Source organism: Nitratireductor sp. CH_MIT9313-5, from assembly GCF_037029545.1.
Classification (GTDB): Bacteria; Pseudomonadota; Alphaproteobacteria; order Rhizobiales; family Rhizobiaceae; genus Chelativorans.
In genome coordinates this window covers 172,273-287,615 of record NZ_JAYMER010000011.1, presented here as the reverse complement: position 1 = coordinate 287,615, position 115,343 = coordinate 172,273, and the positions used below count along the sequence as shown (strand labels likewise).

At 60.1% G+C, this 115,343-nt stretch carries 102 protein-coding genes, 2 tRNA genes and 1 riboswitch (2 of these 105 only partly in view); of the genes, 68 read left to right on the top strand and 36 right to left on the bottom strand.

Annotated elements, in window-relative coordinates; translation table 11 throughout:
• On the top strand, window positions 1–187 hold the 3' portion of the coding sequence (gene queF, locus WA367_RS05410) for a preQ(1) synthase (protein WP_336055764.1). The gene continues 281 nt to the left of window position 1, outside the view; 187 of the gene's 468 nt are visible here — the last part of the coding sequence; its start codon lies beyond the left edge, outside the window; its stop codon occupies window positions 185–187.
• Window positions 188–192: 5 nt separating this feature from the next.
• Entirely contained in the window at window positions 193–756 is a 564-nt protein-coding gene (locus tag WA367_RS05405; protein ID WP_336055763.1) for a VUT family protein, read from the top strand.
• 299 nt (window positions 757–1,055) lie between these two features.
• On the opposite strand, the gene WA367_RS05400 is transcribed toward WA367_RS05405, so the two are convergent.
• Window positions 1,056–1,448, bottom strand: a complete 393-nt coding sequence (locus WA367_RS05400) for a MerR family transcriptional regulator (protein WP_336055762.1) — start codon at window positions 1,446–1,448, stop codon at window positions 1,056–1,058.
• A gap of 99 nt (window positions 1,449–1,547) precedes the next feature.
• Between WA367_RS05400 and WA367_RS05395 the strand changes: the two genes are divergently transcribed.
• From WA367_RS05395 to WA367_RS05385, 3 genes are all read left to right on the top strand, one after another.
• Window positions 1,548–1,946: a mercuric transporter MerT family protein gene (locus WA367_RS05395; protein WP_336055761.1), complete on the top strand. Its 399-nt coding sequence runs from the start codon at window positions 1,548–1,550 to the stop codon at window positions 1,944–1,946.
• An 11-nt stretch (window positions 1,947–1,957) separates the two neighbouring features.
• Entirely contained in the window at window positions 1,958–2,245 is a 288-nt protein-coding gene (locus WA367_RS05390; protein ID WP_336055760.1) for a cation transporter, read from the top strand.
• An 80-nt stretch (window positions 2,246–2,325) separates the two neighbouring features.
• Entirely contained in the window at window positions 2,326–3,675 is a 1,350-nt protein-coding gene (locus tag WA367_RS05385) for a dihydrolipoyl dehydrogenase family protein (protein ID WP_336055759.1), read from the top strand.
• A gap of 19 nt (window positions 3,676–3,694) precedes the next feature.
• Here WA367_RS05385 and WA367_RS05380 read toward each other — a convergent pair whose 3' ends face one another.
• The 7 genes from WA367_RS05380 to WA367_RS05350 all read right to left on the bottom strand — a co-directional run bounded on the left by WA367_RS05380 (window position 3,695) and on the right by WA367_RS05350 (window position 12,596).
• On the bottom strand, window positions 3,695–4,492 hold the full coding sequence (locus WA367_RS05380; RefSeq protein ID WP_442935546.1) for a MipA/OmpV family protein: 798 nt from the start codon (window positions 4,490–4,492) through the stop codon (window positions 3,695–3,697).
• Window positions 4,493–4,637: 145 nt separating this feature from the next.
• Window positions 4,638–5,189 (bottom strand): thioesterase family protein, encoded by a 552-nt coding sequence (locus WA367_RS05375; protein WP_336055758.1) that lies wholly within the window; start codon window positions 5,187–5,189, stop codon window positions 4,638–4,640.
• A gap of 231 nt (window positions 5,190–5,420) precedes the next feature.
• A complete protein-coding gene (locus tag WA367_RS05370) occupies window positions 5,421–7,643 on the bottom strand; it encodes a 3-hydroxyacyl-CoA dehydrogenase NAD-binding domain-containing protein (RefSeq protein ID WP_336055757.1) in 2,223 nt (740 codons plus the stop codon).
• 21 nt (window positions 7,644–7,664) lie between these two features.
• Complete coding sequence (locus WA367_RS05365; protein ID WP_336055756.1) at window positions 7,665–8,873, bottom strand: acetyl-CoA C-acetyltransferase; 1,209 nt, start codon at window positions 8,871–8,873, stop codon at window positions 7,665–7,667.
• Window positions 8,874–8,921: 48 nt separating this feature from the next.
• Window positions 8,922–10,094: an acyl-CoA dehydrogenase family protein gene (locus WA367_RS05360; protein ID WP_336055755.1), complete on the bottom strand. Its 1,173-nt coding sequence runs from the start codon at window positions 10,092–10,094 to the stop codon at window positions 8,922–8,924.
• Between the two features lie 64 nt (window positions 10,095–10,158).
• A complete protein-coding gene (locus WA367_RS05355; protein ID WP_336055754.1) occupies window positions 10,159–11,952 on the bottom strand; it encodes an acyl-CoA dehydrogenase C-terminal domain-containing protein in 1,794 nt (597 codons plus the stop codon).
• 170 nt (window positions 11,953–12,122) lie between these two features.
• A complete protein-coding gene (locus WA367_RS05350) occupies window positions 12,123–12,596 on the bottom strand; it encodes a MerR family transcriptional regulator (protein WP_336055753.1) in 474 nt (157 codons plus the stop codon).
• A 419-nt stretch (window positions 12,597–13,015) separates the two neighbouring features.
• Here WA367_RS05350 and WA367_RS05345 point away from each other — a divergent pair, with 419 nt between their 5' ends.
• The 3 genes from WA367_RS05345 to WA367_RS05335 all read left to right on the top strand — a co-directional run bounded on the left by WA367_RS05345 (window position 13,016) and on the right by WA367_RS05335 (window position 18,647).
• Window positions 13,016–16,786 carry a peptidoglycan-binding protein gene (locus WA367_RS05345; protein ID WP_336055752.1) on the top strand — a complete coding sequence of 1,257 codons (3,771 nt, stop codon included), beginning with the start codon at window positions 13,016–13,018 and terminating at the stop codon, window positions 16,784–16,786.
• 157 nt (window positions 16,787–16,943) lie between these two features.
• Window positions 16,944–17,864, top strand: a complete 921-nt coding sequence (locus WA367_RS05340; RefSeq protein ID WP_036482906.1) for a sulfite exporter TauE/SafE family protein — start codon at window positions 16,944–16,946, stop codon at window positions 17,862–17,864.
• Window positions 17,865–18,647 (top strand): TIGR02186 family protein, encoded by a 783-nt coding sequence (locus tag WA367_RS05335; protein ID WP_336055751.1) that lies wholly within the window; start codon window positions 17,865–17,867, stop codon window positions 18,645–18,647. It begins immediately after the preceding gene.
• Here WA367_RS05335 and pdeM read toward each other — a convergent pair whose 3' ends face one another.
• The 3 genes from pdeM to WA367_RS05320 are packed head-to-tail and all read right to left on the bottom strand — an operon-like array spanning window position 18,648 to window position 22,904.
• The gene (gene pdeM, locus WA367_RS05330) at window positions 18,648–19,352 is read right to left on the bottom strand and encodes a ligase-associated DNA damage response endonuclease PdeM (protein WP_442935545.1); all 705 of its coding nucleotides are present in this window, start codon (window positions 19,350–19,352) and stop codon (window positions 18,648–18,650) included.
• The gene (locus tag WA367_RS05325) at window positions 19,349–21,868 is read right to left on the bottom strand and encodes a ligase-associated DNA damage response DEXH box helicase (RefSeq protein ID WP_442935544.1); all 2,520 of its coding nucleotides are present in this window, start codon (window positions 21,866–21,868) and stop codon (window positions 19,349–19,351) included. The genes pdeM and WA367_RS05325 overlap by 4 nt, the downstream gene beginning before the upstream one ends.
• Before the next feature lie 55 nt (window positions 21,869–21,923).
• A complete protein-coding gene (locus WA367_RS05320; RefSeq protein ID WP_336055750.1) occupies window positions 21,924–22,904 on the bottom strand; it encodes a methyltransferase in 981 nt (326 codons plus the stop codon).
• Between the two features lie 102 nt (window positions 22,905–23,006).
• Between WA367_RS05320 and WA367_RS05315 the strand changes: the two genes are divergently transcribed.
• On the top strand, window positions 23,007–24,014 hold the full coding sequence (locus WA367_RS05315; RefSeq protein WP_336056043.1) for a ligase-associated DNA damage response exonuclease: 1,008 nt from the start codon (window positions 23,007–23,009) through the stop codon (window positions 24,012–24,014).
• Complete coding sequence (locus tag WA367_RS05310) at window positions 24,014–25,603, top strand: cisplatin damage response ATP-dependent DNA ligase (protein ID WP_336055749.1); 1,590 nt, start codon at window positions 24,014–24,016, stop codon at window positions 25,601–25,603. Before WA367_RS05315 ends, WA367_RS05310 begins: the two co-directional genes overlap by 1 nt.
• A gap of 3 nt (window positions 25,604–25,606) precedes the next feature.
• Here WA367_RS05310 and WA367_RS05305 read toward each other — a convergent pair whose 3' ends face one another.
• Window positions 25,607–26,803, bottom strand: coding sequence for a hypothetical protein (locus WA367_RS05305; RefSeq protein WP_336055748.1), 1,197 nt, complete (start codon window positions 26,801–26,803; stop codon window positions 25,607–25,609).
• Between the two features lie 225 nt (window positions 26,804–27,028).
• On the opposite strand from WA367_RS05305, the gene dgcN reads away from it, so the two are divergent.
• Both dgcN and WA367_RS05295 read left to right on the top strand, forming a co-directional pair.
• Window positions 27,029–28,024, top strand: coding sequence for an N-acetyltransferase DgcN (dgcN, locus tag WA367_RS05300; protein WP_336055747.1), 996 nt, complete (start codon window positions 27,029–27,031; stop codon window positions 28,022–28,024).
• Between the two features lie 109 nt (window positions 28,025–28,133).
• A complete protein-coding gene (locus WA367_RS05295) occupies window positions 28,134–28,337 on the top strand; it encodes a hypothetical protein (protein ID WP_336055746.1) in 204 nt (67 codons plus the stop codon).
• Window positions 28,338–28,457: 120 nt separating this feature from the next.
• Here WA367_RS05295 and WA367_RS05290 read toward each other — a convergent pair whose 3' ends face one another.
• The 3 genes from WA367_RS05290 to WA367_RS05280 all read right to left on the bottom strand — a co-directional run bounded on the left by WA367_RS05290 (window position 28,458) and on the right by WA367_RS05280 (window position 32,314).
• Window positions 28,458–29,255, bottom strand: a complete 798-nt coding sequence (locus tag WA367_RS05290) for an FAD binding domain-containing protein (RefSeq protein ID WP_336055745.1) — start codon at window positions 29,253–29,255, stop codon at window positions 28,458–28,460.
• 93 nt (window positions 29,256–29,348) lie between these two features.
• Window positions 29,349–31,697 (bottom strand): xanthine dehydrogenase family protein molybdopterin-binding subunit, encoded by a 2,349-nt coding sequence (locus tag WA367_RS05285; RefSeq protein WP_336056042.1) that lies wholly within the window; start codon window positions 31,695–31,697, stop codon window positions 29,349–29,351.
• A gap of 131 nt (window positions 31,698–31,828) precedes the next feature.
• Entirely contained in the window at window positions 31,829–32,314 is a 486-nt protein-coding gene (locus WA367_RS05280; protein ID WP_336055744.1) for a (2Fe-2S)-binding protein, read from the bottom strand.
• Between the two features lie 201 nt (window positions 32,315–32,515).
• Here WA367_RS05280 and WA367_RS05275 point away from each other — a divergent pair.
• A tRNA-Thr gene (locus WA367_RS05275) sits at window positions 32,516–32,591 on the top strand.
• Window positions 32,592–32,617: 26 nt separating this feature from the next.
• Here WA367_RS05275 and WA367_RS05270 read toward each other — a convergent pair.
• A complete protein-coding gene (locus WA367_RS05270; RefSeq protein ID WP_336055743.1) occupies window positions 32,618–33,223 on the bottom strand; it encodes a TetR/AcrR family transcriptional regulator in 606 nt (201 codons plus the stop codon).
• Window positions 33,224–33,393: 170 nt separating this feature from the next.
• Here WA367_RS05270 and WA367_RS05265 point away from each other — a divergent pair, with 170 nt between their 5' ends.
• The 9 genes from WA367_RS05265 (at window position 33,394) to WA367_RS05225 (ending at window position 43,828) form a co-directional block, all read left to right on the top strand.
• Window positions 33,394–33,951 (top strand): carboxymuconolactone decarboxylase family protein, encoded by a 558-nt coding sequence (locus tag WA367_RS05265; protein WP_336055742.1) that lies wholly within the window; start codon window positions 33,394–33,396, stop codon window positions 33,949–33,951.
• Between the two features lie 489 nt (window positions 33,952–34,440).
• A complete protein-coding gene (locus tag WA367_RS05260) occupies window positions 34,441–36,030 on the top strand; it encodes a peptide ABC transporter substrate-binding protein (RefSeq protein WP_336055741.1) in 1,590 nt (529 codons plus the stop codon).
• Between the two features lie 162 nt (window positions 36,031–36,192).
• Entirely contained in the window at window positions 36,193–37,116 is a 924-nt protein-coding gene (oppB, locus tag WA367_RS05255; protein ID WP_036484606.1) for an oligopeptide ABC transporter permease OppB, read from the top strand.
• Window positions 37,109–38,248, top strand: a complete 1,140-nt coding sequence (locus WA367_RS05250; protein ID WP_336055740.1) for an ABC transporter permease — start codon at window positions 37,109–37,111, stop codon at window positions 38,246–38,248. The genes oppB and WA367_RS05250 overlap by 8 nt, the downstream gene beginning before the upstream one ends.
• 13 nt (window positions 38,249–38,261) lie before the next feature.
• Window positions 38,262–39,887 carry an ABC transporter ATP-binding protein gene (locus WA367_RS05245; protein WP_336055739.1) on the top strand — a complete coding sequence of 542 codons (1,626 nt, stop codon included), beginning with the start codon at window positions 38,262–38,264 and terminating at the stop codon, window positions 39,885–39,887.
• 484 nt (window positions 39,888–40,371) lie between these two features.
• A complete protein-coding gene (locus WA367_RS05240; RefSeq protein WP_336055738.1) occupies window positions 40,372–41,388 on the top strand; it encodes a TRAP transporter substrate-binding protein in 1,017 nt (338 codons plus the stop codon).
• 68 nt (window positions 41,389–41,456) lie between these two features.
• Complete coding sequence (locus WA367_RS05235) at window positions 41,457–42,086, top strand: TRAP transporter small permease (protein ID WP_336055737.1); 630 nt, start codon at window positions 41,457–41,459, stop codon at window positions 42,084–42,086.
• A gap of 9 nt (window positions 42,087–42,095) precedes the next feature.
• Window positions 42,096–43,379, top strand: coding sequence for a TRAP transporter large permease (locus WA367_RS05230; protein WP_336055736.1), 1,284 nt, complete (start codon window positions 42,096–42,098; stop codon window positions 43,377–43,379).
• Window positions 43,380–43,390: 11 nt separating this feature from the next.
• Entirely contained in the window at window positions 43,391–43,828 is a 438-nt protein-coding gene (locus WA367_RS05225; RefSeq protein ID WP_336055735.1) for a universal stress protein, read from the top strand.
• A 76-nt stretch (window positions 43,829–43,904) separates the two neighbouring features.
• Here the strand turns inward: WA367_RS05225 and WA367_RS05220 are convergent, their stop codons facing one another.
• Together WA367_RS05220 and WA367_RS05215 are read right to left on the bottom strand one after the other, a co-directional pair.
• Window positions 43,905–45,947 carry a long-chain-fatty-acid--CoA ligase gene (locus WA367_RS05220; protein WP_336055734.1) on the bottom strand — a complete coding sequence of 681 codons (2,043 nt, stop codon included), beginning with the start codon at window positions 45,945–45,947 and terminating at the stop codon, window positions 43,905–43,907.
• Window positions 45,948–46,120: 173 nt separating this feature from the next.
• Window positions 46,121–46,672 (bottom strand): DUF924 family protein, encoded by a 552-nt coding sequence (locus WA367_RS05215; RefSeq protein WP_336055733.1) that lies wholly within the window; start codon window positions 46,670–46,672, stop codon window positions 46,121–46,123.
• A 199-nt stretch (window positions 46,673–46,871) separates the two neighbouring features.
• On the opposite strand from WA367_RS05215, the gene WA367_RS05210 reads away from it, so the two are divergent.
• The 5 genes from WA367_RS05210 to WA367_RS05190 all read left to right on the top strand — a co-directional run bounded on the left by WA367_RS05210 (window position 46,872) and on the right by WA367_RS05190 (window position 52,159).
• Window positions 46,872–48,467 carry an ABC transporter substrate-binding protein gene (locus WA367_RS05210; protein WP_336055732.1) on the top strand — a complete coding sequence of 532 codons (1,596 nt, stop codon included), beginning with the start codon at window positions 46,872–46,874 and terminating at the stop codon, window positions 48,465–48,467.
• A 62-nt stretch (window positions 48,468–48,529) separates the two neighbouring features.
• Window positions 48,530–49,534, top strand: a complete 1,005-nt coding sequence (locus WA367_RS05205; RefSeq protein ID WP_336055731.1) for an ABC transporter permease subunit — start codon at window positions 48,530–48,532, stop codon at window positions 49,532–49,534.
• Window positions 49,535–49,537: 3 nt separating this feature from the next.
• A complete protein-coding gene (locus WA367_RS05200) occupies window positions 49,538–50,467 on the top strand; it encodes an ABC transporter permease subunit (protein WP_244444555.1) in 930 nt (309 codons plus the stop codon).
• 1 nt (window position 50,468) lies between these two features.
• On the top strand, window positions 50,469–51,332 hold the full coding sequence (locus WA367_RS05195; protein WP_336055730.1) for an ABC transporter ATP-binding protein: 864 nt from the start codon (window positions 50,469–50,471) through the stop codon (window positions 51,330–51,332).
• The gene (locus WA367_RS05190; protein ID WP_336055729.1) at window positions 51,332–52,159 is read left to right on the top strand and encodes an ABC transporter ATP-binding protein; all 828 of its coding nucleotides are present in this window, start codon (window positions 51,332–51,334) and stop codon (window positions 52,157–52,159) included. The genes WA367_RS05195 and WA367_RS05190 overlap by 1 nt, the downstream gene beginning before the upstream one ends.
• A 354-nt stretch (window positions 52,160–52,513) precedes the next feature.
• On the opposite strand, the gene pgi is transcribed toward WA367_RS05190, so the two are convergent.
• Window positions 52,514–54,151 (bottom strand): glucose-6-phosphate isomerase, encoded by a 1,638-nt coding sequence (gene pgi / locus WA367_RS05185; protein ID WP_442935543.1) that lies wholly within the window; start codon window positions 54,149–54,151, stop codon window positions 52,514–52,516.
• Window positions 54,152–54,311: 160 nt separating this feature from the next.
• On the opposite strand from pgi, the gene pdxR reads away from it, so the two are divergent.
• The gene (pdxR, locus tag WA367_RS05180) at window positions 54,312–55,805 is read left to right on the top strand and encodes a MocR-like pyridoxine biosynthesis transcription factor PdxR (RefSeq protein ID WP_336055727.1); all 1,494 of its coding nucleotides are present in this window, start codon (window positions 54,312–54,314) and stop codon (window positions 55,803–55,805) included.
• Here pdxR and chrA read toward each other — a convergent pair.
• Window positions 55,802–57,019: a chromate efflux transporter gene (chrA, locus tag WA367_RS05175; RefSeq protein WP_336055726.1), complete on the bottom strand. Its 1,218-nt coding sequence runs from the start codon at window positions 57,017–57,019 to the stop codon at window positions 55,802–55,804. The genes pdxR and chrA overlap by 4 nt on opposite strands.
• Before the next feature lie 170 nt (window positions 57,020–57,189).
• On the opposite strand from chrA, the gene WA367_RS05170 reads away from it, so the two are divergent.
• Window positions 57,190–57,660, top strand: a complete 471-nt coding sequence (locus WA367_RS05170; protein ID WP_336055725.1) for an SRPBCC family protein — start codon at window positions 57,190–57,192, stop codon at window positions 57,658–57,660.
• Between the two features lie 3 nt (window positions 57,661–57,663).
• Here the strand turns inward: WA367_RS05170 and paaG are convergent, their stop codons facing one another.
• Together paaG and WA367_RS05160 are read right to left on the bottom strand one after the other, a co-directional pair.
• The gene (gene paaG / locus WA367_RS05165) at window positions 57,664–58,467 is read right to left on the bottom strand and encodes a 2-(1,2-epoxy-1,2-dihydrophenyl)acetyl-CoA isomerase PaaG (protein ID WP_336055724.1); all 804 of its coding nucleotides are present in this window, start codon (window positions 58,465–58,467) and stop codon (window positions 57,664–57,666) included.
• Between the two features lie 65 nt (window positions 58,468–58,532).
• A complete protein-coding gene (locus WA367_RS05160) occupies window positions 58,533–59,666 on the bottom strand; it encodes an Mrp/NBP35 family ATP-binding protein (RefSeq protein ID WP_336055723.1) in 1,134 nt (377 codons plus the stop codon).
• A 146-nt stretch (window positions 59,667–59,812) separates the two neighbouring features.
• Between WA367_RS05160 and WA367_RS05155 the strand changes: the two genes are divergently transcribed.
• Genes WA367_RS05155 through WA367_RS05145 form a run of 3 tightly spaced genes read left to right on the top strand, consistent with a single transcriptional unit; the run spans window position 59,813 to window position 63,561 of the window.
• Window positions 59,813–60,550: a gluconate 2-dehydrogenase subunit 3 family protein gene (locus tag WA367_RS05155; RefSeq protein ID WP_336055722.1), complete on the top strand. Its 738-nt coding sequence runs from the start codon at window positions 59,813–59,815 to the stop codon at window positions 60,548–60,550.
• 3 nt (window positions 60,551–60,553) lie between these two features.
• Complete coding sequence (locus WA367_RS05150; protein ID WP_336055721.1) at window positions 60,554–62,317, top strand: GMC family oxidoreductase; 1,764 nt, start codon at window positions 60,554–60,556, stop codon at window positions 62,315–62,317.
• A 50-nt stretch (window positions 62,318–62,367) separates the two neighbouring features.
• Window positions 62,368–63,561 (top strand): c-type cytochrome, encoded by a 1,194-nt coding sequence (locus tag WA367_RS05145; RefSeq protein WP_336055720.1) that lies wholly within the window; start codon window positions 62,368–62,370, stop codon window positions 63,559–63,561.
• A 27-nt stretch (window positions 63,562–63,588) separates the two neighbouring features.
• On the opposite strand, the gene WA367_RS05140 is transcribed toward WA367_RS05145, so the two are convergent.
• Both WA367_RS05140 and WA367_RS05135 read right to left on the bottom strand, forming a co-directional pair.
• Window positions 63,589–64,836, bottom strand: a complete 1,248-nt coding sequence (locus WA367_RS05140) for a sensor histidine kinase (RefSeq protein WP_336055719.1) — start codon at window positions 64,834–64,836, stop codon at window positions 63,589–63,591.
• A complete protein-coding gene (locus WA367_RS05135; RefSeq protein WP_336055718.1) occupies window positions 64,833–65,621 on the bottom strand; it encodes an alpha/beta fold hydrolase in 789 nt (262 codons plus the stop codon). Before WA367_RS05135 ends, WA367_RS05140 begins: the two co-directional genes overlap by 4 nt.
• A 156-nt stretch (window positions 65,622–65,777) precedes the next feature.
• Window positions 65,778–65,907, top strand: a riboswitch (TPP riboswitch).
• Between the two features lie 88 nt (window positions 65,908–65,995).
• Here WA367_RS05135 and thiC point away from each other — a divergent pair.
• From thiC to thiD, 6 genes are read left to right on the top strand one after another with little or no spacing between them, the layout of a single operon-like run.
• A complete protein-coding gene (gene thiC / locus WA367_RS05130; RefSeq protein ID WP_336055717.1) occupies window positions 65,996–67,822 on the top strand; it encodes a phosphomethylpyrimidine synthase ThiC in 1,827 nt (608 codons plus the stop codon).
• 5 nt (window positions 67,823–67,827) lie between these two features.
• Window positions 67,828–68,814: a glycine oxidase ThiO gene (gene thiO, locus WA367_RS05125; protein WP_336055716.1), complete on the top strand. Its 987-nt coding sequence runs from the start codon at window positions 67,828–67,830 to the stop codon at window positions 68,812–68,814.
• Window positions 68,798–68,995 (top strand): sulfur carrier protein ThiS, encoded by a 198-nt coding sequence (gene thiS, locus WA367_RS05120; protein WP_336055715.1) that lies wholly within the window; start codon window positions 68,798–68,800, stop codon window positions 68,993–68,995. Before thiO ends, thiS begins: the two co-directional genes overlap by 17 nt.
• A 1-nt stretch (window position 68,996) precedes the next feature.
• Window positions 68,997–69,770, top strand: coding sequence for a thiazole synthase (locus tag WA367_RS05115; RefSeq protein ID WP_336055714.1), 774 nt, complete (start codon window positions 68,997–68,999; stop codon window positions 69,768–69,770).
• Entirely contained in the window at window positions 69,767–70,372 is a 606-nt protein-coding gene (locus WA367_RS05110) for a thiamine phosphate synthase (protein WP_336055713.1), read from the top strand. Before WA367_RS05115 ends, WA367_RS05110 begins: the two co-directional genes overlap by 4 nt.
• On the top strand, window positions 70,363–71,112 hold the full coding sequence (thiD, locus tag WA367_RS05105; protein WP_336055712.1) for a bifunctional hydroxymethylpyrimidine kinase/phosphomethylpyrimidine kinase: 750 nt from the start codon (window positions 70,363–70,365) through the stop codon (window positions 71,110–71,112). Before WA367_RS05110 ends, thiD begins: the two co-directional genes overlap by 10 nt.
• Here thiD and WA367_RS05100 read toward each other — a convergent pair.
• The 6 genes from WA367_RS05100 to WA367_RS05075 form a co-directional block, all read right to left on the bottom strand.
• A complete protein-coding gene (locus tag WA367_RS05100; protein ID WP_336055711.1) occupies window positions 71,109–73,037 on the bottom strand; it encodes a beta-galactosidase in 1,929 nt (642 codons plus the stop codon). The two genes, thiD and WA367_RS05100, sit on opposite strands and share 4 nt — an antisense overlap.
• Window positions 73,037–74,134 (bottom strand): ABC transporter ATP-binding protein, encoded by a 1,098-nt coding sequence (locus tag WA367_RS05095; RefSeq protein WP_336055710.1) that lies wholly within the window; start codon window positions 74,132–74,134, stop codon window positions 73,037–73,039. Before WA367_RS05095 ends, WA367_RS05100 begins: the two co-directional genes overlap by 1 nt.
• Before the next feature lie 3 nt (window positions 74,135–74,137).
• Window positions 74,138–76,228, bottom strand: a complete 2,091-nt coding sequence (locus WA367_RS05090; protein ID WP_336055709.1) for an alpha-galactosidase — start codon at window positions 76,226–76,228, stop codon at window positions 74,138–74,140.
• A complete protein-coding gene (locus tag WA367_RS05085) occupies window positions 76,225–77,076 on the bottom strand; it encodes a carbohydrate ABC transporter permease (protein ID WP_036483032.1) in 852 nt (283 codons plus the stop codon). The genes WA367_RS05090 and WA367_RS05085 overlap by 4 nt, the downstream gene beginning before the upstream one ends.
• Before the next feature lie 2 nt (window positions 77,077–77,078).
• The gene (locus tag WA367_RS05080; protein WP_442935550.1) at window positions 77,079–77,897 is read right to left on the bottom strand and encodes a carbohydrate ABC transporter permease; all 819 of its coding nucleotides are present in this window, start codon (window positions 77,895–77,897) and stop codon (window positions 77,079–77,081) included.
• 172 nt (window positions 77,898–78,069) lie between these two features.
• Window positions 78,070–79,302, bottom strand: coding sequence for an ABC transporter substrate-binding protein (locus WA367_RS05075; RefSeq protein ID WP_336055707.1), 1,233 nt, complete (start codon window positions 79,300–79,302; stop codon window positions 78,070–78,072).
• Window positions 79,303–79,448: 146 nt separating this feature from the next.
• On the opposite strand from WA367_RS05075, the gene WA367_RS05070 reads away from it, so the two are divergent.
• A complete protein-coding gene (locus WA367_RS05070) occupies window positions 79,449–80,375 on the top strand; it encodes a helix-turn-helix domain-containing protein (protein ID WP_336055706.1) in 927 nt (308 codons plus the stop codon).
• Between the two features lie 24 nt (window positions 80,376–80,399).
• Here the strand turns inward: WA367_RS05070 and WA367_RS05065 are convergent.
• A tRNA-Arg gene (locus tag WA367_RS05065) sits at window positions 80,400–80,476 on the bottom strand.
• 249 nt (window positions 80,477–80,725) lie between these two features.
• On the bottom strand, window positions 80,726–80,989 hold the full coding sequence (locus WA367_RS05060; protein WP_336055705.1) for a DUF4242 domain-containing protein: 264 nt from the start codon (window positions 80,987–80,989) through the stop codon (window positions 80,726–80,728).
• 147 nt (window positions 80,990–81,136) lie between these two features.
• Between WA367_RS05060 and WA367_RS05055 the strand changes: the two genes are divergently transcribed.
• Together WA367_RS05055 and WA367_RS05050 are read left to right on the top strand one after the other, a co-directional pair.
• Entirely contained in the window at window positions 81,137–82,015 is an 879-nt protein-coding gene (locus tag WA367_RS05055) for a LysR family transcriptional regulator (protein ID WP_336055704.1), read from the top strand.
• Window positions 82,016–82,189: 174 nt separating this feature from the next.
• On the top strand, window positions 82,190–82,783 hold the full coding sequence (locus tag WA367_RS05050) for a hypothetical protein (RefSeq protein WP_336055703.1): 594 nt from the start codon (window positions 82,190–82,192) through the stop codon (window positions 82,781–82,783).
• A 63-nt stretch (window positions 82,784–82,846) separates the two neighbouring features.
• On the opposite strand, the gene WA367_RS05045 is transcribed toward WA367_RS05050, so the two are convergent.
• Complete coding sequence (locus WA367_RS05045; protein WP_336055702.1) at window positions 82,847–83,755, bottom strand: hydrogen peroxide-inducible genes activator; 909 nt, start codon at window positions 83,753–83,755, stop codon at window positions 82,847–82,849.
• 94 nt (window positions 83,756–83,849) lie between these two features.
• Between WA367_RS05045 and WA367_RS05040 the strand changes: the two genes are divergently transcribed.
• Window positions 83,850–84,827: a sodium-dependent bicarbonate transport family permease gene (locus WA367_RS05040; protein ID WP_336055701.1), complete on the top strand. Its 978-nt coding sequence runs from the start codon at window positions 83,850–83,852 to the stop codon at window positions 84,825–84,827.
• Between the two features lie 81 nt (window positions 84,828–84,908).
• On the opposite strand, the gene WA367_RS05035 is transcribed toward WA367_RS05040, so the two are convergent.
• A complete protein-coding gene (locus WA367_RS05035) occupies window positions 84,909–85,076 on the bottom strand; it encodes a DUF2218 domain-containing protein (RefSeq protein ID WP_336055700.1) in 168 nt (55 codons plus the stop codon).
• Between the two features lie 162 nt (window positions 85,077–85,238).
• On the opposite strand from WA367_RS05035, the gene WA367_RS05030 reads away from it, so the two are divergent.
• From WA367_RS05030 to WA367_RS05000, 7 genes are all read left to right on the top strand, one after another.
• Window positions 85,239–86,141 (top strand): siderophore ABC transporter substrate-binding protein, encoded by a 903-nt coding sequence (locus WA367_RS05030; RefSeq protein ID WP_336055699.1) that lies wholly within the window; start codon window positions 85,239–85,241, stop codon window positions 86,139–86,141.
• Window positions 86,142–86,144: 3 nt separating this feature from the next.
• The gene (locus WA367_RS05025; RefSeq protein WP_336055698.1) at window positions 86,145–87,104 is read left to right on the top strand and encodes an ABC transporter permease; all 960 of its coding nucleotides are present in this window, start codon (window positions 86,145–86,147) and stop codon (window positions 87,102–87,104) included.
• On the top strand, window positions 87,097–88,041 hold the full coding sequence (locus WA367_RS05020; RefSeq protein ID WP_336055697.1) for an iron chelate uptake ABC transporter family permease subunit: 945 nt from the start codon (window positions 87,097–87,099) through the stop codon (window positions 88,039–88,041). The genes WA367_RS05025 and WA367_RS05020 overlap by 8 nt, the downstream gene beginning before the upstream one ends.
• Window positions 88,038–88,796: an iron ABC transporter ATP-binding protein gene (locus WA367_RS05015; protein ID WP_336055696.1), complete on the top strand. Its 759-nt coding sequence runs from the start codon at window positions 88,038–88,040 to the stop codon at window positions 88,794–88,796. Before WA367_RS05020 ends, WA367_RS05015 begins: the two co-directional genes overlap by 4 nt.
• 102 nt (window positions 88,797–88,898) lie before the next feature.
• On the top strand, window positions 88,899–89,885 hold the full coding sequence (locus WA367_RS05010; protein ID WP_336055695.1) for an ABC transporter substrate-binding protein: 987 nt from the start codon (window positions 88,899–88,901) through the stop codon (window positions 89,883–89,885).
• A gap of 20 nt (window positions 89,886–89,905) precedes the next feature.
• Window positions 89,906–91,666 (top strand): ABC transporter permease, encoded by a 1,761-nt coding sequence (locus WA367_RS05005; RefSeq protein WP_336055694.1) that lies wholly within the window; start codon window positions 89,906–89,908, stop codon window positions 91,664–91,666.
• Window positions 91,667–91,790: 124 nt separating this feature from the next.
• Window positions 91,791–93,713 carry a putative bifunctional diguanylate cyclase/phosphodiesterase gene (locus WA367_RS05000; RefSeq protein ID WP_336055693.1) on the top strand — a complete coding sequence of 641 codons (1,923 nt, stop codon included), beginning with the start codon at window positions 91,791–91,793 and terminating at the stop codon, window positions 93,711–93,713.
• Window positions 93,714–93,726: 13 nt separating this feature from the next.
• On the opposite strand, the gene WA367_RS04995 is transcribed toward WA367_RS05000, so the two are convergent.
• The gene (locus WA367_RS04995; RefSeq protein WP_336055692.1) at window positions 93,727–94,593 is read right to left on the bottom strand and encodes a formate/nitrite transporter family protein; all 867 of its coding nucleotides are present in this window, start codon (window positions 94,591–94,593) and stop codon (window positions 93,727–93,729) included.
• Window positions 94,594–94,873: 280 nt separating this feature from the next.
• On the opposite strand from WA367_RS04995, the gene WA367_RS04990 reads away from it, so the two are divergent.
• From WA367_RS04990 to trmB, 14 genes are all read left to right on the top strand, one after another.
• The gene (locus tag WA367_RS04990) at window positions 94,874–95,227 is read left to right on the top strand and encodes a hypothetical protein (protein ID WP_336055691.1); all 354 of its coding nucleotides are present in this window, start codon (window positions 94,874–94,876) and stop codon (window positions 95,225–95,227) included.
• Between the two features lie 202 nt (window positions 95,228–95,429).
• Window positions 95,430–96,095, top strand: a complete 666-nt coding sequence (locus WA367_RS04985) for a DUF1236 domain-containing protein (protein WP_336055690.1) — start codon at window positions 95,430–95,432, stop codon at window positions 96,093–96,095.
• Window positions 96,096–96,253: 158 nt separating this feature from the next.
• Window positions 96,254–98,419, top strand: a complete 2,166-nt coding sequence (locus WA367_RS04980; RefSeq protein ID WP_442935542.1) for a malate synthase G — start codon at window positions 96,254–96,256, stop codon at window positions 98,417–98,419.
• Window positions 98,420–98,432: 13 nt separating this feature from the next.
• The gene (gene tsaB, locus WA367_RS04975) at window positions 98,433–99,104 is read left to right on the top strand and encodes a tRNA (adenosine(37)-N6)-threonylcarbamoyltransferase complex dimerization subunit type 1 TsaB (RefSeq protein ID WP_336055689.1); all 672 of its coding nucleotides are present in this window, start codon (window positions 98,433–98,435) and stop codon (window positions 99,102–99,104) included.
• Window position 99,105: 1 nt separating this feature from the next.
• Window positions 99,106–99,609 carry a ribosomal protein S18-alanine N-acetyltransferase gene (gene rimI / locus WA367_RS04970; protein ID WP_442935541.1) on the top strand — a complete coding sequence of 168 codons (504 nt, stop codon included), beginning with the start codon at window positions 99,106–99,108 and terminating at the stop codon, window positions 99,607–99,609.
• Window positions 99,606–100,391 (top strand): lysophospholipid acyltransferase family protein, encoded by a 786-nt coding sequence (locus WA367_RS04965; RefSeq protein ID WP_336055688.1) that lies wholly within the window; start codon window positions 99,606–99,608, stop codon window positions 100,389–100,391. The genes rimI and WA367_RS04965 overlap by 4 nt, the downstream gene beginning before the upstream one ends.
• 64 nt (window positions 100,392–100,455) lie before the next feature.
• Entirely contained in the window at window positions 100,456–101,895 is a 1,440-nt protein-coding gene (miaB, locus tag WA367_RS04960; RefSeq protein ID WP_336055687.1) for a tRNA (N6-isopentenyl adenosine(37)-C2)-methylthiotransferase MiaB, read from the top strand.
• 80 nt (window positions 101,896–101,975) lie between these two features.
• A complete protein-coding gene (locus tag WA367_RS04955; protein WP_336056039.1) occupies window positions 101,976–102,953 on the top strand; it encodes a PhoH family protein in 978 nt (325 codons plus the stop codon).
• The gene (gene ybeY / locus WA367_RS04950) at window positions 102,946–103,419 is read left to right on the top strand and encodes an rRNA maturation RNase YbeY (RefSeq protein ID WP_336055686.1); all 474 of its coding nucleotides are present in this window, start codon (window positions 102,946–102,948) and stop codon (window positions 103,417–103,419) included. The genes WA367_RS04955 and ybeY overlap by 8 nt, the downstream gene beginning before the upstream one ends.
• Before the next feature lie 27 nt (window positions 103,420–103,446).
• Complete coding sequence (locus WA367_RS04945; RefSeq protein WP_336055685.1) at window positions 103,447–104,511, top strand: hemolysin family protein; 1,065 nt, start codon at window positions 103,447–103,449, stop codon at window positions 104,509–104,511.
• Between the two features lie 84 nt (window positions 104,512–104,595).
• On the top strand, window positions 104,596–106,152 hold the full coding sequence (gene lnt, locus WA367_RS04940; RefSeq protein WP_336055684.1) for an apolipoprotein N-acyltransferase: 1,557 nt from the start codon (window positions 104,596–104,598) through the stop codon (window positions 106,150–106,152).
• Window positions 106,153–106,275: 123 nt separating this feature from the next.
• The gene (locus WA367_RS04935) at window positions 106,276–106,689 is read left to right on the top strand and encodes a helix-turn-helix domain-containing protein (RefSeq protein ID WP_336055683.1); all 414 of its coding nucleotides are present in this window, start codon (window positions 106,276–106,278) and stop codon (window positions 106,687–106,689) included.
• A gap of 166 nt (window positions 106,690–106,855) precedes the next feature.
• Window positions 106,856–108,133, top strand: coding sequence for a methionine adenosyltransferase (metK, locus tag WA367_RS04930; protein WP_336055682.1), 1,278 nt, complete (start codon window positions 106,856–106,858; stop codon window positions 108,131–108,133).
• Window positions 108,134–108,197: 64 nt separating this feature from the next.
• A complete protein-coding gene (trmB, locus tag WA367_RS04925) occupies window positions 108,198–108,896 on the top strand; it encodes a tRNA (guanine(46)-N(7))-methyltransferase TrmB (protein WP_336055681.1) in 699 nt (232 codons plus the stop codon).
• A gap of 54 nt (window positions 108,897–108,950) precedes the next feature.
• Here trmB and WA367_RS04920 read toward each other — a convergent pair whose 3' ends face one another.
• The gene (locus tag WA367_RS04920) at window positions 108,951–109,115 is read right to left on the bottom strand and encodes a hypothetical protein (protein WP_200875517.1); all 165 of its coding nucleotides are present in this window, start codon (window positions 109,113–109,115) and stop codon (window positions 108,951–108,953) included.
• Window positions 109,116–109,392: 277 nt separating this feature from the next.
• Between WA367_RS04920 and rimP the strand changes: the two genes are divergently transcribed.
• From rimP to rbfA, 5 genes are all read left to right on the top strand, one after another.
• Entirely contained in the window at window positions 109,393–110,016 is a 624-nt protein-coding gene (gene rimP / locus WA367_RS04915; RefSeq protein WP_336055680.1) for a ribosome maturation factor RimP, read from the top strand.
• 50 nt (window positions 110,017–110,066) lie between these two features.
• Window positions 110,067–111,704, top strand: a complete 1,638-nt coding sequence (gene nusA, locus WA367_RS04910) for a transcription termination factor NusA (RefSeq protein ID WP_336055679.1) — start codon at window positions 110,067–110,069, stop codon at window positions 111,702–111,704.
• A gap of 38 nt (window positions 111,705–111,742) precedes the next feature.
• Window positions 111,743–112,378, top strand: a complete 636-nt coding sequence (locus tag WA367_RS04905; RefSeq protein WP_336055678.1) for an RNA-binding protein — start codon at window positions 111,743–111,745, stop codon at window positions 112,376–112,378.
• On the top strand, window positions 112,375–114,972 hold the full coding sequence (infB, locus tag WA367_RS04900; protein ID WP_336055677.1) for a translation initiation factor IF-2: 2,598 nt from the start codon (window positions 112,375–112,377) through the stop codon (window positions 114,970–114,972). The genes WA367_RS04905 and infB overlap by 4 nt, the downstream gene beginning before the upstream one ends.
• A 158-nt stretch (window positions 114,973–115,130) precedes the next feature.
• Window positions 115,131–115,343 carry the 5' portion of a 30S ribosome-binding factor RbfA gene (gene rbfA, locus WA367_RS04895; protein WP_336055676.1) on the top strand. The gene runs 195 nt beyond the window's last position, so 213 of the gene's 408 nt are visible here — the first part of the coding sequence; its start codon is at window positions 115,131–115,133; the stop codon falls past the right edge of the window.

Genomic DNA, 115,343 nt, shown 5'->3' with positions numbered 1-115,343 from the left:
TGAGGACTGCACCGTCTCCATCGGCACGCGCTTGGCAGCACTTCTGGAGCCCGAATGGCTGCGCATCGGTGGCTACTGGTACCCACGCGGTGGAATCCCCATCGACGTATTTTACCAGACGGGGCCGGAACCGACCGATGTGTGGATCCCCGACCAGAACGTACCTACCTACCGTGGAAGAGGGTGAAGGACATGACCACTCCCAAACTCCTGCGCGTTGAAGGCTTCATCTACCTGGCACTCTTCGCGGCCTGCATCCCCCTGGCGAACTGGCTGATTGGAAATGTTGGCACTTTCTGTGTGCCGAAAGGACCCTGCCTTGTACCAGTGTGGCCCGGCATCTCCGCTCCGAGCGGTGTTCTGGCAATCGGTGCGGCGCTTGTACTGCGTGATCTCGTTCAGCGCCGCCTAGGTGTGAGCTGGGCAATGGTGGCGATAGCTGCAGGCGGCGTCCTGTCTGCGCTGGTCGCGCCCCCAGCACTCGTGGCTGCGTCAGTCGCTGCCTTCGTGTTCTCCGAAGCCGCTGATCTGGCGGTATTCACACCTCTCCAGCGCAAGGGACTTGTACTTGCAGTGGTGGCAAGCAGCATCGTCGGGATAATCGTGGACAGCGCCCTCTTCCTCTTCCTTGCTTTCGGGAGCCTCGACCTAGTCGCAGGTCAAGTTATCGGCAAGAGCTGGTCTGTCGTGGCCGCGCTTCCGCTGATCCACTTGCTCCGGCTGCGAGACCAGCGTCTTAATGTCTCCGCAGCTTGAAACAAATTTTCGACGCTCCCCCTGATGCGGGGGAGCGTCGGCAGTCCATCCAAGCTAAAACAACGGCGACTTCACCGCCTTGCATCAGTGGTGTTGTTGCGCCACAAACTAAAGTGAGCAGTCGAGCGGAAAGCGGCCGATACGCCAACGGTGAACTGGCTCTTGGAGCCGCGTTCGTTTAGAAAGCCGGAATCGGCTGCCGGGCCAACAGGCGGGCATATTCGTCGAAGAGGCTCGTCTTTACCCCTTCGCTCACATCCCTTCTGCTTCGTGGCGCTGGTAACGCCTTGCAAGTCCATTCACTGCGCCTCGTAGAGAACCTCCACGACGGGGCATTTCGGAACGTCCCCCTTGGAACATTCGGCCGCCATGGATTCGAGTGCGGTTTCCAGCCTCTGGAGTCGCATTATTTTCCGCCTGATATTTGCCAGGTGTTCCAATGTCATCTCATGGACCTGTGCGCAGGAGACGCTTTGCGCATCGACCATTCTCAAAAGTGCGCGGATTTCTTCCTGACTGAAGCCCAGTTCGCGGCTGCGTCTAATGAAGCTCAAGCGTTTCAGGTCTTCCAGGCCGTATTCGCGCGTTCCACCGGCCGTGCGCTCCGGGCTCTTCATCAAGCCAATCCGTTCATAATAGCGGATGGTCTCTACCTTCACGCCTGTCTCGCTGGCCAGCGTGCCGATCCTCATTGATCGCGTCCTTGTGATGGGCATGGCTTCGTCACCCTCTTGAATCTGTAGTTACTACAGGTGCCACATAGAATGACAGGAACCGCGAGGCCTTGCCAGATGACGACTATTCGAACGCACATATCCAAACCCGATGCCAAGGATGCCAGCGCTGGAGGCGCTGCTTTTCTGGGTGCCCTCGGGGCCATCGGTGCTTCAACCTGCTGCGTATTGCCGCTGGTGCTGTTCGGCCTGGGCGTATCAGGAGCGTGGGTGGGCAACCTCACTGCATTGGAGCCCTACCGTCCGGTCTTTCTCATCATCGCCGTAGCGGCATTGAGCTGGGGGTTTTGGAAGGTTTATCGGCAGCCTGCTTGCAGCACTGATGATGGGTGCGCGACCGACCGGTCACAACGCCTTGTGCGCGTTGTTCTGTGGGTTTCCTCGGCTCTCGTCCTGATAGCTCTTTTCTGGAACTGGATCGCCCCTGTCGTGGCTCCGGTTCTGCTTGGACTTTGAAAGGAAGAACCATGCACAAGTCCCTCATCACGGTCGCCGCTATTTTTGCAACGCTGCCAGCTTTTGCAGCGGAGCGGCTGGCAGAATTTTCCGTGCCCGGCATGAATTGCGCCAGTTGCCCGTTCATAGTCGAAGCGGCCATGGGCAAGGTGGACGGGGTTCTGGAAGTCACGACCGACATTGAGGCCCGCACGGCATCCGTGCGCTTTGACGACGCTCTCACGACTGCCGCGATTATCGCCAAAGCATCGGCAGATGCAGGCTATGCAGCAACGCTGAGCGAAGAAGAAGCACGCTAGACTGCCGGATCGCCCTCCCGGAACGCTCCACGAACGCTCGCGTTCAGCCCCAGACAGTCATTTCCCAGATGAGGCAGACGATGAAGGATCTCGTTGTGATTGGCGCTGGCATGGCCGGCAATGCGGCCGCCCGCAAATGCGCAGCCGCAGGTTGGGATGTCGCGATCATTGACGAACTTCCCTATGGCGGCACCTGTGCCCTGCGCGGCTGCGACCCAAAGAAGATGCTCCGCCGCGCAGCCGAAATAATGGATGCAGCCCAGCTCATGCAGGGCAAGGGAATAGACCAGCAAGGCCTGAAGGTGAATTGGGCCGACCTGATGGCGCACAAGCGCTCTTTCACCGATGACGTGCCAGCCAAGATGGAGGCAGGGCTGCAGAGCGCTGGAGTCGAAACCTTCCACGGTCATGTCCGCTTCATCAGCCCTCACAAGGTGGAGCTCGAAAGCGGCCAGACACTGGAAGCCAAGCACTTCCTAATTGCGACGGGTGCCAAGCCCAGACCCTTGCCAGTGCCGGGTGAGGAGTTCTTGACCGATAGCACCGCTTTCCTCGAACTGGAAAAGCTACCCAAACGGATTCTTTTCGTTGGGGGCGGCTATATCTCCTTCGAGTTCGCACATATTGCTGCAAGGGCCGGTGAGACCACCACCATCATCAGCCGTGGCGAAAAGGTGTTGAAGCAATTCGACCCCGACCTGGTAGGGATGTTGATCAGCCGTTCGCGAGAGGCTGGGATCAGGATTGCTACCTCGACGAGCCTTTCAGCTATCGAAAAGGTTGGCGACGTTTATCGCGTGCACATGAACCAGAATGGCCAGGAACAAACGGACGAATATGATCTCGTTGTGCACGGAGCAGGGCGCGTTGCCGCCACCGACCATCTTGGGCTTGAGGAGGCCGGAATAGAGAGTTCGGAGAAGGGAATTGCCGTAACACCTTGGCTTCAAAGTACCACCCAGCCACATGTCTTTGCGGCTGGCGATGCTGCCGCAACGAAGGGCAAGCCGCTGACGCCGGTCGCAGTAAGCGAAGGCAAGGTCGCTGCATCGAACTTGCTGAAAGGGACGACCACAGCGCCGGACTATACCGGCATACCGAGCGCGGTCTTTACAGTGCCTGAACTTGTCTCCGTAGGCATGAGTGAGGCTGAGGCGCGCGAAAAGGTGGGAAAACTGCGTGTTGCCTATACCGACACATCCGGCTGGTTTTCCAACCGGCGTGTCGGTGAGACCCACGCGGCAGCCAAGATTTTGATCGATGAGGAGAGCGACCTGATTGTCGGCGCGCATCTCTTCGGTCCGGAATATGGCGAACTCGTCAACTATTTCGGGCTCGCCATGAAGACCGGACTGACAACAAGACAGCTCAAATCAATGAGTGCAGCCTACCCCTCGGTAAGTTCCGATCTCGGCAGCCTTTTGGCCTAAGCCGAGGAGTGGCGCTCCATCAGAGCGAGAAGTCGAAGCGGTAAGTGGCCGATACGCCGACGGTGAACTGGTTCTTCGAGCCGCGTTCGTTCACGAGGCTGGAATCGGCTGCCGGGCCGACGAGCCGGGCATATTCGCCAAACAGGCTTGTCTTGACCTTCTCGGTCACATCCCAGTTGATCGCGCCGCCAAGGCCGAAGGAGTGGAAGCCGCTGTCGGGATGGTATTCGGAAAGGCCGGAAGCGGCGGCTTCACTGGCGTTCACGCCGTACCAGGCCTCATGATAATCCTGTGAGGCATAGGTAACGCGTGGGCCGGCGGAAACCTGCACCGTCGGGGTGATATTGGTGAAGAAGTCGGCGCTGACATCGGCCACGACCCCATCATGGGAGCGGATGCCGTGGCGGACCTCACCGCGCAGGCGCATCCAGTCGGTGGGATAGAATTCGGCAAAGCCGCCAAGCTCGCCCCCGAAGCGCACGGGATCGAGACCCTTGATATCCGCAGCATCATCACCATCGCGACCGAAAACGACCTTGCCTGCAACGCCGGCGCGGAAATTGCCGGTATCGACGAGGCCGAGGGAAATGTTGTCATTGCGCGAGGAGAAACGTTTTGCAGTGCCCTGGCGACCGAGTGAGACGATCGGTTGCACGCGCAGCATATAGTCGTCGTCGCCTTGAAATTCAGGCAGTGTCAGCACGGCTGCACCAAGCGTCAAGCTCCAGTCGCCCGACCAGAATGGTTCGGCCAATGCCGGCGAAGTGCCAAGTGATGCAACGAGTATTGCGGCGGAAGAGAATGCAATTTTGGACACGTAGAGACTCCTGAATACGCACTTGCTGAAATACCCCAACAGGCACGAACCTTCTCGCCTGCACTACCCCACAGGCAAGATTAGACGGGATCCCTTTCCAAGCGGTTTACCATCACACCACGGTTTACGGTGCATTGGCAAACGATTATGTCTCTGACAGTTCCTTGCCCTGCTGGCGCATGGCCATGTGCGAGGCCATGAAGGCCTGTTCCTGCTCGGTGGGTGCGCGTGGCGCTTCTTCCCGGCCGAGTGCGTTCATCACTTCTCCCACCTCAACAAAGCGCTTGTTGCGGAAGTCGTATATGCCGCCGGTGGTCATCATCACGGCAGCCGTGCGCCCGTCATCGAGCACGAAGCGGTGCTTGCCCAGGATCTGCGTGCCCGACCAGGTTTCGATGGTGGAGACGACCTCGAAACGCTTCCACAGCCTGATCTCGCGCACATAGGAAATCTGCAGACCTCCCAGAAGCGGGCCCCAGCCATTCTTGCGCGCGGCAGAGATGAGGCCGGAGCGCAGGAAAATGTCGATGCGGCCCATATCGGCCAGCATCATGTAACGCGCATTGTTGAGATGCATGTTCATGTCGATATCGGTTGGCAGGCACCGAAACGACAACCGCCCCTCATCGCCCAGATCAAAGCGACCACGGCGCTTGTAGGTGGCACCGACACGGAGAAGGCGAAGCCAGACATACATGGGATATGGTCCTTGGGTGGGTGGTAAGTTTGTTGAGGTTGATGCCGAGATACCCCCCTCTGCCCTGCCGGGCATCTCCCCCACAAGGGGGGAGATTAGCCTGCATGCACGTCACACATCTCCTTATCAAAGAAGTGCCGTCACATCAGCGCATGATCTCCCCCCTTGTGGGGGAGATGTCCGGCAGGACAGAGGGGGGTCTGCCACGCCGGACCGTCTGCCAATTCGACCTTACGCCGCCTTCTGCATCTCCGCGCCACCTTCAGGTGCGAAGCGCTCGTAGAAGGTTTCGCCTTTCTCGGCCATGTCGAGCAGAAGCTTCGGCGCCTTGAACTGCTTGCCGTATTTCTTCTGCAAACGCTTGGAGAGCGCGACGAAGTTCTCCACGCCCATGCCGTCGATGTAAGACAGCGCACCACCGGTATAGGGCGCGAAGCCGAAGGCGAGGATGGAGCCGACATCGGCCTCACGCGGATCGGTTACGATGCCCTCTTCCATCACGCGTGCGGCTTCCAGGGCGATGGTGACGAGCAGGCGCTGCTTGACCTCCTCGATGTCCACCTCTTCTGCCGGCTTCTGCGGGAAGAGGTCCTTCAGACCCGCCCACAGATGCTTCTTGGCCGGCTTGGCGGGATAGTCGTAGAAGCCCTTGGCGTTCTTGCGGCCGTGGCGACCATGCTTGTCGACCATGGTGTCGATCAGCTCCATGTGGCGCGGATCGACAGCCTTTTCGCCAAGATCGCGAATGGTCTGCTTCATGATCTTCTGCGCCAGATCGATGGCCGTCTCGTCGGTCAAGGCGAGTGGTCCGACCGGCATTCCGGCCATTTTCGCCCCATTCTCGATCATGGGTGCAGGCACGCCCTCGATCAGCATGGAATAGGCTTCCTGCATGTAACGCAGCACGCAGCGATTGACGTAGAAGCCGCGCGTGTCGTTGACGACAATCGGCGTCTTCTTGATCGCGCGGACATAGTCCATGGCCATTGCAAGCGCCTTGTCGCCGGTGCGCTTGCCCATGATGATCTCGACCAGCATCATCTTGTCGACAGGCGAGAAGAAGTGGATGCCGATGAAGTTCTTCGGACGCTTGGAATTCTTGGCAAGGGCCGAAATCGGGATGGTCGAGGTGTTGGACGCGAATACCGCCGTGGACTTCAGAACTGCCTCGGCCTTCTCGGTCACTTCCTTCTTGATGTTGGAATCCTCGAACACCGCCTCGATCACGAGGCCCGCACCGTCCAGCTCGTTGTAGTCGGGCGTTGCGGTGATGAGCGAGAGAAGCTTTTGCTTGTCGTCCTCGGTTGCGCGGCCCTTCTTGATAAGGCCGTCCATCAGCTTTGCGGAATGCTCCTTGCCCTTGTCGGCAGCTTCCTGATCGCGGTCGATCAAGACCACCGGGATGCCAGCCTTGGCCGTGACGAAGGCAATGCCTGCGCCCATGAAGCCTGCACCAAGAACGCCAACCTTTTTCAGCTTGCGTGCGGGCACATCCTTGGGGCGGCGCGCGCCCTTGTTGAGCTCCTGCAGCGAGATGAAGAGCGAGCGGATCATCATCTTCGCTTCGGTCGTCTGCATGATCTCGGTGAAGTAGCGCTGCTCGATCTTCAAGGCGGTATCGAACGGCACGAGCAGGCCTTCATAGACGCATTTGAGGATAGCGGAGGCTGCGGGATAGTTGTTCTGCGTCTCGCGGCGCAGAATGGCGATTGCCGGCGGCCAGAGATTTGCACCCGCTGCCGAGTAGACAGGGCCGCCGGGCAGCTTGAAGCCCTTCTCGTCCCAGGGTTTCACCGGCGACAGGCCGTCCTTGATCACCTTCTTGGCAGTCTCGACGAGCTTGCGCGGTGCGACGACCTGGTCGACCAGGCCCATGCCGAGTGCCTTTTTCGGCGACAGGTTCTGGCCTGTCGTCAGCATCTGCAGGGCTTCCTGGGTCTTGGCCATGCGCGGCACGCGCTGGGTGCCACCGGCACCGGGGAAGATGCCGACCTTCACCTCGGGAAGCGCCATCTTCACCTTGTCGCTGTCAGCGGCAACGCGACCATGGCAGGCTAGCGAAATTTCGAATGCGCCGCCCATGCAGGTTCCGTTGATGGCGGAGACCCAGGGCTTGCCGCAGGTCTCCAGCTTGCGCCACAGCCAGCTCATCCGGCCGGCGCTGTCGAACAGCAGCTTGATCGCCTTGTCGTGATCCTTCTGCTTTTCCGTCTCGAAGAGGCCAAGCATCTTCTGCAGCATTGTGAGATCGGCACCGCCGGAGAAGGTCTCCTTGCCGGAGGTGAGCACGGCACCCTTTATCGCGTCGGTCGCGACAACATGATCGATGATCTTGTCGAGCTCGTTCATCACCTCTTCGGTGAAGACATTCATCGAGCGGTCGGGCATGTCCCAGGTGACAAGCGCGATTCCGTCGGCGTCGGTTTCGACGGTGAAGTTCTTGTAGTCGGCCATGAATATTCTCCTCCGCCAGTATTACACGCGCTCGATGATCGTCGCGGTGCCCATGCCCGCGCCGATGCACAGCGTGACGAGTGCGGTGTTCAGGTTGCGGCGTTCCAGTTCGTCGAGAACCGTGCCGAAGATCATTGCGCCGGTCGCACCAAGCGGGTGACCCATGGCAATTGCGCCGCCATTGACGTTGATCTTGTCATGGTCGATGTCGAATGCCTGCATGTAGCGCAGCACAACCGACGCGAAAGCCTCGTTCAGCTCGAACAGGTCGATGTCGGACAGCTTCATCTTCGCCTTTTTCAGAAGCTTCTCGGTCACGTCCACCGGACCGGTCAACATCATGGCGGGTTCAGAGCCGATATTCGTGAAGGCGCGGATTTTAGCGCGCGGCTTCAGGTCGAGCGCCTTGCCCGCCTTCTTGGAGCCGAGCAGAACCGCTGCCGCACCATCGACAATACCGGACGAATTGCCGGCGTGGTGAACATGGTTCACGCCTTCAAGCTCCGGGTAACGCTGCACGGCAACCGCATCGAATCCGCCCATTTCGCCGGGCATGACAAATGACGCGTTCAGCGAGGCCAGCGACTGCATGTCGGTGCCGGGGCGCATATGCTCGTCGCGGTCGAGAATGGTCAGGCCGTTCTGATCCTTGATCGGAATCACAGAATTCTTGAAGTAGCCCTTTTCCCATGCATTCGCTGCGCGCTTCTGGCTTTCCACTGCATAGGCGTCCACGTCGTCGCGGGAGAAGCCGTATTTAGTGGCGATCAGGTCGGCGGAGACGCCCTGCGGCATGAAGTAGGCTGGAATGCCGACGGAGGGGTCCATGAACCAGGCGCCACCAGACATGCCCATACCGACGCGCGACATGCTCTCAACACCACCGGCAATCACGATTTCGTCGGAGCCGCCGGCGATCTTCGCCGCACCGAAATTGATGGCGTCGAGACCGGAGGCACAGAAACGGGAGATCTGCATGCCGGGTGCTGCATTGTCGTAACCTGCCTCGAAAGCCGAGGAGCGCGGGATGACCGACCCGGCCTCGCCCACAGGATCGACACAGCCGAAGATGATGTCGTCGACCTTTTTGGTGTCCAGCCCGTTGCGATCGCGCAGGGCTTCCAGAACCTTCGCGCCAAGGCGCACCGCCGGCACTTCGTGCAGCGAGCCATCCTTCTTGCCGCGCCCGCGTGGTGTGCGAACGGCATCATAGACATATGCGTCAGCCATTTTGCTCTCCCTGATTGTCGGACGGTCAAGGCGCCCGGGGTTCGATGGTCACAGGCTTCTGGAGATCAGAAGCTTCATGATTTCATTGGTCCCGCCATAGATGCGCTGGACACGCGCATCGCGATACATGCGGGCGATAGGATATTCGTTCATGTAGCCATAACCGCCGAAAAGCTGCAGGCACTCGTCGGTTACCTTGCACTGCAGGTCCGACAGCCAATATTTGGCCATTGACGCAGTTTCGGTGTCGAGATTGCCCTCAAGATGGCGGGCCACACAATCATTGTAGAAACTGCGGCCGATCGTGGCTTCGGTCTTCAGTTCCGCCAGCTTGAACTGGGTGTTCTGGAAATCGATGATGCGCTGGCCGAAAGCCTTGCGCTCCTTCACGTATTCGATGGTCAGGGCCAGAGCGCGCTCTATCATGGAGATCGCCTGTGCGCCGATCAGAAGCCGCTCCTGGGGGAGTTGCTGCATCAGTTGCACGAAGCCCTGCCCCTCATCCGTGCCAAGCAAATTGGCTGTTGGCACGCGCACATCGTTGAAGAAAAGCTCCGACGTATCGTTGGACTTCAGCCCGATCTTGTCGAGATTGCGCCCGCGCTCGAAACCCTCGACCTCATCGGTTTCCACGACCAGAAGGGACGTGCCCTTGGCCCCTTTCGAGGGGTCGGTCTTGGTGACGACAATGATCAGATTGGCAAGCTGACCGTTGGTAATGAAGGTCTTGGAGCCGTTGATGCGGTACTGGTTGCCATCGCGTTCGGCGCGTGTCTTGACGCCCTGCAGGTCGGAGCCCGCTCCCGGTTCGGTCATGGCGATCGCGCCGATCAGTTCGCCCGTTGCCATACGGGGCAGCCAGCGCTTCTTCTGCTCCTCGCTGCCATAATGCAGGATGTAGGGCGCGACGATGGCGTTGTGGAGCGCGATGCCAAAGCCATCGACGCCGACATGGCCGATGGCTTCCGCAATCACGCTTTCATGGGCGTAGGTGCCGTCCGAACCGCCATATTCTTCCGGAATGGAGGCGCAGAGGAGACCGTTGGCACCAGCCTTCTCCCAGCTTTGCCGGTCGAAGCATTCGGCCTTTTCGAACTCCTCGTATCGAGGTGCGATCTCTTCGGAGAGGAATCGGTTGGCCATGTCGTAGAGCATGGCCACATCCTCACCTGCCCAGGCAGGTTTCGGCATTCCAAGAACCGATTGCGGATCGTTACCCATCAGCGCCTCCTCCAGCGTTCCGAGTGCAGTTTCCGTTCACGTCAATGCGCGACGCATGCTGCAATCAGAATGCCTCCGCGGCAAGACCCATCATGGTGTCTGATCCGGAAGAAATACGGGCCAGATGCGCTGCGGATTCGGGCATGATGCGCTCCATATAGAAGCGGCCCACAACGAGCTTCTGCTCCAGCATGTCCTTGTCGCCCTCGCCTGCAGCCAGTTGCGCCTGCGCGGTCTTGACCATGCGGCCCCACATATAGCCGAGCGCGACCAGACCGAAGAGATGCATGTAGTCGTAGGATGCGGCACCGGCATTGTCGGGCTTCTGCATGGCGTTCTGCATCAGCCACATGGTGGCGGCCTGCAGATCGTTCAGCCCCTTCTTCAGGCTCTTGGTATAGGGTGCCATGTTTTCGTCCGAGCGGTTCTCCTCGCAGAAATCACCGACTTCCTTGAAGAAGGCCTGCACTGCGCGGCCACCATTGAGTGCCAACTTGCGCCCGACGAGGTCGAGTGCCTGGATACCGTTGGCACCCTCGTAGATCATGGCAATGCGGGCATCGCGCACGAACTGGCTCATGCCATGCTCTTCGATATAGCCGTGACCGCCAAAGACCTGCTGCGCCATGACGGCGATGTCAAAGCCCTTGTCGGTGAGTACTCCCTTGACCACCGGCGTCATGAGCGCCAGCAGATCATCCGCGATCTGGCGCGCATTTTCGTCATCGGAGCGATGGGCGATATCGGACTGGAGTGCTGTCCACAGAAGCAGAGCGCGGCCGGATTCGTTGATCGCTCGCATGGTCATCAGCTTCCGGCGGATATCCGGATGAACGATGATCGGATCGGCCTTCTTTTCAGGCTCCTTTGCGCCGGTGAGCGAACGACCCTGAAGACGCTCGCGCGCATAGGCGACCGCGTTCTGGTAAGCCGCCTCGCCGATGGACAGGCCCTGCAGGCCCACGCCAAGACGTGCCTCGTTCATCATGGTGAACATGGCCTTCAGGCCGCCATTCTCGGCACCGATCAGGAAGCCTTCCGCCTCGTCGTAATTCATGACGCAGGTGGAGTTGCCGTGGATGCCCATCTTTTCTTCGAGCGAGCCGCAGGACACACCGTTAGCCTCGCCGACCGTGCCGGCGTCGTCGACCTTGTATTTTGGCACGATGAAGAGGGAGATACCCTTCACGCCTTCCGGAGCGCCTTCGATGCGCGCCAGCACCAGGTGGACGATGTTTTCCGACATGTCGTGCTCACCGGCGGAGATGAAGATCTTCTGGCCGGAAATCTTGTAAGAGCCGTTGCCGGTCGGCACGGCCTTGGAGCGCAGCAGGCCCAGATCCGTGCCGCAATGGGGCTCGGTCAGGTTCATGGTGCCGGTCCAGGTGCCCTCGATCATCCTGGGCAGCCACTTCTGCTTCTGCTCGTCGGTGCCATGAGTGATGATTGCTGCTATCGCGCCCTGGGTCAGGCCCGGATACATCATCAGCGCCATATTGGCGGAGGAGAAATATTCACCGACCGCGGAATGCAGGAGATAGGGCAGGTTCTGACCACCAAATTCTTCGGGAGCGGAAAGCCCCATCCAGCCGCCTTCACAATATTGCTTGTAGGCTTCGTGGAAACCCTTGGGCACGGTGACGCTGCCATCGTCGTGGCGCTTGCAGCCCTCTTCATCGCCCACGCGGTTGAGCGGATGCAGCACGTTTTCAGCCAGCTTGGCGCCCTCGCCCAGAATGGCTTCGAGGATATCCGGCGATGCATCAGCGAAGCCGGCCAGATTGTCGTAACGCTGATAGTTCAGAACATCGCGGATGACGAAAAGCGTATCACGCACGGGCGCCTGATAAATGGGCATGGGTTTCCTCCGAAGACACGTCACCACCGGCAGGACCCACCTGCCGGACTGATCGAGAGCTCTATTATCAATCTTTGACGTGCGCGTAAACGTCAATCAAAAAATGCGGCAATGAAAAAACCCGGCTGCGGGAGCAACCGGGTTGTGCAAATCGGGGAAATCGAGACCGTTCAGCTGGCCTTGCGCTGCTGTTCCTCAGACTTCGCATCCTGCGAGGGCAGACGGTCGCGAATGTCGCTGATGAGATTGGTCAATTCGACCACTGCTTCCTCGATCTCGATATACTGCTTTTCAAGACGATCCATCTGGCGCTCGGATTTCTTCAGGACCATGCGCAGCTGCTGCACATTGGTGCCCTTTGGATCATAAAGATCCAGGATCTGCTTGATGTCGCGCAGCGGAAAGCCGATCTTGCGGCCCAGAAGGATCAGCTTGAGCCGCGCCCGGTCGCGGCTTGAGTAAAGGCGCATGGTGCCACGGCGCTTCGGCTGCAACAGACCCTTGTCCTCATAGAAGCGCAGCGCGCGCAGCGTCACATTGAATTCACGCGACAGCTCGCCAATGCGGTAATAGGTTTCAGCCCCGTAAGACGTCCTGCCCCCCGCCGTGTCACCACTGACGGACCAGGCATTTTCTTCTGACATTCTTCAACATCCCCAGCGGGTATGGGTCCACTAAGACACAAGGCGACGCATCCGTCAGGACGGCATGCAGTGTCGGACCGTGGATGATTATGATTCGATCAGGGCCTCACGCCCCGCGTCGCGGGCATATGTGCCGCTAGGGCACAGATTGCAAGGGGGCGGCACCCATTTTTCATGGGACCATCCGTCACATCCATCGACGATTTGGAAAGAAAGGTTAACTGCTTGTTTACCACGATTGGCGATTGTGGTGGGCGAGAAGCCGCCGTGCACGCTTTGTTATGAATCCGGCGCGGCGACATGGATGAAGGTGCCGAAGTCTTGCCAGTTTCTGCCCATAGCAGCCCAGGTGTGGCGAGGCTCCCTCATCCCGGTAATTGCGGCACCCGAATGTGGTCGGGGAAGAGGCGGGCGTTTCGATGAACAGCAAACGGTCATATCTGGACAGTCTCAATCAGGGGCGGACGCGGCGTTCGGGTCACTCGCTCGACGAGATCAACCGCACGCTCGATCATCTGGAAGATCGTCTGGAACGCGCGCTCGAACCGCGCGAGCGTCCACGACGCGCCGAAGAAGACATTGCCGAGCGTATGCGTGCCCTTTCAAACGAAGCGGCTGCACGCTTCAGCGACTATGACCGCCCTGCCCCGCAGCGCCCCTATCAGGAGCCGATGCCGCAGCAGCGCGGCTGGTCCACCCCGGACGCTGCTCCCCGCCAGCGTCTTGAACGCGTTGCGCAGGATTTTTCAGAAGCACGACGGCAGGAACAGGCACTCTCTTCAATCGGCGAACTGGCGCGCGAGTTGCAGCGCCTTCGCGAAGATATGGGTGCAGTGGTCAATTCCGGCTTCAACCGGGAATTCGAGGGTCTGCGCCAGGAGATCTCCAAGGTGACCGAGGCGCTTCATCATGCGCCGCGCGACCCGCATCTGCATGACGAACTCGAGCGCATCTCTCAGACGCTGGAGCGGCTTTCCGCGCGCAGCGACGACAAGAGCCTGAAGATGCTGCGTCTGGAGCTGGAGCAGGTAAAGGGCTCAATCGCCAATCTTGCCCGCGAGGACAGCATTCGTCATCTCGACCAGCGCTGGGATGCCTTCGAAGAGCGCATGGTCAGCGGCATGCGTGATGCTTCCGACCCGCATCTGGAGTCGCTGTCGCGCCGGGTCGAGGAAATTGCACAGACAGTCTCAAGCCTTCCCAATTCCATGAGCCTGCGCTCCCTTGAGGAGCGTGTGCAGACACTTGCTTCTGCACTCGACCATTTTGCCGGATCACAGAGCCAGCCGGACCTCTATGCGATGGTCGAGGAGCGTCTGGACGAGATTTCACGCGCGATCACTGCATCCGTGGCGACTGCGAGCGTGCCGGGAGCAGACCCGCGCCAGCTGGAGCGCATCGAGGCGCGCATCAGCTCGCTGGCAGCCCAGTTGGATGAAGTCGCCAATGACAGGCCCGACCATGCCATTGCCGAACGTCTCAACGCGCTGACGCAGCGTATCGACACGATTGCCTCGCGCATTGATGTGCCCGAACAGGCTGTCGAGCGTCTTTCCGCGCATATCGCGCAGATTGCCGAGCGCATCGACCGCGCTGGCAATCACGGCAATGCCGACCAGCTTTTCCACGGGATCGAAGAGCGTTTCGCTCATCTCTCGGACATGATCGAAAAGCGTCAGGAAGATGCGATTCATCAGGGTTATGCCCTGTTCCAGGATCTTGAACGGCGTCTTCAGACGCTGGACGAGAAGATCAACAGCCAGCCTCGCGGCGACGATGGCGCTGTCATGGCCGCTATCGACCGGCGTCTGGCGGAATTTGCCGAGCGGCTTGAGCAAAAGCAGTCCGGTGGCGCCGACCCGCAGCTTGTTCATGCGCTTGAATCGAGACTCGAAGACATTTCCTCGCGTCTCCAGCAGTCTGCGGCGGCTGCATCCCATGCGTCGCTCGACCAGGATGTGATCCGCAATCTGGAAAGCCAGGTCGCGCATCTTTCACAGCAGCTTTCGCAACCCGGTCATGGTGCGCCCGCAGAAGCAAGCGACGTCTCTCCGCGTCTTGAAAGCCTGGAACGCGCCATCTTCGAAAGCCGCGAAACGCTGATGGAAGCGGCCCGCCAGGCCGCCGCCCAGGCTGTTGCGGCGTTGGGCTCGGGAAATTCCGCTGGCGATGACAGGCTGAGGGACGAACTCCAGACCCTTGAGGCACTGACGCGCAAATCGGACGAGCGCAACACGAAGACCTTCGAGGCCATCCACGACACGCTTCTGAAAATCGTCAACCGCCTTGGCACGCTTGAAGCAGGCAAGGTCGAGGCTCAGGCTGCCGAACTGAAGATGCAGGTGGAGGACGCGCCGCATCTCAACCCGGCTGATGGTGACGACGAATATGCGGACTATGACGAGCCGCATATCCCACGCACCCCTGCCGAGGCTGCCGCGGCTGCCGCACAGGCTGCCCTTCGCGATGACGATGTCGAAGAAGCGGTCGAAAAGCCGCAGAGAAAAAACTCGATGCTGAGCGGTCTGCGCGCTTTGAGGCAGCGCAAACACCGTGAAAGCGAAGTGACGGAAGCGGTTCGTGCCGAGCCGGAAATGGTAGAGGTCGAGCCTGAAGATGCGCAGGCCCCGGAAATCGAGGCCGAGCATCTGGATGCACCGCTTGAACCCGGCAGCGGCACCCCCGACCTCAACGCCATCATGCGTCGGGTGCGTGACGAGAAGGCCGCCAAGCAAACTGACGCACCGGCTGCAGCATCTTCCACATCCGCTGACGCTGCCAAGGCCGATTTCATCGCGGCTGCGCGGCGCGCGGCTCAGGCAGCGGCTGCAGAGGCGGAAGTGTCGCGCAAGAAGTCCAGCGGCGACGGTGCCGGCGAACGCGGCTTCAGCCTCGGCAGTGTGATCGGCCGACGCAAGAAGCAGCTTCTCTTGACCCTTGGTGCAGCAGCAGTCATTGCCGGTGGCGCTGTTACGGCGCAGAAGTTCCTGCAAAACGACGAGAACCAGTTCCTTGCACAAGCGGTTTCGAAAGATGGCGGCGCTGAAAGCCTCGCCGAGGCCAAGCCGCTTCCGCCTGAGCGCGAGAGCGAGAATGTGCGTGTCGTCGAGCCCGAAGATGAGGTGAAGGCAGCAGCAGCCACACCCCGTGCCGAACCGGCCGCAGCAGAAGCTGCGGAAAGTACTGAGGCCGTGACTGCAAGCATGGAAGCCGCACCGGCCCAAGCAGAAGCACCAGCGACCGAAACGCAACTGGCAGCACTCGATCCGGAAGCTGCGGAAGAAGAACTTCTTGATGCGCCTGTCATCGACATGTCGGCGATTCCCGCCGGCATACAGCCACAGGCATTGCGCGTGGCCGCCTCACAGGGTGACGCCGAAGCGCTTTACGAGATCGCAAGCCGTCTTGCAGAAGGACGGGGCATTGCACCCGATCTGGCAGAGGCTGCCAAGTGGTATGAGAAAGCCGCAGAGCAGGGCCTTGCGCCCGCGCAATACCGCCTTGGCAATCTCTACGAGAAAGGCACCGGCGTCGAGCGCGACTTCGAGAAGGCCAAGACCTGGTATCAGCTCGCCGCCCAGCAGGGCAATGCAAGCGCCATGCACAATCTCGGCGTGCTCTTTGCAATGGGTGCCGACGGGGCGGCAGACAATGAATCCGCAGCGCGCTGGTTCGTGGAAGCTGCCGAGCGCGGGGTGACTGACAGCCAGTTCAATCTCGGCGTGCTCTACGCCAAGGGTGTAGGCGTGCAGCGCGACCTCAGCGAAGCCTACAAGTGGTTTGACATCGCCTCCCGCGCCGGTGATCCGGATGCTGCATCCAAGCGCGACGAGATCGCGGCCGCAATGGCTCCGGCCGATCTTGCAAAGGCGCAGGGCAAGGCAAAACTCTGGCAGGTTCGCGAGCCTGATGCGGAAGCCAACATCGTCGAGATCCGTGACGAATGGCGCGTCTCGGATGACGTGGACACCACCGCAAGCGTCGACATGAAGAAGGCCATCCAGAACATTCAGGCCATCCTCAACCGCGTTGGCTTCGACGCCGGTGCACCGGACGGCATCATGGGTGACAAGACCCGCTCGGCACTCAAGGCCTTCCAGCAGGCCAAGGGGCTCGATGCGACCGGCGAAGTGAATGATCAGGTCGTGCGTGCACTCCTGAAGGAGCATGAAGCTCTGAAGCAGCAATAGGCGCCTTGAGCTTTGGCAGCATTTTGTTGCACGATTTCAGAGATTTCGCCCGCACCGGTTTGACTTCCTTCCGCCGAGGGCGCAAGAACGGCTAAACGCAACCTGAAAGCGGAGCGGGCTCGCTTCGCTTTCACCTCAAACTGCTCGGGTGTCGCGGGTGGGTATCTACCTCCCTATCGCGGAAATGTCCGTCAACATGGTGGTTCTGCTCGCCATGGGGGGCGCGGTCGGCTTTCTCTCGGGCATGTTCGGCGTTGGCGGCGGCTTTCTCATCACGCCGCTTCTGATTTTCTACAATGTCCCGCCTGCGATTGCCGTTGCGACCGGCGCAAACCAGGTCATCGCCTCGTCCTTTTCCGGTGCGCTCGTGCACTTCAAGCGCGGCACACTGGATTTCAAGCTGGGTGGCGTATTGCTCGCAGGTGGTGTCGTCGGCTCCTCCATCGGCATTTATGTTTTTGCCTATCTGAGAAGCCTTGGGCAACTCGATCTCATTGTCTCGCTTCTCTACGTCGCTTTCCTGGGCTCCGTAGGATCGCTGATGATGATCGAGAGCGTGCGGGCGATACGGCGCACGCGCGGCGGCCAGGTCGCTTCGCTGCGCAAGCCCGGCCAGCACAACTGGGTTCACAAGCTGCCGCTCAAGATGCGCTTTCGCGCTTCAAAGCTCTTTGTCAGCATCATTCCGGTTCTGGCGCTGGGCGCGATTATCGGTTTCCTCGCATCGATCATGGGTGTGGGTGGCGGCTTCATCATGGTCCCTGCGCTGATCTATCTGCTCAAGGTCCCGACCAATGTCGTGATCGGCACCTCGCTGTTCCAGATCATCTTCGTTGCAGCCTTCACAACTGTGGTTCACGCGCAGGCAAACCAGACGGTTGATGTCGTGCTTGCATTCCTGCTCATGGTCGGCGGCGTTGCAGGTGCGCAATATGGTGCGCGTGTAGGCCAGAAACTGCGCGGCGAGCAGTTGCGCGCGCTTCTGGCGCTTCTCGTGCTCACCGTCGCCCTGCGTCTGGCCTTCGATCTTTTCGTGCGTCCGGCAAGCCTCTACACGCTTGGTGGCGGAGGCGTGTAAATGCTGGCTCGGATTGCAACAGCTGCAGCATTTCTGGGACTGAGCGCAGTAGCGACGTTGGCGCAGCCGCGTGATCCCGAAAGCATCCAGATCGGTCTATCGACCGATAGTGTTGCCATCACCTCGAATTTCGCAGGCGCCAATCTCACCATCTTCGGTGCGGTGGACAATGCCGATCCGCTGATCGCGCGCCAAGGCCGCTATGACGTCATAGTCGTTCTTGAAGGGCCTGCGAAACCGGTCGTCGTGCGCAAGAAGTCGCGCGTGCTTGGCATGTGGATCAACACACAATCGGTCGTCTTCAAGGATGTGCCCGCGTCCTATTCGGTGGCGATGACGCGCCAGCCGCAGGATATCACCACTCCTGCCGCCTATTCCCGGCTCGCGCTGAGAGCCGACAACATCCACCTGCAGCCGCTTGATCCCGACGGCAACCAGAACACGATCGAGGCTTTCACCGAGGCCTTGCGGGACCGCAAGAATGCGGTTGGGCTTTATGTGGAGCGGCCGGGAGGGGTACGCTTTCTTTCGCAGAACCTGTTCCGCGCGACCCTGCAGCTGGCGCCAAACGTGCCCGTGGGAACTCACCGCGCGCGTGCTTTCCTCTTTCGCAATGGCGATTTCATCCGCGAGACATCTGCGGCACTCACCATCAAGAAGGCGGGTCTGGAGCAGCGCATCTACGAGTTCGCGCATCAAAATGGCCTCGCCTATGGTCTTGCTGCCGTCCTCCTGGCAATCATCACTGGCTGGCTTGGCCGGATCATCTTCCGCAAGGATTGATCAGGACGGTTTCAGCGCCGAAGCGTTGATCGGATAGATCTGCGCACCCAGCACATAGGCGATCAGGCGCTCGACCGAGAAGATGCCTTGGAAGGCGCGGTCCAACACATTCAGATTTCCCGTCAGGCTGCCGAAGGCCGGCATGATCAGGCGCTCGCCATCACTGGCAAAACATGCACGTCGGACCGAGCGCCCCCGCCGCACGATGCGTGCGCCGGGATGCAGATGACCCGCCACCTCGCCTGCAGCCTTCCCGCTTGTGGGCTCGTGACGGAAAACAAGCGCGCCAAGCGCCAAGGCCTCCGAGCAGAAGCCACCGAGCTCTTCAGGCGGTTCGGGATCGTGGTTGCCGGAAATCCAGCACCAATCGCGTCCCCTGATCTGCGCGTTGAGGCGATCACGGAATATTTGCGGCAGATGGCCCGAGCCAAGCCTGTCATGAAAGCTGTCGCCCAGGCTGATGACGAGCCGTGGCTGATATCGCTCCAATACCGCATCGAGCCGGTCGAGCGTTGCTGCCGTGTCATAGGGCGGCAGGAAACGGCCGCGCCTTGCATAGGCCGCGCCCTTTTCCAGATGCAGGTCGGATATGACAACAACACGGTCGGCAGGCAGGTACAGCGCACCGCTTGCGTCACAAAGAACGGGCTCGCCATTCAGCTCGATTTCTGTTGCAGGGAGGCTTCGTGCCGGCCGCATGGTCATTCGTGCATCGCCTCCTCGATCAGATCATCAGCAGCTTCGCGCAGGAGCGCATCGTCGCTCTCACCCGGCACGGCTTCCTTGCCGATATCAAGCAGGATGGGGACCGCAAGCGGGGAGACGCGCGACAATGCCTTGTGCGTGATTCGGCCACGGGTGCGCGACAGCATTTCGCCGAGGCGCGCTATGTCGAGCAGACCCGTGGCCGCATCCCGCCATGTTGCCTGAAGCAGGATGTGATCCGGCTCATGCGCGCGCAAAACGTCATAAATAAGATCGGCGGACACAGTCACCTGCCGTCCGCTTTTCTCTTTTCCCGGATGGCGTTTCTCCACCAGCCCGGAAATCACCGCACAGTTGCGAAAAGTGCGCTTCAAAAGCCAACTGTCGGCCAGCCATGCCTCCAGATCGTCGCCCAGCATGTCCTCATCAAAAAGTGCATCAAGCGAAAGCAATCCGTTAGAAATCATCGTGCTCATGTCGTTTATCGACCAGATCGCGAGTGCATAATCGCTGGCCACGAAGCCAAGCGGCCTTGCGCCCGCGCGTTCCAGCCGACGCGTGAGCAGCATTCCGAGCGTCTGATGCGCCAGACGCCCTTCGAAGGGATATGCGACCAGATAGTGTTTGCGCCCGCGCGGAAATGTCTCAATCAGAAGATCACTTTTTCTCGGCAGAATCGAACGCAGTTCCTGAATCCTGAGCCACTCGGCTACCTGATCGGGCAGCGCGTTCCAGCGGTCGTGATCGGCCAGCATGGCGCGCACTTCCGATGCCAGATATGTAGAAAGGGGAAATTTGCCGCCCGCATATGACGGCACCATCGCATCCTGTCCGGAGGCGTTGGTTACGTAACATTCGTTTTCGCGAATGCCTTCGAAACGTAGCACGCGCCCGGAAAACATGAAGGTGTCGCCGGGGCCCAGCGTTTCCAGAAAATATTCCTCCACCTTGCCCAAAACCATGCCGCCACGCGGGCTTCCCGCTTTCGCACCCCGGCGCGTGAGGCGCACATTGAGCATGGGCGCCTCGATGATGGTCCCGACATTCAGTCGGTATTGCTGGGCGAAGCTTGGGTGGCTGATGCGCCAGCGGCCATCCTTCATCTTCCGGATGCGGGCATAGCGCTCATAGGTCTTCAGCGCATAGCCGCCATTGGCGACGAATTCCACGACGCGCGAGAAGGTGTCCGCGTCGAGCTTCGCATAAGGCGCTGCAGAGACGACTTCGCGGTAGAATTCGTCCTCGTCGAAAGGCCCTGCCGCCGCCCTTCCCCAGACATGCTGAGCGAGCACGTCCAGCGAGCCGTCCACCAGTGGTGGCGTATCCTGCGCACCGAGATAATTCGCTTCAAGGGCGGCACGGCATTCCATCACCTCGAAGCGATTTGCGGGCACGAGGATCGCACGGCTCGGCTCGTCCATGCGGTGGTTGGAACGCCCGATGCGCTGCGCCAGACGGCTGGCACCCTTCGGCGCGCCGACATGGATGACGAGATCGACGTCCCCCCAGTCGATGCCGAGATCCAGCGTGGAGGTGGCAACGATGGCGCGCAGCGCATTGTCCTCCATCGCCTTCTCCACACGCCTACGCTGAGCGACGTCAAGCGAGCCATGGTGCAGCGCGATGGGCAGCGTGTCCTCGTTGATGTGCCACAGCTCGCGGAATAGATATTCCGCCTGGCTGCGCGTATTGACGAAGAGCAGCGTCGTCTTGTGCTGGCGGATCTCCTCATAGATCGCAGGAATGGCGTAGCGTGCGGAGTGGCCAGCCCAAGGCACACGCTCTTCCGTCTCCAGGATCGTGATGTGCGGCTTGGCACCACCGGCAACCGTGACCAGTTCCGCCATGGCTCCAGGCGGGTTCTGAGGCACCAGCCATCGGCGCAGCTCGTCGGGTTCGGCCACCGTGGCAGAGAGCCCGAGACTCTGGAAATCTGGCGCTAGCGAGCGCAGGCGCGCCAGCCCAAGGGCAAGCATGTGCCCGCGCTTGGAAGTCACCAGCGAGTGAAGCTCGTCCAGAACGACAAAGCGCAGATCCTTGAAAAAGCGGTCCGCATCGGGCGAGGCAATCAGAAGTGCAAGCTGCTCAGGCGTCGTCAGCAGGATGTCTGGCGGCTTGATCTTCTGGCGCTGGCGTTTCGAAGACGGCGTGTCGCCCGTGCGTGTTTCAATCGTGACCGGCAACCCCATCTCCTCCACAGGTATGGTGAGGTTGCGGTGAATGTCGACAGCGAGCGCCTTGAGCGGCGAAATGTAGAGCGTGTGGATGCCGCGCGCCGGCTCCCCCGGTTTGGTCGGGGCGCGCGTGGCAAGATCGGTCAGCGCGGGCAGAAACCCGGCCAGCGTCTTGCCTGCGCCGGTTGGTGCGATCAGGAGTGCCGACTTGCCCTGCCGCGTTGCATCCAGAAGCGCCAGCTGATGTGGTCTGGGCTTCCAGCCGCGCGCGGCAAACCACCGCCTGAATTGTTCCGGCAGCAGGGCATCAGGCGTATCTATCGGCGCAATGGGCTTGGTCACACTCCAGAACTAAAGCAGAACATGCCGCCCGCCAAGACCAGCAGCTTGCCTTTTTCTACAGAGCCGGTGCGCTTTCGGTGTCCGGCAGAGGCATGGCAAGTGCTGCGGCATCGCCCATCACGTCACGTCTGGCGGTGCAGATGAGACCCATTACCGGCTCTGCGCGATCCATGCGGATGACTTCACGGCGGCAGTCGACCAGCACCAGGCCGTTTTGTGCAAGCAAGCGTTCCAGATAGGGGCGGGAATGGGCGAAGCGACGCGAGGGGCGCAGAAAGAAATCTTCCTCGCCTGTATGTTCCTCGACCGAAAAGGCAAAAACGCCATCGGGCGAAAGCGCGCCCGCCACAAGCGGCATCACGCGGTCGAGTGCGCCCAGATACATGAAGACATCGGCCGCGACCACGAGGTCGACAGAGACACCCAGCCGCTCCACCAGGTTCAGATCCGACTGGGCGAGCCGGTCATAAAAACCCTTCTCCTCGGCCTTTTTCAGCATCTCGCCGGAGATGTCCATGCCTTCCAGAAAGCTGACATGGTTCCGCAGCCTTTCACCCATGAGGCCCGTGCCGCAGCCGATATCGAGAGCATGCGCGAAACCTGCACCTGCCTCGCGAGGCAGGCTTGCTATGGCTTCGGCCAGAAGCTCGGGCACGCGATATTCGAGCCGTTCCACCAGCGACTTGTCGAAATCTTCCGCATATTGGTCGAAAAGCGCTTCGACGAAGGCGCTGGGCGGGGCCTCGATGCCAATGGAGATGCCAAGAAGCTCCAGCCTCAATGTGGCCCCCAGCCGATCCTTCGGGTCGAGCCGGAGGCAATGGCGAAATGCATCGGCTGCGGCCTCGCGATTTCCAGCCGCTTCATGCATTTCGCCCAGGCGATACTGGCCACCAAGCCATTCCGGCGCGCACTCCACCGCCTGCGCCATCAGGTCCGCTGCAGCGGCGTGATCGCCTGAAGCGAAAAGCATCTCGGCATAATCGGCGCGGCGATCCGCAATCGGATCGCCCGAGGGCAGGAAGAGTGGCTTCATCTGAAGATGTTCGCAGAGAGTGATCGGCGCGCGCTTATGATGCAGCTTTCGCGTGCTTGCAAGCATCTTTCTTTCGCCGCTTCAGCGCCTATCTTGTTTCCCATGCAAGCACAGGATCTCCTTCGCCCGCGGCCGGAAGGCCTTTATTGCCCGCCGGGCGACTTCTATATCGATCCGGTGCGCCCGGTTGACCGCGCGCTCATCACCCACGGCCATGCCGACCATGCCCGCTCCGGCCATGCCCATGTTCTGGCGACACGCGAAACGCTGGACATCATGGCCATCCGCTATGGCAAGGATTTCGCGGGCCAGCGGCAGACGGCAAGGCTCGGCGAGACGCTCGACATCAATGGTGTGAAAGTCACCTATCACCCGGCAGGCCACGTGCTTGGCTCCGCTCAGATCAGCGTCGAGCATAACGGGCTGAAGATCGTGGCCTCCGGCGACTACAAGCGCCGCCTCGATCCGACCTGTCTCCCCTTCGAGCCGGTCGCTTGCGACATCTTCATCACCGAGGCCACCTTTGCGCTGCCCGTCTTCGTTCATCCGCCGGTGGAAGAAGAGGTGGAGCGGCTCTTGCACTCACTCGATCAGTTCCCTGAGCGCACCCATATTATCGGCGCCTATGCGCTGGGGAAGGCGCAGCGGGTCATCGCGCATATCCGGGCGGCGGGCTACACTGCGCCGATCTATCTGCATGGCGCGCTGCAGAAGCTTTGCGATTACTATCAGCAGGAAGGCGTGGATCTGGGCGATCTGCGCGCCGCCACGATGGAGAATGCGAAGGACAAGCTGCCGGGGCAGATTGTCGTCGCGCCACCCTCGGCGCTGGCCGACCGCTGGTCACGGCGATTTGCCGATCCGCTCGACTGCTTTGCCTCCGGCTGGATGCGCATTCGCCAGCGTGCCAAGCAGCGCGGGGTGGAGCTGCCACTCATCGTTTCCGATCACGCCGACTGGAACGAACTTTGCGACACGATCCACGCCACCGGCGCGCGCGAAGTCTGGGTGACGCATGGGCGCGAAGAGGCGCTGGTGCGTTGGTGCGAGTTGCAGGGCATTGCTGCCCGCCCGCTTCACCTTGTCGGCTATGAGGACGAGGCGGAGTGATGGAGCGCTTTGCCGAACTTCTCGACCGCCTGGTCCTGACGCCATCGCGCAATGGCAAGCTGCGCCTGATGGTCGACTATTTTCGCAACACGCCGGACCCCGACCGGGGCTACGCTCTTGCGGGATTGACAGGTGGGCTTGATTTTCCAGCGGTGAAGCCTGCCCTCATCCGCAGCCTTGCGACCGAGCGCATGGATGATGTGCTTTTTGCCTATTCCTACGATTATGTGGGCGACCTTGCCGAGACCGTGTCGCTGATCTGGCCAGGGAGCGGTGAAGAAGTTCAGGCGCCGACACTAACACAGGTGGTCGATCGCCTCTCCTCCACCAGCCGCTCGGACGCGCCAAGCGTGATGAGTGACCTCCTCGACCGGCTGACACCGTCAGGTCGTTTCGCCGCAATCAAGCTTGCGACCGGTGGCCTGCGCATCGGCGTTTCGGCGCGGCTTGCAAAACAGGCTTTGGCGCAGTTCGGCAACAAGGATGTCGCGGAGTTGGAGGAACTCTGGCATGGGCTCGAAGCGCCGTATGAAGACCTCTTCGCCTGGCTTGAAGGCCGCGCGGAAAAGCCAGAAAACGCAGCCAAGGCGCCTTTTCGCCCTGTCATGCTTGCCCATGCATTTCAGGATCCTGACCGCGCGCTCGAGCCGTCCGACTATCGCGCGGAATGGAAATGGGACGGCATCCGCATCCAGGCCGTCAGCGACGACGGCGTGCAGCGGCTTTATTCGCGTACCGGCGACGACATATCCGGCGCGTTTCCCGACCTTCTGGAGGCGATGAACTTCAACGCGGCCCTTGACGGAGAACTTCTCGTCGGCGATCCGCGCGACCATACGGGAAGCTTTTCCGATCTCCAGCAGCGGCTGAACCGCAAGACCGTCTCGAAGAAGATGATGAAGGAATATCCGGTCTTCCTGCGCTGCTATGATCTTCTCATCGAGGGTAGCGAGGACCTGCGTGCGCTGCCCTTCACCGAGCGGCGCACGAGGCTGGAAGCCCTCATGGCGAAGCTTCCGGCCGAACGCTTTGACCTGTCGCCGATGGTGGAATTCGCCGATTGGGACGAGCTTGACCGGCTGCGCCACGAGCCGCCGCACCCCGTCATCGAAGGTGTCATGCTGAAACGTCACGACGCGCCCTATCTCGCCGGACGCCCGAAGGGGCCCTGGTTCAAATGGAAGCGCGATCCCTTCACCGTGGATGCGGTGCTGATGTATGCCCAGCGCGGGCATGGCAAGCGGTCAAGCTATTATTCCGACTACACCTTCGGTGTGTGGTCGGGGCCTCAGGACGATCCGGTTCTGGTGCCGGTCGGCAAGGCTTATTTCGGTTTCACCGACGAGGAGTTGAAACAGATCGACAAATTTGTTCGCGACAACACGATAGAGCGTTTCGGGCCGGTGCGTTCTGTGCGGGCAAACCGCGATCACGGTCTTGTTCTGGAAATTGCCTTCGAGGGGCTCAACCGCTCCACGCGCCACAAGTCGGGCGTTGCGATGCGCTTCCCACGCATCTCGCGCCTGCGCTGGGACAAGCCGCCTCATGAGGCCGACCGGATCGAGACGCTGGAAGACATGCTGACCTGAAGCCTATTCGGCGTCATAAACCGTAACCTTGATCGAGTAGATGCCAAGCTCCCGGCCCTGCCCTTCCACATCGGGGACGATGGCAATTGTGCCGCCGCTTTCAGGATCCACATCCGGAAAAGTGCGTTCGAAAAGGTGGTCGCTCTGTTGCGGACCGACCACGTAGCGAATGCGCCCGCAGTCACCCAAATTGCCGAAATTGCACGATAGCGAAAGCTGCGTCTCCTCGCCTTCACTCGCTGCGGCGGTGACATTGAAGATCGCTGTCTTGCCGGCAAGCTGCTCCAGAATGCCCTGCCCCACATCGAAGATGACCGCAGTATCGGTTTGGCCGGATGAAAGGCGCATCAGCTGGCCCTCGCCGCTGTCAGCGATCTGCGCCTGGGCACCTGCCGGTGCCGCCACGGTGGTCGGATCATCCGGCGAGAAGATGGTGATCCAGGTACGGTCGTCCGGCGAGCCACCTATCGGCGCGCGGCCCTCACTGCCGCTGCCGGGATCATAAGATTCTTCTTCCGTGCCGCGTGGTGGATTTGGCACCGACCCGTCGCGCTCGGCTGCGGACTGCAGAAGACCGATATCGAAGACCCACCAGGCGCCAATGCCCAGCATTGCAAGGATCGTGGTCGTGACGAAGAGTTTTGCGAAGGGGCGCGGAGGGCGCTCATCGCGCGCAGCACGCTTCTTCTGCCGACGGCTCTTGGGAGCTTCGGAGGCGCGTTGTTGCGGTGCCAGACGGTCGTCAGCGGCAAACTCCGGCATGTCTGCGCGAGGAGAGGCTGGAGCAGGCGCGGCATCAAGCCGTGGCTCCATGCGCTGCGGGCGCTGGGGTTCGGCACCAACCGATGGTGCAGCCGGGTTCAGCCGATCATCTGGACCGATTGTCGGCGCTGCGGAATGAACTTGCGGGTCGGGCGAGGCCGGTGCCTGTGGCTGCGGTGCAGCCTGACGGCGACGCGGTATCGACGCGGCCACGGTTGCCGGAGGGCCGGCTGGCACGAATTCCTTCTCGATCTGCGAAATAACCTGCAGGAGGCGTGAGCGGCGGTCGGCTTTTTGGGCCGATGTCAGATCCTGCTTTTCCGCAAGCGAGCGCTCAAAGGCGGAGAAGACCTGCCGGTACACTTTCTCGCGATGCGCCTTGTCCAGCGGATCACCGCGTTCCAGCGCATTTCGTATTGAGTTCTTGACCGACTCCAAACCACTTCCCCTTCACCCGGTAAACCAATCGTTAACCGCAGTTGGACCGGTGATCAACGCAGTTGCACGGCTCAAAGGTCCTGCGGGGGAGAGAAATCTGTGGCTAGTGCGTATACTCTCTCTGGGGCAGGCTCCGCACTGGACCAATCGCGCGTGCTTGACAGAATGCCGGCATAACCGGCAGCTATCACCGATCAATTTTCACGAATGAAAGGCGGGGCAGCCATGCTGAAGACACCGTATTTGCTCTTTCTCGGCGACGCGCCGGACCAGCTCGCGGCGAAAGTCGCGCAGGGCATCAAGGACTGGCGCCCGGAGCATTGCGTTGGCCAGCTGCGCCTTGAAGGCTGCAAGGCCGATCTTGGCCTTCCGGAACTCACCGTCGCCGAAGCCCGCGAGAAAGGCGCGCAGACGCTGGTCGTCGGGGCTGCCAATCGCGGCGGCGTCATCTCTCAGAACTGGCTTGCCACGCTGGTCGAGGCTGCAGAAGCCGGTATGGACATTGCATCTGGCCTTCACAACCGGCTGACCTCGCTGCCTGATCTCGTTTCCGCAGCCAAGGTAAACAGCACATCGCTCTACGATGTGCGCGTCCCGCAGCACGAGTATCCGATCGGCGACGGCAAGAAGCGCAGTGGCAAAAGATGCCTGGCCGTCGGCACCGACTGCTCGGTCGGCAAGATGTACACCGCGCTCGCCATGGAAAAGGCGATGCGGGAAAAGGGCATGAAGGCAACCTTCCGCGCGACCGGTCAGACGGGCATTCTCATCACCGGTTCGGGGGTGCCGCTTGATGCCGTGGTTGCCGACTTCATGGCCGGCAGCGTGGAATGGCTGACACCCGACAATGATGAGGACCACTGGGATCTGATCGAGGGACAGGGCAGCCTCTTCCACCCCTCGTTCTCAGGCGTCACAATGGCATTGGTGCATGGCGGACAGCCAGATGCGCTGGTGCTGTGCCATGAACCGACCCGCACGCATATGCGTGGCCTGCCCCATTACGGTCTGCCAAGCCTTGAGGCACTCCGCGATCTGTCGCTGACGCTCGCAAAAGTCGTCAATCCGGATGTGAAGGTGGTGGGTGTTTCGGTCAACACCGCCGCACTTGACGAGGATGCAGCTCACAAGTGCCTGGAAGAGATCGAAAGCCGCATGGGGCTGCCGACCGTCGATCCGTTCCGCAATGGCGCCCACCGCCTGGCGGATGCACTTGGCTGAGGCCTACCCAGCATCTTCTTCTTTCAGACGGAACCAAATTCGCTGTTTCTGAATTTCCAACTCACAGTTCAAGACGGTCTGGCCGTCGCGAGTAGAGAAAGGAAACAGCATGAGACGCGAACCTGAAGAGAGAACGACGGTTGTGACGACGGACAGCGGCGGTGGTGCCGGCTGGTTCATCGTCGGCGCGCTTGTGGTTGCTGCGCTTGTGGCCGTGTGGCTCTTTGGCGGCGGCGTGCTTGGCACGGGCGGCGGCGAGGCCGAGCTGAATGTGGATGTGGACGCACCACAGGTCGCACAGCCCGCAGAGTAACATCATGCAGGTTTCCCGCTCGGGGCCAAAGCATATGCTGTCCCTCGGGCCCTGAATGCGGGACCAGAAAACCGGTCACGGACTTGAGGTCCATGGCCGGTTTTTTTACGCCTTGCCGAACTAGCTGGCCGTTGCCACAGCGCGCTTGGCCATCACCTTGATAAGGTTTGCGCGATATTCCGCCGAAGCGTGAATGTCAGACATCAATCCCTCAGCGGAAACAGACACATTCTGCAGTGCATCTTCACTGAAAGAATTGGCCAGCGCCTCCTCAATCGCGCTGACGCGGAACACGCCTTCTTCACCCGCGCCCGTGGCGGTCACGCGGATGCCGTCATTGCCTCTCGCCACAAAAACGCCGGTCAGAGCATAGCGTGAGGCCGGATTCGGGAATTTCGCATAGCCTGCCTTCTCCGGCACCTCAAAGGAGACTGCGGTTATGATCTCGTCTTCTTCCAACGCCGTTTCGAACAGGCCAACGAAAAAGTCGTCCGCCGTGATCTCACGGCTGTTGGTGTGGATCGTCGCGTTCAGCGCCAGAAGCGCCGCCGGGTAATCGGCAGCCGGATCATTGTTGGCTACCGAGCCGCCGATCGTGCCCATATGGCGCACATGCGGGTCGCCGATATGCGAGGCGAGATCGCAGATCGCCGGACAGGCTCTGGCAAGCGCATTGTCGCTTGCAACCTCGGCATGGGTGGTGCCCGCACCGATCTTCACCTGGTTTCCGTTGACTTCGATCCCCCTCAGATCGGCTATATGGCGCAGATCGATCAGGTCGCTGGGTGCCGCCAACCGCGCCTTCATGGTGGGGATCAGCGTCTGTCCACCTGCAACAAACTTGCCGTCATCCGCCCCGCCCAAAAGCTTCACTGCCTCATCAACTGAGGAGGCGCGGTGATAGGTCGTCTCATACATATCGTTTCTCCTCTGGAGAGCGAGTAGCGAATAGGGGTTAGCGAGTAACCGAAGGCTTCATCTTCCTATTCGCTATTCGCTATTCACTACTCACTATTCGCTCTTCTGCAATGCAGCCCACACCTTTTGCGGTGTTGCGGGCATGGTCAGGTTGTTGTGGCCGATGGCGTCGGTAATGGCGTTGATGAGTGCCGGGGGCGAACCGATGGCGCCTGCCTCACCGCAACCCTTGATGCCGAGCGGATTGCCCGGACAGGGCGTGTTGGTGGTCGAGACCTTGAAGCTTGGCAGGTCGTCGGCGCGCGGCATGGTGTAGTCCATGTAGGACGCGGTGATGAGCTGGCCGGTATCCGGGTCATACTGGCAGCCTTCCAGAAGCGCCTGACCGATGCCCTGCGCCAGTCCGCCATGGACCTGTCCCTCAACGATCAACGGATTGATGATATTGCCGAAATCATCGGCTGCCACGAACTGCACGAGCTCGGTCTTGCCCGTTTCGGGATCAACTTCCACCTCGCAGATATAGCAGCCTGCCGGGAAGGTGAAATTGGTGGGATCGTAGAACGCCCCCTCCTTCAAACCCGGCTCCATGCCTTCGGGCAGATTGTGAGCTGTATAGGCGGAAAGGGCAACCTGGAACCACGGCACGGTCTTGTCGGTGCCCGCCACCTTCGCTTCGCCATTCTCGATGACGATGTCGCTCTCGTCGGCCTCCAGCATATGCGCGGCGATCTTCTTTGCCTTCGCCTCGACCTTGTCGAGCGCCTTGACGATGGCGGACATGCCGACGGCGCCAGAGCGCGAGCCATAGGTGCCCATGCCCATCTGCACCTTGTCGGTGTCGCCATGGACAATGGACACCTGATCGATGGGCACGCCGAAACGGTCCGCCACGAGCTGGGCAAAGGTGGTCTCATGCCCCTGGCCGTGACTGTGCGAGCCGGTTAGCACTTCGATCGTGCCAGCAGCATTCACCCGCACTTCTGCTGATTCCCAAAGGCCCACACCAGCACCGAGAGAGCCGACAGCCGCCGAAGGCGCGATACCGCAGGCCTCTATGTAACAGCTCATGCCGATGCCGCGCAGCTTCCCGCGCTTCTTCGCTTCCTCGCGACGGGCGGGGAAGCCGTCATAGTCCGCCTCACGCATCGCCGCCTCAAGCGAAGCCTCGTAGTCGCCTGCATCATAGTTCATGATGACGGGCGTCTGGTGCGGGAACTCGCGGATGAAGTTCTTGCGCCTGAGTTCTGCCGGCGAAATACCGAGTTCACGCGCGGCCGTTTCCATGGTGCGCTCAACGACATAGGTCGCTTCCGGCCTCCCTGCACCGCGATAGGCATCCACCGGTGCGGTATTGGTATAGACGCCGCGCACATTGCAGTGGATCGCCGGAATATCGTACTGGCCCGACAGAAGCGTCGCGTAGAGATAGGTCGGCACCGAGGATGAGAAGAGCGACATATAGGCGCCGAAATTGGCGATGGTGTCGACCTTCAGGCCAATGACCCGGTTATCCGCGTCGAAGGCCATCTGCACTTCCGATACGTGATCGCGGCCATGGGCATCGGTGAGGAAACTCTCGGTGCGGTCGGCCACCCACTTCACAGGCACGCCGGTGCGTTTTGACGCCCACAGGCAGGTGACTTCTTCCGGATAGATAAAGATCTTGGAGCCGAACCCCCCACCCACATCGGGCGCGATGACACGCAGCTTGTTTTCCGGGGCCACATTGTAGAACGCGCTCATGACGAGGCGGGCCACATGCGGGTTCTGGCTGGTGGTCCAGCAGGTATAGTGGTCTTCCGCCTTGTTATAGTGGCCAAGGGCCGCGCGCGGCTCCATCGCATTGGGCACGAGGCGGTTGTTGACGATCCTGAGGCGCGTCACGTGCGCCGCTTTGGAAAGCGCATCATCCGTCGCCTTCTCGTCGCCGATCTCCCAGTCATAGATGAGATTGCCGTCGGCTTCCGGGTGGAGCTTTGGCGCGCCCTGCTCCAGCGCCTTCACTGCATCGGTGACTGCCGGCAGTTCCTCGTAGTCGATCTCGACGGCTTCGGCTGCGTCTCGCGCCTGACCTTTCGTGTCTGCGATCACGATGGCGACTGCATCGCCCACATAGCGCACATATTCCGTCGCGAGTGCCGACCATGCGCCCATCTTCATGGGGCTCTTGTCCTTGGAGTGGACCATCCAGCCGCAGATGAGATTGCCGATGCCATCAGCCTGAAGCTGCTTGCCGGTGAGCACGTCCACGACGCCCGGCATGTCCCGCGCCGCGTCAACACTAATGGATGTGATGCGCGCATGTGCATGAGGGCTGCGCACGAACACCGCATGCTTCATGCCCGGCACCGCCATGTCGTCCACATAGCGGCCAAGACCGGTGATAAAACGCTTGTCTTCCTTGCGCGCCACCCGCGCGCCAATGCCTTCGATACCCATGGGTTCTCCTCCCGAACCGTGGTGAATGGAGAAATGGTGAATTGTGAATGGGAGCGTAGAATTCACCGCCTGACCTCCTCCGCCAGACCGTCACTCCACCATTCACTATTCCCTATTCACCATTCGCTGCTTCACGCTGCCTTCGCCTTGCCGCTCATCTCTTCGGATGCGGCGAGAATGGCTTTCACGATATTGTGGTAGCCGGTGCAGCGGCAGATATTGCCTTCCAGCTCCGCGCGAACCGTCTTCTCGTCAAGCCCTTCGGGGTGACGGGCGATCATGTCCGTTGCGGCCATGATCATGCCCGGCGTGCAGAAGCCGCATTGCAGACCATGATGTTCCTTGAATGCACGCTGGACGGGATGAAGCTCCTCCCCCTCGGCCAGCCCCTCGATCGTCCTGACTTCGGAGCCGGAGGCCTGGGCGGCCAGCATGGTGCAGGATTTGACGGCCTTGCCGTCCACGTGAACAACACAGGCGCCGCATTGCGATGTGTCGCAGCCGACGTGGGTTCCGGTCAGCCCCTGCGTCTCACGCAGGAAATGAACGAGCAATGTTCGATCTTCCACATTGGCCGAAACCTTGCGGCCATTTACCACCATCGACACATCTGCCATGGGTCCTCCTCCAAACGGATTGCCTAAGCTTCATGGCGACGGCTCCTCCCGCCGCAAATGGCAGCTTACCGCAGGCATGGTAAGAGTCCATGATGTTTTGCAACCAAAAGAAATGCCGCGCGAAAACCGAAAAACGCGTCTTGATCTTCGCAGCCGTTGGAGCTATCAGGCGCACATCACGCGCGGACATATCCGCGCCGGGCCGCTTTAGCTCAGTTGGTAGAGCACATCATTCGTAATGATGGGGTCGCGTGTTCGAGTCACGCAAGCGGCACCAGTTTTGCTCCCGAAGAACCACATCGCTCAAGCCGCGTGCCAGGTGCGCATGCCTTCCACCTCTTGCGCCATGTCCTCTGCCAGCGCCTTCAGTGCCGGGGTGGCAGGGGCGCGGTGGGTTTCTATGCGCAGGGCGGTCATGTCGGCTTGGTAGCGTTGGGCGAGACGGGCGGGATCGGCGCTTTCGGGGAGCTCGCCCAGCGTCTTGGCCTTTTCGAATATAGCGCGGATTTCTTCGGTCATGGCGTCCAGATAATGGCGCGCCTGAGTGGCGATGGCGTCGTCTTCTTCTGTTGCAGTCAGCAGGGTCTTGATGAGCATGCAGGCGCGGCAGGCGGGTTTTGCGCCGTCTTCGCCTGCAAAGCTGCGCAGATGATCGGCCAGCGCCTTCAAGGGTGAAGGTGAGGCCTCGGCCATCTGACGCAGGGCATCGCGGTTGCGTTCGAAATAGCGCTCCAGCGTCGCCAGATAGAGCGCCTCCTTGCTGTTGAAGGCGGCATAGATGCTGCCGGGCTTCATGTTCAGCGCATTTTCGAGATCCTTCAGCGAAGTGGCATGAAAGCCCTTGCGCCAGAACAGGGTCATTGCCGCATCAAGGGCTTCTTCACGATCATAAGGGCGTGCGCGTGTCATAACTCTTTATATAGCGCCTGCGACCGGGCTTGTCGCGCTGTCGATGACTTGCGACTTGCTCACGTTTGAGTGATCACTCAAATAGGCTATTGAGTGATCACTCAAATTGCCTATTTTCGCTCCTGACCCGGCACCCGATGCAGCCGGAGAAACAGACAGGAGATTTTTGAATGGTCGATTTCACCTTCCACGACGAGTCCACAGCCCCGGAAGAGAGCAAGCCGCTGATCGAGAAGTCCAAGGCTGCCTTTGGCCGCCTGCCGGGCCTGCACAAGGTCATGGCCGAGGCGCCCGGCCTTCTGGAAGGCTATCAGCGCCTACACGAGCTTTTCGTCAATTCCAGCTTCGACAAGGATGAGCTGACCGTCGTGTGGCAGACCATCAATGTGGAGAACGAGTGCCATTATTGCGTTCCCGCGCATACGGGCATTGCCAAGAATATGGGCGTGGATGACGCCATCACCGAAGCGCTGCGCAACGAGACACCCCTTCCCAACGCGCGCTTGGAAGCATTGCGCAGCTTCACGCTGAAGCTCGTGCGCGATCGCGGTTTCGTGGCGGATGAGGATGTTCAGGCTTTCCTCGATGCCGGATTTACCAAGCGCAACGTGCTGGAAGTGATCCTCGGCTACTCACAGAAAATCATGTCCAACTACACCAATCATCTGGCCAAGACGCCGGTCGACCCGGTGTTTGAAAAGTTCGCCTGGTCGAAAGCCGGCAAGTAGTTCTGGCCGTTTTAACGCATCTCCCCTGCGCTCATCCACAGGCGCAGGGGCAATTTTCAGAACAACTTCGACGCGCAACAAGCAAGTTTGTTTCGCATAAAACGCTTAAGCAGGACAAAGTGTTGCACCTTCCGCAGCGGCTGCTGAAAGCGTTTGACGTATTGGTAATTTAGAGTCCTAATCCCCGCTTCAACCCGGCTCGAACCGAGACTGCCGCTGAGGTTTTCTGCTGAATGGACGACAACCATTCTTTGATCCTGCAGTTTGATGCGGCATTTGCCGCATGTTTTTGCGCGAAACGTGATGGGTCGTGCATGCAACAGCTGCGCCGGAGTGCTTTCTCGGCCTTCCAGAAGAACAGATCAGGTGTGGAGGACTGGCCCGAATTTCGGGACTGATAAAACACATGACTGTTCGAGGGAGCGGCAGCGCGCCTTTCGAGCCAACCAATCATGATCGCGCAAAGCGACAAGCGGGAGTAAGAAGAACATGTTCGTTAAGGCATCCATCAGGGGTCTGATGACAGGCGCGGCGATCCTCGCCAGCGTCTCCATGGCATCAGCCGTGACCTATGTCCGCGGCAATGACGGCGATCCGGAAACGCTCGACCAGCACAAGACCTCAACCGTCTCGGAAGCACATCTTCTGCGTGACCTTTACGAAGGTCTGGTGATCTACGATGCCAAGGCCAAGGTTGTGCCCGGCGTCGCAGAAAGCTGGGAGATGTCGGCAGATGGCACCGTTTACACCTTCAAGCTGCGCGAAGATGCGAAGTGGTCCAATGGCGACCCGGTAACGGCTGAAGATTTCGTCTTCTCCTTCCAGCGCATCCAGAACCCGGAAACCGGGGCGAAGTACGCCACGATCCAGTATCCGATCAAGAATGCCGAAGCGATTAACAAGGGCGAGATGGAGCCTTCCGAGCTCGGCGTGAAGGCAATCGACGAGCACACGCTCGAGATCACCCTTGAGCGCCCGACTCCCTACTTCCTTGAGCTTCTGACGCACCAGACCGGCCTTCCGGTGCACAAGGCAACCGTCGAAGAGCATGGTTCGGACTTTGTGAAGCCGGAAAACATCGTCACCAACGGTGCCTACACGCTCGTTTCCTTCGAAGTGAACGACAAGATCGTCATGGAGAAGAACGAGAATTTCCGTGAGGCCGACAGCGTTCAGATCGATCGCATCGAGTGGATCCCCTTCGAGGACCGTTCGGCCTGCGTGCGCCGCTTCGAAGCTGGTGAAGTTCATTCCTGCTCCGATCTTCCGACCGAGCAGCTTGCCTCCATCAAGGAGCGTCTGGGCGACCAGGTCCGCACGCCACCCTATCTCGGCACCTATTATTATGCGCTGAACACGCAGAACGAGGCCCTCGCCGACAATCGCGTGCGCCAGGCACTTGCCATGACCATCGACCGCGAATTCATCGCGGAAGAGATCTGGTCCGGCTCGATGCTTCCCGCATACACGCTGGTGCCGCCCGGCATCTCCAACTATGTCGACAATCCGCCGAAGCCCGACTGGGCCGAAATGTCTCCGCTCGACCGCGAAGACAAGGCGATCGAGCTCATGAAGGAAGCCGGCTTCGGCCCCGACAAGCCGCTGGAGCTCGAACTCTCCTACAACACCTCGGAGAACCACAAGAACACGGCGACCGCCATCGCCGACATGTGGAAGCCGCTTGGCGTCAACATCACCTACAATGTGCGCGATGCATCGGCTCACTACGCACATCTGCGCGACAGCGACGACTACCAGATCGCACGTGCCGGCTGGATTGGCGACTATTCCGACCCGCAGAACTTCCTGTTCCTGGTCGAAAGCGACAATACCGGCTTCAACTACGCCAAGTATGACAACAAGGATTATGACGCGATCATGGACCGGGCGGCCGCAGAAACCGACCTTGAGAAGCGTGCAGAGATCCTTGCCGAGGCGGAAGAGATGTTCATGAACGACATGCCGTTCATCCCGATCCTCTTCTACTCCTCGCATTCGCTCGTCTCGAACAAGCTCAAGGGCTGGGAGGACAATATTCAGAATGTCCACGCCACCCGTTTCCTGAGCATCGAAGAGTAAGCCAGAGAGCCTCGTGAAACGCGCCGGCGCCATTTTGATCCATGGATCAGGTGGCGCCGGTGCCATATCGGGCACGCGCTCGACAATCCGCAGGGGCTAGCGAGCCATCCTGCCCGTATGCGCAAACGGCGCTTCACCAGGCCCATATTTGAGAGCAAGCCGATGTTTGGCTACGTCATTCGCCGCCTTCTGGGCGCGATCCCGACGCTGTTTTTCGTCATAACAGCATCATTCTTTCTCATGCGCATTGCGCCGGGCGGCCCGTTCGACCGCGAGCGCGCGCTTGAAGCCAAGGTTCTGGAAAACCTCAACAAGGTCTTCCATCTCGACAAGCCGCTTTGGGAACAATATCTGCGCTATCTGGGCAATCTGTTCCGCGGCGATCTTGGCCCCAGCTTCATCTATCGCGACTTCTCCGTTCAGCAGCTTCTGGGCAATGGCCTTCCCGTATCGATCCAACTTGGCGGGACGGCCCTTTTGGTGGCGCTCTTCTTCGGCGCGCTGCTTGGATCCATCGCTGCACTCCGGCAGAATTCCTGGGTTGACTATGGCGTCATCTCGGTTGCCACCTTCGGTATTACCGTTCCGAATTTCGTTGTCGCGCCCGTTCTTTCCCTCATCTTCGGCGTCTGGCTTTCCATGCTTCCGGCCGGTGGCTGGAATGACGGTGCAATCGCCAATCGCGTCCTGCCCGTCATCACGCTGGCCCTGCCGCAGATCGCCATCATCGCGCGTCTGACACGCGGCTCCATGATCGAGGCCTTGCGCTCCGACCATGTGCGCACCGCACGCGCCTATGGTCTGCCGTCGCGGATGATTGTCGTGGTGCATGCCTTGCGCGCGGCGATCCTGCCCGTCGTCTCCTATCTCGGCCCCGCAGCCGCCGCACTTCTGACCGGCTCCGTCGTTGTCGAGACAATCTTCGGTTTGCCCGGTATCGGCCGGTACTTCGTGCAGGGCGCGCTCAACCGCGACTACACGCTGGTCATGGGCACCGTCATCATCATCGCGGTCTTCGTGGTGGTCTTCAATCTGATCGTCGACCTCCTCTATGCCGCCCTGGACCCGAGGGTTCGCTATGACTGATATCGCAACAAACACGCCCGAGGCGGCAGCCGGCGTAACACCGCGCGGCCGCTCGCTCTGGGCCACCGCCTGGCTGCGCCTGAAGCGCAACAAGGCGGCCATGGCGAGCCTCATCATGCTCGTCCTGTTCATTTTCGCCGGCATTTTCGGCCCGATGCTCTCGCCGCACCACTATGCGACGGTCTATCCGGAATATGTAAAGGTGCCCGCCAGCCTTGAGGCCTATCCGCGCGACGACGAGATCGTGCCGGAGGCCGAAAGTCTCGTGTCCCGTGCACGGCTTGAAGCACAATCCGTCGAGGTTGAAGGCAACACGCTTCGTGTGGTGGCCACCTCGCGCCGCGAGATCGACCCGCGCGTGACGCGCTATTTCGACCGCTCGAACCTCTTTTCCAATGCGCAGGTCGTGGAGACCAGTGCAGACGGGAAGACGGCTACCATCGAGGCCGAAGTCAGCCGCGTGCGCTTCATCTTCGGCACTGATGCCAATGGCCGCGACCTGTTTTCACGCATCCTGATTTCCATCCGCATCTCGCTGATGATCGGTGCACTGGCGACTGGCGTGGCGCTCATAATCGGCGTCATCTATGGAGCGACAGCGGGCTTCCTTGGCGGGCGCGTCGACAATCTGATGATGCGGGTGGTGGACATTCTCTACTCGCTGCCCTTCACCTTCTTCGCCATCCTTCTGGTCGTGTTCTTCGGGCGCAATGTCGTCTTGATGTTCGTGGCCGTGGGTGCGGTCGAATGGCTGGACATGGCGCGCATCGTGCGCGGGCAGACCATCTCGCTGCGCCGACGCGAATTCGTGCAGGCGGCAGAGGCGCTCGGTGTCCGCTCCGGCGGCATTCTGCGCCGGCATATCATTCCGAACACGCTTGGACCGGTCATCATCTACATGACGCTCCTGATCCCCAAGGTGATCCTGCTTGAAAGCTTCCTGTCCTTCCTCGGGCTGGGCGTGCAGGAGCCGCTGACTTCGCTTGGTGTTCTGATCGCCGAAGGCGCGAAGAACATGCGCGGCTCGCCCTACATGCTGCTCTACCCCTCGCTTGCACTCACGCTGCTGCTCTTTGCCCTCAACTTCCTGGGCGATGGCCTGCGTGACGCGCTTGATCCGAAGGACCGCTGACATGAGCGAACAGATGAAAGAAACCATCTTCGACATTCGCGACATCCGCGTTTCCTTCGACACACCCGATGGCACGGTGGAAGCGGTGCGCGGGGTGGACATGCAGGTGCGCGCAGGCGAGACGGTCGCTGTCGTGGGTGAATCCGGCTCGGGCAAGAGCCAGATCATGATGGCCTCGATGGGGCTGCTTGCCAGCAATGGCAAGGCGTCTGGCTCGGTGAAGTATCGCGGGCAGGAGCTGATCGGCATGCCACGCCGCCAGCTCAACCGCATCCGTGGCGCGAAGGTGACCATGATCTTCCAGGAGCCGATGACCTCGCTCGATCCGCTCTACACGATCGAGCGCCAGATATCGGAGCCGCTGCGCGTCCACGGCGGGCTTTCGGCCGGGGCAGCGCGCAAGCGGGCTCTGGAGCTGTTGAAGCTCGTACACATTCCCGATCCGGAACGGCGGCTGAAATCCTATCCGCACGAGCTTTCGGGCGGGCAACGCCAGCGCGTGATGATTGCCATGGCGCTTGCCAATGATCCCGACCTCCTGATCGCCGACGAGCCGACCACCGCGCTCGACGTGACCATCCAGGCGGAGATCCTGGGCCTTCTGGCCGAGCTTCAAAAGAAGCTTGGCATGGCCATTCTCTTCATCACCCATGACCTGACCATCGTCGAGGCCTTCGCCGACCGCGTCTATGTGATGAAGAAGGGCAAGGTTGTCGAGGAAGGACCGACCGAAGCCATCTTCCAGCGTCCGCAGCAGGACTACACGAAGATGCTTCTGGGGGCGGAACCGGAAGGTTCCAAGCCGCCGGTGGATTCGAGTGCGCCCATTCTGCTGGACGCCAAGGATGTCTGTGTGACCTTCGGACAGAAAGGCGGGCTCTTCTCCAAGGGCTTCGAGCTGAAGGCGGTCAACAATGTGAGCCTGGCACTTCGCGCCGGCCAGACGATCGGTGTGGTGGGTGAGTCCGGCTCAGGCAAGTCCACGCTTGGCCGTGCCATCCTGCAGCTTCTGCCGTCGGAGGGGCGCGTGGTGTATCAGGGTAACCCGATCAGCGGGTTCGACCGCAGCGCCATGCGTCCCTATCGGCGAAACCTGCAGATGGTGTTCCAGGACCCCTATGGCAGCCTCAGCCCCCGCATGACGGTCGGTGACATCATCACAGAGGGGCTTCTGGTGCATGAGCCGCAGATGTCCGCGCGCGAGCGCAACGAGGTGGCGGTGAAAGTGCTGGAGGAAGTCGGCCTAGACGGTTCGGTGCGCAACCGCTTCCCGCACGAATTCTCAGGCGGGCAGCGCCAGCGCATTGCCATTGCGCGTGCGGTGGTGCTGAAACCCACCGTGATCGTGCTCGACGAGCCGACCTCGGCACTCGACCGTTCCGTGCAGAAGCAGATCATCACGCTTTTGCGCGACATCCAGGAAAGCCACAACCTCTCCTATATCTTCATCAGCCACGATCTGGCTGTCGTAAAGGCGCTGGCCGACTATACGATCGTGATGAAGCAGGGACAGGTCGTGGAGGAAGGCGTTACCGCAGACGTCTTCGACAATCCGCAGAGCGAGTACACGCGCGACCTCATGAAAGCGGCGTTCCAGCTGCGTGAGGTGCTTCAGCGGCAGGCTGAAAGCCGCGCCTGATCGCCGCAACTGCAAGCTGTTCCCGGCGCTTTCGCGGCGCCGGGACGGCTGGCCCCACAGTTTCTTCGCCTCCCGATTTGACACAGCCCCTGCGGTGTTTCAGGTTTAGGGGGAAGGTCTACGCAGAACAGGCCAAGAAGGAGGGGCGCTTGCTCGTTAGCGAAACCATGGATGCGACCAGCCATCCGGTGCACTTGCTCCGGAACGCCTACAAGGTTGCGCCAGCTGCAGGTTTCGCGCGCCCCCTCCCCCACCAATCGCGCAGTGTCAGCAGCTCGCGCCGCCTCAATGCAGGCCGTGAGCGCACGAGACTGGCTGTGCGTACACCGGGTTTCGCCACGATCCCGGGCTGGCTCCCTGCCAGCTAAAGCGTGGTGCGGCAGGAAACCTGCCGGAAGATGAAGCGTTTTTAGGCTGGAGGCTCCAGCCTCGAGCGCTATCTCAAAGCGAAGAACATTTCCGATTACCAACAGAGGAGAGCAGAATGACTTCACTCAAATCCTATCTGATGGCGGGCATTGCCGGCGTTGCGGTAATGGCCACCAGCGCGAGTGCTTCTGCCGAAACATGGCGTTATGCGTTCGAAGAAGCGCTGAACGAGGTTCAGGGCGTGTTCGCCCAGAAGTTCAAGGAAGAGGTGGAAGCCAATTCCGACCACGAGATCCAGCTTTTCCCATATGGCACGCTCGGCGAATCCGCGGACATCATGGAACAGGCCCAGTCGGGCATCTTGCAGTTCGTCGATCAGTCGCCGGGCTTCACCGGCTCTTTGATCCCCGAAGCTCAGGTCTTCTTCGTGCCTTACTTGCTGCCGCAGGACCAGGAACAGCTCAACGAGTTCTTCCGCACTTCCAAGGCCATCAACGAGATGTTCCCCGAGCTTTACGCAGAGCAGGGGCTGGAACTTCTGACGATGTTCCCCGAGGGCGAAGTCTGCATGACCACCAAGGAGCCGGTGGAGTCGCCCGAAGACCTCAACGAGGTCAAGTTCCGCGTCATGACCAACCCGCTTTTGGTTGAAAGCTATCAGGCATTCGGCGCAACCCCGACCCCGCTGCCGTGGGGCGAGGTCTATGGCGGCCTGCAGACGAACATCATCCAGGGCCAGGAAAACCCGATGTTCTTCATCGAGTCGACTAAGATGTATGAGGTTACCGATTACATCACCTGTGCCGGCCACAACAACTTCACCACTGCGGTGATGGCCAACAAGGACTTCTTCGACGGTCTGTCCGAGGAAGACCAGACGATGATCAACAACGCCATCGACGCGGCTTTCGAGCATATTCTTGAGTATCAGCAGGGCCTTCACGAAGAGTCCATCGAGAAGATCAAGGAAGCCAAGCCGGAGATCACGGTGACGGTGCTCGACGAAGAGCAGCGCAAGCCCTTCAAGGAAACCGCTTCTGCGGTTGAGGAAGCTTTCGTCGAAATGACCGGCGAGAGCGGCAAGAAAATTCTCGACCAGATGAAGGCCGACCTTGAAAATGTGAGCAAGTAAGGCTGCACTGGGGCGGGCGCGCAAGCCGCGCCCGCTTTTTCTGTCCGAGTTCCAGCGGGATCACGCCATTGTCGAAACAGCATCACGATTCCCAGCTTCAGTCCCAGACTGACACCACGTCGACCGACGACACCGATACCGGTGACTACAAGTCGGAGCTTCCCGGCTTTTTGGGTACGATCGACAACGCAATCAGCAAGGTCGAATCCGTTCTGCTTGCCGCGGGCGTGCTTTTGATGGCGCTCAATACCATCGCCAATGTGGTGGGCCGTTTTGTTTTCCAGAGCAGTCTTTTCTTCTCTGAAGAGCTGAACCGGCTCCTGATCGTTCTGATCACCTTTGCGGGCATCAGCTATGCCGCCCGGCATGGCCGCCATATCCGCATGTCGGCCATGTATGATGCGCTTCCCTCGTCGCTGCGCAAGCCGCTGATGATTGCGATCACGCTGGTGACCGCCGTCTTCATGTTGGGCCTCGCCTGGTACTCCGCTCAATACATGATGACGCTCTACGATCGCGGGCGCGTTCTGCCTTCACTGCAGATTCCGGTCTGGATCATCTATGTCTGGGCACCCATCGGCTTCTTCATGACGGGCCTGCAGTACATTCTGACGGCGATCAAGAACATCATCGAAAAAGACATCTATCTCTCGACCAATGTGCTCGAGGGCTATGATGACGACGAAATCGAGATCTGAGGGCGCACCATGGCTGTAACGATCTTTTCCATCATGGTGGTGCTTCTTCTTCTCGGCTTCCCCATGATGATCCCGCTTATCATCGGATCCTTTGTCGGATTTTACACGCTGTTCGGTGGCTTTGGTCAGCTGGAGACCATGGTCCAGCAGATGATGGCCGGCATTCGTCCGGCATCGCTGATCGCGGTGCCCATGTTCATATTCGCGGCCGACATCATGACGCGCGGTCAGTCTGCCGGGCGCCTCATCGACATGGTCATGTCCTTTGTCGGGCATATCCGTGGCGGCCTGGCGGTCTCGACGGCTGCCGCCTGCACCATGTTCGGCGCCGTATCCGGCTCGACGCAGGCCACCGTGGTTGCCATCGGTTCGCCGTTGCGCCCGCGCATGCTCAAGGCTGGCTACAATGACAGCTTCATTCTCGCGCTGATCGTCAATTCCTCCGACATCGCCTTCCTGATCCCGCCATCCATCGGCATGATCATCTATGGCGTGGTCTCGAATACCTCGATCTCCGAGCTTTTCATCGCAGGTGTCGGCCCTGGTCTTCTGATCCTGCTGCTCTTCTCGATCTACTCCTATATCTACGCCGTGCGGAACAATGTGCCGACCGAAGAAAGAGCAACCTGGGGCGAGCGCCTGCGCACGACGCAAAAGGCGCTGTGGCCGCTTGGCTTCCCGGCAATCATCATCGGCGGCATCTATGGCGGCATTTTCAGCCCGACCGAAGCTGCAGCCGTTTGTGTGCTCTATGCCATCTTCCTGGAGATGGTGGTTTTCCGCGAACTTGATCTGCACGGCCTCTACAAGACGGCCAAGTCGACCGGCCTGATCACGGCGGTGGTCTTCATCCTCGTTGCTGCGGGTGCCGCATTCTCCTGGGTCATCTCCTTCGCGCAGATCCCCCAGCAGATACTCGCCGGCATCGGCATCGACCAGATGGGCCAGATAGGCGTTCTCGTGGTCATCTCAATCGCCTTCTTCATCGGCTGCATGTTTGTCGACCCGATCGTCGTGATCCTCGTGCTGGTGCCGATCTTCGCGCCCGTCGTGGACAATGTCGGACTGGACCCGGTTCTGGTTGGCACGATCATCACCCTGCAGGTGGCTATCGGCTCGGCGACACCGCCATTCGGCTGCGACATCTTCACGGCGATTGCCGTGTTCAAGCGGCCCTACATGGATGTGATACGCGGTACGCCGCCCTTCATCTTCATTCTGCTCTGCGTCTCGGCAGCGCTGATCTTCTTCCCGCAGATCGCGCTCTTCCTGCGTGACCTGGCATTCCGCTAGAAGGACTGAGAATGTTCGAACGGATACTGGTACCGGTTGACGGCTCGCAAGGCGCGCTCAAGGCGCTGAAGCTTGCCGTCGAAATGCAGAAGACGACGGACGCGGAACTGTTGATCCTGACCGTCTACCGGCATCACAGTCTGCGTGAGAAGTCGATGTCCATGGTACGGGCGAGTGATCCAAGCAACATGGACGACGTGCTGCGCGAACATTCCAAGGAGATTGCAGAGCACGCCAAGCAATACGCGCTGGAACATGAAAGCCCTCGCGCCCGCGCCTTTGTGAAGGCGGGCCAACCTGCCCGCACGATCGTGAAATTCGCCAAGGACAAGGACGCCGACCTGATAGTGCTCGGCAGCCGCGGTCTCGGCGATCTGGAGGGCTATCTGCTCGGCAGCGTTTCGCACAAGGTGACGAGCCTGGCCGACTGTCCCGTGATGGTGGTTTGAAGCGACCAGCAAGCGTTCAATGAAAAAGCCCCGGCAGTGATGCCGGGGCTTTTTCGAAACGTGGATATGTCAGCGACTAACGCAGCTCCCGGCGCAGGATCTTGCCGACATTGGATTTCGGAAGTTCATCACGGAATTCCACGTGGCGGGGGCGCTTGTAGCCGGTGAGCTTGTCACGGCAGAACTCGATGATCTCTTCCTCGGTGAGGCTGTCATCCTTGCGCACCACGAAAAGCTTGGGCACTTCGCCCGACTTCTCGTCCGGCACGCCGACGGCTGCGACCTCAAGCACCTTGGGATGGCCTGCAACGACGTCTTCCAGCTCGTTCGGATAGACGTTGAAGCCGGAGACCAGGATCATGTCCTTCTTGCGGTCCACGATCTTCACGAAGCCGCGCTCGTCCATGATGCCCATATCGCCGGAACGGAAATAACCGTCGGTGGTCATCACCTTGGCGGTCTCTTCCGGACGGTTCCAGTATCCGGCCATGACCTGTGGGCCCTTGATGCAGATCTCGCCCACGTCGCCCTGCTTCACTTCCTTGCCGTCCTCGTCGCGGATGGAAACATCCGTGGAGGGAAGCGGCAGGCCGATGGTGGCGGTGAACTCCTTCGCGTTGAAGAGATTGGCTGTTGCGACAGGCGAGGTTTCCGACAGGCCATAACCTTCCGCGATCATGCAGCCCGTCAGCTTCATCCAGCGCTCGGCCACGGCTTTCTGTACCGCCATGCCGCCGCCAAAGGTCAGCTTCAGCGATGAGAAGTCCAGCTTCTGGAAATCCTCATTGTTGAGCAGCGCGTTGAAGAGCGTGTTGAGGCCGGGGAAAACATTGAACTTGTAGTTCTTGAGCTCTTTCACGAAACCCGGAATATCGCGCGGGTTTGGGATCAGCACGTTCTCCGCGCCCAGCTTTACGCCCATCAGCGCATTCACCGTCAGCGCATAGATATGGTAGAGCGGCAAGGCGCAGATATAGATCGAACGGTCGGGCCGCGCCTGATCGATATAGGCGGTTTCAAGCCAGGCCTCGTTCTGCATCACATTGGCCATGACATTGGCATGGGTGAGCATTGCCCCCTTGGCGACGCCAGTCGTGCCACCGGTATATTGCAGGAATGCCACGTCTTCGAGCGAGCATTCCGGCTTGGTGAAGGTTGCGTTGGCGCCCTTCTTCATCGCCGTCTTGAACGGAACATGACCCGGAAGCTGCCAGGACGGCACCATCTTCTTGACCTTGCGAACCACAAGATTGACGATGTGGCCCTTCAGGCCAAGCATGTCACCCATGGTTGTGACCACGACATGTTTCACATCGGTGTTGCCGATGGCCGTCTGCAGGGTCTTGGCGAAGTTTTCCAGAATGACGATCGCCTCTGCGCCGGAGTCCTTGAGCTGGTGCTCAAGCTCGCGCGGCGTGTAGAGCGGATTGACATTCACGACCGTGTATCCGGCGCGCAGTATGGCCATCATCGCGACCGGATATTGCAGGACATTGGGCATCATGACCGCCACGCGTGCGCCCTTTTTCAGGCCCAGCGACTGGAGATAGGCGGCGAAATCACGCGACGCGGATTCCAACTCCGAGAACGTGATCGACTTGCCCATGCAGGTGAAGGCAGGGCGGTCAGAGTGTTTGCGACAGGCTTCCACCAACATTTCGCCAATGGAATTGTGGGTGAATGGCGGGATCTCCGCAGGCAGCACATCGGGATAGGTGTCGAGCCAGGGTCGCCGGCCATTGCTGCTGGCGCCTTTTGGCGCCTTGGAGGTGGTTGCAGTCTTCTTAGAAGCAGGTTTCTTCGTCGCCGAACCTGTCTTGGAAGCGGAGGACGACCTAGCGGTCTTCGCAGTGCCGGAGCGGCTGGACGTCTTGGCCGCGCCCGTCTTGGCCGAACTGTTCTTCCGGGTGGTCGCTTTCGGCGCTGAAGTCGACTTTGTGTCTGCAGTGGTGGCCTTGGTGGTCGTTGCAGCCTTGGCAGGCGCACGCTTGCGCGCGGGCTTTGTGGCCTCACCGCTTGCAGCTTCGGAGCTTGCCGCTTCCGCTGCTGGCTTTGCTGGTGCCTTTCGCGCCCGTGTCTTTGGGGCACTGGTAGGTTTCGTTTCGCTCGACTTCGCCAAAATTTCCCTCCCTGGAAAACGATGTTCTAACTTTAACGTACACGTCAACGGGAAAATGCAAGCCCAAATTTCAAGTACAACCTGCCCCTAAAGGTCTGAGAGCGCCTGCATTCATGGCACTACCTTATGGTGTGAATCCCTTGTGTAGCAAGGGCTTCCTGCAGAAGATCATGCTACTGACCATACCCCTCATGCTCTTCCAGAAAAGCAAGCTCCTCAGAGGTGTTTTCACGGTCAAGCACGCGGTTGCGGTGTGGAAAACGTCCGAAGCGAGCGATGATATCGCGATGCTCGACCGCATATTTGCGCGCGTTCTCGTTGCCCAAGGCGGTGAACAGCTCAACTGCCCGGTCCTGATCCCCCAGCGCTTCCGAATGCATCAGCGGCATGTAGAGGAACTGCTTTTTCTTGGTTTCCAGTTCTCGGTCGAAGCCGCGAGAGACCGCATGATGGCAAAGCTCCAGTGCCAGCGGATCGTATGCAAAGGCGCGGCTCGTGCTGCGGTAGATGTTGCGCGGGAACTGGTCGCACAGAATGATGCCGGCAAGCGCAGCGTCGGGCTCCATACGCACCTCATCGGGCTGCTTCTCCACGAATTCCAGAAGTGTTGGCTCGAACCGGTTCCGGATGGTGTCATCGACTTCCTGGCTGGTCTTGAACCATTGGTCCGGGGTGAGTTCGGAGAACCAGAATTCAAGCACGCGTTCTTTCCAATCAGGTTGCATCTGCAGTCCTCCCGCGACGGTTTTTTGGTGCTGGCACAGGCTGAACCCAATCGCTCTCACGCGCAACAATATTCAGGATATGTGAAATTATGTTGCGGCGAAATGAGAAAGGGGAGTTCCCACCTCGATTGAACTTTGCTTATATGCCCGCTCCAAGAGCCGGGATGGGACGGCTCACATAACTACAGGGAGAAACCTGATGAAAACCCGTTTGACGTTTGCGGCTGCACTCATGGCTGCCACGATGCTCAGTGGCGCTGCAGCAGCCAAGACACTCGTCTATTGCTCCGAAGGCAGCCCAGAGGGATTTGACCCGGCGCTCTATACCGCCGGCACCACCTTCGACGCTTCGTCGAAGCCTGTTTACAACCGTCTCGTGCAGTTCAAGCCCGGCACCACGGAAGTTGTTCCGGGTCTGGCTGAAAGCTGGGAGATCTCCGAGGACGGTCTGGAAGTCACCTTCAAGCTTCGCGAAGGCGTGAAGTTTCACACGACCGACTATTTCACCCCGTCGCGCGACTTCAATGCCGATGACGTGATCTTCTCCTTCGAGCGCCAGCTCAAGGAAGACAATGCCTACAATTCCTATGTTGAAGGCGCTTCCTGGGAATATTTCAACGCCATGTCCATGCCGGACCTGCTCGAATCCATCGAGAAGGTTGACGACTATACGGTGAAGTTCAAGCTGACCCGTCCGGAAGCTCCGTTCATTGCAAACCTTGCCATGGACTTCGCGTCGATCTTCTCGAAGGAATATGCGGACAAGCTGGCAGAAGCCGGCAATGAATCCGACCTGAACCAGAAGCCGGTCGGCACCGGTCCCTTCCAGTTCGTCGCATACCAGCCGGATGCGGTTATCCGCTACAAGGCGCATCCGGACTACTGGGCCGGCAAGCAGCCGATCGATGATCTCGTCTTCGCCATCACCACGGAAGCATCCGTGCGTCAGCAGAAGCTGCTCGCAGGCGAATGCCATGTCATGCCTTACCCGAATCCGGCTGACGTGCAGAGCCTGAAGGACGACGAGAACATCGAGGTGATGGAGCAGGAAGGCCTGAATGTCGGCTACCTCGCCTACAACACCAAGCAGGAGCCGTTCGACAAGCCGGAAGTGCGCAAGGCGCTGAACATGGCCATCAACAAGGAAGCCATCCTTGATGCCGTGTTCCAGGGTGCAGGCCAGGCTGCCAAGAACCCGATCCCGCCGACGATGTGGTCCTATAACGACGAGATCCAGGACGATCCGTACGATCCGGAAGCGGCCAAGAAGATGCTGGAAGAAGCTGGTGTTTCCGACCTTTCCATGAAGGTCTGGGCAATGCCGGTGCAGCGTCCCTACAACCCGAATGCCCGCCGCATGGCCGAACTGATCCAGGAAGACTTCTCCAAGATCGGCGTCGATGTGGAAATCGTCTCCTATGAGTGGGGCGAGTATCTGGAGCGTTCGAAGGCTGAAGACCGCGACGGTGCGGTTCTGCTTGGCTGGACGGGTGACAATGGTGATCCGGACAACTTCCTCGCCGTTCTGCTCGGCTGCGACGCTGTAGGCGGTTCCAACCGTGCACAGTGGTGCAACGAGGAGTTCAACAACCTCGTACAGAAGGCCAAGACGCTTTCCACGCAGGAAGAACGCGCCGAGCTCTACATGGAGGCCCAGGAGGTCTTCAAGCGTGAGGCTCCGTGGGCAACCATCGCCCATTCGGTCGTTCACATGCCGATGCGCAAGGAAGTCACCGGCTACAAGATGGACCCGCTCGGCGGCCACTCCTTCGAAGGCGTGGACATCTCCGAGTAAGCCACTTCACTCTAAGACAGGAACCGGCGGCAGCTTAGAAGCTGTCGCCGGCTTTGCCGTACATGCTTCGGTTTTTTCTTTCCCGGCTGGCGCTGTTGATCCCGACCTTTATCGGTGTGTCCATCGTCGCCTTTTCCTTCATTCGTCTTCTTCCCGGCGATCCGATCATGCTGCTTGCTGGTGAGCGCGGCATGTCGGCTGAGCGCTATCAGGAACTGCGCGCGGTCTATGGTTTCGACCAGCCGATAATCATGCAGTATTTCAGCTATATGGCTGATCTTCTCCAGGGCGATTTCGGCACGTCAATCGTGACCAAGCGCCCTGTTCTCGAGGAATTCCTGACCCTCTTTCCCGCCACGATCGAACTGTCGCTCTGTGCCATCATCGTTGCCATCGCTGTTGGCGTTCCGGTCGGCGTGATTGCGGCCGTGCGGCGCGGATCGTGGCTTGACCAGTCGGTGATGGGTGCCGCCCTTGTCGGCTATTCCATGCCGATCTTCTGGTGGGGCCTGCTGCTGATCATCCTGTTCTCCGGCATCCTTCAGTGGACGCCCGTTTCAGGCCGGATCTCGCTTCTCTACTTCTTCCCCCAGGTGACCGGCTTCATGCTGATCGACAGCCTGCTTTCGGGGCAGAAGGGGGCCTTTGCCTCCGCCGTTTCGCATCTCATCCTGCCGACCATCGTGCTGGCAACGATCCCGCTCGCAGTCATTGCCCGCCAGACGCGCTCGGCCATGCTGGAGGTGCTGGGCGAGGACTATGTGCGCACGGCCCGTTCCAAGGGCCTGCCGCCGCGTCGGGTCATCGGCCTTCACGCGCTGCGCAACGCACTCATCCCCGTCATTACCACCATCGGCCTGCAGGTCGGCGTGCTGCTTGCCGGCGCCATCCTGACGGAGACGATCTTCTCCTGGCCCGGCATCGGCAAGTGGATGGTGGATAGCGTCTTCAAGCGCGACTACGCCGTAGTGCAGGGTGGCCTTCTCCTGATCGCCGCCATCATCATGATCGTGAACCTGATCGTCGACGTGCTCTACGGTCTGATCAACCCCAGAATCAGGCACTGAACAATGTCACAAGCAAAAGACGCCAATGCGGCAATCGGCCTTGAAGGCGGCAAGCAGATTGCCGTCACCCGCCGCGCACGCCTTGCCGAATTCTGGTACTATTTCAGCCAGAACAAGGGTGCGGTCATCGGCCTTTACGTGTTTCTCGCAATCGTGGTCATCGCGCTTCTGGCGCCAGTGATCGCACCGCACAGCCCAAGCGTTCAGAACCGCGGCGCATTCCTTCTGCCGCCCGTCTGGCAGGAAGGCGGCAACTGGTCCTTCATTCTTGGCACGGATGCGGTGGGCCGCGACCTTCTTTCGCGCCTCATCTATGGTGCGCGCTTCTCGCTCTTCATCGGCGTGGTCGTCGTGTCGGTGGCCGTGTCCGTCGGTATTTTCATCGGCCTGATTGCCGGCTATTTCCGTGGTGCGGTCGATACCGTCATCATGCGCGCCATGGACATTATCCTGGCCTTTCCGTCCCTGCTTCTGGCGCTCGTGCTCGTTGCCATTCTGGGACCAGGCCTCGTCAATGCGATGATCGCCATCGCGTTGGTGCAGCAGCCGCATTATGTGCGCCTCACCCGTGCAGCGGTCATGAGCGAGAAGGGTCGCGACTATGTGACCGCCGCGCGCGTGGCAGGTGCGTCGAACATCCGGCTGATGTTCAAGACCATCCTGCCCAACTGCACCGCACCGCTTATCGTGCAGGCAGCGCTCTCCTTCTCCACGGCAATTCTGGATGCAGCAGCACTCGGCTTCCTTGGCATGGGTGCGCAGCCGCCGACGCCGGAATGGGGCACCATGCTTGCCGAGGCCCGCGAATTCATTCTGCGCGCCTGGTGGGTCGTCACCTTCCCCGGCATCGCGATCCTTGTCACGGTGCTTGCCATCAACCTCATGGGCGACGGTCTTCGCGACGCGCTCGATCCCAAGCTGAAGAGGTCCTGACATGGCTGACAACGGACATCTTCTCGAAATCGAGAACCTCACCGTCGAATTCGATACCGCAGGGGGCGTGCTTCGCGCCGTCAATGGCGTGTCGCTTCATGTCGACCAGCGCGAGGTACTGGCAATCGTGGGTGAATCGGGCTCCGGCAAATCGGTCTCGATGCTGGCCGTCATGGGCCTTCTGCCCTGGACGGCGCGCGTGACGGCCGATGCCATGCGCTTTCAGGGCCGCGACATCCTCAATCTGTCGCCGTCGGAGCGCCGCAGGATCGTTGGCAAGGACATTGCCATGATCTTCCAGGAGCCGATTGCAAGTCTGAACCCCTGCTTCACCGTCGGCTACCAGATCGACGAGACGCTGAAGATGCACACCAATCTCAACAGCCGCCAGCGGCGTGACCGCACGGTGGAGCTGTTCCAGTCGGTGGGCCTGCCAAATGCGGGGGATCGGCTCAACGCCTATCCGCACCAGATGTCGGGCGGGCAGTGTCAGCGCGTGATGATTGCCATGGCGATTGCCTGCAATCCCAAGCTGCTCATCGCCGACGAGCCGACCACCGCACTCGATGTGACGATCCAGAAGCAGATCCTCGATCTTCTCGTTTCCATCCAGGAGGAGAAGGGCATGGGCATGATCATGATTACCCATGACATGGGTGTTGTGGCCGAGACCGCCGACCGCGTGATCGTGCAGTACAAGGGCCGCAAGATGGAAGAAGCCGACGTGCTTTCGCTCTTCGAGAACCCGAAGAGCAATTACACGCGTGCCCTTCTCTCAGCCCTGCCCGAGAATGCCACCGGCGACCGCCTGCCGACCGTCTCCGACTTCAACTTCGAAGAGGCACCCGCCGAGGGAGCACAGTGATGAGCGAAATCGTTCTCGAAACCCGCGGCATTACCCGCGACTACCATGTGGGCGGTGGTCTGTTTTCCAAGCAGAAGACCATCCATGCACTCAAGGGCATCGACCTGAAGCTGGAAAAGGGCAAGACGCTCGCCATTGTGGGCGAATCCGGCTGCGGCAAGTCCACGCTTGCCCGCATCATCACCATGATCGATGCGCCGACCAGCGGCGAGCTTTTGATCGACGGCCAGCCGGTCGACATCACCAAGGCCGGGCTTACCTCCGAGATGCGCCGCAAGGTGCAGATCGTCTTCCAGAACCCCTATGGTTCGCTCAATCCGCGGCAGAAGATCGGCGACGTGCTCATGGAGCCGCTGATCATCAACGATAATGTGCCGGCGGCCGAACGTCGCGAACGTGCCATGCAGATGCTGTTGAAGGTCGGGCTGCAGCCCGAACACTTCAACCGCTATCCGCACATGTTCTCCGGGGGTCAGCGTCAGCGCATCGCCATTGCGCGCGCGCTCATGCTCAATCCGCGTCTGCTGGTGCTCGACGAGCCTGTTTCGGCCCTCGATCTCTCGGTGCAGGCACAGGTGCTCAACCTGCTCGCCGACCTCCAGGACGAGTTCGGCTTGACCTTCGTCTTCATCAGCCACGATCTCTCGGTCGTGAAATATATCGCTGACGAAGTGATGGTGATGTATTTCGGCGAAGCGGTGGAATATGGCACGCGCGACGCCGTGTTCTCCAACCCTCAGCACGAATACACGAAGACGCTGTTCGCCGCGACGCCACGGGCGGATGTGGAGAGCATCAGGAAGCGGATCGCGGCAAAGGCTGCTTGATCATTTCCTTGGTCGGCAGTGCCAAGCACACCCCCCCCCTCTGGCTTGCCAGGCATCTCCCCCTCAAAGGGGGGAGATCAGGCGTGGATATGCGGGCGCGTCTTCCGGAAAACTAGCGGGAGCGTAAGCGCAGCGTGCAGCGTCATCCCGGAAGCCGCGGGCTATCCGGGACCTGTTGGATGGACGCACAGGGCGCGGCCTGGATCTCGCCAGGGCACAATTCAGAACCGACGGCTCTTGCTGCGGTGAGCGGCCGCGCCTCTCAATAGGTCCCGGCTCTCGCTTTGCTCGGCCGGGATGACGCTTGCGCTGGAGCGCACCACTACTCACTATTCGCTATTCACTACTCGCTACTCACCGCTCCCGCAGCGCCTTTACCTGCGCGACGAGGCCGGCGGTCGAGGCATCGCGGTCATCCGCTGACTTCTTCCCCTCGACGACCGGCTGGAGTTCGGTGGCGAGTTCCTTGCCGAGTTCGACGCCCCACTGATCGAAGGAGTTGATGCCGAAGAGAACACCTTCGACGAAGACCCGGTGCTCGTAGAGGGCGATGAGGCGACCGAAGGAATAAGGGTCGAGCGTCTCGTAGAGGATGGTGAGCGAGGGACGGTTGCCAGGGAAAACGCGGTGGGGAGCAATCTTCTCGATTTTTTCGGCGTCCATGCCCTTGGTCCGCAGCTGCGCGCGGGCCTCTTCCAGCGTGCGGCCTTTCATCAAGGCCTCCGATTGCGCAAGACAGTTGGCGATGAGCAGGTCGTGGTGGTGCTTCAGTTCCGGCTCGTGCCCCTTGGCGGCGAGGATGAATTCTACAGGAATGACATCCGTGCCCTGATGCAGAAGCTGGAAGAAGGCGTGCTGGCCATTGGTGCCGGGCTCGCCCCAGACAAGCGGACCGGTCGGCGTCACGGCATCGGAACCATCGAGGCGCACGCGCTTGCCATTCGATTCCATGTCGAGCTGCTGGAGATAGGCCGGCAGGCGTGCCAGACGCTGGTCGTAGGGGATGACCGCGCGTGCAGGATAGCCGCGTGCAACGCGGTGCCAGAAACCGATCAGGCCAAGCAGAACGGGAAGGTTTTCGCGCATCGGTGCCTGCCTGAAATGCGTGTCGAGATCACGCGCGCCTTCCAGCATCTTTCGGAAATTGTCCGCTCCCACAGCAATCATTATCGGAAGGCCGATTGCCGACCAAAGCGAATAGCGCCCGCCGACCCAGTCCCAGAAGCCGAAAATGCGGTCCTGATCGATACCGAAATCGGCCACCTTGTCGAGCGCCGTGGAAACGGCTGCGAAATGCGCACTGACAGCATCCTCGCCCAGCGATCTGGCGATCCAGTCCCGCGCGGTGCGGGCATTGGTCATGGTCTCGATTGTGGTGAATGTCTTGGAGGCGACAATGAAAAGGGTCGTGGCCGGATCAAGATCCTTCAACGTATCGGCGATGTGCGCTCCATCGACATTGGAGACATAGTGAAGGCGCGGCCCGTCGTGGAAGGGTGCGAGTGCCAGTGTCGCCATGGCGGGCCCGAGATCGGAGCCACCAATGCCGATATTCACCACATCGGTGAAGGGCTTGCCGCTGGCAGACTTGATGCTGCCGGAGCGCACTGCTTCGGCGAATTTCGACATCGCCTGAAGCACGGCCTCGACGTCGCGCGAGATATCCTGCCCGTCCACCTTGATGGCGCTGTCGGCGCCGGCACGCAGGGCAGTGTGAAGCACGGCACGGTCTTCGGTCATGTTGATGTGCTTGCCGGAAAACATTTCCTCGCGGCGCTCGGCAAGCCCCGCAGCCTGCGCGAGCTTCACAAGGTGATCGAGCGTCTCCTCGGTCACGGCGCACTTGGAATAGTCCAGAAGCAGATCATCAAGGCTGGCTGAATAACGCGCGAATCGATCCCGATCTTTCGCAAAGGCGTCTCGCAGATCGAAGCCGGCAATCGCCTTGGCGTGTTCTTTCAGGGCTTCCAGTGCAGCTTCATACGCGCTCATCAACAACCTCTCCTGACGGTTCGGCGGCAATCTAGGGCGCGGTGCTGCAAATGTGAAGCGCAGCCAAAGCTATATGATATAAGGGTTTTGGTGCAATTCTTTGGTCCAGGCTTGCGAATTTAGTAAGGCATATATAGCATCCGCCCGCGAGAGGTTTGATATGCCAACAAGAAATGACACGGCCCTGTGGGCAGGGCTCTTCAAAATTTCCCCCGATTCCGGACAGACACTGCAGGCGCAGATCCGTCAGGCCATCGTTTCCGCCATTCTGGACCGCCAGATTGCGCCGTCCATGCCATTGCCATCCTGCCGCATCCTTGCGGACAAGCTGGGCGTGGCGCGTGGCACCGTGGTGCTGGCTTTCCAGCAGCTTGTGGACCAGGGTTTCCTGATCGCGCGTGAACGCCGCGGTCACTTCGTCAATCCGGAAGTGTTGGCCTCACCGCCCCGTGCCGCCCGCAAGGGACCGAAGAAAACCGGCCAGATCGACTGGAAGGCGCGTCGCCAGGTCTTTGCATCCGACATGCCTGAAGGCATGAAGCACGGCGACTGGATGCAGTATTCCTACCCGTTTGTTTACGGGCAGTTTGACCCGGCACTCTTCCCGACGGCGGAATGGCGCGAATGCAACCGCATGGCGCTGGCGGTTCTGGAAATCCGAAACTGGGCGGCCGACATGGTCGACAAGGATGATCCGCTTCTGATCGAGCAGATCCAGGCCCGGCTTTTGCCGCGGCGTGGCATTTTCGCCAATCCCGACGAGATCATCGTCACCCTGGGTGCGCAGCATGCGCTCTACATGCTCTCCACGCTTCTGATGATGCGCGGCGCGCGGGTGGCGATGGAAAATCCGGGATATCCGGATGCGCGCTCCATCTTCCGCCTGGCCGGCGCCGAGACGCTGCCCGTCCCGGTCGATCAGGAAGGAATTGATGTCGAGGCCATCCCGCAGGATGCCGACTTCGTCTTCACGACGCCGAGCCATCATTGCCCGACCATGGTCCCGCTCAGCCGCGCACGGCGCGAGGCGCTCCTGGCACGCGCGGAGGAAAACGACTGGGTTGTCATCGAGGATGATTATGACAGCCAGCTTGCCGATGAAACGCCGCAGGAGGCCTTGAAAGGCCTCGATCATACGGGCCGCGTCATCTATGTCGGCTCAATGTCCAAGACGCTCGCACCAGGCCTGCGCCTCGGCTATATCGTGGCACCGGCCGATCTGGTTGCCGAATTGCGCGCGTTGCGCCGCTTCATGCTGCGCCATCCGCCTGCAAACAACCAGCGTGCCGTGGCCCTGTTCCTGTCGCTCGGCCACCACGACGCACTTGTGCGCCGCTTGTCCTCGGCCTTCGAGGAACGGCGGGAGAAGGTGCTGGAAGCGATCCACACCTATATGCCTGAGTGGAGCGCCTGCGATGTGAGAGGCGGCACTTCACTCTGGCTGCAGGGCCCACCCGGCACTGATACCGAGGCGATCGCGAAAGCGGCGGCCCAGCGCAGCGTGCTTGTGGAACCGGGTCCGCGCTTCTTCGACGGACCTGAACGCTCCTCGCCCTATATGCGACTTGGCATTTCATCGATTGCGCTGCAGCAGATCGAGCCGGGTATCCGCGAATTGGCGGCGGTGGCGAACCGACGTTCGGTGGCGGCCTAGACGGCCGCCATCACCACGCCCGCAGCTGCGCAGAAGATGACCACCACCCAAGGCGGAAGCTTCCACAGCGTGAGCAGCATGAAGGCTGTCGCTGCAACGGCAAAGTCCAGCGGCGACAGCACGCCTGCGGCGAAAACCGGGTCGTAAAGGGCCGCGGCAAGAATGCCTACAACAGCGGCATTGGCGCCCTTTATGGCAGAGGCCGCCAGCGGGTATTGCCGGATAGACGCCCAGAAGGGCAAGACGCCGACAAGCAGAAGCAATCCCGGCAAGAAGATGAATACGAGTGCAATGGCGGCTCCGGCGGGTCCCGTCGGGGTAGTCTCCATTACGGCTCCAAGGTAGGCGGCGAAGGTGAATAGCGGGCCGGGAACGGCCTGCGCTGCACCATAGCCTGCAAGAAATGCATCCGCGGAAACAAGGCCCTGTTGAACCGTGCTTTCCTGCAGAAGCGGCAACACGACATGCCCGCCACCGAACACAAGCGCGCCTGCGCGGTAGAAGATATCAGCCAATTGAACGAAGCCACCGTCGCTTGCTCCGTGCAACAGCGGCAGGCCGATGAGGAGAAGGGCAAAGAGGCTGAGCGCGATGATGCCAGCCAGCCGGCTAACGGGGAAGCTCAATGCAGCTGCGCCAGCGTCTTGTTTGCGCCCCAGCACAGCCATACCGGCTGCAGCGCCCAGTAGTATGGCCACAACCTGTCCAAAGGCGCTGGTTGTGATCGCAACGAGCGCGAGGGCGGCCAGCGCAATCGCCGCACGCGGCCTGTCGGGGCAGAGCGAGCGCGCCATGCCCAACAATGCATGCGCAACGATGGCGACGGCAACCAGCTTCAACCCATGAACGAGGCCCTGCCCCAGCGGCCCCTGAAGACTTTCTGCCATGAAGGCGAACAGGACAAGAAAAAGCGCGGAGGGGAGTGTGAAAGCGGTCCAGGCAGCAAACCCACCGAGTGCCCCGGCGCGCTGCAGGCCAAGGCCGAAGCCCACCTGGCTTGAGGCCGGTCCGGGGAGAAACTGGCACAGTGCCACCAGCTCCGCATAGGCTTCATCGGTAAGCCAGGCGCGGCGCTTGACCAGTTCATCGCGGAAATAGCCAAGATGCGCGATCGGACCGCCGAAGGAGGTCAGGCCAAGCTTCAGGAAAGCCGTGAATACCTCCACCGCAGTACCCTTGCCTGCATCGCGCTCTGCTTCAACGGCAGCTTCCATCTGACTCCCCCAGTCACTCGCCCGGTCTGATATGCCGGCTCAGGTTGAGGGCCGGCCATAGCCTTGTTCCATGACAGGACTATTTCACGCCACCTCTTGCAGGCAAGGCTGATGGACAAGAGGACAACGCTGCGATAGCCAGAACAGGACGCGAAGGTGAGGAGACTGTCATGGCAATGGAGATCGAAGGTCAGGAACGCATCGAGGCGCCGGTCCAGAAGGTTTGGGAGGCGCTGAATGATCCTGAGGTTCTCAAGCAGTGCATCCCCGGCTGCCAGGATCTGGAAAAGAAATCCGACACCGAATTTGCCGCGACTGTCTCGCTTAAGATCGGGCCGATCAAGGCCAAGTTCAACGGCGCGGTGGAACTGACCAACCTCAACCCGCCGCACTCCTACACGATCTCCGGCGAGGGCAAAGGCGGGGTCGCCGGCTTTGCCAAGGGTGGCGCTGATGTCTCCCTTGAGGAGGACGGTCCGGAGGCAACCATCCTTTCCTACACGGCCAAGGCCGATGTCGGGGGGAAGATGGCACAGCTCGGCAGCCGCCTCATCCAGTCAACATCGAAGAAGCTGGCCGCGCAATTCTTCTCCGACTTCAACGAATGCGTCAGCGGAAAACCGGCCGAAGAAGCCGTGTGATGCTCAACGCTTCGCAGTTCCGGTGAATTCAGGTGCGCGCTTTTCCAGGAACGCGCTGACGCCCTCTCGATAATCCTGTGAGCGCCCGGCCTCACGCTGCAACTCACGCTCCAGATCAAGCTGCGCCTCCAATGGATTGGCCGCGGCTGCGTGTATGCCCCTCTTTATAAGGCCATAGGTGTGGGTGGGGCCATGCGAGAGCCTGTCGGCCAGTGCCAGCGCTTCATCCATTAGCCGGTCATCCTCCACGACGTCCCAGATAAGCCCCCAGTCTGCGGCTTTTTGCGCGTCCAGTGCATCGCCTGTCAGCGCAAGCGCTTTCGCACGCGCTTCGCCTAAAAGGCGCGGCAGGAACCAGGTACCGCCGGAATCGGGAACAAGCGCGATTTTGGCAAAGGCCTGGATGAAACGGGCAGACCGCGCCGCCAAAACGATGTCGCAAGCGAGCGCGATATTCGCGCCGGCCCCGGCAGCCACGCCATTGACCGCACAGATGACCGGCTTGGGTAGGTCGCGGATTTGGCGAACAAGCGGATTGTAGAACTGCTCTATCGTGCGACCGAGATCGGGACTGTCGCCCAGCATGGCCGGGTCTCGCTCGGAAAGGTCCTGTCCAGCACAGAACCCTCTCCCTGCCCCGGTCAGAACTATCGCGCGGCAGCTGTCGTCCGCGGCGCAGGCCTCCAAAGCCTGGCAGAGGGCCAGATGTTGCGCCTCGTTGAATGCGTTCAAGCGGTCCGGGCGATTGAGGGTGACGAGCGCTACTGCCTCCCTGCGCTCGAAAAGTACCGTCTCCTGCGTCGCCATGCCGTGCCTCCCTGGGAAATCGGAAGATCTAGATGACACCAAGGCGGGCGAAGGTGCAATCGAAGCTATTGCTCGAAGACGATCGTGGGGGCAGACACATTCTCTTCGGCCAGGCCAAGCTGCTCCAGCACACCCCGTGCAATGGCTTGATATGTCTGCGCCTGCGCACCTTCGGGATTGCTGACGACCACCGGACGTCCAGCGTCGGACAATTCCCGCACATCCATTGTGAGGGGCACTTCGCCCAGGAAGGGGACATCCAGTCGCTCGGCTTCCGTGCGCGCACCGCCATGGCCGAAAATGTCGTAACGCTTGCCGGTGTCAGGCGCGATGAAATAGCTCATGTTCTCGACAATGCCGAGCAGCGGTACATCAACCTTGCGGAACATGTTGAGCCCCTTGCGGGCGTCGATCAGCGCCAGATCCTGCGGCGTGGAGACAATGACCGCTCCGGCCAGCGGCACCTGCTGCGCCATGGTAAGCTGCGCGTCGCCAGTGCCGGGCGGCATATCGACAACCATGAGGTCAAGTTCGCCCCAGGCGACATCGCGCATCATCTGGCGCAGCGCCGACATGACCATCGGTCCGCGCCAGATCATCGGCGCTTCCTCTTCAACGAGAAAGCCGATCGACATGACCTTCACGCCGTAAGCTTCCATCGGCTTGAGCGTCTTGGAATCGACCATTTCCGGTTTGCCTGTCAGGCCAAGCAGGCGCGGCATGGATGGACCGTAGATATCAGCGTCGAGAATGCCGACCTTCAATCCCTCACCAGCCAGAGCCATGGCGAGATTGACCGCGGTGGTTGATTTGCCCACGCCACCCTTGCCGCTGGCAACCGCGATGATCTTTTCGACGCCGGGAATGCCTGCCTTCTGGCTGCTGCGGGGTGAAGGAGCGGGGCGCGGCTCAGGCTTGCGGGACGGCTCGGTTCCCATGCCGCCGCCTTCCTTTTCAGCGGTCAGCGCTACCATTGCGCCCTTCACGCCCGGGATTTCCTTCACTGCCTTTTCTGCAGCCGCACGCAGCGGTTCGAGCTCCTTGGCCCGTTTGGCAGGAACGGTGATGGAGAAGAACACCTTGCCGTCCGCGATGAAGATTTCCGAAACCAGCCCCCGGGAGACAATGTCCCCCTCAAGATCAGGCCCCTTGATTGAGGACAAACGTTCCAGAACCGCTTCGCGTGTGGGTTCGCTCATAAACTCGTCTCCTGCGTTGCCCTGCCAAATAAGAAGTTTTCGCGTCAGAACCAAGCCTTGGGAGCAAGGAGTCGGGTGAAAAAAAATGGAACCTTGTTCCGCCTGCAGTCATTGGGACGAAGTGAAACTTGCACGGAGGGAGGCAGTTGTTTCGCTTTTCACGTCGCCGATTGCTGCTTGGAGCATCCGCGGGCATTCTTGCCGGTGTGAGCCCTGCCTTGCTCTCGAGCCGGGAATATTCCGGCGAGATGCCTTACAGACCGACCCCGTTTCCAGAACCCAGCCACTATGACCCCACCCGCCGCTTCCTGACCGACGAGGAACGAGCTTTCCTCGAAGCTGCAGTTGACCGACTTATCCCGGCTGATGACTGGCCCAGTGCTTCCGAGCTCGGCGTTGTGAACTTCATCGACAGCGAGCTGGCGGGCCCGTTCGGGCGCGGCGCCATCTATTACACCAAGCCTCCATTCATGAAGGGCACCGAGCAGCAGGGCTACCAGTCTGGTGAGCCCGCGAAGCTCTACCGCACGGCGATTGCTGAAATCGAGGAACGGGTTATCGAGAAACATGGTGCGCGCTTCGCCGAGCTTGAGCCGGAACAGCAGGATGAAATCCTGACGCAGCTGGAAGAAGGCGAGATGGAGCTTGGCGAGGCCAGCGCCACCGACTTCTTCACCATGCTGCTTCAGAACACCAAGGAAGGTTATTTCGGCGATCCGGTTCATGGCGGCAACCGCAACATGGAATCGTGGCGCATGATCGGTTTTCCCGGCGCGCGCTACGACTACCGCCCCTATGTCGACTGGCACAACAAGCGCGTTGTGCTTGAGCCGGTTTCCGTCGCCGGCTTCACCCGCTTCAGCCCCGAACCGAGGGAAGATTAGAGCATGGCACGCATAATGCCGCGCAAGGATGTGGTTATAGTCGGGCTTGGATGGACGGGTTCCATCGTCGCCCAGGAGCTGACCGAAGAAGGTTTGGATGTCGTCGCCTTGGAAAGAGGCGTTTGGAGAGCGACTTCAGAAGATTTCGCTGTCACGAATGCGCAGGATGAGGTGCGCTACCGTTACCGTCACGAGCTGTTCGAGTCGCTCAGCCGCCAGACCCTTACATTCCGCAACAACATGAACGAGATAGCGCTGCCCATGCGCCAGCTCGGCTCCTTCCTGCCCGGCACGAATGTCGGCGGGTCGGGCGTGCATTGGAACGGGCAGACATGGCGCTTTCTTCCCTCCGACTTCGTGGCCCGCTCGCATAATGAGGAGCGCTATGGCGCGCTGCCCGAGGATATGACGATTCAGGACTGGGGTGTCACATATGACGACCTTGAGCCGCATTTCACCAAATTCGAATTTCTTTGCGGGATTGCCGGCAAGGCTGGCAACATAAAAGGCGAGTTGCAGCCGGGCGGCAACCCGTTCGAGGGTTGGCGCTCGACGGAGTATCCGACGCCGCCGATGAAGATGGTGTATGGGCCCACACTGTTTGCCAAAGCTTCCGAAGAACTTGGCTACCACCCCTTCCCCGGACCATCGGCCAATATGAGCCAAGCTTATACGAACCCGCTCGGCGTCTCGATGGCGCCGTGTACCTATTGTGGTTTTTGCGAGAAATTCGCCTGCGGGAACTATTCCAAGGCCACGGCGGAAACCACGATCCTGCCTGTGTTGATGGAGAAGGACAATTTCACGCTGCGTACCGAATCCATGGTGCTGCGCGTATTGACCGACAAGCAGAAAACGCGGGCCACGGGCGTGGAATATATCACTGCTGAAGGCGAGCTGGTCGAGCAGCCCGCCGATATCGTGATCCTTGCTGCCTATATCACGCACAATGTGCATCTGATGCTCGTTTCCGGCATCGGCCAGCCCTACAATCCGCGCACTGGCGAGGGGCTTGTAGGCAAGAATTATGCCTATCAGACCATGTCAGGTGTGACGCTCTTCTATGACGACGATACCTGGTTCAACCCCTTCGTGGGTGCCGGGGCGCTCGGCATGTGTGTCGACGACTTCAACGGCGATAATTTCGATCACACCGGCCTCGGCTTCATTGGCGGTGGCTATCTGGCACAGTGGCAGACCAATGGCCGTCCGATCGAGAGCCAGCCAACGCCGGAAGGCACGCCAAAATGGGGTGCGCAGTACAAGAAGGCGGTGCGCGAAAACTATCAGCATTCGATCAGCATCGGCGCGCATGGCGCACAGATGAGCTATCGGCAGAACTATCTCGACCTCGATCCTACCTATCGGGATGCCTATGGCCGGCCGCTTCTGCGCATGACCTTCGACTTCACGGAGAACGACTACAACATGTCGAACTTCCTGACCGACAGGTTGGTGGACATCGCCAAGGTGATGAACCCGAAAAGCTACAAGGTCAGCCGCCGGGAAGGCCCCTATTCCATCGTCCCCTACCAGACCACGCACAATACCGGAGGGCACATTATGGGTGCGAGCCCGGCCGACAGCGTGACCAACCGCTTTAATCAGAGCTGGGATCTGCCCAACCTGTTCCTGATGGGTGCGGGCAATTTCCCGCAGAACCCGGGATACAATCCCACGGGCACTGTCGCGGCGCTGGCCTATCACTCCGCGCAGGCCATTCGCGAGCAGTATCTGAGCAATCCCGGACCTTTGGTGCAGGCATGATGATCAGATCAAGCGCTATCATATTTGCGGGCAGCACTTTTATAGGCCTCATGGCTTCTACAGCCGCCATGGCAATTGACGCCAATGATTGGACCATGCGCCAGCGCGGCCTCTACCTCACGCGTGCGGGCGACTGTGCTGCCTGTCATACGGTCGATGAGAACAAGCCGATGGCGGGCGACTATGCGCTGTCCACGCCCTTTGGCACGATCTACACGGCCAATATCACACCGGATGAGGAAACAGGCATCGGCGCCTGGACGGCGGATGATTTCTATCGCGCGATGAATGAGGGAATCAGGCCGAATGGCGAGCGTCTTTATCCTGCATTCCCTTATACCCACTACACAATTGTAACGCGTGAAGATTCCAACGCCATCTTCGCCTATCTCAACTCGTTGGAGCCGGTACGCCAGCAGGTGCGGGAACCGGAATTCCCCTGGCCTCTGAGCATGCGTTTTGCACTGCGCGGATGGAACCTCCTCAATTTCGAGAACGAGGAATTCGAACCCGATCCGGAAAAATCGGATGCCTGGAACCGCGGCAAGTATCTGGTGGAGGGCCTTGGCCATTGCGCCATGTGCCACTCCCCGAAGAACATTATCGGTGCAGTGAAAGAAGGCGATGATGCCTTTACCGGCGGCTATGCCGAAGGCTGGTGGGCACCGTCCCTCACCGGATCGACGCGCGACGGCATCGGTGATTGGAGCGACGAGCAGCTCTTCGACTTCCTCAAGCATGGGCGCAACGACCGCACTGCTGCCTTCGGCCCGATGGCAGAGGTGGTGGAAGTCTCCACCAGCCACATGACCGACGAGGATGTTCAGGCGATCGTGGAATATATCCGCTCCATCCCCGCGCAAGAGACGGACGAAGCCGAGCCGATGGAGGACGATGATCCCGCGATGCAGCTTGGGCGGACGATCTATGAGGCGCAATGTTCGGCCTGCCATGCACCGGATGGCAGTGGCGTGCCCGGCCAGTTCGCAGCACTCGCGGGGTCGTCGCTCGCTCAATCCTCCAACCCGACCTCGCTGGTGCGCATCATTCTCGAAGGTGCGCGCGCGGCGCAGACAGAGCGTTACCCCACGCGCCATGTGATGCCAGCCTTCGACTGGAAACTGGACGACGAGGAAGTTGCCGCTGTTGCCACCTATGTGCGCAACGCCTTCGGCAATGCGGCCTCCCCGGTCTCGGAAGATTTCGTGGAAGACACGCGCGAGGATATCCGCAAGGAGCGTTGATGCCGGCATTGCGGCAAGTCTGCGCCTTTAATTTGCGTCAGGCTGCTTAACGGGATTGCGCCTTTTGGCTGCGCGAAGCGGCATGCGTAGCGTGAAACGCGTTTCGGCCTCGTTGCTTCGCACACGCAATGTTCCGCCATGCGCCACAGCAATTTCACGCGCAATGTAAAGGCCAAGGCCGAGGCCCTTATGGCTTCCGCCCGGCTCTCCGCGCGAGAAGGGGTGGAACAACCTCTTCTGTACTTCCGGCGGAATCGGTTTTCCGTGATTGATGACGCTTAGCACCAGGCGTCCGTTTTCTTCGCGTGCTTCCAGACGCACGGGCTGTTCGGGATCGCCGTGGATGACGGCGTTGCCAAGCAGATTTGACACCATTTGTGCCAGGCGGTGGCGGTCGCATTCAACATCGCTGTTCAGGTCAATGCTGACATCAATCGTGCGATCGGGATTACTGGAGGCTATCTCGTCGATAACCTGCTGCAACACCGGGCCAAGCGGTCGTGGCGGGCTACGATCTATCGGGATACCCTCACCCAGTCGACCTCTGGCAAAGTCCAGCACATCGTCGATCAGCTCGACCATCCGATTCGTGCTCTTGCTGACCAGGCCCAGCACCTGCTGTCCGCGGTCGCTCAGCTCCTCACGCGACAGGACGCGCAGGCCGGAATCGATGGCAGCGAGCGGATTCTTCAGATCATGACCAAGAACGGCGATAAACTGTTCGCGCAGAACGCCCTGCTTGCGCTCGTTCTGGAGCGCCCGTTCCAGCTTCAACCGCTCGGCGACCGTCTCCTCAACGCGTCGCTCCAGCTCATTGTTGAGCTTTTCCAGAGCCCTGCGCGCTTCTTCCGCCGCCCGGCGTGCTTCCACCAGTTCCCGCTCGTAGCGTCGCCGTTCGGCAGCCTTGAAAACCGTTATGCGTGTGAAGAGCAGGTTGCCTTGCGCATCACGACGCTCCATCGCATTGGCGAGCACCGGCAGCCGGGTATCGTCGTGGGCTATCAGATCAACTGCAACTTCGTGAAAAAAGCCCTGCATGCGTAGAAGCGGCGCGAAATGCGTCTCAAAGAACATGCGGCTCGGCACGCTCAGCAATTCGTGGAACGGACGGCCCAAGAGCTCCCTAGCTGGCCTTTCCAGCCAGGTGCAAATGGTGGCATTGACCTTCACCACTCGGGCGTAGCGGTCCAGCGAGACATAGCCGCAGGGCGCATGCTCGTACAGATCTTCAAGATCTTCAGTCAGGCCATCCACCAGTCGCTGCGTTGCGCTCAAAGGAAATTCCTCATGGCACTGATGACCTCATCGGGCGCGCTCAGATTGGGGCAATGGCCCGTTGCATCCAGCAGCGCAAACTCGCTGTCGGGAAGCTTCTCGTGCACATATTCCCCGACATGCGGAGCTGCGATCACATCTTCCTTGCACTGCAACACCAGAGAGCGTGTCTTCACGCGCGGGAGGTCGTCGCGATTATCGGAGGTGAAGGTAACGCGCGCGAAATGGCGGGCGATATCGGGATCGGTCCGGCAGAAGCTGTTCACGAGCTCCTCCGACAGTTCCGGCCGATCCGGATTGCCCATGATGGTCGGTCCCATTGCGGCTGACCAGCCCATGTGATTGTCATCCAGGAAATCCAGAAGCTCCTCGATCTGGGATTGCGAGAAGCCACCCCGATATTCCCCCTCGTCGATATAACGGGGCGAGGGCCCCACCATGACAATACTTTCGAAAAGCTCAGGCGCCTTTATTGAGGCGAGTGCACCGATCATCGCGCTCACCGAATGGCCAACGAAGATGACGTCATTCAGTTCCAGCTCGCGGATGATTTCTACAACATCATCGGCATAGCCGTTGAGATCGGAATATTTCTCACGATCATATGCCGACAGATCCGATTTGCCGGCGCCCACATGGTCGAACAAGACGATCTTGTACTCGTTCTCGAAGGCCGGGTAGACCAGGCGCCACATATTCTGGTCGCAGCCGAAGCCATGGGCGAACACCATCGCCTTCTCGCCAGAACCGCGGACAGCCACGTTATTGCGCTGCAAAACCGACATAGGCGCCCCCTCTGCAGGTATTTTTGGAAACGGTACCACGCAGGCTCCCTTAAAGCTATTGTCCGCCCAGATGAAGTCGAAATCGGCAGGCCGTCCCCTTCGATTTCGGGTCGCTCAACGGCTTGACAATCTCTCCATCGAATGTTCACCATCGCGCCATTCCACCAGGGGTGCCCCGGCAAGGGGCTGAGATACTGCTGGCGAAGGCCGAAAGCTTTACGCGCGCAGTGACCCGTAGAACCTGATCCAGTTCATACTGGCGTAGGGACGGTGCAGATTGCCGATGCTGCCAATGCGGCAGAACCGACGCGGCCAATCCTCATCATTCCGGGCAGTACTGGGTCTTCATCGCGAGCGCGAAGGAGCCTCAACGCATGACCATCCACCAGAAAAGTGTGTCCCCCACGGTCACCACCGGACCACTTCCCGCCTCCACCAAGGTCTACAAACCGGGCAAGCAACACCCGGATATCCGCGTGCCGATGCGCGAGATCGCTGTTCATCCAAGTGCCGGCGAGCCGCCAGTGACGGTTTATGACGCTTCCGGCCCCTATACCGACCCGACAGCGGATATTTCGATCGAGAAAGGTCTGCCACGGCTGCGCCAAAAATGGATCGAGGCGCGTGGTGATGTGGAGGTCTATGAGGGTCGCCATGTGAAGCCGGAGGACAATGGTTTCGTCTCGGGCGACCGTCTGACCCCGGAATTTCCCATACGTCACCAGCCGCTGAAGGCAAAGGACGGCAAGGCCGTCACGCAGCTTGCCTATGCGCGTGCGGGTATCATCACGCCGGAGATGGAATTCATCGCGATCCGCGAGAATCTGGGCCGCGAAGAAGCCAAAGCAGCCCTGCAGCGTGACGGCGAGAGCTTCGGCGCGCATATTCCCGATCACGTGACACCGGAATTCGTGCGGCAGGAAGTGGCCGAGGGCCGCGCCATCATTCCCTCCAACATCAACCACCCGGAAGCCGAGCCGATGATCATCGGACGGAACTTCCTCGTGAAGATCAACGCCAATATCGGCAATTCGGCTGTCACCTCCTCCATGGCTGAGGAAGTGGAGAAGATGGTCTGGGCTACCCGCTGGGGTGCCGACACGGTGATGGACCTTTCCACGGGTCGCAACATCCACAATATCCGCGAGTGGATCATCCGCAATTCGCCCGTACCGATCGGCACCGTTCCGCTCTACCAGGCACTGGAGAAGGTTGGTGGCATTGCCGAAGACCTGACATGGGAAGTCTATCGCGACACGCTGATCGAGCAGGCCGAACAGGGCGTCGATTATTTCACGATCCATGCAGGGGTGCGGCTTCACTATATTCCGCTGACCGTCGACCGTGTGACCGGCATCGTCTCGCGCGGCGGCTCGATCATGGCCAAGTGGTGCCTGCATCACCACAAGGAAAGCTTCCTCTACGAGCATTTCGAGGAAATCTGCGACATCTGCCGCGCCTATGACGTTTCGTTCTCGCTCGGTGACGGGTTGCGCCCGGGCTCCATCGCTGACGCCAATGACGCCGCGCAGTTTGCCGAACTCGAAACGCTGGGCGAACTGACCAAGATCGCGTGGGCGAAAGACTGCCAAGTGATGATCGAGGGCCCCGGCCATGTGCCGATGCACAAGATCAAGGAGAACATGGACAAGCAGCTCGACGTCTGCGGCGAGGCGCCCTTCTATACGCTCGGACCACTTACCACCGATATCGCGCCTGGCTACGATCACATCACGAGCGGCATCGGTGCAGCCATGATCGGCTGGTTCGGCACAGCCATGCTTTGCTATGTGACGCCGAAGGAGCATCTGGGTCTTCCCGACCGCGATGACGTGAAGACAGGTGTCATCACTTACAAGATCGCAGCTCATGCCGCAGACCTTGCAAAGGGTCATCCGGCAGCGAAAATCCGTGATGACGCGCTGTCGCGCGCGCGCTTCGAGTTCCGCTGGGAGGACCAGTTCAACCTCTCGCTTGATCCGGAGACGGCGCGGAATTTCCACGACGAGACGCTTCCCAAGGAAGCGCACAAGGTGGCGCATTTCTGCTCCATGTGTGGGCCGAAATTCTGCTCCATGCGCATCTCGCACGACATTCGTGCCGAGGCGCAGAAGGAAGGCATGGAAAAGATGGCCGAGAAATTCCGCAAGGGCGGCGATCTCTACATGCCGCTCGAAACGGCCGGCGAGATGAAGGAATAGGCGCCATGCGTGTTCTGGTACGCGGGGCCGGTGTCGCCGGCCTTGCGACCGCCTGGGAGCTGACGCACCGGGGCGCAGAGGTCACCCTCCTCGAACGGGCTGCCGACCTCACCCAGGCCGCATCCTGGAAGGCAGGCGGCATGCTGGCACCCTGGTGCGAGAGCGAGAGCGCGCCGGAGATCGTGGCTCGGCTTGGGGCCAACGCGGCTGAGTGGTGGGATGCAGCACTGCCCGGTCAGGTGCAGCGCTGCGGCACGCTGGTGGTCGCGCAGCCGCGCGATGCGGGCGAGCTGGAGCGCTTTGCTCGACGCACCGGCGGACACCATCAGTGGCTGGATGCGGTCGGCATCGCGCGGCTGGAGCCTGCATTGGCAGGCAGGTTCCGCCGCGGGCTGTGCTACGCGGAGGAAGCCCATCTTGATCCGCGAAAGGCGCTTGAAGGACTGGTTTCGCAGCTGAAGTCTTTCGGTGTGGCCATCAATTTCGGTCAGGTTGAGGTGGCGGGACACTTCGATTTCGAGATCGACTGCACTGGCATGGCCAGCCGCCGAACAGGATTGCGCGGCGTGCGGGGCGAGATGCTGCTTCTGGCCTCGCATGAGGTGGAGCTTACCCGCCCGGTTCGACTGATCCATCCGCGCTTTCCCCTATACATCGTGCCGCGGGGCGACGGGCGCTTCATGGTCGGGGCAACCATGATCGAAAGCGACGCCAGCGGTCCGGTGACCGCGCGCTCCATGATGGAGCTCTTGAGCGCTGCCTATGCGGTTCATCCTGGATTTGGCGAGGCTGGTGTGATCGAGACGGATGCGGGCGTGCGGCCGGCCTATGCCGACAATGTTCCGCGCGTCACGCGCGATGGCAGAACCATCAGCGTCAACGGGTTCTTCCGCCACGGCCTCCTGCTCGCACCCGCCATGGCGCAGCAGGCGGCGGATATGGTTTTTGCGACAACGCAGGCAAGGAGGCTTGCCCATGAAGCTCATCATTAACGGATGCGAGGCCCAAGTTTCGGCGACACGGCTGGACGCGCTCATTCGCGAACTCGACCACCAGGATCAATGGGTGGCAACTGCGGTCAACGGCAAGATGGTGCCGCGCGACAGGCGTGTCGCCCATGCGCTCAAGGAGGGCGACCGGATCGAGATCCTGTCGCCCATGCAGGGAGGGTGAGATGCTGACCATCTACGGCAAGACGCTGAGCTCGCGGCTTTTCCTAGGGACGGCGCAATATCCCTCGCCCGCCATTCTGGCCGATGCTGCACGGGCTTCGAAACCGGCATTGCTGACCGTTTCGCTTCGCCGTGAAATGGCGGGCGGCAAGACCGGCAGCGGGTTTTGGGACGTGGTGCGTGAACTCGGCATCGACCTGTTGCCGAACACGGCCGGATGCCATTCCGCAAAAGAAGCCATCACCACCGCGCAGATGGCGCGGGAGCTTTTCGGGACGGACTGGATCAAGTTGGAGGTGATCGGGCATCACGACATGCTTCAGCCAGACGTCTTCGGCCTTGTGGAAGCAGCGCGCGCGCTGAGCGCGGAAGGCTTCAAGGTCTTCCCCTACACCACCACCGATATCGGCGTGGCGGAGCGGCTTCTGGAAGCCGGATGCGAGGTTTTGATGCCGTGGTGCGCGCCCATCGGCTCGGCGCGCGGTCCGCAGGATGTGCAGGCATTGAAAAGTATGCGCGGCTATTTCCCAGATGTGCCGCTGGTGGTGGATGCCGGCCTTGGTCGCCCCTCCCATGCCATGACGGTGCTGGAGCTTGGATATGACGCCGTGCTTCTGAATACCGCGGTTGCAGGTGCAGACGATCCGGTTGGCATGGCGCGCGCCTTTGCACTGGCCGTCGAGGCGGGCCGGCTGGCCTTTGAGAGCGGAATGCTGGAGCCACGCGACATGGCCGTGCCCTCCACGCCCACCTTCGGCATGGCGGAGTTCTCATGAAGCTCGACCCTTTTTATCTGATCGTCGACAGTGCCGCATGGGTGCGTCGGCTCGTGCCGCTGGGCGTGAAGCTCGTTCAGCTTCGCATCAAGGATATGGATGAGGTGCCGCTGCGCGAGGAAATCCGCGAGGCGCGGGAAATCTGCGCGCGGCATCAATGCCAGTTGATCGTGAACGACTATTGGCACATCGCCATTGAGGAGGCTTGCGACTTCGTTCATCTGGGGCAGGAAGACCTGGCCGATGCCGATCTGGACGCGATCCGCGCGCACGGGCTGAAGCTTGGGGTCAGCACCCATGATGATGTGGAACTAGACACCGCGCTTGCCGCCAAACCGGACTATGTTGCACTGGGACCGGTCTACCCCACCATATTGAAGAAGATGAAATGGGCGCCGCAGGGGGTGGAGAAGATCGCCACCTGGAAAGCAAAAGTCGGCGACCTGCCGCTTGTGGCCATCGGCGGCTTGCGTCCGGAACGGCTGCCCGGCGTGTTCGCCAATGGTGCCGACAGCGCGGCGGTCGTGACGGACATCACGCTGAACCCGGATCCCGAAGCGCGCACGCGTCAATGGCTGGCAGCGACGGCTGAATGGCGGTGAGGCGGGTTCTCGTAATTGCAGGCAGTGATCCATCCGGTGGTGCCGGCATTTCACGCGATGTCGCCACACTGGCTTCGATCTCCGTCGAAGCAGCACCGGTCATCACGGCCATCACCGCACAGACACATGAGCGTTTTGCGGGCTTCGAAGCCGTGCGACCGGAGATGGTGCGTGCACAGATCGACGCTGCGCTGGTCAGCGGCGGGATCGGGGCAGTGAAGATCGGGATGTTGGCGACGGCAGAGATCGTTCTGCAGGTGAGCCAAGCGCTTGAGCACCGCGAGAGCCTCCCCGTCATCCTCGACCCGGTGCTGGCCTCTTCATCCGGCGGCATCCTGCTTGACGAGGAAGGACAACAGGTGCTGCGCGAGAGCTTGTTGCCGCGCGTCTTTCTGCTCACGCCCAATCTTGGGGAGACCGCCCTTCTGACCGGCATGCACGCAGCCCCGACAGCGGCTGGCGCGAAGGCGCAAGCGGAACGGCTGCACGCACTCGGCTGCCGCCGTGTGCTTGTGAAGGACGGTCATGGCAGCGGCGAGCAAAGCAGTGACGTGCTTTATGTCGAGGGCGAACAGTCGGTCGCATTCTCGGCGCCGCGACGCAGTGGCAGTGCGCGTGGCACCGGCTGCACGCTTTCCAGCGTAATTGCCGGTCAGCTTGCCCGCGGCGTGGCGCTGGAGGATGCTATTCGTGCAGCGCGCGCGCAGGTTCTGGCACGATTGCGGGCGGTCGCGCCCTAGCGCCAGATCGCGACCTCCTGCGGCTTCAGGCTTTTTTCGCCGAGAATGAGTTCTGCCCCTGATGGAATATCCCAGGCTTCAGTGCCGTAATTGAAGGCGAATGTGAGCCCTCCCCTGCGCCTGATGCGGATATGCTCGGGCAGTTCCAGAATTTCCAGTCCCGCCTCCTGTGCAAGGTTGCGCATCAGCGAGGTCAGCAGAACCTCATCCGGCCAGCAGGCGAGATAGAAGACATTGCCCTTCTTCGTCAGCGCCGGGTCGCCCTTGGCAAAACGGGCCAAAACATCCGCGTCACTTTGCAGATATTCGCGCCAGCGAACCGCCCCACCCTCGATCGCACCTGAAACGTTCTCGCGCAGTCCCGGTCGCAAGGTGGACACCTGGGTGACGCGGTTGCCGGTCAGCTCCTGCAGGACGCCGGGTGCAAGATTTTCGGGGAAGCGGAAATTGCGATCACGCGACCCGCTGCGGGGTCCGACCAGCAATTTCGCATTCGTCTTTCGAAGTGCGGTGAGAGCCTTATCGTCCACAATGGAAAGACATGGCACCACGACCATCGCATAGCCATCCAGCACTTCGCCCGGTCGCACGAAGTCGACATCCAGCCCCAGACGCCGCAAGGCCTCGTACCAGCGGAAGGCGAGCTCCTCATAGCGAAAGTCCTTGCCTTGCGGTTGAATGCGGGTGGTCCAGTCGGTCTGGTAGTCGAACACCAGGGCCACGGGAGCGCGCCTGCTCGCCGGCAGGTTGCCGAGCGTCTGGAGTTCGCGGCCAACCTGCTCTGCCTCGTGCCCGCCGACCGAAAGCTCGTCACCTTCCGGCAGATTCAGACCCGCATGCATCTGCTCCTGCGCGAAGGGCACCTGACGCCAGCGGAAATAGCTGACCACTTCCGCACCGTGGGCCAGCGCTTCCCACGTCCACAGACGCACCATTCCCGGCTTCGGCACCGGGTTCCACGGCGCCCAGTTCACCGGTCCGGGTTGCTGCTCCATGACCCAGAAATGTCCGCGCCCCACCCCGCGATAGAGATCGTGGTGGAATGGTGCGATATCGGGATGCGAGGTCTCCGCCCAACGGTTTCGCTCCTCTTCTGAGAACGGAAACTTCTCGACGAAGCCGATGGGATAGCTGTCCCAGGAGGCGAAATCGAGATTGTCGCCAACAGCCCAATGGTCGAAGTCCAGCACGAAACCCATGAAATTATGGGTGATCCAGCGCCCCGGCGAATGCTTGCGGATAATATCGCACTGCATCCGGTCATAGGCCGCGATCTGTTCCGACTGAAAGCGCCAATAGTCGAGCCGCGCGGCGGGGTTGGCTTCGGTGACGGTGCGGACGGGGATCTCCACCTCGTCGAATGAGGCGACTTCCATGGACCAGAAGACCGATCCCCATGCCTCGTTGAGCTGGTCGGGCGACTGGTAACGCAGGCGCAGCCAGCGGCGGAAAGCCTTCAGGTCCTCAGGGCCATAGGAGAGTGCCGTGTCGTGGCAGCCATATTCGTTATCGGTCTGCCAGCCCGCCAATACGGGATGTTCGCCATAGCGTCTTGCAACTGCCTCTACGATGCGTGCGCTTTCGCGCCACCAGGTCTCGGAGGAAAAGGTATAATGGCGGCGTGAACCGAAGCCACGCACCTCACCGTGCTCGTCATGGGGAAGAATGTCCGGGTGCTCGTCCACCAGCCATTTGGGCGGTGTGGCTGTCGGTGTTCCAAGAACAATCTTCAGGTCGTGACGCGCCAGCACGTCTATAGCGCGGTCGAGCCATTCCCACTCGAAATGGTCGCGTTTCGGCTCGATACGCGACCAGGCGAATTCGCCGATGCGCACAAAGTGAATGCCCATCGCCGCCATGCGCCGCGCGTCGCGCTCCCAGACATTTTCGGACCAGTGTTCCGGATAGTAGCAAACGCCAAGCATCAGCGGGTCAGGTCTCCGGAGATGACGGCGTTGCCGTCGCGGTCGAACAGGTGGCAGGCCTTGGCAGGGATGCCGATACGCAGGCTGTCGCCAGCGCGTTGAGGTGCAAGACCATCGGCCTTTACGACCATGACCGTCTCATCGCGCAGAACGACGCGGAACATGGTTTCGGAACCAAGCCTTTCCCCCAGATCAACGCGACCTTCCACAACCGCGTCCGCTTTCTCGGAAAGGTCGACATGTTCGGGGCGGATACCAAGTGTCATCTCGCCCCCGGCGATCTCAGCACCATGCGTGTCGAGCGTCAGCGTGGCTCCGCCGGGCAGCGCGACATTCACCTTGCTCGCCTCCGCGGGTGTTGCGCGCACGGAGATGAAGTTCATCTTAGGCGAACCGATGAAACCGGCCACGAAGAGGTTCTTCGGACGGTGATAGAGTTCCAGCGGCGAACCGATCTGCTCGATGCGGCCAGCAGATAGAACCACGATGCGATCAGCCATGGTCATGGCTTCGACCTGATCGTGAGTGACGTAAATCATGGTCGCGCCGAGGTCCTGGTGGAGCTTGGATATCTCCGCGCGCATCTGCACGCGCAATGCTGCATCCAGATTGGAGAGCGGCTCATCGAACAGGAACACCTTCGGGTCGCGCACGATGGCGCGGCCGATGGCAACTCGCTGGCGCTGGCCACCTGAGAGCTGTCCCGGCTTGCGCTCAAGGAGAGGCTCAAGCTGCAACATCTTCGCCGCCATTGCGGTGCGCTGTGCGATCAGTTCCTTCGGATGACCGGTCATCTTGAGGCCGAAGCCGATATTCTGGCGAACCGTCATGTGCGGATAAAGCGCGTAAGACTGGAACACCATCGCCACACCGCGTTCGGACGGCCCGATATCCGTCACGTCCTCGCCGTCGATCAGCAGCGACCCGGAGCTTATCTCCTCCAGACCCGCGATCATGCGCAGAAGCGTGGACTTACCGCAGCCCGACGGGCCGACAAAGACGCAGAACTCGCCATGCTGCACGTCCAGATCAACGCCCTTGATGATCTCGACGCTTCCAAAACTCTTCCTGATCCCGCGCAGGCTAACCTCGGCCATATCTCAATTGTCCTCCCGGTCCAGTTCCAGAAGCATTGCGCTTTCCGGCATCATCATTGGCAGCGGCAGCCCGCCGCTTATTGCTGCATCAAGCGAGAAACTGATCTCGCCTGCGAGCAGTCGCTTCTGGTCGTCATGTATTCGGATGAAGGCCGGATGGTCCGGCATTTTGTTTGTGATGCGCCAGGCGCCACCGATGGTGCGCAGCTTCTCCGGCAAACGCAGTGGCGCGGGCTGTTCGCTCACTGCCTGCGTGGCCTGCGCGATGAAGAGCACGATCTTCTCTTTAATCGCCGCCCCCCAGAGATACCGACCATCCAGCGGTTCGCAGAAGAAATTTGCGCCACTGGCGTGAAGTACAGGGCGCAGACGCTTGTGCTCCTCGATGAAGCCCGCAAGCTCCGCGCGCTCGCTCCCGGTCATCTCCAGCGGATTGAGCTCCACCCCGAAATGGTAGGCCATCGCCACAATGGCGCGGAAGCTCAAGCTGTGGCGGCGTCCCGTCTGGTGGTTGGGGACGGCGGATACATGCGAGCCGACGATCTCCGGCGGCAAGAAACGGGAGATGCCGCGCTGGATCTCCAGCCGCTCCAGCGCGTCGGTGCAATCGGAAGCCCAGACGCGATGGGTGCGAGCGAGAACGCCGTAGTCGACGCGCCCGCCACCCGAAGCGCAGCTTTCGATTTCCACATCGGGATGGGCTGCGCGAATGCGATCCATGAGCGCATAGACCGCACGGGTTTGCGCATCTGTTCGCGCGCGACCGTCACGACCTGCCACGTGGGTCAGGTCGCGGTTCATGTCCCATTTGATATAGGAGATATCGTGCGTTGAGAGCACGGCATGCATCTTGTTGAAGAGGTAGTCGGAGACCTCCGGCCGTGTCAGTTCGAGCACGAGCTGATTGCGTGAGAGCAGAAGCGGTCGTCCTTCCGCCTGCAAGGCCCAGTCGGGGTAAGTGCGGAAAAGCTCGGAATTCGGGTTGATCATCTCGGGCTCGAACCAGATGCCGAATTCCATGCCAAGGCCCGTGACATGGTCTACCAGTGGCTTCAGCCCCGATGGATATTTGCGCGGGTCGATATCCCAGTCGCCGAGGCTCGACGTGTCGTCGTCGCGGCGGCCGAACCAGCCGTCATCCAGCACGAAGCGCTCGATCCCCAGTTCGGCTGCAGCGCTCGCCTGCGCCTTAAGCGCATCCAGCCTGTGATCGAAATAATTGCCTTCCCAGGTGTTGAGCGTGACCGGCCTGGGCTTCATGGCAGTGTCGGGCCAATCAAGCAGTTCCTCACGCACGAAGGCATGCAGGCTTGCAACATCCGCTCCCGCATAGGCGCGCGGGCTCTCGTATGTCTCGCCGGGGCCAAGCAGGCATTCGCCCGGCTCGAAAAGTGCACCGAGATGGACAAGTCGCGCACCATCATCCGCACAATCCACCGCGACTTGATGGTTGCCGCTCCACCCAAGGGTCAGGCCAAGCTCCAGGCCGCCGCTTTCAACGAAAAGCATGGGCGGCCTGTCATGGGAGGTGCGCCCGCGGCGGTTTTCCTGCACCCAAAGCGCTGTACCCAGTTTCTCGCGCCGTGTCTGGAATTCGCGACCCCAGGACCCCGTGAAGTGCTCGACCCATGCCTGCCCCGCCGGAAGGCGGAAGGTGCCTGCCATGCAGCGGTCAAGCTGGTAGGGCGAGGTGCCTTCGTTGGTCAACCGCGAGGCCATTGATATCACGCCCCCGGCGTGGCTTGCGATCTCGATCTGGATCGCGATTTGCGCAACGGTATCTCGCGCAGACAGCCGCGTCTGGTTGTCCGTCTGCAGCACTTTCCAGTCGGAAAAATCGAGCAGGAAGTCACGCCCCTGGCGATGGCCTGCGATAGCCGGCCAGCCGAAATATCCCAAGCCGCCGGTTGGCAGGATGACATTCGACGGCACCGCCTCGTCCATACCGTTGATGCGGCTTGCGCGGGTGATGCCAGCCAGAGGCTCATGCGCCTCGACAGTATCGCCGAAGGAGATGATTTCAGGCATTCCTGCGTCGTGCAGGCGCAGATTGAGCGCGAAGGGCGCTTCGCCCACCGTAATGATCTGGTTCATCCCTTGGTGGCCCCGAGTGTCAGTCCGGCAATGAAATGTTTTTGCATCAGGAAGAACATGGCGACCGGTGGCAGGGCGGCGATGATCGAGCCTGCCGAGACGAGATGCCATGCGGCCACCCACTGGCCATTGAGAGAGTAAAGTCCTGCCGTCACCGGCATTGCGTGCTGGCCCTGAACGAGCACGGTTGCCCAGAAATAGTCGTTCCAGACGAAGGTGAAGACGAGGACGGCGAGTGCCGCGATGGCTGGCCGCATCAGCGGCAGAACGATATGGCGAAAGATCTTCCATTCCGACACGCCTTCCACCCGGGCGGACTCGATCAGCGCGAAGGGCAGACCCTTGATGAAATTGCGCATGAAGAGCGTGCAGAAGCCTGTCTGGAACGCGATGTGGAAGAGCACGAGACCCAGTGTGGTGTCGTAGAGGCCCGCGCGAAGCGTCATGTCGCGCACCGGCACCATGAGGATCTGGAAGGGGATGAAATTGCCCGCCACGAACAGAAAGAAGATGCCGAGATTGAAACGGAAGCGATAGACCGCAAGTGCAAAGCCCGTCAGGCAGGACAGAGCGATTGCACCGATGACCGTCGGCACCGTCACCTTGAACGAGTTGAGGATATAGGTGGCAATCGGCGAGTTGGTGAGCACGGCCGTGTAGTTCTCGATGCCTGCAAAGCCCGACGGGATGCCGAAATAGTTGCCGGCAGCGAGATCGCCCTGCGGGCGCACCGAGGTGAGCGCCACGCCGATCAGCGGCAAGAGCCAGAGAACGAGGGCCACGGGCAGCAGGACCTTGTAGGTGAGCCGCGCCCACGGGGCCGATTGCTGAATGGGTTTGGGGAACATGGTCAGGTGTTCCTTTCCTGGTTCAGCATGCGGGTGATGAAGAAGGTGATGAACACCATCATGATGAGGAACAGAACGACGGCAATCGCTGCGCCATAGCCCATGCGGTAGCCATATTCGGAAAGCGCCTGCTCATACATGAAGTAGGACAGCACCTGGCTCGAGCCGTAGGGGCCGCCGGCCGTCATGATGGAGACGAGGTCGAAGGAGCGCAGCGAGCCGATGACGGTGACCACCAGCGCGATGAAAGTCGCCGGGCGCAGCTGCGGGAGAATGACATGCCAGAGCATGGAGAAGCCCTTGGCGCCATCCATGCGCGCAGCCTCCACCTGCTCGGAATTGATGTTGTTGAGACCCGCCAGATACAGGATCATGCAATAGGCGGTCTGCGGCCAGAGGCCAGCGAGAATGATGCCGTAGGTGACGTAGCGCTCATCCGCCAGAATCGCGATCTCGTCTCCCGTCAGCCATTCCAGAAAGACTGAGAGCGGCCCGAAGCCCGGCGCATAGAACCAGGTGAAGATGAGGCCCACCACCACCTGGCTGATGACGAAGGGGAAGAAGAACATCGACTTGTAGATGCGGATGCCCGCGACGTTCTGGTTCAGGAACAGGGCGACCGCAAGACCTGCCGGTATCGACAGGAGATAGAGCACCAGCCACAAAAGGTTGTTCCAAAGCGAAACATAGAAGGTGTCGTCATCCAGAAGCTCGATATAGTTGCCCATGCCGATCCAGGACATGGCGCCCAGACCATCCCAATCGTGAAAGCTGATCCAGAAGGACTCGACGATGGGAACGAGCACATAGATGAGGAACATCAACAGCCCGGGGGCCAGGAACAGCCAAGGGGCCAGCTTGAGCCGGTTTGGCCTGCGCGACACGCGCTTCTGGTAAACGGCCTCGGTCACGACAACACCTGCATGATGGATACATGAAGAAAAAGCCCGGGCGCTCCTGAAGAGGCATGAAGCGCCCGGGTGGGAGGAAACCCTATTTGTAGACGCGGGCGCGGATCTTCTCGAGACGCTCGAGAATGTCATCCACCTTGTCCGGCTTCACCATGAATTCCTGGAAGCCTTCCATGCCGGCCTTGGCCATTTCCGCAGCCGCATCGCGGTCGTAGAACTGCGCCAGCGCGTGGGCTTCAGAAAGCATCTCGAAGCCAGCCTCAAGGAACGGGTCCTCAGGCTTCTCGGCCTTGTTGTTGACCGGAAGCTGACCAAGCGTCTTGTTCATCTTGGTCTGGGCTTCAGGTGAAGCGAGATAGGCCAGGAACTTCTTGGCGTCTTCCTTGTTCTTCGCACCCGCCGGGATGTGGAAGGTATCGGTCGGCGCTTCCTCGGACATCGGGATATCCGGGTTGATCTGCGGGAACTGCAGGAAGCCGATCTGATCTTCCTCCAGACCGCCGTCCTTCATGGTGGCGACGGCGAAATTGCCCATCAGATACATGGCAGCCTTGCCCTGCACGAGATGCGGGATCGCATCCTGCCAGTCGATGGCCGCATGGTTTTCGATGAAATAGCCAGGCTCGACAAGCTCGGCCCATTTCTCGAAGACCGCCTTCACGCGCGGGTCGGTGTAAGGCACCTTGCCGGAGGTGAGATCCATGTGGAATTCGTAGCCATTGACGCGCAGGTTCAGATAGTCGAACCAGCCGCCGGTCGGCCACAGCGCCTTGGTGCCGATGGTAAACGGCGTGATGCCCGCTTCCTTCAGCTTGGCGGAAGCTGCAAGCAGCTCGTCCCAGGTCTTCGGCGGCTCGATGCCCTGCTCTTCGAAGATATCCTTTCGGTAGTAGATGCCCCACTGGTAGTAGGTATAGGGCACGCCCCACTTCTTGCCGTCTATGGTCATGGAAGCGGCGGCCGATTTCAGCTCTTCATTCAGACCGTTTTCTTCCCAGACATCGGACACGTCCTCGAAGAGTCCTGCATCCACGAAAGGCTTCATGCGGTTGCCTGCATACCAGGCCGCAACATCCGGCGGATTGGCGGTCAGGAAGTTGCGGATGGCAGACTTGTAGCCCTCGTGGTCGAAATTGTTCCACTTCACCGTGATGTCGGGATGGGCTTCCTGGAAGTCGGCGATCAGCTCTTCCATCGCCTTTTTCGGCGCCGGATCGGACTGATCGGAGTTGAGCACGATTTCACCGGCAAGAGCTGAAGTTGACAGCAGCGCCAGCGACAGGGCGAGGCCGCCCAGTTTCCTGATAGGGGTCATTTTTTCCTCCCATGACCTTGGTCAGTCACGAATGCACGAGCCGGAAGCGACAATTGCGCTTCCTCCTCTGGCTCTCCTTGATATTCCGTCCCGATACCGTAGAATTCTCCCGTTCTTCTGCCAAACTTTTCCGGGATCCTAAGGTGATGGGCCAGACCAGTACACAACCGCCAGACGAGTCGGTGCCCATTCATCCCGAATTGCACCCGCGTCATCCTGCCGTTGTCTTCGGCGATCACCGTTTCTGTGCCGGTGAGAGCCTGCAGGTTCGGCTGATGGAAGGGCCGCACATGCACAGCCAGGTCGAGATGAATCTCGTCCTGGAAGGCGCGATGACATATTGGTTCGACGGGCGTGAGCTTACCGTTCAGGCAGGCAGTCTCTGCCTGTTCTGGGGCATGGTGCCCCATCAGGTCATCGGGCGCCCGGAAGGCACGCGTTTCGTGTGCATCTATGTTCCAATGTCGAGCTTTCTGGCCCAACCCGGCCTCCAGCGGTTCCGTGAGGCGGTGTTCCGCGGGGCAATGATCGAGACCTCCGATCTGCGCCCATATGAGGAAGATATCTTTCTCAGATGGCGGGAGGAGTTGTTGAGAGGAGACGAGGCCCTGGAGGAGATCGTGCGCCAGGAACTGACGGCAAGGCTCCTGCGCCTCGAACGGGAGGGCTGGCGCGATCTGCGCGAGACTGGATCCGCTCTTGCAAATGCAAGCGGGGTGGACGCCGCGCGCCTCCAGCGCGTGGAGCGCATGCTGCGCTTCATTGCCGAACATGCGACTGACGACATTTCTGCCGAGGATGTTGGACGCGATGCGGGGCTGCACCCGAACTACGCGATGAGCATCTTCAAGGACACGGTGGGCCATACGATCAATCAGGCGATCGTGCGTCACCGTCTGGACACTGCCCAGTCTCTCCTCATCTCGACCAATCTTTCAGTCACCGATGTCGCCTTCGAATCAGGCTTCGGCTCCACCTCACGCTTCTACGAAGCCTTCGCCGATCGCTTCCACGAAAAGCCATCAGCGTTTCGCAAGAGGATCAGGGCAAGGGCGACGCAAGTGGTGGAGTGAAGGGAGGGAAAATATAAGGAGAAATGGCGCACCCGACAGGATTCGAACCTGTGACCTCTGCCTTCGGAGGGCAGCGCTCTATCCAGCTGAGCTACGGGTGCAATGGCCGCGTGGCCGATACGCGGCTTTCATAGCGGATGCTTTGCGATCCATCAATGCGGAAATGGCGCTTGCATTCCTCTTCGGACAGAGGGGAGCGATGCGGTCGTTTCTTGCGAGGCAACGTCGTGGCGCAATTTGGGTAAGGCAACACGAAGGGCGTTGAAACCGTTGCTCTGGCTGCAAGGCGTCCTCCGTGGGCGTGGTGAAACGGTCTCAGCGGAGAACGCCTGCCTGGTGAGAAGCCCGATCTATGGGGTGAGGTCCAGAGCCTCCACCACCTGGCTGTAAGGCAGACCGGCCTTGTCGTTAAGTCGCCGGACCTGCTCAATGTCCTTGCTTTCGAACAGGCACATGCAGCGACCGTCCTCTGGGGCGAATGTCGAGCGAATATATTCGATCCGCTCTCCGTTGGCTGACATGTCGGCCGCTGTTGCAATTGCCGCCCTCTGCGCTCCTGCCAGATCCTCCATGCTGATACCCTTGAGGTTTCGTTCAACCATATAGACGGTCATTTCCATTCCTCCTCATGCTTACGGTGGAACGATTGCACCACGGGTTTCACCGGGGCGGAAATGGCGTTTTCTCATTGATCCATAACTTACGGTTGGGTTCGGCTGTGGTAAGCTGCTCAAGCGGTGGGATCGACCGAGGAGTTGATCATGGAGATGGCGCAGATCAGATATGTGCTGGCGGCTGCCAAGAGCCTGAATTTCACCAAGGCTGCGGAGGAATGCTGTGTATCCCAACCGGCTCTGACCAAAGGCATCAAGGCACTCGAGAACGAGCTGGAAACGGAGCTTTTCCATAGGGAGGGGCGCCGGATATTGCTGAGCGAGTTCGGTCGATCAATGCTCCCCCACCTGCAGCAGATCGTGGAGGAAACGGAAGCGGCGCGCGCGCTGGCACAAAACTTCCGCCTGCTCAAGAAGGTACCCATCCGCCTGGGTGTGCTCTCGACGGTTGGACATGTGCGGCTTGCCCGATTTCTCGCTCGCTTCGACAAGGAGAGCCCGGGCGTTGAGCTGTCGGTAAGCGAGGGCTCCGCATCAAGACTTGCCGACCAGTTGCTTGAGGGCGAACTGGACGTCCTGATCGCGACCAGGACAGCCGAACTGGAAGACCGCTTGCGCACACAGGATCTTTACAGGGAGCGATATGTTGTCGTCTTCCCGCCCGATCACCGACTTAGTGCACACAACGCGGTGCGTCTGGCTGATCTTGATGGAGAAGATTACGTGGATCGACTCTCCTGCGAGATGCGCGAGATGGTCATATCCGCATGCCAGAGCAAAGGCGTCGAGCTCTACGCACGCTTTCGTTCCGAGAGAGAGGACTGGGTACAGGCCATGGTTCTTGCGGGGCTCGGATTTGCCTTCATGCCGGAGTTTTCCGTCAGCCTGCCGGGACTCATGCAACGCCCGCTGATCGAGCCGGAGGTAGAACGCCAGATAGCTGCCATGACTGCCCCCGGTCGAAAATTCTCGCCGGGTCTTGAATCCTTTTTCAGGGTGGCCAGCCGTTTTTCGTGGCCGGGGTGAACGAGGGGCAGCCGGCGTTTGCCCCTATGTGCATTCCTGCTTCAGTCGCTGTCTGGCCGTGTCGCATCGGCTGCATATGCCAATTGCTAACGGCCTGGGACGTGGTAAAATCCACAGTTCGGGCATTTGGCGCCTAGCTGTTTTTGATGATGCTGGCGCTCGGAGGACATCACAATGAAGTTCGCTATGTTCGTTCAGGTTGCCTTGGCGGCCGGGATTGGCTCGCTTTCAACCGCCTTCGCCGATGATTATGATCTGGCTGCTCTGCGTACGGCTGTCGAAAAATACAAGGACGTGAAAGTCGCACTCGCGGAAGGCTACATCCCGGATCCATCTGGTCATTGTGTGGATGCCGCCGCAGAGGGATTGCCAGCCGAATGGGGCGGGATGGGTATTCATTACCTCAATCCGAGCCTGCTCAAGATTACCGCCGATCAGCCAAGAGTCGACGGCATGAGCATACACACCGACTTTTTGAAGCCATCGGTGTTGCTATACGAGCCGCAGGCTGACGGATCGCTCGTCCTCGTTGGCGTGGAGAACCTTGTCTTCGAGAAAGCCTGGAAAGAAGCCGGGAACAACAGTCCTCCCATGTTCAATGGTCGCGCATGGGATCACATGGCCGACAAGGCGGACACCGCTGCAGATGAGGCCCACGGCTTCGAACCACACTATGACCAGCATGTATGGCTGTTTCGGGAGAACCCCAGTGGCGAACTCATGCCATTCAACCCCAATGTAACGTGTCAGCATCACGCCAGGCATTGAAACGCTTTCGTTTCTCGCATCGAAGTAGCTCCCGGCACCTTTTCAGCCGGGAGCGCTTTGGCTTCAACCAACAGCCAGATCGAGGGCCTTGGCTGCTTCTCTCATGACGCCCACGAGCCGCTCGCGGCTGTCGTCGAAGGTCCGGTTGTCGGGAAACATCAGGCTGATGCCCCGGTTTGCGTCGGGCATGACCAGCGGCCTGACAACAACTTCCTTCCTGTGCACGGCCTGTCGGCGCGCGAACAGATCGGGGAGTACGGCTATACCGGCTCCCGTGGCGGCCATCAAAAGGATTGAGTCGAGACTGGTGCCCTCATAGTCATCCGACACGATACCGCCGCTAAGGCCGGCCAGGCCGTAGACGATCCGCGCGAGGCGGTGCCCCGTGTCCAGGGTGAGCAAGCGCTGGCCAGTCAGATTGGCTGCCGTCACTTCGTGCATGGAAGCAATGGCATGGTCGGGCGAGGCGCACACCCAAAGCGGCTCCGTGAATAAAGGATACTGACGGGTGTTCGGATGATCCTCAGGGGTTGAGATGATGGCATCAAAGCGCCCGTTGCGGATGCCCTCATCCAGGTTCAGCGTGTTTTCCTCACGCACGATCACACGCAAGTCCGGCTCGTCGCGATGCAGGGATTGCATGACCTGTGGCAGGAGGTAAGGACCAATTGAGGGAAGTGCGCCCAGTCTCAGCCTTCCGCCAAAGGGCAAATCCGTGGCCATGACACTGCGAAGGCTCTCCACCTCGCTGAGGATGCGTCGCGCGCGGTGAACAAATTCCAGTCCCTTGGCCGTTGTCTGGGCCCCGTTGCGCCCTCGCTTGAAGAGCTGAACGCCAAGATCCGCTTCCACTGCGGCGATCTGGCTCGACAGACTTGGCTGACTGACATGCAACCTCTCCGCGGCAAGACCGAACCCGCCGAGCTGGTGCACGGTGACAATATATTCAAGCTGTCGGAGCGTCGGCCTCATTCATAGTCTCAAGCTATCTTTGGAGAGATAAGAAAGTATTTTAACTATGAATAGAGTTGCGGCAAGAGCGCGGCATCGAAATCTGGAGCCTGCAATGTCTGCCGTCATCGACACGCTAACCGGTAACCTGATGGTGCCGACAATCCTCTTCTTCGTACTGGGCCTCGTGGCTGCGGCCGTGCGCAGCGACCTTTCCATTCCGGAAGGTGCCGCGAAGTTCATGTCGCTCTATCTTCTTCTCGCGATCGGCTTCAAGGGCGGGCACAGTCTGGCGCAGCACGGTCTGCATGCCGATCTGCTGCTCGCCATCATGGCGGGCCTGGTATTGTCTTTCCTTATCCCCTTCCTCGCCTTTCTGCTGTTGCGTGTCACGACCCGTCTCGACGCGTTGAACGCGGCTGCGGTGGCAGGACACTACGGCTCTATCTCCATCGTGACCTTTGTGGCGGCATCAAGCTTGCTGGAGCTAGCGGGGGTGAAGTTCGACGGCTACATGGTCGCGGTTGCCGCGAGCATGGAGGTGCCTGCAATTCTATCGGCATTGTGGATCGCTCACCGCTTTTCAGGAGAAAGGGAAACGAAGGGGGTTCCTGCACGGGAGCTGTTTGCAAACGGGTCAGTACTACTGCTTACAGGGGCATTCCTGATCGGAGCCGTGACGAAGGAAAAAGGCATGGAGATGATTGCGCCCTTCGTCGTCACGCCCTTTGTCGGCATTCTCTGCCTGTTTCTCCTGGACATGGGAATTTCCGCCGGACGGAGCCTCTTGCGCAACCGCCACATGCTGAATGCCGGGCTCTTCTCCTTCGGCCTGCTTATGCCTCTGATCGCTGCACTCTTTGGGTGGGCTGCCGGCTGGGCCATCGGCTTGCAGACCGGGAGCCTGTTCCTGTTAATGGTTCTGGCTGCCTCCGCTTCATATATCGCGGTACCCGCAGCAATGCGGATTGCGCTTCCAAGGGCGGAGTCGGGAATTTACCTGACGCTCTCGCTGGGCGTGACGTTTCCCTTCAACATCACAGTCGGACTGCCGCTCTATCTGTGGCTTGCGGGCCTTGGCGCGCCGAGCTGACCCGCCCAAGGGTACGAATTACAGGGAGGCGGAAGTGCGCCGCCTCTCTGTTTCAACTTTGCGGGAGTAGCTTCGGCGGCATCAGGCAGGCTCTGCGGACTTCCAATCGAGGCGTTCGAGCTTCTCGCGGAAGGCGAAGCGGACGAGATGGCTTTCGATGGCACCCTTCCCGCGATTGAGTGATTCCTCGTCAGGGGCGTTCAAGGTGCGCGAAGTGCTTGCAGAGCTGGATGAGATATTTGCGACCATTTTCTGTCTGATAGCTGGCTTTGGCGTTGGGCATTCTCGGGTCCGTCCAATTGTTGAGTAAGTTAATCATATTATTCTGGACACGGATTTTGCAATGGGCTAATCCGCTTAAAGCTGATTAAGCCAATCAAGTATTGAAGCCGATTGCCAAGGAGCTTGTCCATGAGAAGCCTCGTCCAGATTGCTGCTGCCGCCGTTCTGTTCGCCGCCCCTGCTCTCGCCGATACCGTCACGATCGAAACCGCCCGTGGCCCGGCAGAGGTTCCCGCATCGCCGGAGAAGATCGCGGTCTTTGACCTTTCGGCCTTCGACACGCTGAATGCGCTCGGGGTCTCGGTGGCGGGCACGGTCGACAAGGCCTATCTCGATCATCTCAAGGACGCGCATGAGAAAGCCGAAGTGGTCGGGTCGCTGTTCGAACCAGACTTCGAAGCCATCAACGCGATGCAACCGGACCTGATTGTGGTTGCCTCGCGCTCGGCCGAACAGCTTGAGCCGCTCTCCAAATTCGCCCCGACCATCGACATGACCGTTTGGGGCGATGACCTTCTGGGCCAGGCAAAGGCGAGGATTGCAGCCTATGGCAAGCTTTTTGATCGCGCAGACAAGGCGAGCGCCTTGAGTGCGGAACTTGACGAGAAGCTTGCGAAGGCGCGTGAGGCGGTGGCCGGCAAGGGCAGCGCCCTGATCGTTATGACCAATGGCCCAAAGGTATCGGCCTATGGCAAGGGCTCACGCTTTGGCTGGCTGCATCAGGCACTCGACCTTCCCGAAGCGGTTGAAACCTCCAGCGAGAACTCACACGGTGAGGCCGTTTCCTTCGAGTTCATCCGCGACGCCAATCCCGACTGGCTGCTGGTGATTGACCGGTCGGTCGCGATCGGCGCGGAAGGCGCGCTTGCAGATGAGACGCTGGACAATGCCCTGGTGGCCGAAACAACCGCCTGGAAAAACGGTCAGGTGATCTATCTCAATGCGGCAGACCTCTACATTGCCGGCGGCGGTGCGCGCTCCATCATGAACACGCTCGACCTGCTCATCGAAGGCTTCAGCAAGCCCTCCTGAACCATGAGCCTTCCCGTCCGGTCAGCAACGCTGCTGGCGCTTCTGGCGCTGGCAGCAGCCAGCCTCTTCGTGGGCGTCATCGACATGGCGCCCTCTCAGCTTTTGCGCGGCAGCGAGGCGCTGAAGCTGATGGCGGTGAGCCGCCTGCCGCGCACTCTGGCGGTGGTCCTGACCGGTGCCACATTGGCTGTTGCAGGTGTCATCATGCAGATGCTTGCCCGCAACCGCTTCGTCGAACCAACCACGGCGGGCACGGGGCAAAGTGCGGCCCTTGGCATCCTGCTTGCCACGCTTTACGCGCCCGGTGCCCCGCTTGTCGTGAAGATGGGTTTCGCCAGCCTGACAGCGCTTCTTGGCAGCGGCATATTCCTGCTGATCGTGCGGCGCCTGCCTGTCACCCAGCCGCTGCTCGTTCCGCTTGTCGGACTGGTCTATGGCGCGATCATCGGCGCAGGCGTCACGTTTCTCGCCTATCGCACTGATCTTCTTCAATATGTCAGTATCTGGCTCAATGGCGAGTTTTCCGGCGTGATTGCCGGGCGCTACGAGTTTCTCTTTGTCAGCGGCATTGCGGCAGTGATCGCCTATCTGGCTGCCGACCGCTTCTCCATTCTGGGGCTTGGGCGCGATGCCTCGATCAGCCTCGGTCTCAATTACAACCAGATGCTTCTTCTCGGGCTGGTCGTGGTATCGGTCATTACCGCGCTCACGGTGGTCAATATCGGCATGATCCCGTTTGTCGGGCTCGTGGTGCCGAACATCGCAAGCCGCCTACTGGGCGACAATCTGCGATCAAGCTTGCCATTCGTTGCGGCCTCTGGTGCGGGCCTTGTTCTTGTCTGCGACATTGTCGGTCGTATTGTGCGTCACCCCTACGAGATCCCGGTCGGTACGGTTTTCGGTGTGGTGGGCGCGGTGATCTTCCTTTGGCTGCTCTATGCCAAAAGGCCGTCACATGGCTGAGCGTCGGCTGATCTGGCTTGCTCTTGGTCTGATCGTTGCAGTCCTGATCTTCATGACCTGGGGCGCGCGCGGCAATTGGGGCTTCGTGCTCGCCTTTCGCGGCACAAAGCTTCTGGCTCTCCTGGTGGTGAGCGCGGCGATTGCCGTTTCAACGGTGCTCTTCCAGACAATCACCGCAAACCGTATTCTCACACCCTCCATCATGGGGTTTGATGCGCTGTTCCTCCTGTTCCAGGCTGGGCTTGTATTCGTGCTTGGCGGCTTCGGTGTGACGCAGCTTTCAAGTGGTCTGCGCTTCGGTATGGAATTCGCGCTCCTGATGGGCGCTGCACTTCACCTGTTCGGGACACTCATCGGTGCCGCGCGTCACGACATTCACCGACTGGTCCTTACCGGCATCATCTTCGGCGTGCTCTTCCGCAGTCTCACCTCCTTCATCGAGAGGTTGATCGACCCGAACGAATTCGCGGTCGTGCAGTCGAGCAGCTTTGCGAGCTTCAACAGCTTTGATGCGGACCTTCTGCGCTATTGCGTGCCCCTTTGTGTGCTGGGTATTGCAGCTGCATGGCACTATCGCCGCGAGCTCGACGTCATTGCGCTGGGGCGTGACCATGCGATCAATCTGGGGCTGAACCACAAGCGCATCGTTCTCATCATCCTGACCATCATCGCGCTGCTTGTTTCGGTATCTACCGCGCTTGCTGGTCCGGTCACCTTTTTCGGCCTGCTGGTCGCCAGCCTCGCGCATCTGGTGATGAGATCGCACCGGCATGCGCTTCTTCTTCCGGCGGCAAGCCTTTGTGCAGGCATCGTTCTGGTGGGCGGCCAGGCGATTACCGAGCGTGTTCTATCGCTTTCCGTGCCACTTTCCGTTGCTGTCGAGTTTCTTGGCGGCCTCGTCTTTCTCACACTTATCCTGCGGGGCACACAACGATGATCGAAATCGAGAATGTGAGCCATCACCATGGACACCAGCAGGTGCTTCACGACATCACACTCACCGTTCCCAAAGGCGGCGTGACGGCGCTTGTCGGTCCCAATGGTGCAGGCAAGTCAACGCTTCTGTCTTTGATGGCGCGTCTGCAGACCTTGCAGAGTGGTCGCATCAGTTTTGACGGGCTGGATGTGAGCATGACCCGCGGCGAGGAACTGGCACGAAAGCTTGCGATCCTGCGCCAGGACACGCAGCTCGGCGCGCGCGTGACGGTGCGCGATCTGGTTGGCTTCGGGCGCTTTCCGCATTGCCGCGGACGCATGCGGGGTGAAGACCACGCGGCGGTTGATGAGGCCCTTGCAGCCTTTCAGCTCGAAGCTCTGGAGCATCGCTTTCTGGACCAGCTTTCCGGCGGGCAGCGCCAACGGGCCATGGTGGCGATGAGCTTTGCCCAGGCGGCTGACTATCTCCTGCTCGACGAGCCGCTCAACAATCTCGACATGTCCTTTGCGCGCGGGCTGATGCATCAGCTTCGCACGCTGGCCGATGAGCATGGCCGGACGATCATCGTGGTGATCCATGAGATCAACTATGCCAGCGCACATGCTGATCGCATCATCGGGATGCGCGATGGCCGGCTGGTGGCTCAGGGTACTCCGCCGGAGATCATGGAAGCCGACACGCTGGAGGCGATATTTGGCACGCAACTGCGCGTACAGGAGGTGGAAGGCAAGCGGATGGCGCTCCACTACGCGTGAGGCGGCTCGACCGGGCTTCATATCATCATTATACCGGTGTCATCTGCCGGTAACATAAAGCCCCTAGCTCACACGCATCCATCCAACAGACGGAGCGAACAGATGAATTCCCTTGCCAAGCTTCTTATCGCAGGCGCGTCCCTGCTTGCGACGGCCGCATCCGCATTTGCCGTCGAAGGCCAGCTGACCCTCTACACGTCGCAGCCAAACAATGATGCGCAGAAGACGGTTGATGCCTTCATGGAGAAATATCCGGATGTGACCGTCACCTTCGTCCGCGATGGCACCACGAAGATCGTGGCCAAGCTGCGTGCGGAACTTGAGGCCGGCAATTCGCCTGCCGACGTGCTTCTGATCGCCGACAGCGTCACGATGGAAGGTCTGGCCAAGGATGGATATCTCATGGCCTATGAGGACGCAGATCTCTCAGACTATGCAGACGAGATGCAAGACCCCGAGCGTATGTGGTTTCCCACGAAGCTGATCACCACCGGCATCATCTACAACACCAATGCGCCGATGAAGCCTTCTTCCTGGGAAGACCTGTTGAGCGAGGAAGCCAGGAACCAGGTTGCCATGCCCTCCCCGCTGACCTCGGGTGCAGCGCTTATCCATACCCATTCGATCGTCGAAAATCTCGACATGGGCTGGGACTATTACGAGAAGCTGGCGGCCAACGGCGCGCAGGCGTCTGGTGGCAATGGCGGTGTGTTGAAGGCGGTTGCCGGTGGCGAAAAGCTTTACGGCATGGTGGTGGAATTCCTGCCGATCCGCGAAAAGGCAAAGGGCGCTCCGGTTGATTTCGTCTTCCCCGAAGAAGGCGTGTCTGCCATTTCCGAACCTGTCGCCATTCTGAAAGGCACGCAGAGCGAGGAAGCCGCAAAAGCTTTCGTCGATTTTCTGCTTTCCGAAGAAGGACAGAAACTGGCGGCGGAACAGGGTTACATGCCGGCCCTTGCCGATGTGACGCCGCCGGAGGGCTTCCCGTCATTGGCAGAAATCAACTTCCTGACGATTGATCCTGCCGAAGCTCTCGAACGCGCCGAGGCCGACAAGGAGAAGTTCGCCGAGATCTTCGGCCAGAACTGACCCCTTCAGGGCCGGCGGCAATGGCATTTCTCACCGATACGCTGCCCCTTCGCCCAAGACGGCGGAGGGCCGACAGCTGGTATGAGATGGAAGGCGGCACGATCTCGCTCGTCGTGATCGGTGCCGTCGCCATTTTGTGCGTCGTGCCAATGCTGCAACTCCTGCTTGCGGCAGGCCGGGTTATGCAAGACGGAATGCCCCGCGCGCTGGAGCTTCTGGCAAGTGCCAGCGTGCTCAGGGCGACCGGCAACAGCCTGATCATAGCCGGAGGCTCGACGGTGCTGGCGATGATGCTGGGCGTGGCTGTTGCGCTTGTACTCGCCACGATGGAGTTGCGCACGCGACGCCTGCTCGGTTTCCTGTTCGTATTGTCACTGATGGTGGCGCCGCAGGTTTCGGCCCTCGCCTTCAAGACCCTTGCAGGGCCCTCCTCACCCATCCTGAACACGCTCGGCATTGCCCCGCCACCGGGCACACCGAACCCCATGCTTGGCTTTGGTGGCATCATGCTCGTCATGGGTCTGCATCACGCGCCGCTGGTTGCGCTGACCGTGGCGGCCGGACTTGCCCGCGTGCCAAAATCGCTCGTGGAAGCAGCCATGCTGGATGGGGCGAGCACCTGGACGATCATCCGCTGGATCATTCTGCCGGTCGCGCGGCTTTACCTGCTTTCTGCGGCACTTCTGGCATTTGTCGCAGGTGTGGGCAATTTCGGCATTCCCGCGCTTCTGGGGCTTCCGGTCGGCGTCACGACCCTGCCGACAATGGTCTATCGCCAGCTAGCAAGCTTCGGTCGCGGAGGCATCGAAAATGCCGCGCTTGTTTCCATGCTGATCGCGATCATTGCCGGCGCGGCAGTGATCGCATCTGCCTGGATCATGGCAAGGCGTGACGTGCGCACGGATGGCGAGCGCGGGCTCGAGCCCTTTATCGAGAACGTGGCCGTAATGCGCATCTGCGAATGGGCGCTGTGGTTGATCTTTGCATTCGCGATCATTCTGCCGCTGGCCTCCCTCCTCGCCACCGCACTCGTGCCAGCCTACGGGGTGACGCTTAATTTCGCGACGATTACCTTCAGCCAGTTCACGGACACGCTCTGGGACCAGGCACTGGTGCGGCGTGCTTTCGCCAATTCCCTGATCTTCTCCGGTTCGGCAGCTGTGATACTCGCGGTGCTATCGCTTTTCCTCGCCTATATCGTGGATCGCAGGCTCGCGCGCGCCCGCATCGCGATCATGCCCATCGTGGAAATGCCCTACGCCCTTCCTGGCGTTGTCGTCGCCATTGCCTGCATCCTGCTTTTCGTCAATCCGCTGCCCATTCTCGGCATCTCGATCTACGGCACGGGCTGGATCATCCTCTTTGCCTATCTTGCCTCGTTCCTGGCCATCGCGGTCAAGCCGGTCATGGCTGCCGTTTCCTCGCTTGAACGAGGTGTGGAGGAAGCCGCTATCCTCGACGGAGCCAGTGTCGCCGACAGGCTGACAAGGATCATACTGCCGATCGTCCTGCCATCTGTTGTTGCCGGTGGTCTGATGGCTTTTCTCATCGCCTTCAACGAGCTCACCATCTCTGCCCTGTTGTGGTCTGCTGGCACGGAAACGCTTGGTGTCGCGCTGCTCAATCTGGAAGATGCGGGCCTGGGCGCAGAAGCTGCTGCCCTTGCAGTGGTCGCCACCGGTGTGGTGGCCGGACTGATGGGGGTGCTCGAAGCCGCACATCGCTTCTTCCCCGAAAATGCCCTGCCCTGGCACCAGCTCTGTCCGCGCAAGACCTCCTGATGGCCACGGCTGGAACGGCATGATTAAGAATTGCTTGCCGCGCAGCCTATCATTCTAACTATGCTCTCGGTCGTATCTTAATTTTCCCCGGCTATCACTGTCGCCGTATAGTGGGTGGTGGCACATGGGGCATATTCTGCAAAACCGACTTCTGGGCTTGCACGACAAGCTTATCGACTACGCCTGCAATCCCGGAGGATCATTCGCAACCAGCCGAGAGATCGCAGGGCGTTTCGTTACCCTCTTCCTGCTGGCGGCGCTTCTCGTTCCCTGGTTTGTCTTCCAGTACTCCTATACCGGCTTCAGTGAAGCGGCGATGGCGCTTGCAACAGTCGGCGTATGCATGACGGCATCCTTCTGGGTGTTCAGACATACGGGCAATGTGCCGCTGACCCGGGATCTGTTTCTGGGGTCATTCTTCTGCTTTCTCGTCTGGCAGTCCTTCTATTTGGAAGGTTTGACACCGCCCGGTTCGGTATGGCTGGTGGTCATGCCGGTGGTCAGTGTTCTGCTCGGTTCCAGGCGCTCAGGCGTGATCTGGCTCTTGATCTGTATCGCCGCGCTACTGGTGTCCTATGTCTTGACGGACCCCACCAGGTTCACCGCCAGTATCTACACCAGCCGATACCAGCTGCTTCACACCATCAGCATCTGTTGCATGATGATAGCCGTCTTTCTCTTCGTGATGATGGTGGATGTCGCTCGCGCGCGTGCTTATCGCGCCCTGGAAGAAACCGCGGCCTCGGTCAAACTGCTGGCGGAACGCGACGAATTGAGCGGCCTGCACAACCGACGCTATTTCTACGAGCAGCTTGAGCAACGGCTGACACGGCACCCGGCCGAGGCTCATGCTGTCCTTCTGACCGACCTCGACGGTTTCAAGGAGATAAACGACACTCACGGCCACCTGGTCGGTGACGAGCTTCTCAAGGCAGCGGCCGAGGCATTCAGCGACATAAGCGCCCGGGAAAACGCCACCATTGCCCGCCTGGGTGGCGACGAATTCGCAATACTTGTGGCCGGATCGGATGTGAAGGCGCGTGCCGAGCGCGTTGCTCAACTGCTGCTCGAACGCGTATGTCAGCCATTCTACATGGCAGGACAGGCGGCACATATCGGGGTCAGCATCGGAATCGCTTCGACGCATGACGGTATCAGTGCTTCGGAAATCCTTCGCCGGGCGGATGTCGCCATGTATGCCGCCAAACAAGGTGGCAAAAATCAGTTCGTGTATTACCGCAGCGAACTCGATACCCATCGCAGCCATCAGCTGCAAATGGCGCAGGAGCTTGCAGCCGCCATGGCCGCAGAAGCCATCGAGGTGCACTATCAGCCAATCGTCGATGCGAAGACCTATGCCGTAACCGCAGCCGAAGCCCTGGCACGCTGGACGCGGGCAGATGGCACCAGGGTCTCGCCAGCCGAATTTATCCCGATCGCCGAAGAAAGCGGCCTGATCAACGATCTCGGTCTGTACATCCTCAGGCGCGCCTGTCGCGATGGTGTGGAGTTTGGTGCGTTGAAGCTGTCGGTCAATCTCTCGCCTGTCCAGTTCACCAGTGAGAATCTGGTCGGGGATATTCTTGAGATCCTGCGCGAGACGAACTACCCCGCCTCGCAGCTTGAGCTGGAAGTGACCGAAACTTATCTCATCGAACATCCGGAACGCGCCCAGCCGGTTATCGAAAAACTCCAGGCCGCGGGCATTACCGTCACCTTGGACGACTTCGGCACCGGCTATTCCTCCATCGGCTATCTGCGCCAGTACGGATTTGACCGGATGAAGATCGACCGCTCTCTGGTCAGCGGCATTGCCGAAGACGAATCTGCACGCAGCATCATCCAGGCGGCGGCGATCCTTGCAGAAAGCCTTTCGCTGAAGCTTACCGCCGAGGGTGTGGAGAGCGAGGAGGAAGCCGTACTGCTGCGTCTTGCCGGATGCAGCGAGTTGCAGGGCTATTTCTTCGGCCGCCCCCGGAGCCCGGGAGCCTTCACGCGGTTCCTCGAGACCGGCTCGACTGCCCGCAGCGTCCAGCCTGCTTACTAGAGCAGACCTGTTTTCACTCTTCCTTCTTGAGTTCGCGCGCGATCTGACCGTGGTTCAGCGCGGCCACGAGAAGCACACCGCCCAGCACATTGCCGGACAGGGTCGGAACGAAGAAGTCAAAGAAATAGGCTGTCAGGTCGGCCTCGCCCATCACCACGAGATAGGCGACCTCAACCGACCCAACGATGATGTGCGCAAGGCCCGCGATGCCGACGATATAGGTGACAAGTATTATGACGAAGGGTCGTGCGGAACCCGCCGCAGGCATGAGCCACACCATCAGTGCGATCAACCAGCCGGCAAGTCCTGCCTTTATGAAGGTGGCCTCGAAATCGCTCTCCAGCGCGTGACGACTGACCTCCAGAAAGGCAATCCGCTCGCTGGCCGTAAAGGCGGATACTTCCGCCAGACCATAGGCGAAAACCCAGGTCGCGAGGATGTTTGCTGACAATACAATCGCCCACAGCGTGAGCACCTGACGCAGCGTCTTGAAGTCCGGGTGGTGCAACAGAGGCAATATGGGTGTCAGCGTGTTCTCGGTGAAAAGCTGCTGGCGCCCCATAACCACGATCAGAAAGCCGAAGGAATACCCAAAGCTCGTCAAAAGCTCACGCCAGCTTGTGTCGGGAAGCTGGACATGCAGCATCCCTTCGATCAACAGGGACAGCCCCATTGAAAGGCCTGCGGCGAAACCTGAAACGAGCAATGCAGAGAGCGGGCGCTGAAGCTCGCTTTCGCCTTCCGCACGGATCGTCTCGTGGATCAGCGCGGCGCTGGGTCTACCTGCGCGAATTATGCTCTGGACCTCATCGGGCGTAAGCCCGTCCAGCGAGTGAACCGACAGGAGCCGGTCGGATTTGCGGTGTGGGTTCTTATCCATCTGGTTCTCTTGCCCCCGGGAATGCTGGATCAACCAGAGCTGAACCGGTTGGTTCCCCGATTTGGGTCGGGCGGCCGGCGAACCGCCTGATGCTGCTCCAGCACATATAAGAACGCGCGCACGAACCATCCGGACCGCCCGATTGTTCACTCTGCCGGATTCAAACCAATGTGAGGACCATCGTGAAGATTTTTCCGGAACGCTCCCTACCCCGTTTCGTTGTCCAGCCCGAGGGAACGACGAATGCAAACAACGTCACCTTACGAAATGGAGTAAAACCATGAAGAAGCTTATTTTTTCTACCGCGATCATCGCACTTATGGGTGCAGGCAGCGCTGGTGCGCAGACCTTTGAGCCCACCAACATGAATGACGATCCAACGCCGTTTACCGAGGAAATGGATCGCCCGGTTGGCAATACCCAGACCATGGGCGCACGCGCCGGCTTTTCGGCTGCTTCCGGTTTTGGCCCCAGCGATCAGAATGATCAGCCAACCCCGCGTATCTTCACGCACCAGATGGAGCGTCATTCCGGTACCGCGCCAATGATGACGGGTTCGGTACAGGCTGAGCCGTCTGTTGCGGAACGCAATTTCGAGCCGACCAATATGAATGACGAGCAGACCCCGTTCTGATCGTCTGGACATCGTTGATCCAAAAGGCCGGGCGCAGCGCGCTCGGCTTTTTTTCGTCGGCTAATAAATTTCAAGCCATTGAAGATATTACATTAATTTTGACGAGAAACGATCCGTGATTGAAAAACCGGAACATTGACCGGCGGCGATCGTTGGGGCGGCAGAGGGACAGCGAAACCTCAACTGAAGAGGAGACGAAGTCATGAAAAAGTTTCTGATGGCTACTACTGCAATGGTCTTTGCTGCCGGTACGGCAATGGCTCAAACAACCAGCGACCAGAATGATAACCAGGTGCCTGACACGGTTCAGACCAACAGCACCCAGACCGGTCAGAAATCCTTCGGCGCTGCTGCCGGTGGCACGACCGGCGCTATTGCCGGGGCAGCAGTTGGCGGCCCGATCGGCGCCATTATCGGCGGCTTTGCCGGTGCTGTGATCGGTGCTGAAACCGCCGTTCCGGAGCCTGCCGTCAACTATGTCGTCCAGAACCCGATTGATCCGGTTGTTGTGGACGCAGAGATCGCAGCCGGTGCAACGCTTCCGGAGACGGTGTCCGTTCACCCGATCCCCGAGCATCCGGAATTCGCCTATGTCTACACGGATAGCCGCCCGATCATCGTGAAGGCCGATACCCGCGAGATCGTCTACTCGCCCGGTTACTCGGTTCCGGAAGAGACCATCGCATGGGTAAAGCAGAACCCGGCTGATCCGATCTCCGTGGATGCCGATATAACTGTCGGCGCTACCCTGCCGGGCGACGTTGAGCTGCGTACGATCCCGAACAGCTCCGCCTACTCCTATGTCTGGCTGGATTCCGGTCCGGCACTGGTCGACGCCAAAACCCGCACCGTTGTCTGGGTGCAGTAAAGAGAAGTAGCATCTCGTCTTATCGGAGATGCAGAAAGAGGCCCTGCTGCCCTGCAGCAGGGCTTTCTTTTGATCGATTGAAGTTTTCACCACAGATTGACCACTCGCCCGCCGCATGGTCAAACCTGACGCAAAGAAGAAGCGTCAGGGAGAGCCAGATGGTGGAACGCATCGAAATCAATGGTTTGAAGATTGCGCGTGAGCTGCATGATTTTGCAGTCAATAAAGCCATGCCTGGAACCGGCGTTGATGCGGAGACCTTTTGGCGTGCACTGTCTGACCTCGTGCACAATCTCGCGCCGCAAAACCGCGCACTTCTTGAAAAGCGGGAGAAACTACAAGCTCAAATCGACGACTGGCACCGCAAGAATGGCGCTCCAACCGATCTTGAAGCCTATGAGGCCTTCCTTCGTGAGATTGGCTATCTGCTGCCGGAAGGCGAGGATTTCCAGGTTCAGACCGAGAATGTTGATCCCGAGATTGCCGAGATCGCAGGTCCTCAGCTCGTCGTGCCCGTGATGAATGCGCGCTACGCACTCAATGCTGCCAATGCACGCTGGGGCTCCCTTTATGACGCGCTATACGGCACTGACGCCATCTCCGAAGAAGACGGAGCGGAAAAGGGCAAATCCTACAATCCGGTCCGCGGCGAAAAGGTGATTGCCTGGGGCCGCAACTTCCTTGATGAGAGTGCGCCGCTCGAAACTGGCTCCTGGTCCGACGCGACGGCGTTGACGGTGGAGGGCGGCAGGCTTCTGGTCAATACGGATGCCGGGAACGTGCATCTCAAAGATGTCAGCCAGTTCACCGGCTACGAGGGCGACGCGTCCGCACCCAAGACCGTCATCCTTTCCCGCAACGGCTTGCATATCGGTATCGGAATCAATCGCGATCACCCGATTGGCAAGGACGACAAGGCGGGCATATCCGATATCCAACTCGAATCTGCCCTGACCACCATCATGGACTGCGAAGACTCCGTCGCTGCCGTCGATGCAGAGGACAAGGTTCTGGCCTATGGCAACTGGCTTGGCCTGATGAAGGGTGACCTGCAGGAAGAGGTCACCAAGGGCGGCAAGACCTTCACCCGCAAGCTCAATCCCGACTGGACTTTCAGCGGGCCGGATGGGTCGGAGCGCAGCCTCAAGGGCCGCTCGCTCATGCTGGTGCGCAATGTCGGACATCTGATGACCAATCCGGCGATCCTTGATCGCGACGGCAACGAGGTGCCGGAAGGCATCATGGATGCGATGTTCACCGCTCTCATCGCACTGCACGATATCGGCCCCAATGGCCGACGCATGAACAGCCGTGAAGGCTCCATGTATGTGGTGAAGCCCAAAATGCACGGGCCGGAAGAAGTGGCCTTCGCCGTCGAGATCTTCTCGCAGGTCGAAGATGCGCTCGGCATGAAGCCCAATACGATCAAGATGGGCATCATGGACGAAGAGCGCCGCACGACGGTCAACCTGAAGGAGTGCATCCGCGCTGCAAAAGAGCGGGTGGTCTTCATCAATACCGGTTTCCTCGACCGCACAGGCGACGAGATCCGCACCTCGATGGAGGCCGGCCCCATGATCCGCAAGGGCGACATGAAACAGTCGACCTGGATTGCGGCCTATGAAAACTGGAACGTGGATATCGGCCTTGAATGCGGTCTTGCCGGACATGCGCAAATCGGCAAGGGCATGTGGGCCATGCCGGACCTGATGGCCGCGATGCTGGAGCAGAAGATTGGCCACCCGAAAGCCGGTGCCAACACGGCCTGGGTGCCCTCGCCCACCGCTGCAACGCTTCACGCCACGCATTATCACAAGGTCAATGTGCGCGAAGTTCAGGAAGAGCTGAAGAACCGCGAACGCGCCAAGCTTTCCGATATCCTTTCAATTCCTGTCGCCACACGTCCGAACTGGTCGGATGAGGAGATCGCACAGGAGCTCGACAACAATGCGCAGGGTATCCTGGGCTATGTCGTTCGCTGGGTCGATCAGGGTGTGGGCTGCTCCAAGGTGCCGGACATCAATGACGTCGGCCTGATGGAAGACCGCGCGACCCTGCGCATCTCAGCGCAGCACATGGCGAACTGGCTGCATCACGGCGTTGTCAGCGAAGAGCAGGTGATGGAAACACTCAAGCGGATGGCCAAGGTTGTAGACGGGCAGAATGCAGGTGACCCGAACTATCGCCCGATGGCGCCGGATTATGACAAGTCCATTGCCTTCCAGGCAGCCTGCGACCTGGTCTTCAAGGGGCGCGAGCAACCGAGCGGCTATACGGAGCCGGTTCTTCATCGCCGCCGCCTTGAACTAAAGGCTGCGGGATAACACATCGGCGCTCATGAACATTCTTGCCATCGACACTGCCGCCAATCTTTGTGCCGCCTGCGTCTATGATCGCGCCGCAGGCGAGGTCAAAAGCCGGGTGGTGCTCGATATCGGCAAGGGTCATGCAGAACATGTGATGGATGTGGTGGAGCGCGCGCTGAATGAGAGCGGGCTCACCTATCGCCAGATCAAGGCCGTGGCCGTCAATTCCGGCCCCGGCTCCTTTACCGGCGTGCGTGTTGGAATTTCTGCCGCGCGCGGGATCGGGTTGGCACATAACCGCCAGACCTGCGGCGTGAACGCGCTTGATGCGCTCGCATTCGAGGCTCTGGAGAAATATCCCGGCCGCAGCGTGCTTGTGGCTACCGGCAACCGCGATGAAAGCCTTGCCTGTTTGGGGGTAGACGGAACTTCCGAATTCCCCTTCGTGAACTACGAATTGCTCTCTGCCGATGAGGCTCGCGAGAAGCTTGGAAGGGACACGATCCTTGTCGGCGATGGCGGCTGTCGCATTGCCAGGGCCCTCGGCCGTGACTGCGACTTCGACAGCGCCACAGCAGACATAACAAGCTTTGCCCGACTTGCTGCCAAGGCGCAGGGCACAATTCCAGCGGTTCCGCTTTATCTGCGCGACCCCGACGCAAAGCCGCAATCCGACTTCGCGCTTGCCATCAAGGGCATCTGACGTGCTTTCTTTCGGGGGATTTCGCAGACGCAGCTTCATCATCCGCGCATTGGAGCGCGATGACTGCGCGCGCGTGGCGGAACTTCACGAGGAGAGTTTTGCGCGTCCGTGGTCGGAAGACGAATTTGATGCACTCGTCACCCAGTCCACCGTGTTTGGCTATGTCGCCGTTCCCGAGGGTCGGTCGAGGGCAAAGGCCGAGGGTTTCGTGCTGGCGCGTCTTGCTGCCGGAGAGGCTGAAATTCTGACCATTTCCGTCTCGCGCTCCTGTCGGCGCAGAGGTCTTGGCCGCGATCTGATGGACGCCACCTTACGCCACCTGCATCATGAGCGCGCCGAAGCGCTGTTCCTCGAGGTCGACGAGAACAATGTCGCGGCGCTCGCGCTCTATCGCCGTCTCGGTTTTCAGAAAGTGGGCGAACGGCCCGACTACTATGGCGAAGGCCAGACCCGACGCAGCAATGCGTTGGTGATGCGCCGGGATCTTCATCCAAGGCAGGGATGATGGGAGCTTTGGGCCTTTATGCGCGGCTTGTGCTGGTTGCGCTCTACACTCTGCCGCTCATGCCGGTGCAATGGCTGGCGCTCAGGTTTGGTTGGCCGGATGAACGGATCATCCCGCGCCTGTGGCACCGGATGACGCTTTGGGTGCTGGGCATACGGGTGCGCAAATTTGGCAAACCGGCGCTGAACGGCCCGCTGATGATGGCAGCCAACCATGTTTCCTGGACCGACATCGTCGTCCTCGGCTCCATTTCCGGCGTGCATTTCATCGCCAAATCGGACATGGCCTCCTGGCCCATCCTTGGCACTTTCGCGCGCATGCAGCGATCCGTCTTCGTAGAGAGGGAGCGCAAGCGCTCCTCTTCAGATCAGGCGCAGGAAATCGCCGAACGCCTTTCGGGCGGTGATCCGATGGTTCTTTTCGCAGAAGGCACGACTGGTGACGGCAATGGGGTGCTGCCCTTCAAGACGACACTTTTCGGTGCAGCCCAACTTGCACTGCAAAAGCTCGACGACCAGCATGTGACCATACAGCCGGTCGCCCTCGCCTACACCAAAAGCCACGGGATGAAGCTCAACCGCCGTGAGCGGGCGGAGATCTCTTGGATAGGCGACCTCGATCTCTGGCCGCATCTGAAGACGGTACTCAAGGCACGACCGCTGGAAGTCGAGGTTCGTTTCGGTGAGCCGTTGAGTTTTGCCGGAGCAGGTGATCGCAAGACCGTTGCTCGTGAAGCCGAACGGCAGGTACGTGCGATGCTTCGGGCCGCGCTCCGGCCATAGAGTTTACCGGCCACACGCAAAAACCGTCTGTTTTTTGACATGTAAAAGCGTTAGGACACGCGGCATGGAACAGAATTCTTTGCATCATTCGGACGCCGCTGCCGCTGAAGGCAATGCTGGCGCGACTTCGGTGGCGACCAAGAAGGTTTTCGTGAAGACCTATGGCTGCCAGATGAATGTCTATGACAGCCAGCGCATGGCCGATGCCCTGGCCGCGCAAGGGTATGGCCCGACCGACAGCATCGAGGAGGCCGACCTCGTTCTGCTCAACACATGCCATATCCGCGAGAAGGCAGCCGAGAAGGTCTATTCGGAGCTTGGCCGCATCCGGCAGTTGAAGGATGAGCGCGCGGCCGAAGGCCGCGAGACGATTGTCGGCGTTGCAGGATGCGTTGCCCAGGCGGAAGGACGCGAGATCCTGCGTCGTGCGCCGGTGGTCGACCTCGTCATCGGACCGCAGACCTATCACCGTCTTCCCGATGTGGTGAGGCGTGCCCGTGGCGGCGAGAAGATCGTCGAGACGGAATATGCGCTGGAAGACAAGTTCGAGCATCTGCCGGCAGCGCAGAACAAGGTGACGCGCAAGCGTGGTGTCACCGCATTTCTCACCGTGCAGGAGGGCTGCGACAAATTCTGCACTTTCTGTGTGGTTCCCTATACGCGCGGCGCGGAAGTTTCCCGTCCGGTCTCGCAGATCGTGGCGGAAGCGGAACGCCTGGCAGAAGCGGGCGTGCGCGAAGTCACGCTTCTTGGCCAGAACGTCAATGGCTGGCATGGCGAAGGGGCGGATGGCCGCGAATGGGGCCTTGGCGAACTTCTGTTCCGTCTGGCCGAGATTCCCGGTCTTGACCGGCTGCGCTACACGACCAGCCATCCCCGCGACATGGATGACGCGCTGATTGCTGCCCATCGCGATCTCGACAAGCTGATGCCCTATCTGCATCTGCCCGTGCAGTCCGGTTCGGACCGCATCCTCAAGGCGATGAACCGCAAGCACACCCATGACGACTATTTGCGCCTGATCGAGTGCATTCGCGAAGCGCGGCCGGACATTGCCATGTCGGGCGACTTCATCGTCGGCTTCCCCGGCGAGAGTGAAGAGGATTTTCAGGAGACCATGCGCATCGTGCGCGAGGTGAACTACGCGCAGGCTTTCTCCTTCAAATATTCGCCTCGCCCCGGCACACCCGGCGCCGACATGGACGGTCATGTTGCAGAAGATGTGAAAAGTGAGCGCCTGCAGAGGCTGCAGGAGCTACTTTATCAACAGCAGCGTGAATTTGCCCAAAGCCTTGTAGGAAAACAGATATCCCTCCTTCTGGAGAAGCCCGGTCGGGAAGCGGGTCAGCTTGTCGGACGCTCTCCCTGGCTGCAGCCCGTAATTGTTGATGAAAGGCTGGGCGAAATCGGTCAGATTATAGATGTCAGAATCAGCAAGGCGGGGAGTAACAGCCTCTTTGCGGAGCCGGTCGCAGGCCCTATATCGGCAACAGAGGTAGCGTGACCCTTGTCACCGCGTCGAAGGGAACAAAGCGTTTGAATGCCAGCACCGAGCTGAAGAATACGCCTGTCGGGGCGTCGGATATGGCCCATATCGTCCTGACTTTCGATGACAACAAGCTCGCGGGCACGCTCTACGGCCCGTTTGACGAAAACCTGGCGCGTATCGAGCAGAAGCTCGGCGTCGATGTTTCCTCCAAGGGCAATCAGGTCGCCATCAAGGGCGAGCCAATCGCCGCCGAACAGGCCCGCCGAGCGCTCGATTATCTGTACGAACTCGTCCAGGGCGGCACCGAACTTACTCCCTCCGAAGTGGATGGTGCACTCCGTCTGTCTCTTGCAGCCGACGATCAACTGAGCCTGCCCACCATGGAGCGCAAGGGCAAGCTTGCCGCAGCGCAGATTTCCACGCGCAAGCGCACCGTCTATGCACGATCGGCCAATCAGGACGCCTATATGCGCGCACTGGAGCGGGCCGAGCTCGTCTTCGGCATCGGGCCGGCAGGCACCGGCAAGACCTTTCTGGCCGTCGCCTATGCCGCCATGCTTCTGGAACGCGGCATAGTGGACCGCATCATCCTTTCGCGCCCTGCCGTTGAGGCGGGTGAACGACTGGGCTTCCTGCCGGGCGACATGCGCGAAAAGGTCGATCCTTATCTGCGCCCGCTTTATGACGCGCTTTACGACATGATCCCTGCCGACAAGGTGGAGCGCGCGCTTGCTGCCGATGTCATCGAGATCGCGCCGCTTGCATTCATGCGTGGCCGCACGCTTGGCAACGCTGTGGTCATTCTCGATGAGGCGCAGAACACGACGCCGATGCAGATGAAGATGTTCCTCACTCGTCTGGGCGAGAACGGCCGCATGATCATCACGGGCGATCCAAGCCAGATCGACTTGCCGCCGAACACAAAGTCAGGGCTCGTGGAGGCGCTCAATGTGCTGCGCGACGTTCCCGGTATCGTGACGGTGAAGTTCAATCAGAAAGACGTGGTGCGCCATCCACTGGTGGCTGCCATCGTCGAAGCCTATGACCGCAAGGCTCCGGAGACCAATGGCTGAAGGCATTCTTGTTGCCTGCGCCGTTGAGGCAGGAGACTGGCCAGACGAAGCGGAGCTTGAAGCTTCTGCGCGGCGCGCTTTCGCGGCGGCAGCAGAAAGGACGGACGCCCCTCCCCTGTTCGAGGTCAGCCTGCTCTTTACCGATGATGCGCATATTCAGGTGTTGAACCGCGACTTCCGGGGTAAGGACAAGCCGACCAATGTTCTTTCCTTCCCCGCAGCCAGCGGTGTTTTTCCCGATGACGCCACGAAGGTACTGGGCGACATCGTCATCGCGCGCGAGACCGTGGAGCGTGAGGCCGAGGAAGAGGGCAAGAGCTTCGACCATCATTTGACCCATCTTCTCGTACACGGTTTTCTTCACCTTTTGGGGTATGATCACGAGTGTGATGACGAAGCTGAGGAGATGGAGGCGATGGAACGTCTGATCCTTGCAGGTCTTGAGATCAGTGATCCCTATGCCTAACTTTGAGTTTTGAACCATCGAAAGACAATGACAGACACATCTATCAGCGCGCTTGGCGCGGTGCCTGACAGCGAACAGGCGACACCTTCTCCCGACAGCGAAGAGGGGCCTAGTAGCAGTGCGCAGCGACAGCCCTCACGCCCCAGTTTCTGGCAGGCGTTGGGGAGCTTCTTCGGACTGCGCAACAATTCCACGATCCGGGAAGATCTAGCCGATGCTCTGGACGAGCATACGGCGGACACCACGGCATTTTCGCCCGGCGAACGGGCGATGCTTCAGAACATTCTGCGCCTGCGCGAATTGCGCGTCGACGATGTCATGGTGCCTCGTGCCGACATCAAGGCTGTCGAGCTGAACACGACATTGCGCGATCTTCTTCTGCATTTCGAGGAATCCGGTCATTCGCGCCTGCCGGTCTATGGTGAGACGCTGGATGATCCGCGCGGCATGGTGCATATCCGCGATGTGGTCGGCTATCTGATCCGCACGTCCCGTCAGCGCAAGGGACGCGGGCGGAATGCCAAAACGGCTGCCTCGCAACTGCTCGACCTGGGCCATGTCGATCTCGACCGCACGATATCCGAATTGAACCTCGTGCGCTCGCTCCTTTTCGTTCCCCCTTCCATGCTGGCCTCCGACCTGATGGCGCGCATGCAGGCTGGCCGCATCCAGATGGCGCTGGTCATCGACGAATATGGCGGCACTGATGGTCTCGTCTCACTTGAAGACATCGTCGAAATGGTCATCGGCGACATCGAGGACGAACATGATGACGACGAGCCCATGATCGAGCAGAAGGGCGACGGCATCTTTCTGGTCGACGCCAAGGCCGAAATCGATGATGTGGCAAAGGCCATTGGCGACGGCTTCAATGCCGGCGAACATGCCGAGGAAGTCGATACGATCGGCGGCATGATTTTCAACGCGCTTGGCCGCGTGCCTGCGCGCGGCGAAGTGGTGCAGGCCGTACCCGGCTACGAGTTCCACGTGGTTGACGCGGACCCGCGCCGGGTGAAGCGTGTGCGCATCGTGCAGGGCCGCTCAGCGGACAGGCGTCGTCGCCCCAAACCCGCGCGCGCAAGCGAAGGCTAGAGGCGTCTCCAACGCGCTCAAGCGTTGGAGCGCTCGATATTGGCTGGTACATCTATGTTCCAGCTGATTCGAGCGTGGACATTCATGGAAACTCTGGCCGATCGCGTAATTCTTCTTTCGGGGCTTAAGCGATGGCTCCTGACCATTGCAAGCGGCGCTGTCTTGGCGTTGACAGTTGCGCCCTTCGACTTCCCCGCAGCCGGCTTCATTTCCTTTACACTTCTTGTCTGGCTTCTCGATGGGATCTTCGCCGAACGAACAGGACTGCGGAGCATTGCCGCCTTTTTCAGGTGCGGCTTCTGGTTCGCCTTCGGCTTCTCGCTTGCATCGACCTGGTGGCTGGCGGCAGGTCTGTTTGCCGACGAGATGGAGTTGGCCTGGGCGTTTCCCCTGGCGCTACTCGCCTATCCCGCACTTAGCGCGTTGTTCTATGGCGCAGCCGCGGCAGTAGCCGGCGCATTGTGGACGGACGGGATCGGCCGGATTGCCGCGCTTGCCTTCACATTTGCGATCGCAGACTGGCTGCGGACGGAAACTCTTGCAGGTTTTGCCTTTAATCCAATCGCTGCGACCGGGATGCCTACTCCCTTGCTCATGCAGGGTGTTGCAGTCATTGGGATGGCAGGCGTGGCTGCACTTGCGGTTTTTGTCTATGCCGCCCCCGCAGTGCTTGGAAATCGAAAACAGGTTTTTAGCACGATCGGACTGGCAGCAGCTCTTATTGCAGGTCAAACGGGTTTTGGGCTGTTTACGCTGAAAGGCGGTAATCCGACCTCGAATGACCTTTCTGCCCGCATTGTTCAGGTCGAGCCCGAGAAAGTTAAAATTGTAAATAATACAGACTATGATCTGAATGTTCTTCTGTCTGCCTTCAAGCAGTCCGATCAGACTAACGGATATTCTGATCTAGTCTTGTGGCCGGGCCTTTCCCTGCCCGTCGTTCTTGCCCGAGAACCGGAAATTCTCGAAAAAATCGCATCTTCTGTGAATAACGGACAGGTTTTAGTCGCCGGCACTTACCGCACTGAGGAGGGGGACCACCCGCGTATATATAAATCTACGGCTGTGGTTAACCACAACGGTGAGGTGATAAACGCATCAGACAAGCGCATTCTCCTTCCACTTTTCGAACGACCAATTCTCCCCGAATGGTTGCAATCCGTTGCTGACAATGCTGACATGGGAGAAGTCAGACGTTACAGCACCGGCGGGGCGCGACAAACACTCCCCTTGTCAGAAAACACAAGGGCTCTATCTTTGATGGATACGGAAATACTGCTTCCCGGACGCTTCCTAGAGTATGCGGATGATGCAGATCTCATCATCCATCTGAGCGGCTCCATGGGCCGCAGTTTTGATTTTGGCAATTATCAGGAGTTGCGGAGCGCACAAATTTTTGCAGCCCTGATGCGGCTTCCCGTCTTGCGCGCCAGCAGCTCTGGGTTGTCCGCAGCAATTGACGGTTACGGCCGCATTCGTGAGACAGTTTCAACTGGCGCAACAGGTGTAATCGACTTGCTTACACTGCCGAAGCGTGCAAAAAGAACAATTATGATGCAGAATAGAGTTCAAGAGGCAATTTTTCTCGGTTTTTTTGGCATTTTTGCCTTTGCCGCGAGATTGAGCCGCAGGGCGAATTGACTTTTCCCTATAGGGGTAAGCATAGTCAGGTCGAACTGATTGAACGTTTAACTACCAGCAGCGCAGGGCTTGGCTCCGTCGCTTGAGACACTAGGAAGGCCGCCAGCGAACGGCGAGGATTAAATGGACAAGAACAACAAGAAGAAACCAAACCCGATCGATGTGCATGTCGGCAGCCGTATTCGGCTTAGGCGTAACATGCTTGGCATAAGCCAGGAAAAGCTTGGCGAGAGCCTCGGAATTACCTTTCAGCAGATTCAGAAATACGAAAAGGGCACCAATCGCGTCGGCGCCAGCCGTCTGCAGGCGATCGCCTCGATCCTGAGTTCTCCGGTTTCGTTCTTCTTTGAAGGCGCCCCAGGGGAAGATGGTCAGCCGGCTCCGGGCATGGCCGAAGAAGGTGCATCCTATGTCACCGACTTCCTCAACAGCTCCGAGGGCATCCAGCTCAACCGCGCTTACGTGAAGATTTCCGATCCGAAGCTGCGCCGCAAGGTTCTGGATCTGGTGAAGGCCCTCGCCGACGCCGAGGAATAGCAGTATAATGTCCGCCGCGCGTCTGGCGGACATGACGCTTTCATGACGGGAAGGCGCAACTGCAGATGTTTGCGCCATAACTTCTTGACCCTCTGACAGGCGATTGGCTAACACAGTGCGGCCAATTCACCGGCAGTCGAGCCGGACTTACTCAGAGGGGTTACCCGTGGCACGCAGCAACTATCTCTTTACAAGTGAATCCGTATCCGAAGGTCACCCCGACAAGGTGTGCGACCGGATTTCCGACGAGATCGTGGACCTCGTCTATCGTGAGGCGAAGAAGGAAGGCATGGACCCGTGGAAGGTTCGTGTCGCCTGTGAAACCCTCGCCACGACCAACCGGGTCGTCATTGCCGGCGAAGTGCGCGTGCCGCAGAGCCTGCTCAAGCGGGACAAGTCCGGCGAGATCGTGATGGACGCCAGCGGCAACCCGGCGATCAACCCCTCCAAGTTCCGTTCCGCCGCGCGTCGCGCGATCAAGGCGATCGGCTATGCGCAGGACGGCTTCCACTGGAAGACCGCGCGCATTGACGTGTTGCTGCACGGCCAGTCGCCCGATATCGGTCAGGGCGTTGATAATGCTGCCGACAAGCAAGGCGAGGAAGGTGCCGGGGATCAGGGCATCATGTTTGGCTATGCCTGCCGCGAGACGCCCGATCTCATGCCGGCTCCTATCTGGTATTCGCATCGCATCCTTCAGTTGCTCGCCGAGGCGCGCAAGGCAGGTGAAGGCGATGCGGCCCTGCTCGGACCCGACGCCAAGAGCCAGGTGACCGTGCGCTATGTGGACGGCAAACCATACGAGGCGACACAGATCGTGCTTTCCACCCAGCATCTGGATGCGAGCTGGGACAACAAGAAGGTTCGCGCAGTTGTCGAACCCTATATCCGTCAGGCGCTGACGGAAGGCGGGCTGTCGATCGCCGACGATTGCAACTGGTACATCAATCCGACGGGCAAGTTCGTCATCGGTGGCCCCGACGGCGATGCGGGACTGACCGGTCGCAAGATCATCGTCGACACCTATGGCGGCGCGGCACCCCATGGCGGCGGTGCTTTCTCCGGCAAGGACACCACCAAGGTAGACCGGTCTGCCGCTTATGCCGCACGCTATCTCGCCAAGAATGTGGTCGCGGCCAATCTGGCCGAGCGCTGCACGATCCAGCTCTCCTACGCCATTGGCGTTGCACAGCCGCTTTCGGTCTATGTGAACCTGCATGGCACCGGCAAGGTGAGTGAGGAAGAAGTCGAAATTGCCATCCGCGACGTGATGGACCTTTCGCCTTCAGGCATCCGGCGCCATCTGGACCTCAACAAGCCGGTCTATGCCAAGACTGCCGCTTATGGTCATTTTGGCCGCAAGCCGGGACGCGACGGCTCTTTCTCCTGGGAGCGCATGGACCTGGTGAAGGAACTCAAGCGCTCGCTGTCCAAAGCCGCCTGAGGCAATTCGCAAACAAGAAGAACAGTGGCGGCGCAAACTGCGCCGTCCTCAAGGTAAGTGAACCATGGCCGAAGAGCATCCTGAACGTTCAACGGAGGCATTTTTCGGCCGCCGTCGCGGCAAGCGCCTGCGCCCGCAGCAGAGCGAGGCGCTGACCCAAGCGCTCACCAATCTGAAAATCGATCTGACGTCCACTCCACCTGACCATCTAGAAGAGCTTTTTCCGGCAAGGGTGAAGGATGTGCGCCTGGAAATCGGCTTTGGAGGCGGCGAGCATCTGCTAAACGAGGTGAGCCGCCATCCTGACACCGGCTTCATCGGCGTTGAACCCTTTGTCAACGGCATGGCCAAGCTCGCTTCGGCGTTGGAAGGCCAGACACCGCAGACGTTGCGTCTTTATGATGACGATGCGACGCAGCTTCTCGACTGGCTGCCGGAAGCTTCGCTCAGCGGTATCGACCTGCTCTATCCCGATCCCTGGCCGAAGAAAAAGCATTGGAAGCGGCGCTTCGTGAGTGCCGTCAATCTAGACCGCTTTGCACGCGTGATGAAGTCTGGCGCGCGCTTCCGCTTCGCGTCGGATATCGACACATATGTTAATTGGACGCTTCAGCACTGCCGACGGCATGACGCCTTCGAGTGGCAGGCGCAGAGCGCGGATGACTGGCACACGCCCTATGAAGGCTGGCCGGGAACGCGCTATGAAGCAAAGGCGATCAGGGAAGGCCGCACACCGGCCTATCTGACGTTCATCCGCATCTAGAGATGCGCCTGGCTCAAGTTCGGTGCCCCCGCCTTTGAGCCAGGATCCACCCGCTTAATAGCGGTTGATCTGACGGAACTGGTCCGGATCAATGCCGAGACGGCTCAAATCGGAGCTGCGGGCAGGACGACGGTCGCGGACGGCTGCCGAAACGGCCATGGCGCTGCCGACGAGATCGAAAAATCCACCGATACCGGAGAGTACCTTACGGGTGCGCATGGGTCTTCCTTCCAAGATTTGTGCGATGCAACATAAGTAGGCGCCGCAAGGCATTTGCGAAACACACAATGCTGCAAGCCACCCATGCGTTTGGTGCAATGCACAATGGAAAGCCTGTACGAAATCTCGCCTGCCCCGAGTTGTGCTTGAACTGCAGGGCGGGAAGGAGTATATAGACGTCAAATTCTTGGTCTGCATGGCGAAGAGTGGGTCCCACCGGTCCCGCTCTTTTTTGTTACCGGCAGGCCGCACACCAAGTTCAAGGCCGGTACTGCACATGATCAACACGCCAGTTGAAGACGATCGCATCATCAAGGAGACGGGCATCGATGCCCGTGTCGCAGGCATCGTTCTTCCCGTGCTTCAGGCGATGAACTACCGCCTCGTGCGCGTCAAGCTGTCCACGCAGGACGAGCTTACGCTGCAGATCATGGCCGAGCGTCCGGACGGCTCGATGACGGTGGACGACTGCGAGGAAGTCAGCCGCGCGATTTCCCCGGTGCTTGACGTGGAAGACCCGATCGACAGCGCCTATCAGCTTGAAATCTCCTCGCCTGGCATTGACCGTCCCCTGGTGCGGGTCGGTGATTTCGAGGCTGCGATCGGCCATGAAGCGCGGATCGAAACGGATATTCTCATTGCAAACCGCAAGCGTTTCCGCGGTCCCATCGTGGCATGCGACGCCGAGAAGGTGACGATCGAGAACGAGAAGGCCGGCGAAGGCGAGGAAGCGCGTGTCGAGATCCCGTTCGACACGATCGCCGAAGCCAAGCTGATGCTGACCGATGCGCTGATCAAGGAAGCGCTGAAGCAGGACAAGGAAGACCGCCGCCGTCGCAAGAAGGAGCGTCGCCGCGGCACCGACAATGACACAGCCGAAACGGCTGAAGACGACAACTGAGTTTCACGCCGGTTGAAGCCGGCCAGGAAATAGCCCCAAGGGAGACAGACATGGCAGTCAGTGCAAACAGGCTGGAGCTCTTGCAGATCGCCGACGCCGTGGCGCGCGAGAAGTCCATCGACAAGCAGATCGTGATCGCGGCCATGGCCGATGCGATCCAGAAGGCCGCGCGCTCGCGCTATGGTCAGGAAACCAATATCCGCGCCGACATCAACCCGCAGACGGGTGAGATGAAGCTGCAGCGCCTGATGGAAGTGGTTGAGACCGTCGAGGAGCCTGCCCGCGAGATCGCTCTCAAGGATGCACGCACCCGCAATCCGGACGCACAGCCCGGCGACTTCCTCGCCGAGCAGCTTCCGCCGATGGATTTTGGCCGCATTGCTGCCCAGTCTGCAAAGCAGGTCATCGTGCAGAAGGTTCGCGAGGCCGAGCGTGACCGTCAGTATGACGAATACAAGGATCGCATCGGCGAGATCGTCAACGGCACGGTCAAGCGCGTCGAATATGGCAATGTGATCGTTGATCTTGGCCGTGGCGAAGCGATCATCCGTCGTGACGAACTGATCCCGCGTGAGATCTTCAAATATGGCGACCGCGTCCGCGCCTATGTCTATGATGTGCGTCGCGAACAGCGCGGCCCGCAGATTTTCCTGTCGCGTACGCATCCGCAGTTCATGGCGAAGCTGTTCACCATGGAAGTTCCGGAAATCTATGACGGCATCATCGAGATCCGTTCGGTTGCCCGCGATCCGGGTTCGCGTGCCAAGATCGCGGTCATTAGCCACGATTCTTCCATCGATCCGGTCGGTGCCTGCGTGGGTATGCGCGGCAGCCGCGTTCAGGCGGTTGTCGGCGAGTTGCAGGGCGAGAAGATCGACATCATTCCGTGGAACGAGAATGCCGCCTCCTTCATCGTCAACGCGCTGCAGCCGGCGGAAGTCGCCAAGGTGGTTCTGGACGAGGATGCCGAGCGCATCGAGGTTGTCGTTCCCGACGACCAGCTTTCGCTGGCCATTGGCCGCCGCGGTCAGAATGTGCGCCTTGCCTCGCAGCTGACCGGCTGGGACATCGACATTCTGACGGAAGAGGAAGAATCCTCCCGCCGCCAGAAGGAATTCACCGAGCGTTCGGGCCTCTTCATGGAAGCGCTCAATGTCGACGAGATGGTCGGCCAGGTGCTTGCCTCGGAGGGCTTTACCAGCGTCGAGGAACTCGCCTATGTCGATGCGGACGAAATCTCGTCCATCGATGGTTTCGACGAAGATACCGCTGTCGAGTTGCAGACCCGTGCGCGCGAATATCTCGAGCGCATCGAGGCGGAGCACGATGCCAAGCGCAAGGAGCTTGGTGTTGAAGACGAGCTTCGCGAGATTCCCGGCATCACCACTGCCATGATGGTGGCACTTGGCGAGGATGACGTGAAAACCATCGAGGACTTCGCCGGCTACGCCGTTGATGATCTCGTGGGCTGGAAAGAGCGCAAGGATGGCGAGACAACCTTCAATGAAGGTGTTCTGTCCTCCTTCGATGTCAGCCGTGCGGAAGCCGAGCAGATGGTTGTTGCCGCACGTCTTCGCATGGGCTGGATCACGGAAGAGGATCTCGCTGCTGACGAGGAAGAAGTAGAAGCCGAAGGCGAAGAGGTCGAGGCAACCGAGGCCCCCGCAGCAGACACTGCGGAAGGCTGAGGTGAAACACTTTCGGAAGACAGGTCTTGCAGAACGCGATGAACGACCGCACATGTATCGTGACCCGGCAGAGCGAGGCGCCCGAGCGGCTCTTGCGTTTTGTCGCGGGGCCTGACGGCACGGTCGTTCCCGATCTCAAGCGAAATCTTCCGGGCCGCGGCTGCTGGGTGACCCCGAGCCGTGATATTGTCGAGAAGGCGGTGGCAAAAAATCTTTTTGCCCGCGCGCTCAAAGCGCCGGTGAAAGCGCCTTCGGACCTCGCAGAACAGGTCGATCGGCTATATGCTGCATCCGCTCTTGGCACGCTTGGCCTTGCGCGCAAGGCCGGTGCCGTGGCATTGGGTGCGGCGAAAGTGGAAGCGACGGTTAGGAGCGGCAAGGCCGCTGGCGTCTTGCACGCGATCGAAGCTTCCCCGGATGGCATCCGCAAGATTGCGGCTGCAAGAAAATCAGTCGCCCATCTCGGTGGGCCGCATGTCCCCGCGATCAGGCTCTTTTCCGAACAGGAAATGAGTTTGGCAATGGGGGCTACAAATGTGATACATGCAGCCGTGCTTGGTCAGGGACCGGGTGAGGCTGCACTGAAGCGCATCACTGCATTGGCGGCTTACAGGGGTATAGAACCCGAGCCGGCTTTGCCGGGCGCGGCGGGCGCCATAGAGGATACGGAATGACGGATACGAAATCTGGTGACGACAAGACGCTGAGCGTCAATGCAAAGAAGACGCTGACGCTGAAACGGCCCGGCTCCGATCAGGGCACCGTGCGTCAGAACTTTTCGCATGGGCGCACCAAGGCGGTCGTCGTCGAGACGAAGAAGCGCAAATTCACGCGGCCCGATGAGCGCAGCGAGGCCCCGGCCGCGCCTGCGGCACCGAAGCCCCAGGCGGCAAAGCCTGCCGCACGTCCGGCGCCTGCTGCACGTCCGGCTGCGCCCCAGCGTCCGCGTCCGCAGCAGCCGCAGCGCTCCGGCGTGGTGCTGAACGAGCTCTCCCGCGAGGAGATGGAAGCACGCCGTCGCGCCTTGCAGGACTCCAAGGTCCGCGAAGCCGAAGAGCGCAAGCGCGCCGAGGAAGAAGCCAAGCGCCGCGCGGTCGAGGAAGAGCAGCGCCGCAAGGAGCGTGAGGAATCCGCGCGCCGTCAGGCGGAGGAAGAAGCACGCCTGAAGGCGGAAGCAGAAGCCCGCGCCAAGGCAGAGGAAGAAGCACGCAAGCGTGCTCCTGAACCTGAACCGCAGCAGGCTCAGCCAACGCCGCCACCGGCAGATGATGATGATGATCGCAAGGGCCGCGGTGCCGGGCACGCGCAAAAGCGTGGTGCACCGGTCAAGCCGGAAGTGCCCACCCGTCCGGCATCCAAGCCCAAGGGTGCCGACCAGCGCCGTCGCGGCAAACTGACGCTGAACTCCGCGCTTTCGGATGACGATTCACGTGGACGTTCGCTGTCCTCCATGCGCCGCCGGCAGGAGAAGTTCCGCCGTGCGCAGTCGCAGGAGCCGCGTGAGAAGATCGCTCGCGAGGTCGTGCTGCCGGAAACCATTACGATCCAGGAACTCGCCCAGCGTATGGCCGAGCGCGCCGTGGATGTGGTGAAGTTCTTCATGAAGCAGGGCCAGATGATGAAGCCCGGCGACGTGATCGACGCAGATACGGCAGAGCTGGTTGCGGTCGAATTCGGTCACACGGTGAAGCGCGTTTCCGAATCGGATGTCGAAGAAGGTCTCTTCGACATTCAGGACAATCCGGAAGACCTGAAGCCCCGTCCGCCGGTCGTGACCATCATGGGTCACGTCGACCACGGCAAGACCTCGCTTCTGGACTCCATCCGCAAGGCCAATGTGGTCTCGGGTGAAGCCGGCGGCATCACGCAGCATATCGGCGCTTATCAGGTGGAGCAGGATGGCCAGACCATCACCTTTATCGATACGCCCGGCCACGCCGCCTTTACCGCGATGCGTGCACGTGGTGCGCAGGCGACGGATATCGCGATCCTCGTGGTTGCTGCCGATGACAGCGTCATGCCGCAGACCATCGAGTCCATCAATCACGCCAAGGCTGCCGGTGTGCCGATCATTGTTGCCATCAACAAGATCGACAAGCCCGAAGCCAATGCCCAGAAGGTCCGCACCGAACTCCTCCAGCACGAGGTGTTCGTGGAGTCCATGGGTGGTGAGGTTCAGGATGTCGAGGTTTCCGCCGTCAAGGGCACTAATCTCGATGCGCTTCTCGAAGCCATCATCCTTCAGGCCGAAATTCTTGAACTGAAGGCCAACCCGGACCGCACCGCAGAAGGTGTTGTCGTTGAAGCCAAGCTCGACAAGGGCCGTGGCTCGGTGGCCACCGTTCTGGTTCAGGCCGGTACGCTCAAGACGGGTGACATCATCGTTGCCGGTAACGAGTGGGGCCGTGTGCGCGCGCTCGTCAATGAGCGGGGCCAGCAGCTCAAGGAAGCCGGTCCTTCCACGCCGGTCGAGATCCTTGGCCTTCAGGGTACGCCCCAGGCAGGTGATCGCTTCGCGGTCGTCGAAAACGAGGCCCAGGCCCGCGAGATCTCCGAGTACCGCCAGCGCGTGGCTCGCGAGAAGGCCGTGGCCCGCCAGGCCGGTCAGCGCGGTTCGCTCGAGCAGATGATGTCGCAGCTCCAGACCTCGGGTCTGAAAGAGTTCCCGCTCATCATCAAGGGCGATGTGCAGGGTTCAATCGAAGCCATTGTTGCTGCTCTCGACAAGCTTGGCACAGACGAGGTGCGTGCACGTGTCGTCCATTCGGGCGCCGGCGCCATCACCGAGAGCGATATCTCGCTTGCCGAGACTTCGGAAGCGGCCATCATCGGCTTCAATGTCCGTGCCAACAAGCAGGCCCGCGATGCGGCCGAACAGGCTGGCATTGAGATCAGGTACTACAACATCATCTATGACCTGATCGACGACATCAAGGCTGCCATGTCCGGCCTGCTTTCGCCGGAACGTCGCGAGACCTTCCTTGGCAATGCGGAGATCCTCGAGGTCTTCAACATCACCAAGGTCGGCAAGGTTGCCGGTTGCCGCGTGACCGAAGGCAAGGTCGAGCGTGGTGCAGGCGTACGCCTCATCCGCGACAACGTGGTCATTCACGAGGGCAAGCTGAAGACGCTCAAGCGCTTCAAGGACGAAGTGTCCGAAGTTTCGGGCGGTCAGGAATGCGGTATGGCTTTCGAGAACTACGAAGACATCCGCGCCGGCGATGTCATCGAGGCCTTCCGCGTCGAGCACGTACAGCGCACGCTCTGATCGGCTGATATTTGCGCCGGGTGTGTTCATCCGGCGTCCAATGCAGACTTGGCCGCAAGGCATGGAAAGGCGGGAAGAAATTCCCGCCTTCTGCAGATTGTGCAGCCTTGTCTGCAACGTTACTTGCACGAAAAACACAGGTTCAGGACCAGCTGACCATGCCTTCCTCCGCACCCTCACAGCGCCAGTTGCGCGTCGGCGAACAGGCCCGACACGCATTGTCGGAAATGCTCCAGCGCGGCGAGATACTCGATCCGGCAATCGAGAACGCCGTTATCTCGGTTTCCGAGGTTCGCATGTCGCCGGACCTGAAAATCGCCACGGCCTTTGTTGCTCCGCTCGGGCAGCAGGACGGCAAGGCTGTCGTTGAT

Bases quoted from the DNA above. Each gene is read 5' to 3' on its own strand.
- WA367_RS05405 (WP_336055763.1), top strand. From the start codon at position 193: ATGACCACTCCCAAACTCCTGCGCGTTGAAGGCTTCATCTACCTGGCA.
- WA367_RS05400 (WP_336055762.1), bottom strand. From the start codon at position 1,448: ATGAGGATCGGCACGCTGGCCAGCGAGACAGGCGTGAAGGTAGAGACC.
- WA367_RS05395 (WP_336055761.1), top strand. From the start codon at position 1,548: ATGACGACTATTCGAACGCACATATCCAAACCCGATGCCAAGGATGCC.
- WA367_RS05390 (WP_336055760.1), top strand. From the start codon at position 1,958: ATGCACAAGTCCCTCATCACGGTCGCCGCTATTTTTGCAACGCTGCCA.
- WA367_RS05385 (WP_336055759.1), top strand. From the start codon at position 2,326: ATGAAGGATCTCGTTGTGATTGGCGCTGGCATGGCCGGCAATGCGGCC.
- WA367_RS05375 (WP_336055758.1), bottom strand. From the start codon at position 5,189: ATGTATGTCTGGCTTCGCCTTCTCCGTGTCGGTGCCACCTACAAGCGC.
- WA367_RS05370 (WP_336055757.1), bottom strand. From the start codon at position 7,643: ATGGCCGACTACAAGAACTTCACCGTCGAAACCGACGCCGACGGAATC.
- WA367_RS05365 (WP_336055756.1), bottom strand. From the start codon at position 8,873: ATGGCTGACGCATATGTCTATGATGCCGTTCGCACACCACGCGGGCGC.
- WA367_RS05360 (WP_336055755.1), bottom strand. From the start codon at position 10,094: ATGGGTAACGATCCGCAATCGGTTCTTGGAATGCCGAAACCTGCCTGG.
- WA367_RS05355 (WP_336055754.1), bottom strand. From the start codon at position 11,952: ATGCCCATTTATCAGGCGCCCGTGCGTGATACGCTTTTCGTCATCCGC.
- WA367_RS05350 (WP_336055753.1), bottom strand. From the start codon at position 12,596: ATGTCAGAAGAAAATGCCTGGTCCGTCAGTGGTGACACGGCGGGGGGC.
- WA367_RS05345 (WP_336055752.1), top strand. From the start codon at position 13,016: ATGAACAGCAAACGGTCATATCTGGACAGTCTCAATCAGGGGCGGACG.
- WA367_RS05335 (WP_336055751.1), top strand. From the start codon at position 17,865: ATGCTGGCTCGGATTGCAACAGCTGCAGCATTTCTGGGACTGAGCGCA.
- pdeM (WP_442935545.1), bottom strand. From the start codon at position 19,352: ATGACCATGCGGCCGGCACGAAGCCTCCCTGCAACAGAAATCGAGCTG.
- WA367_RS05320 (WP_336055750.1), bottom strand. From the start codon at position 22,904: ATGAAGCCACTCTTCCTGCCCTCGGGCGATCCGATTGCGGATCGCCGC.
- WA367_RS05315 (WP_336056043.1), top strand. From the start codon at position 23,007: ATGCAAGCACAGGATCTCCTTCGCCCGCGGCCGGAAGGCCTTTATTGC.
- WA367_RS05310 (WP_336055749.1), top strand. From the start codon at position 24,014: ATGGAGCGCTTTGCCGAACTTCTCGACCGCCTGGTCCTGACGCCATCG.
- dgcN (WP_336055747.1), top strand. From the start codon at position 27,029: ATGCTGAAGACACCGTATTTGCTCTTTCTCGGCGACGCGCCGGACCAG.
- WA367_RS05295 (WP_336055746.1), top strand. From the start codon at position 28,134: ATGAGACGCGAACCTGAAGAGAGAACGACGGTTGTGACGACGGACAGC.
- WA367_RS05290 (WP_336055745.1), bottom strand. From the start codon at position 29,255: ATGTATGAGACGACCTATCACCGCGCCTCCTCAGTTGATGAGGCAGTG.
- WA367_RS05285 (WP_336056042.1), bottom strand. From the start codon at position 31,697: ATGGGTATCGAAGGCATTGGCGCGCGGGTGGCGCGCAAGGAAGACAAG.
- WA367_RS05280 (WP_336055744.1), bottom strand. From the start codon at position 32,314: ATGGCAGATGTGTCGATGGTGGTAAATGGCCGCAAGGTTTCGGCCAAT.
- WA367_RS05270 (WP_336055743.1), bottom strand. From the start codon at position 33,223: ATGACACGCGCACGCCCTTATGATCGTGAAGAAGCCCTTGATGCGGCA.
- WA367_RS05265 (WP_336055742.1), top strand. From the start codon at position 33,394: ATGGTCGATTTCACCTTCCACGACGAGTCCACAGCCCCGGAAGAGAGC.
- WA367_RS05260 (WP_336055741.1), top strand. From the start codon at position 34,441: ATGTTCGTTAAGGCATCCATCAGGGGTCTGATGACAGGCGCGGCGATC.
- oppB (WP_036484606.1), top strand. From the start codon at position 36,193: ATGTTTGGCTACGTCATTCGCCGCCTTCTGGGCGCGATCCCGACGCTG.
- WA367_RS05250 (WP_336055740.1), top strand. From the start codon at position 37,109: ATGACTGATATCGCAACAAACACGCCCGAGGCGGCAGCCGGCGTAACA.
- WA367_RS05245 (WP_336055739.1), top strand. From the start codon at position 38,262: ATGAAAGAAACCATCTTCGACATTCGCGACATCCGCGTTTCCTTCGAC.
- WA367_RS05240 (WP_336055738.1), top strand. From the start codon at position 40,372: ATGACTTCACTCAAATCCTATCTGATGGCGGGCATTGCCGGCGTTGCG.
- WA367_RS05230 (WP_336055736.1), top strand. From the start codon at position 42,096: ATGGCTGTAACGATCTTTTCCATCATGGTGGTGCTTCTTCTTCTCGGC.
- WA367_RS05225 (WP_336055735.1), top strand. From the start codon at position 43,391: ATGTTCGAACGGATACTGGTACCGGTTGACGGCTCGCAAGGCGCGCTC.
- WA367_RS05215 (WP_336055733.1), bottom strand. From the start codon at position 46,672: ATGCAACCTGATTGGAAAGAACGCGTGCTTGAATTCTGGTTCTCCGAA.
- WA367_RS05210 (WP_336055732.1), top strand. From the start codon at position 46,872: ATGAAAACCCGTTTGACGTTTGCGGCTGCACTCATGGCTGCCACGATG.
- WA367_RS05205 (WP_336055731.1), top strand. From the start codon at position 48,530: ATGCTTCGGTTTTTTCTTTCCCGGCTGGCGCTGTTGATCCCGACCTTT.
- WA367_RS05200 (WP_244444555.1), top strand. From the start codon at position 49,538: ATGTCACAAGCAAAAGACGCCAATGCGGCAATCGGCCTTGAAGGCGGC.
- WA367_RS05195 (WP_336055730.1), top strand. From the start codon at position 50,469: ATGGCTGACAACGGACATCTTCTCGAAATCGAGAACCTCACCGTCGAA.
- WA367_RS05190 (WP_336055729.1), top strand. From the start codon at position 51,332: ATGAGCGAAATCGTTCTCGAAACCCGCGGCATTACCCGCGACTACCAT.
- pgi (WP_442935543.1), bottom strand. From the start codon at position 54,151: ATGAGCGCGTATGAAGCTGCACTGGAAGCCCTGAAAGAACACGCCAAG.
- pdxR (WP_336055727.1), top strand. From the start codon at position 54,312: ATGCCAACAAGAAATGACACGGCCCTGTGGGCAGGGCTCTTCAAAATT.
- chrA (WP_336055726.1), bottom strand. From the start codon at position 57,019: ATGGAAGCTGCCGTTGAAGCAGAGCGCGATGCAGGCAAGGGTACTGCG.
- WA367_RS05170 (WP_336055725.1), top strand. From the start codon at position 57,190: ATGGCAATGGAGATCGAAGGTCAGGAACGCATCGAGGCGCCGGTCCAG.
- paaG (WP_336055724.1), bottom strand. From the start codon at position 58,467: ATGGCGACGCAGGAGACGGTACTTTTCGAGCGCAGGGAGGCAGTAGCG.
- WA367_RS05160 (WP_336055723.1), bottom strand. From the start codon at position 59,666: ATGAGCGAACCCACACGCGAAGCGGTTCTGGAACGTTTGTCCTCAATC.
- WA367_RS05150 (WP_336055721.1), top strand. From the start codon at position 60,554: ATGGCACGCATAATGCCGCGCAAGGATGTGGTTATAGTCGGGCTTGGA.
- WA367_RS05145 (WP_336055720.1), top strand. From the start codon at position 62,368: ATGGCTTCTACAGCCGCCATGGCAATTGACGCCAATGATTGGACCATG.
- WA367_RS05135 (WP_336055718.1), bottom strand. From the start codon at position 65,621: ATGTCGGTTTTGCAGCGCAATAACGTGGCTGTCCGCGGTTCTGGCGAG.
- thiC (WP_336055717.1), top strand. From the start codon at position 65,996: ATGACCATCCACCAGAAAAGTGTGTCCCCCACGGTCACCACCGGACCA.
- thiO (WP_336055716.1), top strand. From the start codon at position 67,828: ATGCGTGTTCTGGTACGCGGGGCCGGTGTCGCCGGCCTTGCGACCGCC.
- thiS (WP_336055715.1), top strand. From the start codon at position 68,798: ATGAAGCTCATCATTAACGGATGCGAGGCCCAAGTTTCGGCGACACGG.
- WA367_RS05115 (WP_336055714.1), top strand. From the start codon at position 68,997: ATGCTGACCATCTACGGCAAGACGCTGAGCTCGCGGCTTTTCCTAGGG.
- WA367_RS05110 (WP_336055713.1), top strand. From the start codon at position 69,767: ATGAAGCTCGACCCTTTTTATCTGATCGTCGACAGTGCCGCATGGGTG.
- thiD (WP_336055712.1), top strand. From the start codon at position 70,363: ATGGCGGTGAGGCGGGTTCTCGTAATTGCAGGCAGTGATCCATCCGGT.
- WA367_RS05100 (WP_336055711.1), bottom strand. From the start codon at position 73,037: ATGCTTGGCGTTTGCTACTATCCGGAACACTGGTCCGAAAATGTCTGG.
- WA367_RS05095 (WP_336055710.1), bottom strand. From the start codon at position 74,134: ATGGCCGAGGTTAGCCTGCGCGGGATCAGGAAGAGTTTTGGAAGCGTC.
- WA367_RS05090 (WP_336055709.1), bottom strand. From the start codon at position 76,228: ATGAACCAGATCATTACGGTGGGCGAAGCGCCCTTCGCGCTCAATCTG.
- WA367_RS05085 (WP_036483032.1), bottom strand. From the start codon at position 77,076: ATGTTCCCCAAACCCATTCAGCAATCGGCCCCGTGGGCGCGGCTCACC.
- WA367_RS05080 (WP_442935550.1), bottom strand. From the start codon at position 77,897: ATGTTCCTCATCTATGTGCTCGTTCCCATCGTCGAGTCCTTCTGGATC.
- WA367_RS05075 (WP_336055707.1), bottom strand. From the start codon at position 79,302: ATGACCCCTATCAGGAAACTGGGCGGCCTCGCCCTGTCGCTGGCGCTG.
- WA367_RS05070 (WP_336055706.1), top strand. From the start codon at position 79,449: ATGGGCCAGACCAGTACACAACCGCCAGACGAGTCGGTGCCCATTCAT.
- WA367_RS05060 (WP_336055705.1), bottom strand. From the start codon at position 80,989: ATGACCGTCTATATGGTTGAACGAAACCTCAAGGGTATCAGCATGGAG.
- WA367_RS05055 (WP_336055704.1), top strand. From the start codon at position 81,137: ATGGAGATGGCGCAGATCAGATATGTGCTGGCGGCTGCCAAGAGCCTG.
- WA367_RS05050 (WP_336055703.1), top strand. From the start codon at position 82,190: ATGAAGTTCGCTATGTTCGTTCAGGTTGCCTTGGCGGCCGGGATTGGC.
- WA367_RS05045 (WP_336055702.1), bottom strand. From the start codon at position 83,755: ATGAGGCCGACGCTCCGACAGCTTGAATATATTGTCACCGTGCACCAG.
- WA367_RS05040 (WP_336055701.1), top strand. From the start codon at position 83,850: ATGTCTGCCGTCATCGACACGCTAACCGGTAACCTGATGGTGCCGACA.
- WA367_RS05035 (WP_336055700.1), bottom strand. From the start codon at position 85,076: ATGGTCGCAAATATCTCATCCAGCTCTGCAAGCACTTCGCGCACCTTG.
- WA367_RS05030 (WP_336055699.1), top strand. From the start codon at position 85,239: ATGAGAAGCCTCGTCCAGATTGCTGCTGCCGCCGTTCTGTTCGCCGCC.
- WA367_RS05025 (WP_336055698.1), top strand. From the start codon at position 86,145: ATGAGCCTTCCCGTCCGGTCAGCAACGCTGCTGGCGCTTCTGGCGCTG.
- WA367_RS05020 (WP_336055697.1), top strand. From the start codon at position 87,097: ATGGCTGAGCGTCGGCTGATCTGGCTTGCTCTTGGTCTGATCGTTGCA.
- WA367_RS05015 (WP_336055696.1), top strand. From the start codon at position 88,038: ATGATCGAAATCGAGAATGTGAGCCATCACCATGGACACCAGCAGGTG.
- WA367_RS05010 (WP_336055695.1), top strand. From the start codon at position 88,899: ATGAATTCCCTTGCCAAGCTTCTTATCGCAGGCGCGTCCCTGCTTGCG.
- WA367_RS05005 (WP_336055694.1), top strand. From the start codon at position 89,906: ATGGCATTTCTCACCGATACGCTGCCCCTTCGCCCAAGACGGCGGAGG.
- WA367_RS05000 (WP_336055693.1), top strand. From the start codon at position 91,791: ATGGGGCATATTCTGCAAAACCGACTTCTGGGCTTGCACGACAAGCTT.
- WA367_RS04995 (WP_336055692.1), bottom strand. From the start codon at position 94,593: ATGGATAAGAACCCACACCGCAAATCCGACCGGCTCCTGTCGGTTCAC.
- WA367_RS04990 (WP_336055691.1), top strand. From the start codon at position 94,874: ATGAAGAAGCTTATTTTTTCTACCGCGATCATCGCACTTATGGGTGCA.
- WA367_RS04985 (WP_336055690.1), top strand. From the start codon at position 95,430: ATGAAAAAGTTTCTGATGGCTACTACTGCAATGGTCTTTGCTGCCGGT.
- WA367_RS04980 (WP_442935542.1), top strand. From the start codon at position 96,254: ATGGTGGAACGCATCGAAATCAATGGTTTGAAGATTGCGCGTGAGCTG.
- tsaB (WP_336055689.1), top strand. From the start codon at position 98,433: ATGAACATTCTTGCCATCGACACTGCCGCCAATCTTTGTGCCGCCTGC.
- WA367_RS04965 (WP_336055688.1), top strand. From the start codon at position 99,606: ATGATGGGAGCTTTGGGCCTTTATGCGCGGCTTGTGCTGGTTGCGCTC.
- miaB (WP_336055687.1), top strand. From the start codon at position 100,456: ATGGAACAGAATTCTTTGCATCATTCGGACGCCGCTGCCGCTGAAGGC.
- WA367_RS04955 (WP_336056039.1), top strand. From the start codon at position 101,976: ATGGCCCATATCGTCCTGACTTTCGATGACAACAAGCTCGCGGGCACG.
- ybeY (WP_336055686.1), top strand. From the start codon at position 102,946: ATGGCTGAAGGCATTCTTGTTGCCTGCGCCGTTGAGGCAGGAGACTGG.
- WA367_RS04945 (WP_336055685.1), top strand. From the start codon at position 103,447: ATGACAGACACATCTATCAGCGCGCTTGGCGCGGTGCCTGACAGCGAA.
- lnt (WP_336055684.1), top strand. From the start codon at position 104,596: ATGGAAACTCTGGCCGATCGCGTAATTCTTCTTTCGGGGCTTAAGCGA.
- WA367_RS04935 (WP_336055683.1), top strand. From the start codon at position 106,276: ATGGACAAGAACAACAAGAAGAAACCAAACCCGATCGATGTGCATGTC.
- trmB (WP_336055681.1), top strand. From the start codon at position 108,198: ATGGCCGAAGAGCATCCTGAACGTTCAACGGAGGCATTTTTCGGCCGC.
- WA367_RS04920 (WP_200875517.1), bottom strand. From the start codon at position 109,115: ATGCGCACCCGTAAGGTACTCTCCGGTATCGGTGGATTTTTCGATCTC.
- rimP (WP_336055680.1), top strand. From the start codon at position 109,393: ATGATCAACACGCCAGTTGAAGACGATCGCATCATCAAGGAGACGGGC.
- nusA (WP_336055679.1), top strand. From the start codon at position 110,067: ATGGCAGTCAGTGCAAACAGGCTGGAGCTCTTGCAGATCGCCGACGCC.
- WA367_RS04905 (WP_336055678.1), top strand. From the start codon at position 111,743: ATGAACGACCGCACATGTATCGTGACCCGGCAGAGCGAGGCGCCCGAG.
- infB (WP_336055677.1), top strand. From the start codon at position 112,375: ATGACGGATACGAAATCTGGTGACGACAAGACGCTGAGCGTCAATGCA.